Source organism: Oryzophilus luti, assembly GCF_059726245.1.
In genome coordinates this window covers 1,787,064-1,902,406 of the sequence record NZ_AP040874.1, presented here as the reverse complement: position 1 = coordinate 1,902,406, position 115,343 = coordinate 1,787,064, and the positions used below count along the sequence as shown (strand labels likewise).

Genomic DNA, 115,343 nt, shown 5'->3' with positions numbered 1-115,343 from the left:
CACCTTTTATGGCAAGGTGAGCCGCCAGGAAAACGTGATTGGCTCGCGCGCCGAAAAGTTCAGCGGCAACTGGGTCAAGCTCATTCCGCTCGACGCCATGGAGCCGGGCGAATACGCCGTGGTCGAGATGCTCTCCGCGCAGGAGATGAACCTGTACGTGTGGGATTTCGCGTACGAGAGGTAGGGGAGAAGTTTCGCATTTAGATTTCAAGTTTCGAGTTCTTGAATGGAAGCGCAGAGGTTTCGAAAAGTGTCGTAAGGTTTCGGAAGGTTGAAAGGTCAGCGTGGCGCTGGCCTTTTTCTTTGGGTGCAGTCCCCCACGATGCGTCATCCTGAGGAGCGCAGCGACGAAGGATCTGCTGTTTTCCGCACTACTCAGAGGACGCGTATTTACCCCTGTCATCCTGAACGATGCGGGCAGCAGAAAGGCCGCGCATAAGCGCGGCCCTCTCGAAACTGGAAACTTGAAACCGTCCTACGGCACAATCCCCATCTGCGCCACGGCAATGTTGTCGCGGGTGGAGTTCTTGACCACGTACATCATCTCGTCGGCCTGGCGGATGAGGTCATGGGCAGTGCGGGCGTCCTCAGGGTAGGTGGCCACGCCCATGCTGGCGCGCACGTTCAGATTCAGCCCCTCGGACTGCAGGAAGGTGGTGGAGCGCAGAATGTCGCGCAGGCGGCGTGCCACCACGGCGGCCGCTTGTTTGTTCGTCTGCGGCAGCAGCACCACAAATTCGTCTCCACCGTAGCGGAAGGCAAAGTCGATCAGGCGCAGGCGCGTCTTGATGGTGTAGCCGATCTCGGCCAGCAGCTTGCTGCCGACCAGATGGCCGAACGTGTCATTGACGTTCTTGAAGTGGTCGAGGTCGAGGAACAGCACGCTGAACTCATAGCCGAAGCGCGCCGAGCGGTAGACCTCGCTCTCCAGCGTCTTGTACAGATGCCGGGCGTTGTACAGGCCCGTGCAATCGTCGGTGATTGTCAGCTCTTGAATTTTCTCGACGGCGCGCGCGTTGTCGATGGCGATGGCGGCATAGTCGGCCATCGCGCTGAGCAGCAGCAACTCCTCGTTACCGAAGCCGCCCATGTCAACGTTCACAAGCTGGATGACGCCGAGGACGCGATGGTGCGAGCGCAGCGGAATGCAGATGATGGAGCGCGTGCTCCACTTGGTGAACTCGTCGATGCGGCGGGCAAAGCGTTCGTCGCGCGTTACGTCCGGCACCAGCAGGCTTTCGCCATGCTTGGCCACCCACCCGGCAATGCCTTCGCCCACCTTCAGGCGGACCGATTTCAGCGCCTCGCTGGCGTCGCCGACGGCGATGGCGAAGTACAGCTCCTGCTTATCCTCGTCCACCATCAACAGGGACCAGTTTTCCGGCTGGAAGTAGGCGGCAACCTTGTCCATGATGGTCTGCAGAATGGAGTCAAGGTTCAGGGAAGACGTGATAGCCTTCGCGACGTCGTGAAGAATGGCAAGCTCGGGTAGTTTCCGCTTGGTATCCATACTTGAAATGCTCGTCGCGAAAGCGATCATCTCCTTGCAGGCGGCAGTCAGCCCTCAATGGGCACGTTGTTGCTTTTGGGCCGGTGCAGATTCGTGGGATTACATTGTCAGGAATACCGGCTTCCGTCAAGTGTCAGAGAAGGCTAGCCCTTTCGGGTGGCCCCGGAACGTACTGTGGTGACCTCCGGGAGAGGGGCGCTGCCGGGCGTGGGGTGCAAAGCCCGGAGCAGGCGGTCATGGAATGTGGCAAGGCACTTATGGGGAGTAAGCAGAATGCCAATGTACTACCGAGTGGCCAAGCTGCTGAAAAAACGATTCTTAGAGTGTGGTTTCCATTGACGGCAGCGGTTGTGGAAAAATATGATGCAGTGAACGGCTGAATTCTGGATGAAATCATGACCGACAGGGGCCTTGTTGTGGGTTCGTTTGGAGAAAAACTCAAGCGCGAGCGCGAATTACGATCGATTTCCCTGGAGGAGATCGCCACTGCAACCAAGATCGGTACGCGGTTGCTGCGCGCTTTGGAAGAAGAGCATTTCGATCAGCTTCCAGGTGGAATCTTCAACAAGGGATTCGTGCGCGCCTATGCGCGCTATGTCGGCATCGATGAAGAACAGGCCGTGGCAGACTACGTTGTCGCCGCAGGCGAACTCGCCGACCACGATAATTTTCAGGCTCTCTCGCAGCAGGTGGAAAACGCACACCAGCGCGACCTGCAAGCCTCGGGCGTAAGCAGCCAGTCGCACGGCGTGGCTTGGGCCGTGATGGCCATTGTGCTGCTCGTGCTGATGGGCGTCGGTTACTACGGCTGGCATAACGGAGCCATCCGCGCCATGGTGCTCAAACTGGTGGCGGAGCCGCAGACGGCCCAGCAGACGCAGCCGCCCACGCAGGCCCAGCCCCAGCAGGCAATTCCGCAAAACAGTCCGTTGTTGCAGCCTTCCACCGACGCGAACGCCACACAAACTCCTGCAACGAATACTCCTGACGCGAATGCCGCCGGCACCACTCCGGCGCAGCCTGCCGTGGCGGAAGAGAAGCCGGCAACGCCGGGCGCTCCCGTGGAACTGCACGTGGAAGCCACTACGCGAAGCTGGATCTCCATCGCCGTCGATGGCAAGCAGACCGACCAGTTGACGCTCGATCCGAAGAGCGACACGGAGAAGTCGCGCAGCTATCGCGGCCAGAAGAAGATTCTCCTTGTTACCGGGAACCCGGCCGCGCTGGTGGTGACCTACAACGGCAAGAAGCTGGCGCCGTGGCCGGAATCCGGCAAGCGCAAGATGGTGGTCTTCACCACCGAAGGCGTGACCGAGCAATAACCCGGGACTGCATTTTTCCGTTCAAACCACATTCAGACCCTTCCCTGAGCCGGGTGCGCCGTTCGCTGCTCGCAGGGCGGATTTGGGGCCTAAATGGTTGCGGATCACATTCTGCGCCCGGTACACTGGTTACAGTTCCGCAACTGTGGCTGCCAACGAGATACCAGCCTGAATTGTCCCGAGGAACACCAGGAGGACTTTCCATTGTCGTCGAACCGTTTTCTGTTTACGTCGGAATCAGTGACCGAGGGGCACCCCGACAAGATTGCTGATCAAGTTTCTGATGCCATTCTGGACGAATGCCTTGCCCAGGATCCTTACAGCCGCGTTGCCTGCGAAACGCTGACTGCCACCGGACTGGTGGTGATCGCGGGCGAAATCACGACCAAGGCCTATGTCGACTTCCAGAGCCTGGTGCGTGGTGTGGTGGCTTCGATCGGCTATAACAACGCCCTCTACGGATTTGACTCGAACACCTGCGCGGTGATTTCCACCATCAACAAGCAGTCGGGCGACATCGCCATGGGCGTGGACACCGGCGGCGCCGGTGACCAGGGCATGATGTTCGGTTACGCCGCGAACGAGACCGAAGAGCTGATGCCGATGCCGATTTCGTTGGCGCACAAGCTGACCCGCCGCCTGTCGGAAGTCCGCAAGAACGGCCTGCTCGACTATCTGCGTCCGGACGGCAAGAGCCAGGTGACGGTGGAATACGATGCCGCGGGCAAGCCGCAGCGCGTGGACGCCGTTGTCATCTCCACGCAGCACGCCGAGAACATCGGCAACGATAAACTGCGCGCCGACATTCTGAAGCACGTCATTCAGGCCGTGATCCCGGCCAACCTGCTCGATGCCGACACCAAGTACCACATCAACCCGACGGGCCGTTTTGTCATCGGCGGACCGATGGGTGACACCGGCCTGACCGGCCGCAAGATCATCGTCGACACCTACGGCGGCATGGGCCGTCACGGTGGCGGCGCGTTCAGCGGCAAGGACCCGACCAAGGTCGACCGCTCGGCGGCTTACATGGCGCGCTACATTGCCAAGAACATTGTGGCTGCCGGCCTGGCCGACCGCTGCGAAGTGCAGCTTGCCTACGCCATCGGCGTGGCCGAGCCGGTCAGCGTGCTGGTTGAGACCTTCGGCACCGGCAAGATCGAGCGCGAAAAGCTGCAGCAGATCGTGCGCGACAACTTCAAGCTGACGCCCAAGGGCATCATCGAGTCGCTGGACCTGCGCCGCCCGATCTACCGCAAGACGGCTGCCTATGGTCACTTCGGCCGCACCGAGAAGGAATTTACCTGGGAAGCCACCGACAAGGCGGAGGCGCTGCGCGCCGCTGCCGGTCTGAAGGCTGCCGCCAGCAAGTAGTCGTTCGTAATTTCCAGGGCCGCGACGGATACCCTCCGCTGCGGCCTTTTTCTTTTGCCGATGGGAATGCGCCAGGGCCGCGACTCTGCACGGTGTGTGGCCTCTCTTTGTCTTGCGCGCACGACAAAGAGAAAATTGCTGGCGCCGGGTGGCTGCCGCTTCCGGTACCATGCCCGATCACATGCTGCTAACTGTACACCGGTGATTTTGCAGGAGTTCTTGCAAGTTACGTCAGCTACCTGTGACGAATTACCAAAGTAGATGGCCCAAACGTCTTTGGTAATTTGGCCTTCCGGGTGGGCAACGCTATGCTTTTCCGGTGATGACCGTCCTGACCGAAATGCGTTCGGCCGTACGTTTTCCCCTCCACCTGCCGGTGTCCCTGATGGTGAACCAGCAGTTGCACAAGGCGAAGACGCAGGATATTTCTGCCGGCGGAGTGTTGCTGGAAACCGACATCTGCCAGGAAGTCGGTACGCGCCTGGAGTTCACGCTGACGATGCCAGCGCACGTGATTGGCGCACCCAAAGATGTTCTAGTGAAGTGCACTGGTCGCGTGGTACGCTGCAAAGCAACGGGAGAAGGCTGTTTCTCGATTGCAGCAATCATCGAAGACTACTCCTTCGCCCGGAATTCCTAGCACCGGGAGCCAGAACGGTTTATGGCCGAAGAACAGGCCGGCCGCCCACAGGACTCGAACGGGGAGGACGTCACTCCCATCCGCGTCATATTGGCCGATAGCGAACCCATCTTCCGCGTGGGAATGCGGAAGATTTTTGCGCTGGAAGACGACTTGCGCGTGGTGGCACAGGCCGAAGACAGCTCCCAGATGATCTCCAGCGTTGCCCGCTTTGCGGCCGACGTGCTGCTGTTTGAAACGGCGCTGGCCGACAAGCCGGCCGAGGCCGTGAGTGAGGCCCTGCGCCTGGCACCCGGATTGAAGATCATCCTCGTCGTCTCTGAAATGGCGGAGGAGACCACGGTCGATTATTTTCGCCGGGGCGTGCGCGGCATCGTCACGCGCTCCATCTCGCCCGATCTGCTGATCAAGTGCATCCGCAAAGTGAACTTGGGCGAAACCTGGCTGGACAACCAGGGCGTCAACTGGGTGATTGAGGCTTACCGCGCGCAGGCCGCGCAGCTTACCTCACCGCGCAACCGCGTCAAGCTCACGCCGAAGGAGATCCAAATCATTTCCGGCGTGACGCAGGGCATGCGCAACAAGGACATTGCCGCCGAAGTGGGCACCACCGAGCAGGTGGTGAAGAATTACCTGCGCAAGGTCTACGACAAGCTGGGCGTGAGCGACCGTCTGGAACTGGCGCTCTACTGCATGCACCACCGGCTGCTGGAAGGCGCGCGCCGCGCCGACGGCGTCATTCTTGCCGAGGTCAACGACGGAAAAACATTGCCGACCGCCGAAGCAACGGCGGAAGCCGTGGCCACACCCAAGCAGTAACACACGCATCCGCGTCAGCGCGCTGGCAGGGCGCGCGGCGTCCGATGCTGCATGCGCTGATTTTTGATTCTCCTCTTCTGGGTCCTCCCCTTTTTTCTTCCCTTCAGTGAAATTGCGATGTGCAGAACTGCTCCACGTGTGCGTGGTAGGCACGTCGCGAGTGCTGCCCGAAATGTACGCGAGAGGAAGGGAAGCGATGGCATTCATGGGTGCAATTCCGCAGGACCGTGCAAAAGCTGTGGATTCCTGCGTTGAGGTTGGCGCGACGAAAGCGCGCGCTTACGTTACAATAGAATTCGTTGCGCCCTGCGGCGCAACACCAGCCCCGCGCGCAAGGCGCGGTCCCGCAGTGCAAACTGGCGCGGAGAGATGGCCGAGTGGCTGAAGGCGCACGCTTGGAAAGCGTGTATACGGGAAACTGTATCCAGGGTTCGAATCCCTGTCTCTCCGCCAGAACTTCCTCTTCGCGCACTCCTGTTTCCCTTCTATCCTTTGCTCGACACCGTGCTTAGCGTTCAGGCGCACATCTTTGTACTTTCACGATGGACCGTTTTGTCGAATTTCCGCGCGTGGCCTAAGCTGGAGCCATTCTTAAGATCGCAGGAATGGAGACATCATGGAGAGCATTCGCAAGCTGATTCACGAGCGCCGCAGTTGCCGCGCATATTCTGAGCAGGAATTGACGCGCGCCGAGGTGGAGTCGCTGATTGCCGACGCCGTATGGGCGCCGAGCGGTTCGAACCAGCAGTCGTGGGGATTTGCCATCATCTAGGACCGCGCCACGCTGAAGCGTTACAGCGATCTTTGCAAGCAGAAGCTGCTGGCCGAACTGGCGACCACGCCCTACCTGGAGCAGTACGCCACCATGCTCCAGAACCCGGAGTTCAACATCTTCTATAACGCCGGGACGCTCGTCATCGTCTACGGCAGTAATGCCACCTACTGGAAGACATACGACTGTACGATGGTGGCCTATAACCTGATGCTGCTGGCGGAAGAGGACAAGCTGGGGAGCTGCTGGATCGGCTTCGCACATCGCATCTTCGATACCGAGGAGATCAAGCGCGAACTGGCCATTCCCGAGGGATACACGCTCGTGGCGCCCATCATTCTTGGCCACCCGGAACGCGAACGCACAAGTTCGGGCATTCCGCGCAAGCCCTATTTCACCAGGTTCAACGAGCCGCAAAAGTAGCGGTGCAGAAAACTCGAGGCCCGCACTGGCAGCGTGAAAGCGCTCCGGTGCGGGCCTTTTGCGTTCCTGCGCCCGCGTAAGAGGCGATGCGGCGGTGGGGCATGGAACTGTTTCAATGAAACGTTTGTTTTACGAATCCTGAAATTATGTTATATATACATATATATCAGTCGAGCGACGGCTTGGAGCTTCCTGCCCCGGCGCCCGGCGGCACGGTAAACGTGGAGCAGGGATGGACGTGTGGGCAATCGGCGACGTTCTGGAGAATCGCAAGCAGCAGAAGGTGCTGCGTGCGGGCGGCGATATTACGCTCAGGGAGCGGACGAGAGAGTATCACGCGCTGCTGCGCGATGCCACGCGGGGTCTCAGTGTGGCAGAGCGCGACCGGCTTCTGAACCACCTGATGGATGCCTTGCTGCAGGAAGCGGCCACACTGCAGGCGGCGATTGCCTGGGTGAAGGCGGAACGCTAGATGGGTGCATTGCTGGAAACAAAGACGCCTGCAGGCGGCACGGAGCCATGTACTTTGCTCTCGACGGCACGTCCCGAAGTGACGCGGCAGCGTCTGCTGGAGGCCGCCGGTCGCGTTTTTGCCGAGATTGGCTACAAAGCCGCGACGGTCCGCCAGATCACCGATCGTGCCGGGGCCAATGTGGCCGCCGTCAATTACTACTTCGGAGACAAGCGCGAACTGTACCGGACGGTAATGCGCACGATCACCGGAAAGACCGTGCAGGAACTTCGCGAGCGCTGCGCCAGCGGCTCGGCGGAGGAGCGGCTTCGGGCGTTCATCCGCTATGTGCTGAAAGAACACGGCGCGCGTCCGGAGGAGGCATGGCAGCGCCTGTTCCTGGCGCGGGAGATTTTGGAACTCCACGAAGAGCAGGCGGAGATCATTGTGGAAGCCACGCGCCCGATGCACGGGATTGCCGAGAGCATCATGCGCGAACTGTTGCACTGCCGCGCCAACTCCCCGTTGGTTCGGCTCTCCGCGAGCACGTTGATTTCAATTTGTGTCAACCGGACGCCGCAACAGCGGCTGGACGCGCGCCTCTCCCCAGAGCCGGAACGGGGAAAGGCCGATCCGGAACGGACGATCGAGCAGATCTTCCGCTTCGTTCTGGCTGGCGTCCGCGGTCTTGCCGACCGCCCACCTCGCTAAAAGTCTCACGGCAGTTGTGCCTGGCCGCATGAAGATCCTGGAAAAGGGGTATGGATTTGTTCGTCGTAAAACGGTACTCGAAGTGTGTTTGCATCCTTTCAATTTCACTGGCGGTGCTTGGCAGCGTGCTGTGCGGAACGGCATGCCACAGCAAAGCGGCCGGGACCAGCGCACGGCCTCCGCTGGAAGTGGCCGTGGCCACGGCTGGGCAGCGCGATGTTCCCATCTATGGCGAGTGGGTCGGCAACCTGGACGGTTTTGTGAACGCCCAGATTCAGCCGCAGGTTTCCGGCTATCTGGTGCAGCAGCACTATCGCGAGGGCCAGCAGGTTCACAAGGGAGACGTGCTGTTTGAAATTGATCCGCGCTCGTTTGAGGCGGCGCTCGATCAGGCCAAGGGGCAGCTGGCGCAGGCCAAGGCGCAGCTGGAACTGGCACAGATCAACGTGCAGCGCGACACGCCGCTGGTGAAGGCCCACGCGATGGCGCAGAGCCAACTCGATACCGACACGCAGCAGGCCGCGCAGTTCGCGGGCGTGGTCAAGACCGACGAAGCGGCCGTGCGCATGGCGCAGCTCAACCTCGGCTGGACCAAGGTGCGTTCGCTGATTGATGGCATTGCCGGCAAGGCCAACGTGCAGGTCGGCAACTTGGTGAACACCGCCACGCCGCTGACGACCGTGTCACAGGTGAGCCCGATCAAGGCGTTCTTCTCCATCAGCGAGCAGGAGTACCTCGACCTGTCGGAATCGGCCAAGCGTCAAGGCGCGGCCGATCTGCTGAGCGGCAAGAAGATGATTCCGCTGGAGCTGATGCTGGCCAACGGACAGGTCTACCCGGAGAAGGGAACCATCATCTTCGTCGACCGTGGTGTGGACAACTCCACCGGCACCATCACGATTGCCGGGGAATTTCCCAACCCCTCAAACCTGCTGCGCCCGGGACAGTTTGCCAAGGTTCGCGCCATGACCGGCGTGCAGAAGAACGCGGTGCTGGTGCCGCAGCGCGCGGTGCTGGATCAGCAGGGCAAGCATCTTGTGGTGGTCGTTGGCAAAGGCAACATGGCGCAGCCGCGTCTGGTGACGGTGGGTAAACAGGTCGGCAGTGACTGGATCATCACCGGTGGAGTGAATGCCGGTGATGTGGTGGTGACGGAGGGCAACACGAAGATTGCCGGACCGATTACGGTGCACGCTGTTGCTGAGAATACATCGGCGCAGGGAGCACGGTAGTCATGTCGAAGTTCTTCATTCGCCGCCCGGTCTTCGCCATCGTCATTTCCATCATTATGGTCATCGTTGGATTGGTGGCGATGTTTCGCCTGCCAACCTCCGAATATCCCGACATTGTGCCGCCGGAGATTCTGCTGCGCGCGGTTTACCCCGGCGCGGATACCAGCGCCATGACCCAGGCCGTGGCCACGCCGATTGAGCAGCAGATGAGCGGCGTCGACCACATGAACTACATGTATTCGGTCAACTCAAACTCCGGCAACACGGAGCTGACCGTCAACTTCAAACATGGCACCGATCCGAACGTCGACCAGATTCTGACGCAGCTGCGCTACTCGCAGGCCGCCGCGCAGCTGCCCATGGAGACAACAGCCTCCGGTGTGACGGTGCAGAAGGCGCTGTCTTCGCCGCTGATGATCGTCAACGTCATCTCGCCCAAGGGCAGCTACGACGACCGCTACTTGGCGAACTACGCCTACATCAACATGGTCGACCAGCTCTCGCGCGTGGAGGGCATTGGCCGCGTGCAGGTGCTAGGCTCGGGCCAGTACGCCATGCGCGTGTGGGTGAAGCCTGATCAGTTGGCCAAGCTTGGCATCACGGTGTCGCAAATCAGCGCGGCCATACAGGCGCAGAATGCGGTGCACCCCGCGGGGCAGGTGGGCGGCGAGCCGATTCAGCAAGGGCAGCAACTCACCTACGCGGTGCGCTCCGACGGCCGCCTGGTGACCGAGGAGCAGTTCGGAGACATCGTGCTGCGCGCCTCGCAGAACGGTCAGATTGTGCGGCTGCGCGACGTGGCACGCGTAGAACTGGGCGCGCAGACCTACAACGTGCGCAGCCGCTTGAACGGCCAGCCCGCGGCAGGCATCGCCATCTATCAATTGCCGGGCTCGAACGCCGTGCAGGCCGTGAAGAATGCGCGCTCCGAGATCGACAAGATATCCAAGAGCTTTCCGCAGGACATGAGCTACGTGGTCTCGCACGACGCGACCAAGTCGGTCAACGCTGGCATCCATGAAATTGTGCTAACGCTGGTGGTCGCCATTCTGCTGGTCATCCTCGTCGTCTACATCTTCCTGCAAAGCTGGCGCGCTACATTGATTCCGCTGCTGGCCGTGCCGGTCTCGCTCATCAGTACGTTCGTCGTCTTCCCAATGCTGGGCTTCACCATCAACACGCTGTCGCTGTTCGGCCTGGTGCTGGCCATCGGACTGGTGGTGGATGACGCCATCGTGGTGGTGGAGGCCGTGGAACACCACATGGAAGAAGGAATGACCGCGAAGGATGCCGCGTTCAAGGCCATGGAGGAAGTTTCCAGCCCGGTCATCGCCATCGCACTCATCCTGGCGGCGGTCTTCATCCCAACGGCATTTATCGCGGGCATCAAGGGACGGCTCTATCAGCAGTTCGCCGTCACCATTGCCATCTCGGTTCTGTTCTCGGCCTTCAACGCACTCACGCTCAGCCCTGCGCTGTGCGCGCTGCTGCTCAAGCCGAAGCAGAAAGCCGGTGGCGTGCTGGGCGGCTTCTTCGGCTGGTTCAACCGCACGTTCAGCCGGGGCACGGAAAGCTATCTGCAAACCTCGTCGCTGTTCATCCGTCGCTCGCTGCTCTCGGTAGCGTTGTTGGTTGTCTGCGCCGCGGTGGGCTTCCTGGTGGGTGACCATCTGCCGGGTTCGTTCCTTCCGGAAGAGGATCAAGGCTTCATGATGGCGAGCCTCCAGTTGCCGTATGCATCGTCTTTGAGCCGCACTTCGGACGCTGCACGGCAGGTGGAGGATGTGCTGCTGCACACGCCCGGGGTCTCAGGCGTGTCGTCCATTCTCGGCTTCAACCTGCTCAGCACCACGCAGAGCACCTACAACGCGTTCTTCTTTATCGACTTCAAAGACTGGTCGGACCGCACACGGAAGGACGAGCAATATGCAGTCATCCGCAGAGCCGTCCTTTCGCTGCCGGAGAACATACGCGACGGCATCGCCTTCGGCATTGTGCCTTCCGCGATTCCGGGCATTGGCACCGCCGGCGGCGTGAACTTCGTGCTCGAAGACCGCTCGGGCAGCCTTGACACCGAGTACCTGGCGACCAATACCGACCGCTTCATGGATGCGGTCCGCAAGCGTCCGGAAGTTGCCATGGCTGCTACCACGGCGCTGCCGCACGTGCCGCAGATCAACGTGGAGGTGGATCGCGCCAAGGTCATGCAGCAAGGCGTAAACCTGAACGACGTCTACCAGACCATGCAGACCTTTATGGGCGGCTACCTGGTCAACTACTTCAACCGTTTCGGACGCCAGTGGCAGACCTACATCGAGGCCGACGCCGATTCGCGCGCCAACATCGACAACATCGGGCGCTTCTACGTGCAATCGAACAAGGGAACACCCGTGCCGCTCAGCTCATTGGTCAGCATCAAGCGCATTACCGGGCCAGAATTCAACATGCGCTACAACGAGTACAACTCGTCACAGATTCTTGTGACGGCCAAGCCCGGCTACAGCTCCGGGCAGGTGATGGCGGCGCTCGAAGAGGTCTTCCGCCAGACCATGCTCTCGAACATGGGCTATGACTACATGGGCATCTCGTACCAGGAGAAGGAGGCGCAGAAAGGCACCTCCGCGATGATGACCTACGGCTTCTCGCTGGTCTTCGTCTTCCTGATTCTGGCAGCACAGTACGAGAGTTGGACGCTGCCGTTCAGCGTGCTGCTGAGCACCCCCATCGCGTTCTTCGGCGGCTACCTGGCGCTGTGGTCGCGCTCGCTGGAAAACAACACCTACGCGCAGATCGGCATGGTCATGTTGATCGGGCTGGCAGCAAAGAACGCCATCCTGATCGTGGAATACGCCAAAGCGCACATGGACGCGGGTACGCCGCCGATTGAAGCTGCGCTGGCCGCCGCCCGTTTGCGTCTCCGCCCCATCCTGATGACGGCCTTCGCCTTCATCCTTGGCTGCGTGCCGCTGTGGGTCGCCAGGGGCGCGGGCGGCGAGGCTCGGCGCACGCTGGGCACAACCTGCATTGGCGGCATGCTGGCGGCTTCGCTGATCGGCATTTTTCTGGTTCCGGTCTGTTTCGTCATCGTGGAGAACCTGTCCAGGCGTCTGCGCGGAAGCGCCACACCTGCGGCTCAGGCACAAGTGGAAGGTGAAAGATGAGAAGGATACTCTCTGCGAAGGCCACGGCCGTAGCACTGATGTTGATGGCAACACTTTCGCTGGCAGGCTGCCGCGTGGGCAAACCCTACGCGCGCCCCGCCGTGAGCACGCCGCCGGAATATCAGGGGGCGGCAACCCCGGCCGCATCGCAAGCAACGCAGGCAGCGGCCAGGAGCCTTGGGGAAGAGAAGTGGTGGACGGTTTTCGGCGACCCGCAGTTGCAGGAGCTGATCCGCAAGGGGCTGGCGCAGAACTTTGATGCGCGGCTGGCCGCCGAGCGCGTGCTGGAAGCGCAGGCGCAGGTGGGCATCACGCGGGCGGACCAGTTGCCCACGCTGAACGGCTCGGCCGCCCTCAGCAGCCAGCAGTTTGCCAAGGGCGAGATGGGCTCCAACCCGAAGCCGGTGGAGATGAACTTTGGCAAGCTGGGGCTGTCGGCGGCGTGGAACCTGGACTTCTGGGGGCGCTACCGCATGGCCACCGAAGCGGCGCGCGCGCAACTGCTGGGCACCGAGTGGGCGCAGCGCGCGGTGCGGGCCACAGTGGTGGCAGATATCGCCACGGGATACTTTCAGCTCCGCACGCTCGACATGCAGTTGGAGATTGCCAGGCAGACGCTGAAGACACGCCAGGAGTCATTGCAGTTGACGCGCGATCTCGAGGCTGGAGGCTCGGCCACCATGCTCGACGTGCGCGAGGCCGAGCAACTTGTCTACTCGGCACAGACGCAGATCACCGACCTTGAACGCCAGAGTGCACAGCAGGAATTCTCGTTGTGCACGCTGCTGGGCGAGCAGCCGCACTCCGTTGCGCGCGGCATGAGCATTGACCAGCAACCGCGCCTGCCGGAGGTTCCTGCGGGTGTGCCCTCTGAACTGCTGGAGCGGCGGCCTGACATACGCGAGGCCGAGGCGGTGATGGTCGCCGCCAACGCCGAGATTGGCGTGGCGCGCTCCGCGTACTTCCCGCAGATTGCGCTTACGGGCGCCACCGGCACGGACAGCAACGCGCTCTCGCGCCTGTTCACCGGTTCCAGCTACGTGTGGAACTACGGGCCCACCGTCAGCGTCCCCATCTTCAACGCCGGACGCATTCGCAACAGCGTGAAGGTCACCGAGTCTCAGCAGCGGCAGGCTGAGCTGAGTTACCGCAAGACGATTGCCTCGGCGTTTCGCGACGTATCGAAGTCGCTGGTGGCCTATCGCAAGTATCACGAGTACCGGCAGGGCGAGGAGAAGATTGTGAGTGCGGCGGCCGACGCGCTGCAGCTGGCGCGCGTGCGCTTTGAGCACGGGCAATCCTCGTACCTGGAGGTGCTGACCAACGACCGCGCCTGCCTCTCCGCGCAGATGGAGTTGACTGCGGCGAAGCAGAACGAGCTGCTCTCCATTGTGCAACTTTATGACGCGCTCGGCGGAGGCTGGAAGGAATAGAACACTGGCCGCGCGGGCGTTATGGAAAGCCCGCGTCGGTATGAAGCTTGTCCGCGGCCGGGGGGATTGCGGACGATGGAGCCGTTAGCGAGCCGGAATGCCGACCGTTGGCGGCTCCATTCTCTTGTGGCTCACGCTGGCCGCGCATTTGGCGCAAAAGGCTACTGCCAGCTCTGACCGCCGTCGTGCGTGCTCCACTGTGTGCCATCTTCGGCGGTGACGATGCCGTTTTGCTCGCTGCTGAAAGCAATGTGTGTGATGGCCGCCGGGGCGTTGCCGCGCGCGGGCAGCGCAACATGGCTCCATGTGGCGCCGAAGTCCGTGGAGCGGTAGAGCGCATGCGCCTCTCCGCCCGCCCAAACTGAATTGCCAACGGTGGCTACCACGCGGAAGCGCGTATTCGCGGGCAACTCCGCCTTATGCCACGTGCCTTCCGCCTGCTGCCATTCCACGCGGCCCGCGGAGTTCACGCGCCACGCGGTGGGAGCAATCTCCATCTTGTAGGCGCGCATTGAAGTCGCGGCCTTGGTGCGTGTCATGCGTTGCTCTGTCTGCAACGCCGGCGCCGCAGCATTGCGGCTGTAGAGCAGTCCGCTGTCGGCGTTGTTGGAGGCGTTGGTCGGACCCGCGCTCTTCCGCGCGACCGCAACGTTGCTGTTTGCCTCGTTCGTGAGCACGCCTCCCGCCACGGCTGCGGCTGCGGGCGGCGCCGGAAGTGCTTTTGTGGAGTGCATGGCGTCCGCCGTGGTCGCAGCCGTTACGCTCGGCTCTGCCTTCGACATGGAGCGTGCGGTGAGGTCTTCTTCGTGCCGCTTTCCGGCCGCGTGTTCGGAGGGCGGTGGCGGCGCGGAAATGCTCGGCTGCTCGGAGCGTGGTGGTTGCGTTGGTGCGGTCGGCGAACCCTTCTCATTAGTGCTGCTGGTCTGTGACGCTTCTCCCGATGCGTGCTGCATCTCCGGAACGACGTCGGACGACGCCGTGGGCGACGCTGGCGCGGGCACAGCCGCTGCCGGAGTGTTCATTCGCGCCAGTTCACTGGGGCGCGTGCGCATGAATTGGTAGACAACAATGCCGCCAGAGACCACGGCGACGGCCGCCACCGCTGAGCCCCACGCCAGCCAGCGCCGGGGTGCCGCAACCGGCACGGGAGCGAACTGCACGGTCTTTACCGGAGCGTGCACAGCCTCTGCTTCGGGTGCGGCGGCGGAGGTCAGGGCCAGCACCTCGCGGCATGCTGCGCAGTCGGCCAGATGCGCTAACACATGCGCGCGCTCGTCGGCGGTCAGCGCCTCTTCCGCAAAGGCGTTGAGCATGTCGGCGCCCGGATGCGGTGTCAGCGGCGTCCGGTGGGCGAGTGCCTGTTGCAGCGGGTTGTGGTTCGGCGGCGTCACGTTTGGTCTCCGCTTCTGTTATAGAACGCGGGAAGATTGGTTCCTTGCCTCAGTTTTTCGTTCACGTCGACCGCAAGGTCGCGCACATCAATCTCCGTAAGCAGTTCGTCGCATCGTCGCGGCGGCACCCCGGAGGTCTCCAGGCGCTTCCGCACACGCTTGCGCAACTCGCGCGTCAGGCGGTCGAGCCGGCGGCTGATGGTGGCCTCATGCAAGTGCAGCAGGCGTCCGATTTCCGCCAGCGTCCGCTGGTCAAGAAAGTATGCAGCTAGAAGGAAGCGCTCTTCCTGCTCAAGCTCGTCGAGCGTGCGATTAACGGCCTCGGTGAGCGCGCCATCCGGCTCTGCGGTCTGCGGCGCCGGAGGTGCGGCGAAGCTGGCCCCTGCCTCCACCTGCTCCTCCAGGCTTACGTTCTTGCGCTGTGAGCGGTAGCGGTCCACGTATTGCTGCGCCACTACGGTGCGCAACCAGCCTTCCAGCGAGCCGCGACCCATGTAATAGTCCAGCTTGGAGCGGCGATGACCATTCTCGCCAGTCAGGCCGTAGAGTTCGGCGTAAAGCCCATCAGCCAATTCGCGCGCGGTGGCATCGTCGTGCGCCATTCGGTAGGCAGTCTCATAAAGCGCCGGGCGGTAGCGCACCAGAAATTCATCCCACGCGCTGTCGCTTCCGGCGGTGCAGGCGCGGGCCAGCGCCAACTCTTCAAGATGCAAGGTGGAAAGCAGCGCGAGCTGTTCGTCCGCTGAGGACTCGGCGGCGTAGCGGACCACAACGGCGCCGAGGTAGAGTGCAAAGGCCTCTGGGGTTAGCCCGTAACGCGGCGCGCCGGAGACGGCGTAGAGCGCAGAGATGCGCTCCAGCACGCGGCGGTCAAGCGCGCGCACGGCTTCCGCGAGTTGAGGCCCGCAATCCATGTGGCACCGATGCTAACAAATTTTCTGCAAGGAACCCATGCACGTTCGTTCTACCCCTGCAAGGCAGAAACGCTGCCGCGGGAGGAGACATATGAAAGACGTGATTCGGCGTGCGATGGTGAGCGGGAGGAAGACCTCTGGTATGGGGCAGGGGATGGTCCTGCTGGCGTTGCTGTTGCTGGCGGCACCGCTGTTTGCAGGCATTCCGCCGCGCAAAGGGTATGAGGTGCTGGCGCCGATTGAGCGCGGCAACCTGCAGGTGTTTCCCGTGGTCGGCCCGCAGCGCGAAACCGCAGGCTTCCTGACGCTGGATGAAGGCGTGCGCGGCGGCGAGGTGACGGTGACCGAGGCGGGCGATGAGCCGGGGCTGGTGCGGCGTCCGGGCGTGATGCCGCGGCGGCGTGGCGGCGCCGAGGTGAACCGGCTGGTGCTCACCAATAACTCGTCGCGTCCGCTGCTGCTGCTGGCGGGAGAGATTGTCACCGGCGGCAAGCAGGACCGCGTGATCGGTGCCGACCGCATTGTGCCGCCACACTCCGGCCCCATCGACCTTGGTGTCTTCTGCGTGGAGCCGGGCCGCTGGGTGGAATCGAGCGCGAAGTTCGGCTCCATGCAGGGGCAGATGGCGCAGCCCAGCGTACGCACTCCTGCCATGGCCGAGAAGAGCCAGCAGTCGGTGTGGGACAACGTCGGCGTGGCCAACCGCAACATGGCCGGAGTAGTGGGCGCAACGGCCGCGCCTGCCATGCGTGATTCCGGCAGCAGCTATGCCAAGGTCTTTGGCGCGGCACCGGTGCGTGCCAAGCTGGCTGAGTACGGCGACGAACAGGGTATCCTGCGCGAGTTGCGCGAGCGTGGCGCGGTGGGCGTAGTGGTGGCCGTCAACGGGCGCATCATCTGGGCCGATATTTTTGCCGGCAGCGAACTGCTGAACAAGTACTGGCCCAAGCTCTACAAGAGCTACGTGGCGGAGGCCATGACGTTTCGCGGACCACTGGAGCATGCCAGCCGACGTGAGGCACAGCAGTTTCTGGCCGATCTCGAGGGCCGCCGCGAGATCAGCGAGACCGAACCGGGAATCTTTCGTAGCACGGAGATTCACGGTGACGGCTTCAAGATATTTCTGTTAACCTCTCTGCTGTCGAAGTCGGAGTGTGAAGTACACATTACAAAGATGAGAAGTTGAGCGGCCGGCAGTCCGGGGGGAGGCGGCGCGCATGGGGCGGATTGCTCCATGCGTTTTCCTTTGCGCCAAAGAATCGAGACGCAGGGGACCGTTACCCTGATGGTGCGTAGACACGACAGTGTCAACCCTTTCCCGGATAAAATCCGGGGAGGAGCCGGAGTTCTATTTCAAGTCGAGGCTTGCCTTGGGCTGGGGCGGTCGAGGACAGGATCAAGCCGGCGCGGACACCAATGCGCCGCACTTGCGAATGTCGGAGAGATGACAGAATGTTCATGATTGGAGCGGGAGAGGACTGGAGCGGGGCGCAGCCTGAGGGAGAGCGCCGCCGTTGCCGCCGCATCGCCATGCGGCTTCCGCTGGAATTGATATTGGCCGGTGAGCAGAACCCGCTGCTCGGCTTCACCTATGACGTCAGCGCCAACGGTGTCCGCTTCAGCCTCGACCGGCCTCTGGAGCCCCGCCGAGAAATTGAGTTTCTCCTGGTATTTCCGCCGGAAGTGACCATGTGCACTACCATGAAGGTGAAGTGCACGGGGCGCGTTGTGCGCACACGCTCGGAGAACGGCTTTGGCGGAGATGTTGCCGCCACCATCGACCGCTTTGAGTTGTTGACCAGCGACGCCGTCTACCCCTTCTCCAACGTCGCACCGCCCCCTTCGCAAAGCCTGGACTAAAGCCTGTTGTACCTCATCGCATCTGCATGGAATCGACAGGCAGGATCGCGCCGCACCTGCGCGCAACAGAAGACAATCAGACTGAAGTGATCGAATGTTGAAGAGTTGTGCCCGGAAGGTTTCTGGCGATTATGCCATGGAGCTGAGAAATTCGTAGTGGTCGATCTTGATGGCCAGTCCGTCGTTCTCTTCGCCCATCTCGCGGCGGACCACCACGCCATCACAAAGCGCCAGCAGACGGCAGGTGGTCGTGGTTTCCGGCGGAAAGGTGACCATGAAGCGGATGCGCTCGCGTACCGGTGTTCCCTTGGCAACGTAGATGTACATCCCGGAAGCACTGATGTCGCGCGTCATCATGGCGATGCGCTGACCATTTTCAAGCAGCAGCTTGACCGGCGCCGGAACCCTGTATCGCGCCGAGAGGCGACGATCAATGGATTCCGCGGGCGGTTCGAACTCGGGGCGATTATTCCACATGCCAGCTAGCCTTCCGTCCTGAGTGGCCATGTCCTGCTGCTTCCTGACGATGTCCATACGCGTACGCGCACCTATGCCGAACGGCCATAGCGGACACCTGTCTTGTATTTGTGAAATCGTAATGCTGAAAGAATCAAGCTGCAATACTATTCAACTCGAAATTTATCTTGAGTATTGACTCGCGATTACAAAACGCGCATTCTTCGGGCGAATGCCCACTCTGGTAACGAAGGCAGGGGGCAATCGGGTACCGGCGGCTCAAGGTTGGCGTAATCTATTGGGCAGTTACGGAAGGGCGGGGAGTAACCATGGCGGAGCAGTCAGCAAACGAAGTGGGGACGTCAAAGCCGGAGGTGGTCCACAAGAGTGAGGATCAATGGCGCGCCGAGTTGACGCCGGAGCAATATACCGTGCTGCGCGAGAAGGGCACCGAGCATCCGTTCACCGGCGAGTACGATCAGACCTTCGAGGATGGCGTTTACCGCTGCGCGGGGTGCGGAGCCGAGTTGTTCACCTCCGAGGCCAAGTACGACTCCGGCTGCGGATGGCCGGCATTTTCCGAAGCAAAAGATGCCAGTGCCGTTATCTACACGCAGGACCTTAGCCACGGCATGCGGCGCGTCGAAGTCACCTGCGCTCACTGCGGCGGCCACCTCGGGCACGTCTTTCCCGACGGTCCACAGCCGACCGGCACGCGCTTCTGCATCAACTCCGTCTCACTGAAGCACCAGAAAAAGTAGCGATTCCGAAAAGTAGAAAGCGAAGGATTTCACTGCTGGGCACCGCAGGCGCGGTGCCTTTTGCGTTTGGGAGCGAGCGGCGCTGTCAGCAGCCGCGCAGCAGGGCGGCGCCCCAGTGGTATCCGGCGCCGAAGGCGGCCAGCACCACGGGCACGCCCGCAGCCAGCGTATGCTCGGCGCACCACTCGTGCAGCGCAATCATCATGGAAGCCGACGAGGTATTGCCGTAGCGGCTGATGTTGAAGAAGAAGCGTTCGTGCGCCGCGCCCAGTGCGTCCGCCGCGCGCAGAATGACGTGCAGGTTTGCCTGGTGCACGATGAAGGCTTCCACGTCGGCAATGGCCGTGGCGGTTTGCGAGAGCACCTCTCGAATGCTCTCCGGAATGCGCTTGCCGGCCTGCGTGATGACCGAGCGCCCGCGCATGAGGAAGCGGCCCTCGTCGTTGATGCGGAGGTCATTCCAGTAGCGTCCGTCGCTGTGCAGCACGCTGGCCTCGAGGCGGGCAAAGCCGCGGTCGCGGCGGAGCAGGCAGGCGGCGGCACCGTCTCCGAACAGCGGAGCCACGCCGCGCTCGAGCGGTTCGCGCAGGCCGTAAGTCGACATCTTCTCGCTGGCCACAACCAGGATGTTGCCGTAAGCCTCGCTGAGCCGGTGCGCCAGGTTCATAGCAATGATCGATCCGGCGCTGGCCACGGGCACGTCGAATGCAGGCGTGTTGCGAAGGCCGAGTTCGGCGGCAAGCCTGGCGGCCGGTCCGGGCGAGCGCTGCTCGTAGGAGCCGCAGGAAACGATGACTGCACCAATGTCGGAGGCGGCTGCGGGTGACTTTTGCGGCGGTGTGGCAGGTTGCGGCTTCCAACGGCTCAGGCAGCGGCGCGCCGCCTCCAAGGCCATGGAGTCGACCGTCTCGGTTTCATTGGCGATGCGGCGCTCGCGAATGCCGCTGACGTTGAACAGCCACTCCTCGCTCACGCCGACGCGCGGAGCCAGCTCGGCGTTGGTCAACACCTGTGCGGGCAAATAGGCCCCGGTCGCGGCGAGCAATGGAGAATTCTGCGTCATTTGGTGGCTACAGGTGCGCGCGGGACCCCACCCGTGCGAGCCTTATCGTAACATCCCTGCGCGGAATCGCACTCGAATTCCCAGACCGACATGCCACCCTCCCGCAGGGTCCACCGCACAGGAAGATGCATGGCCGTGCGGCGCACAATCAGGTGCTCCCATATCGACATCTGCGCAATCGGAAGATCGGAATCCACGATGATCCATAGCCTCCGGTGCCCGGCGGCTATGCGGTCGATTGAGTCCGGCGTTGGATACGTGTTGAGATCCGAGGCTGAGAACTGCCCGGGAGTATTCCGGGGGAAGATGACGGTGGGCAGCGATGAGCCTTGAGGCAGATGGCGTTGGTAGTAGTCGTAGCAGGTGACCGTGAGCGGCTCCCAGAGAATGGCTTCATCTCCGGGGTGCGCTCGGCTCGCCACGGCTTCCAGCACCGTGCGCCATTGGTTCTGCGGGGTGCGATGGTAGTAGCCGGGCAGCTGCGCCAGCATGAACCCAAGCAGCACGGTCAACAGAACATTGGACGCCGCGCGCGGCAACTGTACGGCTCCCCAGGCAAGCAACAGGCAAAATGACGGCAAGGACATCAGTGCATAGCGCGGCATGAACATGGGCTGCCTGAGCTGAAGCAGCACCAGCGCCGCAATGGGCAGAAGCACTGTGCAGACCGTCAGCACAGTGGGGAAGATGTCCGGTTCGTCGAGCGGATTCTTCCGGAGAATCCGGATGAGTGGCGGAGCGACTGCTGCCACGACAAGCAGAAAACAGACCCACAGGCCTGCTGGGCCTGCCGCCATGAACCAGACAAGAAACTGCCAGAAACTGCTCCACGTCAGGTAGCGCATCCACCCCAGTTGAAGGAACTTTGCGTTCGAGAACCCATACCACAAGGGAAGGTACAGGATGGCGCAGACTCCGATGGCCCGCAGCATGGGCCGCAGATGCTTGCGTGCTGCGATGGCGACCGCCAGTATTTCCGCCGGAAGAATGAGGATGGAGAAGAACTGGGCGTAGGGCATCAGGGCGGTGATGGCAGCCCAGCAGAGCCAGTTGCGCCGATTGCCAATTTCAATTGCGCGCAGCAAGGAGAGCAGGCTCAGCGTCGCCAGCAGCATGAGCAGGGAGTACCCGCGCAGCTCCTGCGAATACCAGATACATGTGCTGCTGCAGGCGGCGATCAGCGCGGCACGCCAGCCGGCAGGCTCTCCAAACAAGCGCTTTCCCAAAAGCCCCAGCGCGGGGATCATGGCAATTCCGAAAGCTGCGGGCATCAGCCGTAGATATAGTTCCGATGAGCCAAAGTGCATCCACACGCGCAGCGGCAGGTAAAGCGCGAACATGTGAATCTCCGGCCCGTGAGCCATAAGGAAGAATTCCTTCCAGGGCATGCGGGCGACCGCGATGGAAAAACCTTCATCCAAAAACAGTGGTTGCGTGCCGAGCCGAAATGCACGCAGCGCCGTCGCCAGGGCCGTGATGATGGACAGAGTGATGAGGAAGGTGCGTGGCGGGCTCTTTGGGATGACGGCCATAGATGCTCAACAGTTTACGATGAACGATCTTCGTGACTCCGGTAAATGGATGGGCGAGAGCATTGAATGTCATTGACCGGAGTGTGCACAGAGATCAGTGCAGCCGTGGCTGGAATCCGTATCGGTACTTTTTTGTGGATTGTTCCAATTAGGTAATTAAATCAGTATGTTACGGAGAAAGAAAAACGTTGCCTTTCGAGGGCGCTGGCGCTACAGTAGGTTGTGTCGCAGCCGTAGTTCCTTTTGGCAGCAAGCCGAGGGCCCTTCTGGCTCATCGAACCCCGATTCCAGCACAATTGGTTGCCGAAGAGTGGGTCAGGTGATTTTGCGTGTTTGTACAGCGGTCCGGCGCGGTGGTGCACCGGGGCCGCAACTTGTGGGTGACGGGTTGGTGCCTGTCGCGTCCAAGTTGATGAAACCGAGAACGGACCAGGGGCATCCTAAAGAGGTGTAACGAGCCGCCCGGGTTCCCGTCGAACAAATCTAAGCAGTTCCCATCGCCTGTGGTACTGCCAGAACATTGCCAGACCAGCTTCCAAACGACGGCTCCCGGAAGCGGCTGCGCGCGAGGAGAGAACATGCGTTCCAATCGAGTTTTTGAGGCTTTGCACACGCTGCAAAACCGTTATATGCTGTGCCAGATCGCGTCCAAGGCGACGCGCAAGTTCCACAAGCCGAACACCCGTGTTGAAGACACGACCAACGACATTCTGTATCGCATTGGCGAATCGGGCCGCGATCAGGTACTGTCCGAGCCCGAAAATGTGAACGAAGCTCAGCGCCGCGCGGCCTAGCTTTCACCATCAACGACGTTCATCCTGGAAGCTTCCGCTCCGTACCGGCCGCCAAGTGCGCCGGGCAGGACCGGAAAGCTCCAGGAGAAGCGTAACCCCGCCGCGCGCCGTCCGTGCGCAGTACAGATCATTCCGGCCTTCCTTTCCACAACACTCCGTAGGTGAACATGACGATCGCAGAACTCAAAGAAAAGAACATTACAGAACTGACCAAGATTGCGCGCCAGCTCGACTTGCCCGGCGCCAGCGGGCTGAGGAAGCAGGACCTCATTTTCAAGATCCTGCAGGCCCAGAGCGAAAAAGAGGGCCACATTTTTGCCGAGGGCGTTCTGGAAATCCTGCCCGACGGCTATGGCTTCCTGCGTTCGCCGGACTACAACTACCTGCCGGGTCCGGACGACATCTACGTCTCCCCCTCGCAAATCCGCAAGTTCGACCTGAAGACCGGCGACACGATCAGCGGCCAGGTTCGTCCGCCGCACGAGGGTGAAAAGTATTTTGCGCTGGTGAAGATCGAAGCCGTCAACTTCGAGTCTCCCGAGGAAGCGCGCAACAAGATCCTGTTCGACAACCTGACGCCGCTGTATCCGCAGGAGCGGCTGAAGCTGGAAACCGTGCGCGACAACATGAGCGCGCGCGTGCTCGACATGCTGATCCCGGTGGGCAAGGGACAGCGCGGCCTGATCGTCGCTCCGCCGCGTACCGGCAAGACGATGCTGCTGCAGAACATTGCCAACTCCATCACCGCGAACCATCCGGAAGTGGTGCTGATTGTGCTGCTCATCGATGAGCGCCCGGAGGAAGTCACGGACATGCAGCGTTCGGTGAAGGGCGAAGTCATCAGCTCGACCTTTGACGAGCCCGCCGCCCGCCACGTGCAGGTGGCCGAGATGGTGATTGAAAAGGCGAAGCGCCTGGTGGAGCACAAGCGCGACGTGGTCATCCTGCTGGATTCGATCACGCGACTGGCGCGTGCCTACAACACGATTGTTCCGCCCTCGGGCAAGGTGCTCAGCGGCGGCGTTGACTCCAATGCCCTGCAGCGCCCGAAGCGCTTCTTCGGCGCGGCGCGCAACATCGAAGAAGGCGGCTCGCTGACCATCATTGCCACGGCGCTCGTGGAGACCGGCTCGCGCATGGACGACGTGATCTTTGAAGAATTCAAGGGCACGGGCAACATGGAAGTCATTCTCGACCGCAAGCTGAGCGACAAGCGCGTGTTCCCGGCCATCGACATTCAGCGCTCTGGCACCCGTAAGGAAGAGCTGCTGCAGCCGAAGGAAGACCTGCAGCGCATCTGGGTGCTGCGCCGCGTGCTGAACCCGCTGAGCCCGGTGGAGGCCATGGAGTTGCTCATCGACAAGCTGAGCAAGACGCGTGCAAACGCGGACTTCCTGGCCAACATGAGCACGCTGTAGAACAAGAGTCGCGCCCCAGGTTGGCTTCGCATTCGTGCGGCGAACTTCGGGGCAGCAGAGAAAACTGATGCAGCAGAAAGGCCCGGCACACGCCGGGCCTCTCTGTTTGCGGGAAACAGCAATCTATTCCGAGCGAGTGAAGCCGGAGGAGTCCCTGTGCCGGGACGACTTTCTCAGATGCAATGCGACCAGCACGAGGCTTAGGCGGTGGAGAAAGCGGCGCTTGATGTGTTCGCCGTGGCGTGCCGCGGTCGGGAAACGGAGCTTCAGGCGTTGCAGCAGGTTGTGTGCCCACACGTATTCGCCTGAGAGCAGCAGCAGGCCGGCGAACAGGAACACGAGACCCGGGATCACGGGCAGCACCAGCCCCAGCAGGCCGAGCACGATACAGCCCCAGCCCAGCAGCAATGCAATCCACTTCTTGACCGTACGGTTCAGGCGCAGCTTCATACGCCATAGACGTATATCAGAAGCAAAGGTGATTGCACATCGTGGAATGCGAAGCGTGCAGTCACGAGAGTGACGTGCCGTTCGGGATTGGCGCTGGGAACCGGGGGGAAAGAAAATGAGGCCCGCACGATGGGTGCGGGCCTCAGGTCAGCGGGGAGGGTAGAAAAGATGCGCGGCGTGTTCGTGCGCGCCGCGCGTGTGGCTAATTGCTGGAGCCCGGAGCCTTCTGCTCGACCGGCGCAGCGTCAGCCGGAGCCGTTGCGGCCGGAGCCGCTTCCGCCGGGGCTGGTGATGCCTGCACCGGAGCGTCCGCCTTGTAGCGCGTCAGGTACGGGAAGATGGGCGTGACTTCAAACGGCATCTTCTCGCGGGCGCCGAGAATGGCCGGCGACTTCGCCTTGCTCATCTCGATGCGGTCGGACCACGGGTCGAGCTTGATGCGTCCGCCGAGGGGCAGCGCGGCAATCTGCTCGGTCTTCAACGGCTCGAGCTTGGGCGAGCCGTTGACCAACTCGTTGAGGCGGAGGCGTCCGTTGAGCACCAGGGTGTTGCCCATTTCGGCGCGGATGAGGTTCGGCAGCACGGCGCGGCGGCTGTCGAGCGCGCGAAGGAAGAGGCCGACGTTGGCCATCTTGTCCTTGTAGGGCGAGTTCTTCAGCAGTTCGACGGCCTTGCGGTCGGCGGCTTCTTCATCGGCCACGCCGCGGTTGAAGTGCATGCGGCGGAGGGTTTCTTCGTCGGCGAACATGGTCTGGTCGCCGAAGGCGAAGCGCGTGTCATTGTGGTGGGCCAGCGCGATGTGCGCCAGCTCGTGGGCCAGCACGGCGGCCAGGCTCGCCTCGTCCGGCAGCACGTCGAGCATGCCGCGGCTGAGGATGATGGTGTGGCCGATCTGGAAGCTCTCAACCGGCGCGGTCAGGATCACGCGGCAGCGGACTTCGGGCTGGATGTCGAGATTGTTGGTGAGGATGAGGTTGTTGACCACGATGCCGAGCACGCGGTCGACTTCACCCTGCCGGGCCAGCAAGCCGGCGCGCTCCAGGCGGCTGAGGGCGTTATCCTCGGCCTGGCGTTCCCAGCTGCGCTGCGCGGCCACCGGCGCAAGATCCTGGCCGGAGTCGCTCTGATCCTTCACGGCGTCGTTGGTGTCCACCACAACGTCGGTGAAGGCGTCATTGCCGCGCGTCTTGGTGATGCTGTAACCCCAGATGCGAATGACACCCTTGTAGCCCACGTCCTTGGGCAGGGAGTTCCTGACGGCTGATTCTTCACTGTAGACGTAGGCGGGCAGCCAGACGTTGGGCTGCATGTTCATGCGCCAGGTGTCAAAGTGCAGATAAGGGTTGGCGCTGTTGGAATTCACGAACGTGCCGTTGAAGCGGACCACATTGTAGCCCTGGTCTTCCACCCACATGCGTCCCTGGAAGCGGCCGACGCCGGCCTTCTTCTTGGGGGAAACGTCGATGATGTAGCAGCGCAGCTCGCCGAGAAATTCGCGGCCTACATACTCGAAGTTGTAGTGCTCGCGGTCGAGTCCGCGAACGTCCATGGCCAGCATGTAGCTGAAGCCGGTGGGATTGAAGTCTGTGCGCGAGGTGCCGGTAACGCTTCCCACCGCGTCACGCATCTTGCCGGTGACGCGCTTCATGAACTTCGGGCCGAAGCCTTCAAACTTGGCCTTCTCGAGGAAGCTGGTGTTGTCCAGGTCCTTCTTGATAGAGACGCGGCCGAGGAAATAGCGGTCGGCGACAGGCACCGCGCCGAGATCCTTGTCCGGCTTCATCTCCTGCAGATAGGTTTCAACAATGGGCGAGTAGGACCGCAATGACTTGATGTTTTCAGCTTCGCGCGCGAGGACCTGGTTAAGAACGCGGTCGAACGCGCTGGCGCCCGCCGAAGGCGCCTGCTGTGCCTGGCCAAATGCGGCCACGGCGACAAGCAGAAGAAAGGAACCGATGCACTTACGCAACATAGACACTCCTCGCTGACTTAAGACAACTGGAACACAATGTGTAGGGTTGCATGGGAGTCGACGGCATGTCCGTCACGCTGCGCGGGCGTGAAGCGAATGCCCTGCGCGGCGCGTACGGCCGCCTCATCCAGACCGTGGCCGAGACCACGGATGACACGTACAACATGAACTTGTCCACCGGCGGTAAAGGTGACGTCCAGCAGGACCTCGCCTTCCACCCGCATTTCGCGCGCCTCCGCCGTATACGTTGGCTTGGGCTTGCTCTGGATGGCGACCGGGATACTCGTGGGGCGGGCTTCCGCCTGCTGCGGACGAGCTCCGGGAGATGCCTGGGTGCCGGCGTTTCCAAAGCTGGTGGTCTGCACCTGAGCGTTGCCGTGACCGTGTCCGCCACGGCCGTCTGCGGCAACGCCATTGCCGAAGCCGCTGGCGCTGGCGATGGTGCCGCGCGCTCCATGTGCGCCGCCGCTGCCGTTGCCGTAGCCTGCCCCTTGCGGCATGTCCCAGGAGCCGACGGCGGCCACGTTGGGCTTGCGCGCCTGGCTGTTGGGATTGTGAGCGAATCCATCGGGAGCGCCGAAGCCGCCGGTCTGCACCTGCGCGGCTGTCTTATTGTGGAGCGTGGGCGATGCGGAGCTGCCGCCGAACTGGTTGGTCTGGACCGCGCTGACCTTGGGTGCCTGACGCGATTCGGCAACCTGGTCAAACGCCTTGGTGGGCTGGGCCGCGTACTGCGGCTTGGCGACCGGCGTGGCTGCCATCTTGGGCAGAGCCTGCTCAGGGGCCTTCACCTGCGGTGCCGCTACGATTTCCTGCGGAGTCTGGATCTTTGGGGGAGCCTTGAAGACGGGCTGCTCCAGCTTGGGCAGCTCCGGAAGCAGACGGGGCCGCGGCGCGGGACGCGGGGGCGCGCTGGGCTCCTTGGGTGCTTCTGCCAGTTCAATATGCTGGTATTGCTTCTGCACGATCTTGGGAGCGGCGAACGTGATCGTCATGAGCAGCGCTACGCCCGCGATTTGCAGAATGTAGCTGCCGGCAAACGCGGTGAGGCTGTACTGCGGCCTGGGCAGCTCCGAGAACATGGAATTGGCTCGATACTCCGGTATTTCCTTCATCTCCACACCACTCCGCTACAGGTAGGGCGAACCGGCCCGCTGCGGCCCGCGCTGGAACTCGCGGCCGCATTCCGCCATGGAAAAAACATCCTGCCCGGAATACAGCTGTGCCTCCGCGGATCTTGAGCCGGGAACATTGAAAAATCCCCGAAGGTCATGCGGAAAACAACCATATTCCAACGATTACTCTTCGTGCACTACTTGGAGTGAGTCTTCTCCTCCGTCCTTCCCAAAGTAGAACCCACCCGCTGGTTCGAGACAATAGCAAAACGATTGCAAATGGTACCAGAAGGGCGTAAGGAACCAAGGAGGGACATTGTACCTTAGGACTATGCCTTATCGTAATAAGCCGATGTTACTGACACTCGAAGGTCATGTACTTCTGGTTTCCTCAAAATTACTAATCAATTAACATTCGTCACGCGATCTGGATTACTTAATCGCGAAATTCATTCAAAGAACTACTCCCCCATCACTTTGACGATGACGCGCTTGCTTCGTTGGCCATCGAATTCGGCGTAAAAGACGCGCTGCCAGGTGCCCAGGTCGAGCTTGCCGGCGGTGAGGGGCAGAATCACCTCGTGGTGCACCAGGATCGATTTGAGGTGGCTGTCGCCGTTGCTCTCTCCGGTGCGGTGATGCTCGTAATCCTCGCGAAATGGCGCGAGTTTTTCGAGCCACGCGTCAATGTCGTGGATCAGCCCGTCTTCCAGATCGTTGACGTAGATGCCGGCGGTGATGTGCATGGCGGAGACCAGCACCATGCCGTCGCGGATGCCGCTGGTGCGAACGATCTCCTCGATCTTCGGCGTGATGTGCACATACTCGCGGTGGTTGCGGGTGCGGAAGGTGAGGTACTCGGTGTGAAATGTCATGCGGGGGTCCTCCGGTTGGCGGTGCAAGTTACCAAGGTAAACGCGGGGTCATACGTGCGCAAATAAAGGGCCGGAACGTGCCAGAAATGAAATGAGCGCGCCAGCGGATGACGCGCCGCCATGTGGATGATAAGCTGCATGGCCAATGAGCGAGCGCGAGGAATTTGACGAGCTAAGAGAGCAGATGGCGCGCCTGACGCAGCGCGTCTACCAACTGGAGCGCGCGATGGCCGCGAATCTTGCGGCTCAGAAGCAGCAGACCGCACCCCCGATGACAGAAGTGCCAGTGCCTGCTCCAGCCGCGCAAGAAGCAAAGACTGCGGCACCAGCGACACCGACGACGGCAGAGAGAGCCGTCGCTCCGGCCCCTGCGGCTGAGCCGCCGCGCACACGGCAGCAGATGGCCGAGGCCTGGGCGCGGCATGACGCGCCGTTGCGGACGCCCATGCCAGCCATGCACGAAGAGGAATCACTGGAGAGCCGCATCGGAGGCCGCTGGCTGAACCGCGTGGGCGTGGTGGCGGTGCTGGTGGGCGCGGCACTGTTCCTGCAATACGCGTTTGAAAACCATTGGATCGGCCCGGCGACGCGCATCGTCATTGGCATGCTGGCGGGCGCGGGCTTTATCGCCTGGAGCGAGCGGGTGCGCCGGCAGGGCATGCGCATGTATGCCTACTCGATGAAGGCGCTGGGCGCTGGCGTGCTCTATCTCTCAATATGGGCGGCGTGCCAAGTCTATGCACTGGCGCCGGTCTCGCTGGGCTTCTTCGCCATGGTGCTGGTGACCTCTCTGATGGCGTGGCTGGCGGTGCGCGAAGACGCGGAGTTGCTGGCGGCCTTGGCGCTGATGGGCGGCCTGCTGACGCCGGTGCTGCTCTCGACGGGAAAGAACGAAGAAGCCGCGCTGTTGGGATATCTGCTGCTGCTGGATATTGCGGCCGTGCTGGCGCAGCGCTGGCATGCGTGGCCCCGGATTGCGTGCTCGGCGCTTGTGGGAACCATCGGTATCTATGGCGTCTGGTACGCGGAGTATTACTCAGCGGATGCGCTGGCGGAAACCATACTGTTCCTGGCAGCGTTCTGTGTGCTCTTCGAGATGGCTCCGCTGTGCGCCAGGCAGGAAGCTGAGGCGCGGGGAAAGTTCGCGCCGGAGTGGTGGATTCTGCTGGCAGTGGTGAACGTGGGTGCCTTCTGGGTAGAACTACAGGAGCTTCGGGGTAATCAGGCGCTGTGGAGCGTGCTGCTTGCGGTGGCGGTGCTTGCTTTCGGCGTGCTGATTGAGCAGCGTCGCGGCGGGCCGGAGACGCTATCGACCATCCATTACGGCATGGCTGGCGCACTGCTGCTGGTGGCGGTTCCGCAGCACTATGGGCAGGACGGCCTGGCGTGGGCGTGGCTGGCGGAGGCCGCCGGCTTCTGCGCCGTGGGCTACGGGACGAAGCGCGGGTTGCCGCGAGTGCTGGCCGCCGTGGCCACGCTGCTGGCGACGGGCTGTGTATTGTTGCAGCTCTCCGAAGAGACGCAGCCAAGGCTGATCTTTAACGAGCGATTTGTGCTCTACGCGGCGTGCATTGCCGTTCTGTGCGCGCTGGCGTGGGTGGAGCACCGGCTGGGTGCGGAGCGCGACGAGTTTGCGGCGCGCGAGTGGACCGGCGTGGCCGTGGTGGTGGTGAACCTGCTCGCGCTGCTGGCGCTGAACCTGGAGATGCGCGACTTCTTTCGGCACGCGATCACGCAGTTGGGCGTGCAGTTTGGCGAGACAGTTTCGTCGGCGTACCAGGCCGCGCGCGGGCTGTTGGACATTGAAGGCGACTTTGCGCACTCGGCGCTGTGGATGGCCTATGGCGTGGGGCTGATGTGGGCGGGATTTGCGCGTCGCTCGGCCTTCCTGCGCTGGCAGGCGCTGGTGCTGGTGGGAGTCACGGTGCTGAAGGTGTTTCTGTATGACATGGCGGTGCTCGACAAGGGGTACCGTATTGCCAGCTTCATCGTGCTGGGCGCGATATTGCTGGGGATTTCCTACGCCTACCAGAAGGACTGGCTAGGGCTGCGGAAGACGGCAGCGGAGTAAGGCAGACGAAGTGAGCGGGGCGGGACAGGGCGTTGAAGCGCCACACGGAAAGGTCGAATCGAGGGCAATGAAACGGGCTACGGTGGTCAGGGCAGTTGGGGTGTTGTTTGCGTGCATGGCGATGACGGTCTGCGCGGGCATGGCACAGGAGACGGCACCGCCGGATGTTGTGGGCTACGTGACGCGCGTGCAATCGCCGGGTGACTTCGACATCAACGGCCTGCACGCGGTATTCACCGAGTTTACGAGCATATACCGCAAGACTGCTCCCAACGAGACTGCGCTGGTGCAGCGCGGCGACCTTCGTCTGGCACTCGGGCAGCCCGTGGAAGTTTACGGGCGCGTGGACAAAAAGACCCGCGCGCTTACGGTGCGCATGCTGATTCTTCCGGGCGCGGCCGGCAGTGAAAGCGTGACGGGAGAAGGTGTGATCGACGCCATTCCCGCGCCGCTGCCGGAGATGGCCTCAGGCGACCGGCTGGTGCGCGCCGACGGACGGCTTATCCGCATCACATCAAAGACCGCAATAACCTGCCTGCCTCCGCTGGTGGATGCGACGGCATTCCGCGTGAACACCTGGGTCGCCTACCACGGCAAGACCGCCGATGGGGGCGTGGTGGTGGCCGAAAAGATTGTGCTGCGCGAGAACCGCATCAACAGCGGGGAAGACAAGCTCCGCAAGAAGCACGAGTATGATGCTTCGGCGGTGGGCGAAGAGAAGAAGCAGGGCAAAGTCGCACGGTCTCTTCAGGGCGCGGACCCCAAGCGCATGCCCGCCTACACGGACGCGGCAATGCAGGCGCGCGTGGAGGCGATCGGCAACCGGCTTGTGCCGCAGTATCAACGGGAGCTGCCTGAGACGGACCCCGCGAAAGTGCAGTTCCGTTTCCAACTGGTGGATGAGGCCAAGACTCACGACGCGGTGGCGCTGCCGAGCGGCATCCTGCTGGTGCCGCACCAGGTGGTGGCGCGCATGGAGAACGACTCGCAACTGGCGGCGGTGCTGGCCGATAATATTGCCAGCGTGCTGGAGCGGCAGAGCTACCGCATGCAGGGACCGGGCCACGCATTGGACGGAGCCAGAATTGCCCTGCTTGCCGGAGGCACGGTGGTTCCGGGGCTTGGCCTCGCGAGCCTGGGACCGAGCGGCGCGGCTTCGGCAATGCACGCGCATATGCTGGAGCAAAGCGGGCGCGTGGGATTGACGCTGATGCGGGACGCGGGCTATGACCTGTATGAAGCGCCCAAGGCATGGATGCGGCTGGCAAACCCGAAAGATGCTCCGGTGGAAAAGCTGCCGCCGCGAGCTGCATACCTCTACAAAGTGCTGTACGAGTCAGTGAAGAAGTAGAGCTGGCACGGACTCGAAATTCCGATGCAAAGACGAAAGCCGCTCGAAGGAGCGGCTTTCGTCTTTGCACTTCCGTTAATCCGCAGCAGTGTCGCTACGGCTTCGGCTCCAGCAGCGCGGTCACCTTCGGCATCCACTCGGCGATGGGAATGGACTGCGGGCAAAGGTCTTCGCATTCCTTGCACGCAATGCAGGCCGCGGCTCGCTGGTCTTCGGTGAGGAAGACGCTGTAGCGGAAGCGCGCGCCCTCGAGGTCGTCGAACAGGTGCGCGTGGTTGAAGAAGTCAAAGACCATCGGGATCTTCACGCCGTTCGGGCAGGGCTGGCAGTATTCGCAGCCGGTGCAGGGCACGGCGGTGCGCGCCTTGTACTGCTCGCGCACGGCGGCAATCAGTTTCTGTTCGTCGGCGGAGAGCGCGTTGGCAGTGGCTTCGTCGGCGACGACAAGATTCTCCGCCACCTGCTGATCGGTGCTCATGCCGCTGAGCACCACGGAAACCTCAGGCTGGTCCCAGAGCCAGCGTAAGGCCCATGCTGCGGGCGAGTGGCGCGTGGGGAACTCATCCATCAGGTCGAGCACGGGCTTGGGCGGATCGGCAAGGCGTCCGCCGAGCAGCGGCTCCATGACGACGACACCCATGCCGCGCGAAGCCGCGAGCTTCAATCCCGCGGTGCCGGCCTGGTTCTCCACGTCCATGTAGTTGTACTGGATCTGGCAGAAGTCCCAGTCAAAGCCTGTGCAGATTTCGCCGAAGGCCTCTGAGCGGTCGTGGAACGAGAAGCCAAGGTGGCGGATGCGTCCGTCGCGCAGGGCGGCTGAGGCGCGCTCCAGCAGGTTGAACTTGAGGATGACCTCATGCCAGCGCTTTTCGCTGAGCGAGTGCAGCAGGTAGAAGTCGATGTGATCGGTGCCGAGCTTCTTCAACTGTTCGTCAAGATAGCGGTCGAAGTCGGCGGCCTCGTTGATCATCCAAGTGGGCGACTTGGTGGCCACGCGCACGCGCTCGCGGTAGCCGTCGCGCAGGGCCAGGCCGAGCACCGTCTCGCTGGCGCCGCCATGGTATGGATAGGCGGTGTCCACGTAGTTCACGCCGGAGTCGATGGCGTGGCGGATCATGCGGATGGCCTCGGGCTGGTCGATGTTCGGGCTGAGGCGGTTGCCGTCCGTGGTGGGCAGGCGCATGCAGCCAAAGCCGAGCGCGGAAGGCTTCCAGTCAAGCTTGCCGAAAGTGCGGTATTGCATGGGTACCTCTGAATGCTTAGAAATTCGGCGTACCTATCGATAGTAGGACAGATTGAATTCGCCGTTCAAAGATGGAATCAATTTTCGCGCGGAATTCATGCGGCTCAAATGCAGAACGCGCCAAACTGAGGGGCAGCGCAGAGTAGGGAAGCTTTCGCCGAGGCGCTCTTCAGGATGCCGCGACGGAGAAAGTAAAGGCTCCCGCGAAGGGAGCCTTGTGAGTGAATTTCGCAATGAGAGGCAAGCGGCGCTACTCGCGCGGAGTCTCTTCGATCTCTGATCGCCATTCGCGGCTCTTGAGGACCTCGCGGGGGCGGGGGCCGTCGGCTGGGCCGACAATGCCATCGCGCTCCATCAGGTCGATCAGGTGGGCGGCGCGTCCGTACCCCACGCGGAGGCGGCGCTGCAGCAGGCTGGTGGAGGCCTTGCCGAATTCGAGCACAAGGTTCACGGCGTCGTCGAAGAGCGGATCGTTGTCGTCGCCCTCGCCGCCTTCACCCATTACGCTGTTGCCCTCGTTGGCCGGAGCGCTCAGGTACTCTTCCTGATACTCGGCGGTCGATTGCTTCTTCCAGAATTCGACGGTGGCCGCGATCTCCTTCTCGGTGACAAACGGCGCATGCAGGCGATGCACACGCGCGGAGCCCGAGGGCAGGAAGAGCATGTCGCCCTTGCCCAGCAGGTGCTCGGCGCCGTTGGCGTCAAGAATGGTGCGCGAGTCAATCTTGGTGGCGACGCGGAAGGACATGCGCGCCGGGAAGTTCGCCTTGATGAGTCCGGTGATGACGTCGACCGAGGGACGCTGCGTGGCCAGCACCAGGTGTATGCCGATGGCGCGCGCCATCTGCGCCAGCCGCGTGATGGATTCTTCCACGTTCGCGCCGTCCACCATCATCAGGTCGGCCAACTCGTCAACGATGATGACGATGTAGGGCAGCGGCTTCTCTTCCTCGGCGTCCTCAAAGAGCGAGGGCGTGGTGCCTTCGTCGAAGAGTTTGTTGTACTGCTCCAGGTTGCGTACGCCCTTCTGCGCCAGCAGCTTCAGGCGGCGCTCCATTTCGCGCACGGCGTTGCGGAGCACGTTGGCGGCCTGTTTGGGCTCGCTGATGATGGGCGTGAGCAGGTGCGGCACGCCGTCATAATTGCCCAACTCAACGCGCTTCGGGTCCACAAGGATCAGGCGCACCTGATCGGGCGACGCCTTGTAGAGCATGCTCATGATGAAGGCGTTGATGGCCACTGATTTTCCCGAGCCGGTGGAGCCGGCGATGAGCAGGTGCGGCATGGAGTTCAACTCGGTGGTGTTGATGCGGCCGTTGATGTCCTTGCCGAGCGCCAGCGTGAGCTTGCTGGTGGAGCCGGTGAATTCGTCGCTCTCGATGATCTCGCGCAGCCAGATAGTTTCGCGCTTCTCGTTCGGCACCTGGATGCCGACGGTGTTCTTGCCGGCCATGCGCTCGATCAGGATGCTTTCAGCACGCAGCGCGAGGCAGAGATCATCCTGCAGGCCGACGATGCGGCTGTACTTGATGCCGGAGTCGGGCTTGAACTCAAAGGTGGTGACCACGGGGCCGGGATTGATCTGCGTGACGGAGCCGAGGACGCCGAACTCGCTGCATTTCTCGGTCAAAGTCTGCGCCAGCTCGCGCAGCTCGGCGGTATCGAATTCGTTGCGCGCGTCGGGGCGGCGCAGCAGAGAACTGGGCGGAAGTTTGTAGCCGCCCTGCGAGCGGGCGCTGGTGGTGCGAGCCTTGCGCGTCTCGTCGGCGCGTGCGCCCACGGAGGGTCCTTCGCCATTCGGTCCGCCTTCTTCCATCATGCGCTCAATGCCGCTCTTTACCTTCGACTCTGTCTGCACAGGGGCGGGCGGAACATAGACGGTTTCCGGTGCGGAGACGATGGCGGCCGGTGCAATAGCTGGCACCGCAGGCGCGGCCGGAGCCGCTGATGCCTGTGCCTCCGCCTGTCGCGTGGCGGCCGGGCGCAGGAATCCATCGAGGAATGACGAGGGCTTCGCCGGTGCGGTTTCCGGCTCCGGCGCGGCGATGACAGTTTGCGTCTTCGCCTGCTTCTCCTCGCGGGCCTTGAGCTTTTCCTGTTCCTGACGCTTGCGCTCAAGCTGGCGCAGTTCGGCCTTCTTCTTGCGGCGCTCCTTCCAGTCCAGCCAGCGCTCGCGCAGGGTGACGATGAAGGTGAAGCGCGTCTGCATCCAGAGCTGGAGCGAGCTGAAGCTGAAGGCCGTGGCCAGATAAAGGCCGACGGCGATGGCCGAGCCGGTGATGATGTAGGCGCCGGTCAGGTTCAGATAGCGGATGAGGATATCACCGGCGATGCGGCCGAGAACGCCTTCGATCGGCACCGCTCCGCGCAGCTTCCAGCCAAAAGGCAAAAGCGCCAGCAGAGCCGCCGGGAAGAAGATGAGCAGCAGAACGCCGATGCCCTTGGCGATGGCGGAGTCAATCTTGAGCGAGCGGAACCAGCGCACGCCGTAGAAGAACAGCACAACCGGCAGCAGGTAGGCGACAAGGCCGAGTGCCTGCAAGAGCACGTCGGAGACGGTGGCACCGGTGATGCCGATCCAGTTGTGGACGTCGCGCGGCGTGGCCGGGTGCGAGGCCGTATTGAATGAGGGGTCAAGCGGAGAATACGAGGCAAGCGACAGCACCAGCAGCGTGGCGCAGACGAAGCAGAGAAAACCAATGAGCTCGTTGAGCCGCTTGCTGCCCGTAGGCACGAAAAACACGGAAAGAAACTTCATAAGGGCGTGCGGAAAGTCTGCGCGCAGCAACTGCCCGCGCGGGGCCTTCGTGACGCCAGAGCAAGATGATTATGGCAGAAAACAAGGGCAAAGAGCAGGCGAAAAGCGCGGGGAACCACTCCGGTATAGAGCGTGTAACAAGTGGTGTAACCGGCTATTGAGGGAAGTCTGTGTTGAGAATATTCTGAATTTGCTCTCGCAGAGGCGGAAGGTCTTTCTGCGCAGTCTGCCAGAGAATCTCGGAGTCCAGGGAGAAATAGGCGTGCGCGATCTGGTTGCGCATGCCCCGCATCTCCTGCCAAGGCAGCTCCGGATATCGCTGTTGCAGTTCTTCGGAGACACGGGCGGCGGCTTCGCCGATCACTGCGATCTTATGACAGACAGCGCTTTTCAGAAGTTCATCCTCTTCGAAATGCGCAAATTGCGTTCCGGCAGTGAATCTTGCAATGGCGTCGATTGCCGCAAGAATGTCTTGCAGGTAGAGCTGGTCATCCCGCATACAGGAGTTCCGTCTGGTTCAAGACTTGTTCGCGCAAAGACGGTTTCAGGCCCCTCTTGGGGACAAGATCAACCTTGCGTCCAAGCGCGGATTCCAACTCACGGCGCAGCCGCTCAAACTCCAGCAGACCGACCTTTGCGGAACGGTGAAACTCTATGAGCAGATCGAGATCGCTGTCCGGGCGAAAGGCGGGGCCGAGGCCAGAGCCAAACAAAGACAACTCACGCACACAGTGACGCCGACAGATAGATTCAATCTGCTGGCGCTGTTCTGGAGAAGGAATCCAAGCGTAGCCCATACTGGCCACTCCTTTCTCGGCGCAGTTTAGCACAGCTTGTTGACCAGCCTTACATGTGGCGCGAGACGGCCCAGAGCACGCCGGCGCCGAGCAGGATGCGGTAGATGGCGAAGGGCACAAAGCCGCGGGCGCGCACCCACTTCATGAACCAGGCGACGACGAAGTAAGCCACGATAAAGCTGACGACGAAGCCGATGCCGAGCGTGATCCAGTGTTCGGCGCTCCAGCTGATCTGGCCGAGCACGCTGGCCTCGCCCTTGCCGGGGTGGATCGCCTTATAGAGGTCGTAAACGGTGGCGACGGCCATGGTCGGAATCGAGAGGAAGAAGCTGAACTCAAGTGCGGCTTCGCGGCTCATGCCGGCAAGTTGTCCGGCGGCGATGGTGGACATGCTGCGCGAAGTGCCGGGGAAGACGGCCGAAAGCACCTGGCAGCAGCCGATCCAGACGGATTGCTTCAGCGTCATCTCCTCGGTGTGCTCGGTGGTCAGCGGCAGCACGCGGCGCTCGTAGCGATCATCAATAACCCACATGATGAGGCCGCCAAGCAGCAGGGAGCAGCCGAAGACCAGCGGACTCTCCAGGTTGTCGCCAATGATCTTGCGCATGAGAAACGCGGGAACCGCCGTGCAGAGGAAGGCGATGACCACCAGCGTCAGCGGATGCGTCAGCGCGGTGCGGTCGCCGCGGTCACCCTGCGGAAACGAGACCACAAACTTGCGGATGCGCTCGCGGAAATAGAGCGGCAGGCACAGAATGGCGCCCAGCTGGATGACGATGGCAAACATCTTCCAGTAGCCGTCGCTCAGCGAAATGCCCATCAACTGCTGGCAAATGCGCAGGTGGGCCGTGGAGCTGACGGGAAGAAATTCGGTGAGGCCTTCAACAATGCCAAGAATGAGTGCGAGCAGATAAGAATTCATAGCTATGTTTACAAGTCTAACAGCCGGGCTGCTGACGGACGGCAAAATGTATGTAACAAAAGCGGGCGGTGGTGGCACGCGGGTAACTGGCCGGTAAGTGTCAGCCGGTTACCTGCACGGGCCTGTCGCGTAGGCATGACACGGCCGGAATGAAGCCCACTGCGTCGAAACGTCATTCAACATTGCTGCTGTAGACCGCAACGTTGTTCTGCACCATGTAGATCAGGCGCTGGGCGCGGGCGGTCCAGTCCGCCGATCCCTTCCCCAGGGCACGCTGCGCGGTGGCCACGGCGCGGGCGGCAGCCTCCGGAGCCTTGCTGCCCTTGCCTTCTGAACGGTACAGCTCAATCAGGCAGGCGTAGCGGTAGGCAGCCTGGTAGAGCGCCTCGGCCAGCGCGGGCGAGCCGGGGTGCTCCTGCACGTACTTGTCGTAAATCTCAGCTTCCTTCTCGGGGCACTTGGACTGCGCGGCCCAATCGCCGCAGAGCTTGTTTTCGATGAGATGGAAGGCCGCGAGGTCCGCCCACTTGGTGCCGCGGAATTTCTTCTCCACCTGCTTCATCGGTTCCTCGTTGATGGGCATGCGGTCGCGCGGGTCGCGCGCGCGAGCCGAGGGACGCGAAGAGATGTCGGCCTTGTCGAGCTGCCACTGAATGTCGGCGGCGCGGTACAGTGCCTCGCCCGCCAGCGCAGAATTGGGGAAATACTCCGCTACGCGCGCGTACAGGCGTCGTGCATCGTCAGCAGCGCCACGGCGTCCACGGCTGCGGCTGGCCTCGGCTTCGCTGTCCACGGCTTCGCCATACATGATCTGGTCGCCATTCGGTGTGTTGGGGCCGATGAGCCCCTTGGCCAGCACCCATCCGGTGATGTTGCGCTGCTGCGGCTCGTCATCGAGAGGCTGCGCGGGGCCGCGTGTGACCGGCGGCAGCGCAACAATCACCTGCACCCACTCGTTCGAGTGGTCGAGGATGGCGGCTTCGCGTCCGCGTTCGGCGGTAGCCAGCTTCGCGCTCGAAGCATCCGGCGAGATGTAGATGTTGGCCGCGCGGATGAAACTCTGGCGGTCGGCCGCTGCCAGCGCCAGGGCGCAGCCAAGCACAAACACGGTGACGAGCGAAAGGCGGCGAAGCAGATGCGTCATCGAACAGGTCTCCTCAGTGCGCCAGAATATCCGCGAGCAACAGCGGGTCCACGTTGCCGCCGCTGACTACCGCGATGGTTGCGCGGCTTTGCGGCAACTCCGCACGATGATACAGCCAGGCGGCAAAGGTGACGGCTCCACTCGGCTCCGGCACCACGCGCGCGCCCAGCGCCATGGTGCGGACGGCACGGCGAATCTCATCTTCAGAGACGGTTACAACGCCGTCAAGGTAGCGGCGCAGGTGCTCGAAATTCAGCGGGCCAATGCTCTGCGTGCGCAGGCCGTCGGCCAGCGTGCTGCTGGCGCGCTCGGCGCTGATGGCGACGATGTGGCCTTCGCGCAGGCTCTGCTCTGCGTCGTTGGCCAGCTCGGGCTCCACGCCAATCACCTTGGCTTTGGAGCCGGCGAGCTTGAGCGCCGCCGCCACGCCGCTCGAAAGACCGCCGCCGCCGATGGGCACCAGCACAAGGTCGGTTTGCGGAAGGTCGGCGTGAATCTCCAACCCCAGCGTGCCCTGCCCGGCGATGATCTGCAGGTCGTTATAGGGCGGAATGATGACGTAGCCGTGCTCGGCGGAAAGCTCCTCAGCCTTTACGCGGCGCTCGTCGCTGCCGGGGCCGACCAGCGCGATCTCCGCACCCAACGCGGCCGTGGCTTCCATCTTCACCTTGGGCGCGGTGCGCGGCATCACGATGACCGCTTTGCACCCAAGCGCGCGCGCCGCATAAGCAACGCCCTGCGCGTGGTTGCCGCTTGAATAGGTAATGACGCCGCGTGAGCGTTCGGCCTCCGAAAGCTGCGCGACCTTGTTGTATGCGCCGCGGATTTTGAAGGCGCCAATCGGCTGGAAGCACTCGGGCTTCAGGTAGAGCTGCTCTCCGGTAACGCCCTCTCCGGCGGCGGCGAAGTAGCGCACCAGCGGCGTGCGCACTGCAACGGGCGCAATGCGCGCGGCAGCCTGCTGAATTTCGGCGAGCGAAACGAGTTGTGGTTCAGAAGCAGAGGTGGACACGCGCGACTCCGCGAAATGAGATGCCAATAGCTTAACGCGGAGTGCGGGCAAGATTCGAGTGGCATGTCGGCGTCCCAGGTTCGCCGCGCCGAACGCATGCGTGCCGAACCCGGGACACGCGGAAGCGATCAGATTTCCAGTATCACCGGCATGATGAGCGGGCGGCGCTGGGTGTTCTTGTTGATGAAGCGCTTGAGGTCCTGGCGAATTTTTTCCTTCATCAGGCCGTAGTCGCTCATCTCTTCCTTGCTTGAGTGCTCGATGGTGGTGAGCACGGTCTGGCGCGCGGACTCAAGGAATTCGCGGTCGTCCTCGGGTGCTCCGGCAAAGCCGCGCATCACAATCTCCGGTGCGCTCTCCACCTGTCCGGTGAGCTTGTTGAGTGCGATGATGGGCAGCACAAAGCCGTCTTCGCTCAGGTGGCGGCGGTCGCGGATGATGAGGTCTTCGACCACGTCGCCGTGCGAGCCGCTATCGATGCAGATGCGGCCGACGGGCGCCTGACCGGCCTTGCGCGCGCCCAGCTCGTCAAACTCCAGAATGTCGCCGCTCTCGATCATGATGACGTTGCCGACCACGCCCTTCATGCTGGCAGCAATTTCGGCGTGGCGCTTGAGCTGGCGGTATTCGCCGTGGATGGGGATGAAATAGTGCGGCCGCACCAGGTTGATGAGCAGCTTGAGCTCTTCCTGGCTGGCGTGTCCGCTGACGTGCACAGGCGGCTGCGAGCCGTCCTGGTAGATGACCTCCGCGCCGCGCCGGTAGAGGTGGTCCATCACGCGGTAGATGGCCTTCTCATTGCCGGGGATGATGCGCGAGCTGAGCACGACGGTGTCGCCGGACTCGATCTTGGCGTGCTTGTGGCCTTCCACGGCCGCGCGCGAGAGCGCCGACATCGGCTCGCCCTGCGTGCCGCTGATCAGCACCAGCGTCTGAGACGGCGGCAGTTCCTTGATCTGGCCCGGGTTGATCAGCCAGCCGTCAGGAATCTCTATGTAGCCAAGGTCCTGCGCAATCTCGGTGGATTCAACAATCGAGCGGCCGATGATGGCGATCTTGCGTCCGTACTGCACGGCCAGCTCGGTGGCCAGCTTGATGCGATGGATCGACGACGAGAAGGTGGAGATGAACAGGCGGCGGCGCGTGTGCGCAAAAATGTCTTCAAAGCGCGGACGCACGGCGCGCTCGCTGGGCGTGTAGCCGGGGCGGTCAACGTTGGTCGAATCCTGCAGCAGCGCCAGCACGCCCTCCTTGCCGTACTCGGCAAAGGTGTGCAGGTCAAAGAGCCGGTTGTCGGTCGGCGTCGGGTCCACCTTGAAGTCGCCGGTGTGGATGAGGACGCCGAGCGGCGTGTGGATCGCCAGCGAAACCGCGTCGACAATGCTGTGCGTGACCTGGATGGGATTGATGGTGAACGGGCCGATTTTGACGCGTTCGCCCGGATGCAGGTCGATGAGTTCGGCGTCGTCGAGCAGGTCGTGCTCTTCGAGCTTGCCCTCCACCAGCGAGAGCGTGAACTCGGTGCCGTAGACGGGGATGTTCATCTCCGAGAGCAGCCACGGCACGCTGCCGATGTGGTCTTCGTGACCGTGCGTCAGGATGAGGGCGCGCACGTGCTTACGGTTCTCGATGAGGTAGGCGAGGTCGGGCACCACAACGTCGACGCCGAGCAGCTCGCCCTCGGGAAACATCATTCCGGCATCAATCACAATGATGTCGTCGTTCCAGCGAATGGCCATGCAGTTCATGCCGAATTCGCCGAGTCCGCCGAGAGGCACAATTTGTAGCTTTCCAGCAGGCATAACAAACGATGCTAGCACAGCAGTGCCACCCGGCTCAGTGAGGCGATGGGAGAGCGGCGCGGCGTGTCCTACAATGCAGGAGAGGACTTGGCAGAAAACCATGGCCGGAGACAACGGAAACGGGAAGGGCTGGCTGCGTCAGCAGGCGGAAACCGCCTTGCGCGCGGCACTGCTGCGAGCCTACGAGCAGGTGCGCGTGGATCAGGACATTTTCCTGATGGAACTGCGCAGTGGCTACGGGCTGCCCGTCACCAGCTATGAAGGCATCTTCAACCTGCCGGTGGAGGCCCTGGACCAGATTGCCGAGCGCGAAATCCGCGCGGCCATGAAGTTTGCCGCCGCCGAGGCCGCCGGCTTCGACCTGGGTGGCATTGCCGGGCTGGTGCCGGATATGGGCGTGCTCGCCGTGCTGACCATGCGTACCATCCAGAAGCTGAGCCTGATCTACGGCTTTGAGTACAACACCGACGACGAGGTGGCCGAGCTGTGGATTGCCGCCGCCACTGCCGCCGGGGCCGACATCACCAAGGACCTGATTGAGAAGCGCATTCTCAAGGCGTTTGTGCAGAAGGTGAGCACGCGCATTGCACAGCGCATCAGCGCCGAGTTTGCCGAAAAGTTTGCCGCCCGCGTGCTGCCGCTGGTCAGCTCCGCCGTGGGCGCGGTGATGAACTGGTACTTCGTGCGAGCCTGGGGGCGCCGCGCCGTCGGACACTTCCGCCTGCGTCACCTGGCCGAGCGCCAGCGCCGTGCCGCCGTGGCCGCAGCGGCGTCTCAGGTTTATCAGTTGCCGGCATCGGAGATTGAACCGTAATCCGGAACGTTCGCGGTCGTGTAGGTTCCGAACAGCAGATCCTTCGCTGCGCTCAGGATGACGCTCGTGAAAGGACCGCGCACGGTGATTGCGGGGCAATGCTCGTGGTATGAAGTTGGTTCCAGTCTCTAATCCCTAGCCCCTATTCGCTAACCCCTGTCCCCTGCATCTCAAAGTCTCCCTCCCATCGTGCGATGACCACGGTGGCGAGGCAGTTGCCGAGCACGTTGATTGAGGTGCGGCCCATGTCGAGCAACTGGTCGATGCCGAGCAGCAGGAAGACCGGTTCGGTGGGCAGGCCAAAGCTGCCGACCGTGCCGAGCAGGATGACCAGCGCCGCCCGTGAGACTCCGGCCACACCCTTGCTGGTCAGCATGAGCGTGAGCATCAGAAGAATTTGCTGGCTGAGCGGCATGTGGATGCCTGCCACCTGCGCGACGAAGATCGAGGCCAGGGCCAGGTAGAGCGTGCTGCCGTCGAGGTTGAAGCTGTAGCCGGTGGGCATCACGAAGGCCACCACCTGCCGCGGCACGCCGAGCTTCTCCATGGCTTCCATGGCGCGGGGCAGCGCGGCTTCACTGTTGGCGGTGGCGAAGGCGATGGAGAACGGTTCGAAGGCCGCCTTGGCAAAGCGGCGCAGCGGCACGCGGGCCATCAGCGCGATGGGCACCAGCACGCAGCCAACAAACAAAATGAGTGCGACGTAGAGAGTGGCCAGCAGTTTGGCCAGCGAGCCAAGCACGCCGAGGCCCGTGCTGCCGACCGTGTATGCAATGGCCGCTCCGGCGCCGAACGGGGCAAACAGCATGACGATGTTGGTGAACTTGAACATCGTCTCCGTCAGGCTCTCCACAAAGCTGAGCATCGGGCGGCGTTTGGCTTCCGGCACCATGGCCAGCGCAATGCCGAACAGCACGGCGAAGACGACAACCTGCAGCACCTGTCCGTCGGCAATCGACTTGGCGATGTTCTCGGGGAAGACGTGCAGCAGTGCATCGGCGAGGGTGAGCTTGGTGGCCGCCAGTTGCTCGCCCGGCGCCGCAGGCAGGTTGACGCCGACGCCCGCGCGCGACAGGTTGATGGCCGCCAGCCCGATGACGAGCGCGAAGGTTGTCACCAGTTCAAAGTAGATGATGGCCTTGACGCCCATGCGCCCGACCTTCTTCAAGTCGGCGTGGCTGGCAATGCCGCTCACCAGCGTGGCAAACAGCAGCGGCGCAATGATGGTTTTGATGAGGCGCAGGAAGATGGTGGAGACGATGCGCAGACTGACCGCCGCGGCTGGCGCGTCGTGTCCGAGTTCGGCCCCGGCCACCATGAAGACCAGAATCCAGGTGGTGAGCGAGCGGCGCGCAAAGCCGTAGACGAACAGCGCGGCCACGGCCATCCAGCGCAGCGTCAGCAGCAGCGCCACGGGCGCGTGCGCGAGCCACGCGGCGGCGGCAACGGCATACAACACGGCGGCAATCAGCAGGGAAGCCTTCTTCATCGCGTCATTCGCGTCGCGGAACTCAGCGCAGCAGGTCCTCCAACTCCACGCCGCGGTCGGTCTTCTCGTCGCGGTACTTGATGATGACGGGCGTGTAGACGGAGAGGCCCCACTCGGCGGCCTTGCCCTTGGTGATGGCGCGCGCGCCGGCCACAACCACCGCACCTTCGGGCACCACCAGCGGCTGCTCGGCGGTGGCGCGGTAGATCTCGCCGCGCACGGTGTCAAACAGCGGGGTGGAGCGCGTGAGGATCACGCCGGAGCCAAGCACGGCGCGGCGCAACACCTGCGTGCCCTCGTAGATGCCGCAGTTGCCGCCCACCAGCACGTCGTCTTCAATGACGACCGGCGTGGCGTTCACCGGCTCCAGCACGCCGCCGACCTGCGCGGCCGCGCTCAGGTGCACGCGCTTGCCAATCTGCGCGCAACTGCCAACCAGCGCGTGCGAATCGACCATGGTGCCTTCGTCGACGTAGGCGCCGACGTTGATGTACATGGGCGGCATGCAGATGACGCCGGGCGCAACGTAGGCGCCTTCGCGGGCGGTGGAGCCGCCGGGCACCACGCGCACGCCATCTCCGGCGGAGAAGCGGCGCGCCGGGTAGGTCGATTTATCGACGAATGTGAATATGTTGCTGGCGTCGCTGGCGGCGGGCATGGGCACCATGTCGCCCAGGCGGAAGCCGAGCAGAATGCCTTCCTTGACCCAGGCGTTGGCCTGCCAGCGGCCGTCGATCTTTTCAGCAGCGCGGATTTCGCCGCGCGTCAGGGTCGCGCGGAATGCCTCGAAGGTTGCGAGCGCCTCGGGCTCCTTGCGGGCGTCGGCGCCGAGCGCGAACAGGCGTTGAATTTCAGCTTGAAGTGAATGCATTTCGCCGCAGTATATAGCAGATTGGAGCCATGCGTTTCATTGCAATCCACGCAGGGTTGGAAAAATCGCCATACCAGTTCGCAGGCTCGTGCGCAAATAACAACTCCCGGCGCGTGGCCGGGAGTCATTGAAACCGGATTCTTCCTTCGGGTTATGCCTTGCCGATCTCGCGTCCGGCTGGCACGGCAACCATCTCGCGCAACAGGCCACACTCGTAGAGCACTTTTTCGAGCTTGGCGCGGGTGTCGGTCTTCATCGAAACCATGGGCAGGCGATAGTTCTCGCCAATGCGGCCCATCATGGCCAGCGCGGCCTTCACCGGCATCGGGTTGGCCTCGATGAAGTTGGTCTGCATCAGCGGCAGGAATTTGCGATGGATTTTTCGTGCGGTGGCCCAGTCATTGGCCAGTGCAGCGCGCGCCATCGCAGCCATTTCCTTCGGAATCTCATTGGCTGCGACGCTGATGATGCCCGCGCCGCCGAGCGAGATGACCGGCAATGTCACCGCGTCGTCTCCGCTGAAGACCAGGAAGTCTTCCGGCACGGCGTTGATGACGTTGGCGATCTGGCTCAGGTTGCCGCTGGCTTCCTTCACGGCCTTGATGTTCGGAATCTCCGCGAGGCGCGCGAGCGTGGCCGGCTCAATGTTTACGCCGGTGCGGCCTGGCACGTTGTAGAGCACCAGCGGCTTGTCCACGGCTTCGGCAATGGCCTTGAAATGCTGGTACTGGCCTTCCTGCGTCGGCTTGTTGTAGTAGGGCGAGGCGGTCAGGATGGCGTCAACGCCCTTGATGCCCGCAACGGTCTTCGCTTTCTCCACGGCGTCGGCTGTGGAGTTGCTGCTGGCTCCGGCGACGATGGGCACGCGCCCGGCAACGACTTCAATGGTGATGTTGATGACCCTCAGCCACTCGTCGTGCGTCAGCGTCGGGGTTTCGCCGGTGGTGCCGCAGGGAACCAGAAAGTCGATCTTCGATTCCACCTGCCAGGCCACGAGCGAGCGCAGCGCGGCCTCGTCGAGCGAGCCGTCATTGCGGAAAGGGGTGACGATTGCGGTGCCACATCCACGCAGATTCATGCCAACCTCATTGCAAAACTATGCTGCGCTATTTTACACGCGATGCGGCAAAACGTGCCGCTTTGAGCGGGTGCGGACAGCGCAGAAGAAAGCCCCGGCCGGAGCGCGGGGCTGACTGAAAAACTACATCGGCCTAGAGCTGCTCGAAGATCTCGCGGAACTCGTAAAAGCCCTTCTTGCCTGCGACCCACTCGGCGGCGCGGACGGCACCTTCGGCAAAGCCGCGGCGGTTCTTCGCGTCGTGTGTCAGCAGAATGCTGTCGGCGGGCGAATCGAGCATGACGACGTGCAGGCCCACGGTTTCACCCTCGCGGATGCTGGTGATCTCCAGCGTCTGGCCGCTGGCGTCCTTCAGAATGTTCTGCAGCGAGACGGCCGTGCCCGAGGGCGCGTCTTTCTTGTGCACGTGGTGGCGCTCCATGATGTTGCCGCTGTAGCCGTGCTTGAGCGCCAAGGCCGCCGCCTGCACAATCTTGAAAAAGACGTTCACGCCAATGGAGAAGTTTGAACCCCAGACAAGTCCCGTGTTGTTGGCGGCTACCCACTCCTTCACTTCCGGAATGTGGTCATACCAGCCGGTGGTGCCGATGACGAGGTTGGCCCCGGCGGCCGAGGCGGCCTTGATGTTGGCCAGCACCGCGTGCGGCGTGGTGAAGTCGATGACGGCGTCAACGCCCGCAAGGCGTTCGCGCGTCAGGCCCGCGCCATCGATGTTTTCGGCCTCTTCCAGAATCGTGACCTGATGGCCGCGCTCGCGCGCAATTTCCGCAACCAGTGAGCCGGTCTTGCCGGCACCGCAAAGAACGAAGTTCATAGGGTCTCCGTGCCCGCTAGTCGAAAACGTTCGGGTCCGGGTTGGTGAAGAACTGTTTGTGCAGGCGGCGCACGGCCTCGGGTACATCGCGTTCGTCGATGACGAAGGTGATGTTGATCTCCGACGCGCCCTGCGAAATCATGCGCACGTTGATGTCTTCCAGCGCGGTAAAGACCTTGGCGGCGATGCCCGGCGTCTCGCGAATGTTTTCGCCAACCAGGCAGACGATGGCCTTGCGGCCTTCGTACTTCACGTCCGCAATCTTGTCGAGGTCGGCGGCAACCGCCGGAATTGCCTCGTTGGAATCCACCGTCAGCGAGACGCTGACTTCGGAAGTGGAAACCACATCGACGGCCGCACCGTGGCGGTCAAAGACCTCGAAGATGGCCTTGAGAAATCCGTGCGCGCCGAGCATGCGCGTGGCCACCACGTCCACGATGGTGATGCGCTGCTTGGCGGCAATGGCCATGAAGGTTGATTTCGTCTTGGGAGCGCGGGCCACAATCTGCGTGCCCTCGCACTTCGGGTTTTTCGAGTTCAGCACCCAGACGGGGATGTTCTTGCGCACGGCGGGCAGCACGGTTGCCGGGTGCAGCACCTTGGCGCCGAAGTAGGCAAGCTCCGCCGCCTCTTCAAAGCTGATGACCTTGATGCGGTGCGCGTCCGGGCAGATGCGCGGGTCGGTCGTCAGCATGCCGTCCACATCGGTCCATATCTCGATGGCCTCGGCGTTGAGCGCGGCCCCGAACAGCGCGGCGCTGAAGTCCGATCCGCCGCGTCCGATGGTGGTCTGCACGCCTTCCTTGGTGGCGCCGATGAAGCCTCCGAGCACGGGCACCTTGCCGCGCTCCACCAGAGGCTTCAGGATTTCGGCGGAGCGCAGGTCGATCTCGTCGATCTGCGGAACGGCCTTGCCGTGCTGGTTGTCGGTGATCATCACCTGACGCGCGTCGACCACAAGTGCGTCAAGCCCGCGCGCGGCAAACGCCGCGGCGCAGACCTTCGAGTTCAGCCGCTCGCCGTAGCTGACGACCATGTCGGCCGTGCGCGGAGAAAGTTCGCCCACGGCGGAAATGCCGCGCAGCAGGTCGTCCAGCTTATCGAACTCGCGCTGCAGGTCCTCGTGCAGCGGGGTAAAGCTGGCGGAGCCGAGCAGCTCGCTGGTGGTGGTGTAGTGGCGCTCGCGGAGTTGTGCGCTGATCTCCAGCGCCTTGTTCAAATCCCCCGCGCCGGCGGCCTTGCCCGTGGCAATCAGCGCGTCAGTCACCTTGGACATGGCGCTGACGACTACGACCGGATGCTTCGCGAGCCGGGTTTTGACGATCGCGCAGGCGCGGTCAATGGCGGGCGCGTCCATCACGGACGTGCCGCCGAACTTCATCACAATCATCCCAGGTATCCTTGCGCTTTCAGCAGCTCGGCATTGAAGATGGCTGCGCCGGCGGCGCCGCGAATCGTGTTGTGCGAGAGCAGCGTGAACTTCCAGTCGAAGATGGTGCACGGCCGCAGACGTCCGCAGGTGGTCGTCATGCCCTTGCCGCGGTCCACGTCAAAGCGCGGCTGCGGACGATCGGGGCGGTCGTCGTAGAAGATGGGCTGCTTCGGTGCCGAGGGCAGCTCCTGCACCAGTTCGCTGCCGCGGAACTCGTTCCAGGCGGCAATGATCTTCTCCGGCGTGGCCTTCTTCTTCAGTTTGATGCTGACCGACTCGGTGTGGCCATCCTCGACGGGCACACGGTTGCAGTGCGCACTCAGCGGGAAGGGCACCATCTCGATCTGCCGGGTCTTCAGCTTGCCCAGCAGTTTGCCCGCCTCTTCCTCCATCTTTTCTTCCTCGTTCTTGATGTAGGGGACGACGTTGCCGAGAATGTCGAGCGAGGCGACGCCGGGATAGCCCGCGCCGCTGACCGCCTGCATGGTGGTGACAAAGCAGGCCTCCACGCCGAACGCCTTGTGTAGCGGGGCCAGCGCCACGGCCAGGCCCATCACCGAGCAGTTCGAGTTGGTGACCATGAAGCCGCCCGAATCCCTGCGCCACACCTGCGTGTCAATCAGCTTCATGTGCTCCGGGTTCACCTCGGGGATGACCAGCGGCACGTTGGGGTGCATGCGGAAGGCCGAGGAGTTGGAGATGACGGCGCAGCCGGCCTCGGCAAAACGCGGTTCGAGTTCACGCGCGATGTCGGAGTCGAGTGCGGCAAAGATGACTTTCGGCGCTCCCTGCGGCTCGGCGGCAGAGAGCACCATCTTGGCGATCTTGGTCGGCAGCGGCGTCTTCATGCGCCACTTGGCGGCTTCCGCGTAGGGGCGTCCGTAGCTGCGCTCGGAGGCCGCCACCCACGCAATCTCGAACCAGGGATGGTTCTCGAGCAACTGGATGAAGCGCTGGCCCACCATTCCGGTGGCGCCAAGAATTCCGACAGGGATCTTCGTCTTCGCCATGGGGTTTCGTTCCTTCATGCGGGCGTACGCACTTCGCGCCCTCTGCGACTGAATTTTCACTTTTATACCATTGTTTGCCGTGCGCCGGCGCACCGAGGGGCGTTGCGAGCTACTCGCGAACTACCTCGGTCCCATTTTCAGGGATGAGGATGCGCTGCACCTTGTGATCGGCATTCATCCACATTTCCCAGGTGGGGCCCTCGGTTTCCAGCGTGAAGTGGTCCAGCAGGAGTGCCTTGCCGTTCACCTGCGTGGCTTCGCGTCCCTTGTACTCAATGGTGGAGACGGCAGAAAGCTGCTGGCGAGGCAGCACGGACCCGTATTTCACCTTGCCAAGCGCACATTTGCCGTCCTGCGCCCGGCAATTCTCGCCAAGGTAGCGCCACACCAGGATCTCGCGATGGGAGAAGAAGTAATCGTCCAGCACAACCGTGGCGTTGGAGAGCAGAAAGCTCTGTTCGATGGTTTTGCCATCGGTTCCGGTCAACTGCTCAACCAGCATCTCGTCTTTCGGCTCCAGTATGACGGAAGACTTTTCCGGGGAGCTTTGGCGCCACTCGTAACGAACAATGTTGCCGGCCGGGCCGAGCCGCAGCTCCGCTGTCTGCACAATCTTGCGGCCCTTCTCTTCGCTCCGCAATTCGCTGGAGGTCAGGCTGCCACCCGGAAGCTGGCGGATGGTGAAGCTCTCGGTGGCCACCCGGCTGCCGTTGACGATAACGGCGTAGGTTCCCTGGTCAACCACAGTCTGCTGCCCGGGCTTCTCCTTGTCTTTCTTGCCGGCAACAAGCGGCAGGGAGACAAACAACACAAGCAACAGGATCGACAGGCGCAGGCGAGCGTTCACGGCTCCTCCAGAAAACAGATAAGGGTGGCAATGCAAGCCCATCATAGTACGAACCGGGCGGTTGGCTGTGTACCAGGCGGTTGCCCAGCGCCTGCGGCCGGCAGGAGCGAAGCTCCGTTACCCGCCCAGCGCCCGCGGTGTCTATTGTGTGCGGTGGCGAGAGGGGACGGTCAGCAGCATGACCTGCTGGGCCACCGATTCAACCGAGCAGCCATCGGTGGGAACAGTGATATCGGCGTGCTGGTATGCCTGGCGACGTTCCTCGTAAAGCTGGCGAAAGCGCTGCTGGTCGGCGGCCAGCGGTCGCTTGGCTCCGCCGAGCGCGCAACGGCGCTGCAATTCGTCCACTGAGGCATCCAGAAACACGATGGTGACCGGGGCCGTGCGCAGCAATTCCTCGTTGCCGAACTGCACAAACGCACCGCCACCGAGCGCAAGCACGCCCGGCGTGGGGTCGGTGTCAAACAGAAGCGCGCGCAGTTGCGCGGTTTCAAGGCGGCGAAATTCGTTCTCGCCCTCGAACTTGAAGATTTCGGAAATGGGGCGGCCGGTGGCTCGCACAATCTCCTCGTCCAGATCGGTGAAGGTGGTGCCCATGATGCGAGCCAGCTCCCGGCCTACGCTGGATTTTCCCGCGCCCATGAAGCCGACCAGCACGATCATCGGAGGACCCTCTTTGTGTTCACTCACGGCGAAAAGTTCCTGCCATACATCCATCATTGCAAAACCTAGCGTGCCCATTCGGACGCGAACAATTCCATGGTAAGCGACAGCCGCAGCATCGGGAAGAGGCCCCTGCCCAAGCGGGTTCCATCAGGGAACGCCAGGCATGAGACTTCCGTGCCCGGCAATGGGGTGCCCGCTGGTGACCTTTTGCGGGTGACGATCGTGCTAGTGCCCGGCGCGGATGGTCTCCAGGCCATGTCCGTGCGGGCCGACCTCGCGCTGGCGCAGCAGCAGTGCAAAGACAAATCCGACAATGCCCATGCCGGTCAGGATCCACAACATGCCAAGGTAGCCAGCCGGGTTGCTCTCGCTGGCATGACCGGCGTCATTGGCCGCACCGAGTACCCAGTTCATGCCCGCCATGCCGAAGTTCTGCACCATCGTCATCAGGCCCAGTGCGGTGCCCAGCGTGCGGGCTTCCACAATGTAGGCCACCGACGGCCAGATAATGGCTGGCACCAGCGTGAAGGCGAAACCGAGAATCGCCATGGGAACCGTCAGCGAGACGTGCGTGTAGGCCATCAGCAGGAAGACCGGAATCAGCAGCACGGTGCCGAGCACCATGATGGTGGCGCGGCGGCCCATCTTGTCGCTGAACAGGCCCACGATCGGCGTGCCGATCATGGTGAAGGTGGTCAGCACGCTCAGCAATGCGCCTCCGCTCTGCAGCGTGGCGCCGTGCGCGTGCACAAAGTACTTCACTGCGAAAGTTTCAAACGGGAAGATGGCGGAGTAGAAGACGACGCACAGTCCCACCAGGTACCAGTAGGAGACGCCGAAATTCTTTACGTCGGCAAGCACGATCTTGTCCTGCTCTCCGGCGGTGCCCAGCAGCTTCCTGCGCTCGGCCACCACTTCCAGCCAGTAGTAGGCTACGGGGCCGACCACGCAGAGCGTGACAAAGCAGACGCCGATCCACCAGGGCTTCTGCCAGGAGTCATACGCCCACTGCGCCCAGCTTGGCGAGTTCTGCGCCATCCAGGTTCCGCCGCGCGCGATCATCAGGTTGATGCCGAGCGCGAAGCTCAGTTCCTTGCCCTTGAACCACTTGGCCACCGCCGTGGTGATGGCGACGATGAGTGACTCGGCGCCCATGCCGAAGACCATGCGCCCCAGTGCCATGATCCAGACCTGCGGGCTGCTGGCGGTGATGACCGCGCCGATCATGCACAGCGCGCCGAAGATCAGCATGGAGCGCCGGGTGCCGATGAGGTCGATGATGATGCCGCCGATGACGACAGTGAAGAACGGCGCAATCGAGTAGGCCGTGTTCAGCAGGCCGATGTTGCTGTCGGTGAAGTGCAACTGGTCCTGCAGCAGCTTCGCCAGCGGCTCGAGCGCGTCATAAAAATAGTAGTTGCCGAACATCGCCAGGCTTACCCAGATGAGCACGATCCAGCGATAGAGCTTGCTGGGCTCGGCGGGGGCGGAAATCGGCATGGTCTGATCGTCTGCCATCGGTGTCCTCGGTGTGGAGCGGGGGTGCGTCAACAGCAATGTAACAGATTGGCCCGGGCACCACACGCAGTGGCGCTGCGGCATGCGAGTAGGACTGCGGCGCTCAAAGCCGTGCATGAGCGGCGAATTTATTAGACAATGGAAGTAAGTTTCTGCTGACTTTCAGCACCCGTTCATTCCAAGGCTGACCCGAGTGATGAGGAGCGCATTGCGAACCCTGTTTCTGTGGCTGACGACCCTGCTGCTGGCAGGCTGCCTATGGGCGGCCGAGCCGGCCGAACCCGCACCTGCCAAGACCGCCGGCACCGACGTCATCATCTTTGCCAACGGTGACCAGCTTACCGGCTCGTTCCTGCGCGCCGTGGGCGACAGTGTGACGTTCCATAGCGACGTGGTGGGAGACGTGACCGTGCCGTGGGCGAAGGTGCGTGAGCTGCGCTCGTCCAAGGAATTTGCCGTGGTGGCCAAGCAGGCGAAGGTCAACCGTCGCGCCCCCATGCAGAGCGTTCCGCACGGCGCGATTACGGTGGCTGAGGACAAGATCCGCATACACGCCGACGCTGAGCCGCAGCCGGAGCCAATCCCGATCAAGAGCGCCATGGAGGTTCTCGATACCTCGGTCTTTACGCGCGAGTTCGGCCGCCGACCGGGCATCTTCAACGCCTGGAAGGGAAGCCTGACCGCCGGTGGCACGCTGGTGCAGGCCACGCAGGAAACGCGCACGTTCAATGGCGGCATTTCGCTGGTGAGGGCCATTCCCACGGTGCCGTATCTGCAGGCTCGCAACAAGACCAGCATCAGCTTCAGCGGTTCGTACGGCAAGGTGACGGAGTCGGGCGTTACCTCGGCCAAGACGTCGATTTTCCACGCCGCCGCCGAGCGCGACCAGTACTTCTCCACGCGGTTCTACGTGCTGGCGCAGACGGCCTTCGATCACAACTATTCGCAGTCACTCGATTTGCAGCAGATTTACGGCGGCGGTCTCGGCTGGACCATCCTCAGCAATGCCCGGCAGCAGCTCGACGTGAAGGCCACCCTGCAGTATGAAAAGCAGCAGTTTGCCAACGCCAGTGCTGGCACCAATCAGGACCTGATCGGCTCCACCTACACCACCGCCTACCGCACGCGGCTGCCGCACAGTTGGACGCTCAACCAGCAGATCAGCTACATTCCGGCCTACAACAACACGCGCGCCTACTCGGTGACGGAAACCAACAGCCTGGTGGTGCCGTTCTACAAGCGCCTGAGCCTCAGCGTTGGCACCTTGGACACCTACCTGAACGACCCTGCGGTGACCGATCCGCCAACCAAGCGCAACTCGTTCCAGTTCACCACCGGCCTCACCTATACATTGAAATAAGAAAAGCGGGCGCGCAGCCCGCTTTTCTTGCGTGTTCAGAACCTGTGCGCCTATCCGCGCACAATGCGCGCCAGCACAATCAGCGAGCCAACGTGGCGTTGCGTGTGCTCCGCCAGGTGGACCAGCAGTCCGCCGAGCGTGGTGGGCAGCCGCTTGCGTCCCACCGCTCGCGGAGCCTCAAGATCACTGCCGATGAAAGCCCGCATGCGCTGCTCGGCGTCATCCATGGCCGCGCGGAATTCGCGCAGAATCTCCGCGCCGGTCGGGCGGGTTTCGGCTTCCGACTTCAGCGCCGCATGCTGGGTCGCGCTCAACTCGCGCGCCTCGGCGTAGGAGAGCAGCCGGTCCATGCTCTGCGCAATGTGGCGCACGTGGAAGGCCGCGCTCGGCAGATGGTGCGGCTGCGCATGCCACTGCGCGTCGGTAAAGGTGGCGCACCAGCGCTCCACGTCCTCACGCGCCTGCGCCAACGCATGCAACACGGCGCGGTGCACGGCGGGCACGTCGGTCAGCGTGCCGCGCAGCCAGGGTTCAATATCATTGGATTTTGCAGGGATTGCCGTTTCACTCATCAATGGTTCGCTCCGTGCCCCGGCCACGGCGGCGCTCAGGCGAACACACTCTCCTCGTACGTGTCGTAGACTTCGCGCAGCGCCTGGCAGATCTCGCCCACCGTGGCGTAAGCGCGCACGGCCTCGAGAATCAGGGGCATGGTATTGGATTCGGAAAGCGTGCCATTGGTCGCAGCCACCGGCTCCTGCGCGGCTGCGCGCTTGAGCGCATCCAGCCTGCGGCGGACTTCGTCGTTGTCGCGCCGTGAGCGCAGCGCGCGCAGCTTCGCCGTCTGGTGCCCGGTCACCGAGTCGCTGATCTGAAGGATTTCCGGCGGCTGCTCCTCCACGTTGTAGCCGTTCACGCCGACGATGATCTTCTCGCCGGCCTCGACCGCGCGCTGGTACTGGTAGCTGGCCTCGGCAATCTCCTTCTGCGGGTAGCCGAGTTCGATGGCTTTCACCATGCCGCCCATGCCGTCCAGCTTGTTGAAGTACTCGCGCGCACCCTGCTCCATGTCACACGTCAGCCGCTCCACAAAATAGGAACCCGCCAGCGGGTCGATGGTGTTGGCCACGCCGCTCTCACAGGCGATGATCTGCTGCGTGCGCAGCGCAATGCGTGCGGCCTCCTCGGTCGGCAGCGCCAGCGCCTCGTCAAAGCCGTCCGTATGCAAGGACTGTGTTCCGCCCAGTACGGCGGCCAGCGCCTGCAACGCCACGCGGGCAATGTTGTTCTGCGGTTGCTGCGCGGTCAGAGAAACTCCGGCGGTCTGCGAGTGGAAGCGCAGCAGCCAACTGCGCTCGTTGCGTGCGCCAAAGCGCTCCTTCATCAGCGTGTACCAGAGCTTGCGCGCGGCTCGGTACTTGGCAATCTCCTCGAAGAAGTCATTGTGCGCGTTGAAGAAGAAACTCAGCCGCGGAGCAAACTCATCCACGTCAAGCCCGCGGCGGCGCGCCCACTCCACGTACTCCACGCCGTCATAGAGCGTGAACGCCAGCTCCTGCAGCGCGGTCGAGCCGGCCTCTCGGATGTGGTAGCCGGAGATGCTGATGGTGTTGAAGCGCGGCGTGCGGCGCGAGCCGAATTCGAAGGTGTCCACCACCAGTCGCATGCTCGGCGCGGGCGGGTAGATGTACTCCTTCTGCGCGATGTACTCCTTCAGAATGTCGTTCTGGATGGTGCCGCTGATCTTCTGCCAGTCGGCGCCCTGCTTTTCCGCCACTACCAGATACATGGCCCACAGCACGCTCGCCGGAGAGTTGATGGTCATGGAAACCGTCGTTTTCTCTAGGTCAATTCCGCGGAAGAGAATCTCCATGTCCTCGAGTGAGTCAATGGCGACGCCGCATTTGCCGACCTCTCCGGCGCTGAACGGATGATCGCTGTCATAGCCCATCAGCGTGGGCAGGTCAAAGGCAACGCTCAACCCTCCGCCGCCGTGCGCGAGCAGGTACTTGTAGCGCTGGTTGGTCTCCTCGGGCGAGGCGAAGCCGGAGAACTGTCGCATCGTCCAGAGCTTGCCCCGATAGCCCGTGGCGTGGATGCCGCGCGTGTAGGGCGGCTCGCCCGGATAGCCGAGGTAGTCTTCATAGCTCCACCCGGCAGGCAGGTCGGCAGGCGTGTAGAGCCGCCGCACGGTGCGGTTGCTGATGGTGGAGAAGCGTGCCGTACCGCCCGCGGTCTGGTTGGTGCCGGTGGCGGCTCCGATGGGGCGCTCGGGCTGCCGCGCCAATGTCTCCGCCAAAGTGCCGTTCGTCCAGCGGCGCTCACTCTCCGGCGCCGTGCGCGAGGCGGCTTCCTCGGCGGCGTCCTTCCATGCCGCGTGGTTCGGCGGCTCCGCAGTCGCATTTGGTTGGATGGAATCCGGCTGCTGCCCGATCGGATGGTGCCCGGCCTTTGCCATGACGTCTCCTTCGGCCGTCTGCCCACGGCCGTTACCGCCCCAATGTTGATCGTCGTGCAGAGAGTGTTCTACGCGCGAGCCTCCCCACGAAGCGCACGCGACCGCATAGCTTATGTGAAGTGAGGGAGTGTGTAAAGGGGAGGGAGCGAGAGGAAGCAACCGGCAAAAAGAAAAGGCGCGGCCAAAGTGGTCGCGCCTGTCAAAACGAACGTTCGCGTCTTAGACGAAGACTTCGCCGGGGAGCCGGGAGAGCGTGCGCGAGGCGAGCGTGTTCTTGTGCTCGATTCGCGGAGCCTTGCCAGCGGTGCGGCGCTTCATACGAAGCTTGAGCACGCGTTCCATGTGGTTCAGCTCCAGCACCTCGGCGCCGGAAACTAGCGTGGTGGCCTTGCCGCGGCGTCCTGCGCGGCCGGTGCGGCCTACGCGATGGATGAAGTCCTCGGGAACCTGCGGCAGGTCGTAGTTGATCACGTGCGCCACGCTGCTCACGTCGATGCCGCGAGCGGCGATGTCGGTGGCAACCAGCACCTGGTACTGGCCTTCATCGAAGCCGGCCAGCGCCTTGACGCGCTGCGACTGCGAACGGTCACCGTGAATCATGGCCACCGAGAAGCCGTCGCGCACCAGCGCCTTGGTCAGCCGCTCGGTGCCGCGCTTGGTGCGGGCAAACACGAGCGTCGGGCCTTTTTCTTCGTACAGCAGCTCGCGCAGGGCGTCGGGCTTCTGCATGGCTGGAATTTCGTAGGCCATCAGGTCCACGTTTTCCGTGGGTTTGCTGGTGGAGCCGAGCGCGACGCGCACCGGGTTGTCCAGCAGGTCGTTCATCAGGCCGACCACCGAGCGCTCCAGCGTAGCGGAGAAGCACATGGTCTGGCGTTCCTGCGGCAGCGCCTGCGTAATCTGGCGCAGTGCCGGAAGGAAGCCCATGTCCAGCATGCGGTCGGATTCATCCAGCACCAGCGTGTGAATCTTCGACAGATTCACCATGCGGCGGTGGAGGAAGTCCACCAGACGGCCCGGCGTTGCCACCACCAGGCGCGACTTCTTCAGCGACTGCAACTGGCGGCGCTCAGGCACGCCACCGATGACGGCTGCCGCGTGCGGCAGCTTCGCCGGACGGATCTTTTCGTACTCATCGGCAACCTGCAACGCCAGCTCGCGCGTCGGAACCAGCACGAGAGCCTCCAGGCCCTTGGCCGGAGTGTCCAGCAGCCGTTCAATCAACGGGATCAGGAAGGCCAGCGTCTTGCCGGTGCCGGTCTGTGCCGTGGCCAGAACGTCACGGTCTTCAAGAGCGGGCGGAATGGCCGCTTCCTGCACAGGGGTAGGGGTTACAAACTTCGCGTCCGCCAGCTTTTTCTGCACGGCGGCGGACAAGGACAGGTCACTAAACTTCAACATGTATGGTTCGCTCTCTCAGAGGGCGTCTTGGCGACGCGCACTCGAAGTGCGATTCGCATGAAACTCAGGAAGCCACTCACTTTTGATTGTTCTTGATTCGAGGGAATGCTAGAAGGCGGGATTCTGGCCACGCTGGCCGGAGCTACGCTCAACTGGTTCACCCAACATCAATTCGTTGGATGCAGTGTACCACTGTTTGGTGCAATTCTTCTAATCGGGCGCTTCCCGGCTATTAGCCAGAAGGATACTTAGCGCTGTTTTCGCTCCGCATCCCAGGCCTTTGAGTACTTCAGGCTGGAGTACACGGCGTGGTACAGATGCCACAGCAGACCCTCGCGTCCGTCAAGGAAGCCAAGGCGAAGGAAATAGTCGTAGACAAAGCGCAAGGCCGGGGCCACCACTCCGTTCAGCACCACGCGGCGCGCCTTGACGGGCTTTACCAGAGTGGCGCCAATGCTGCTGTAGCGGTTCTGGTGCTCCATGAAGTCGTCAAGGTTGTGGTAGGCCCAGTGGATGAGGTCGCCGCTGGCGTGGGCCGTGGGGCCGTCAAAGTGGATGCTCTCGTGCACCGGACGGTCTTCAAAGAATGCATTTCCACGTCGCACCAGCCGCACCTTGGGGTCCGGGTAGAGGCCCGCGCGGTGGATCCAGCGGCCCAGAAACATGAGCCTGCGGTTGACGATGATGGCGTCGACCGTGGCGTTTTCGGCCGTCTGCCGGATGGTGGCCGCCAGCTCCGGGCTGACCTCCTCATCGGCGTCGAGCGAGAGCACCCAGTCGCCCGTGCACTGCTGCATGGAAAAGTTCTTCTGCCCGGCAAATCCGCGCCACGGCTCATGCAGCGTGCGCACCTTTTCGCCGAACGAGCGCGCAATCTCCAGCGTGCGGTCGGTGGAGCCGTTGTCGACGATGACCACCTCATCGGCGAAGGGCATCACGCTGGCCAGCGTGCGTTCCAGGTTGGCTTCTTCATTGAACGTAATGATGGCGACCGAGAGCTTCATTCCGAGCCTTGGCGCCCGCAATGCGGCGGGCAGATGTGTGGAACCGGGTGAGTGGCTGCGCCCTCACCGGTTTGCATGGTAGCAGAGTCGGCTGGAAAAAATTCAGGGCCGCCCGTGAGAGAGTTCGGTGCGGCCCATCAACAGGAGTTCTCGGGTTCTCAGGAGGCCGCCGGTCCACGATTGCTCATGCGCGCATCGGCGGTACATACACATAGACGGAGGCACTCTGGAAGGGTAAGCGGAAAATGTGAAGAAATATTTCGCTGATTTTTCCGGCGGGCGAAGACGGAAAAGGCGCGGCCTCGGCCGCGCCTTCCGCGAAACAATTGCCGGTTAGTTCTGCGGCGCCTTCTGCGACTCCGTCGGCGTCACGTCGGTGCGCGGCGCAACGTCCGGCACCTGCGGCGAGTGGGTGACAATGCCGCTGACCGCCTCCGGCATCAGGATGCCCGAACGCTCCAGCGTATAGCCGGTGGCGCGGTCCAGGTCCACGCGGGCCTTCTCGTAGGCCGTGGTGGCGGTGACAACGTTCGACTGCGCCTGCACGTAGGTGTTTTCCATCTGCAGCACCAGGTAGCTGGTGCTGGCGCCGAGTTCATATTTCTTCTGCTCGGCCTCCAGGCTCTCTTTGGCGTAGTCGCGCGCCTTGAGGGCGGCATCAAGCTGCGCACGGCTCTGCTGCAGGGTGTAGGCGGAATTGCGCACGTCGATCATGACGTTGTTCTGCTGCTGCTGGAAGCGCATTTCAGCCTGGCGGTATTCCAGTTCCGAGCGCACCTGGTCGGCCTGCGCCTCGCGGTTGCGGATCGGGATGGAGAGCGTCAACTGCACGCCCTTGTCCGGGTAGGAGCTGTCGAACATCTGTCCAAAGGCGTTGCCGTAGCTGGTGCTGACGCAGTTGGAGCCGCCCAGCGTCGAGGAGCAATCGCCCGACTGGCCCGCGCCCTTGTAGAAGGCGCTCACGTCGACCACGGGCAGCAGCGCCTGGCGCGCGGCCTTCTTGGTGATGGTGCGGTTCTGCAGGTCAAGCCGCGACTGTTCGATCTCGGGGCGGCGCTTCAGGGCGTCGGCCACCAACTGCTGCATATCGCTCACCGGAGGAGCGTCCACAATGCGCATGGTGTCGGTCGGGATAACCGGCGCCGAAGCCAGCGTGGCGTCGCTCATGTTGCGGGTGATGGCGTTCTTCATCAGCAACTGCTGGTACTGAAGATTGGTCTGCGCGTTGATGAGCTGCTGCTGTGCGCTGGCCACCTGAGACTGCGCATGCACAACCTCAATGGGTGCCAGCGTTCCGATTTCAACCTGCTTCTGGTTGTCGGTCAGCGTGCGCTGGGCGTAGCGGACCGCCTCTTCCTGCACCTTCACGTTCTCGTAGGCGTTCACCAGGTCCCAGTAGATGTTCTGGATCTGCACCACGGTGTAGATGATCTGCTGCTGGAACGAACTGTCAGTGATGCGCTTGTTGTTCTTCGCCGTCAGGATGAAGCGACGGTTCATATTCCAGCCCCAGCCCTGCGTCAGGTGCTGGCGCAGCGTCAGCTTCAGCGACGGGGTGTTATAGCGCGAGTAGTTGGAGACGTTGGTGCCGTAGTGCGAATTGTCGAACTCCACGGTCATCTTGGTGCCGCTGGCGAAGCCCTGGTTATAGGCCAGGTTCGCGGTGCCCGTGTTGTAAGACTCGCGGAAGATGCCGAGCTGGTTGTAATACGACGAGCTGATCGGCATGTAGGAGCGCTCCAAGGCGAGCGTGCTGGTCACCGTCGGGTCGAACGGGTCGACCGCCGGACCGATGCCGCTGGTGGAGCTGACAATGCCGCTGGTGCCGGAAGCTGCTCCGCCGGAGCCGGCCGAAGTGCCGCCTGCGCCGGAGCCGCTGCTGCCCGTGCTCATGCCCACGCCACTGCCGCCGGGCGTGCCACTGACCACGCCGGTGGAAACGCCGCGGTTTCCGCCGCCGGCCAGCGTGCGCAGCAGGTCGGTGTCGGCAATGTTCAGGTTGTAGCGCGCAATGGCGATGTCGAGGTTGTTTTCCAGGGCCAGCGCGATGGCGTCATTCAGCGAGAGCATGAGCCGCCCGTTCTGCACAAGCTGGCTGATGCGCGGCGCGTTGCCCAGGTCGGGCGCGGGCACCGTGCGTCCCTGATACGGCCCCACCACACTCAACGCCGAACGTCCCTTGGAGTAATCCGTGGACGTGGCGTTGCGGTTGGGCGAACCGGTGGCCACCTTGGCCTGCGCCGACGGCGCATCCGGCACCGCGCCCTGCGCCAGCACGTTGGAAGAAACCAGGACCAGGAGCGCCGAAAGGCCGATCATCCTGACGCACGAAACCACACCCTGCGAAACTCGCATTCGCTCTTCTCCGCTTGAACTTCGCTGATAGGCCAATTCGCGGAAGCTGTCTCCGGACTGCCGCACTTGTCGCTCGGGGAACCTTGTCCGGATCCATCAACATTGAATCGGCTCTGGAACATGCAACCGAAAACTCAGTCAATCCTTCATACGCAAGCCATGCATCGCCGGTTCCCTCAGGAACGGCAAGAAAACACATTGGCGCTATACGGATGCAGATTGCGCGTGCGGCCCTGCCGCACAACACTCGCGTTGAAGCCTACCACCTGCCCGCTGCGCGGCATGGTCTGCCTGTGTAAAATCTGAGTGCCCCGGCGTTCGCGCCAGCCAGTTTCTGGCCTGCCCGCGCAGCCTGGGATACGATTGAGTATAGCTGAGCGCGCCCGCAACTCGAATGCCTGCAATCACGTGCGTGTGGTTGCGAGTTCCTCGCGCTCCGCAGGAGACCCTTTGCGCAACCTGAAACTCACGCTCTCCTACGATGGTTCAGGCTTCCACGGCTGGCAGGTGCAGCCCGGGCATCCGACCGTGCAGGGCGTGCTCGCCGAGGTGCTCGAAACCCTGACCGGCGAGAAGTTGTTGCCGCAGGGCAGCGGACGCACCGATGCCGGAGTGCACGCGCTGGCGCAGGTGGCCACTTTCCAGACCGCATCGCGCATCCCGCTGGCGAACTTCAAAGTGGTGCTCAATGACCGCCTGCCGCCCGCTATTCGCGTGCTTGCCGTGGACGAGGTGCCGGAGGGCTTCCACGCGCGTCACAGCGCCGTGGGCAAAAGCTACCAATACCGCATCTGGCGCGGAGACCCGGTGCCGCCGTTCCTGCATCGCTACGTTACGCACTATCCGTACCCTCTGGATGAGGCGGCGATGAGCGAGGCCGCCGAACTGGTGGTAGGTGAGCATGACTTCACCTCCTTTGCCGCCGTCGATCCGGACCGCACGCAGCGCATGGCCGAGGCTGCGGCGCGTGCGCCGGAAGCTGAGAGTGCTCCGGCACCAAAGCACGTCGGCAACATTCGCACCATTTACAGCTCACACTTCGACCGCACCGGAGATGAACTGGTCTACCACGTGTGCGGCAACGGCTTCCTGCATCACATGGTCCGAAACCTAGTGGGGACCTTCCTGCTGGTGGGCAAGGGAACGCTTGCGCCCGCCGACATCACGCGCATCCTCGCCGCGCGCGACCGCTCCGCCGCCGGTGCCACCGCTCCCGCCGAAGGGCTGTATCTGGTCAACGTCGAATACCCGGAGCCGTTGGAGTAACACGCGCTCGCGTCGGCCCTTGCCGCCTGCATTCCGTATCTGAACCGAACCGTCTCGCGGCACTTGAAGAACCTTCGGCGGCACAGTAGAGTTTCACCACCCGCGGCGTGGGGCTGCGGGGCTGGCCTCCATTCCTGTACGAAAGAGGTGCGCCATGGCCACCGGGACCGAACTCCATCCGATGCCGAAATCCGAAGCGCGCATGCTGGCGAACTTCAATCCCGCCACCGGCGAACCCATCAGCCAGTACGCCTGCGCCAGTCCGTTTGAGGCGCGCACGGCGGTGGCCCGAGCCCGCGTGGCGCAGGCCGAGTGGGCCGCGCGTCCGGTGCGCGAGCGCGCTGCCGTGCTGCGCCGCTTCTGCAACCTGCTGGTGCGCGATCAGGAGAAAGTCGCCTCCACCGTCACGCGCGAAGCGGGCAAGCCATTGGTGGAGGCCCTGCTCACCGAGGTCATGGTGACGCTCGACGCTGCCCGCTTTGCCGCCGCCAACGCTGCGCGCGTGTTGCGTACGGAGTGGCTGGGGCACTCCAACCCGGTGATGTGGCACAAGCGCACGCGCCTGCACCACGAGCCCTTTGGCGTCATCGGCATCATCTCGCCGTGGAACTACCCATTCTCCATCCCGGCCACCGAGACGGTCGCGGCCCTTGCCTGCGGCAATGCAGTGGTGCTCAAGCCCAGTGAGTTGACGCCGGATTCCGCCGTGCTGCTGGCCGCGCTGCTGCATGAAGCCGGCGTGCCCGAGGACGTGATGCAGGTGGTGCTCGGCTACGGCGAGGTCGGCGCGGCGCTGGTCGCCTCCGGCATCGACAAAGTGATCTTTACCGGCAGCGTGGCCACCGGCCGCCGCGTGGGCGTGGCTGCCGCCGAGCACCTCATCCCATCGGTGCTCGAACTCGGCGGCAAGGATCCCATGCTGGTGCTCGACGACGCCGATGTGGACATTGCCTCCAGCGCCGCCGTCTGGGGCTCCATGATGAATGCCGGGCAAACCTGCATCTCCGTGGAGCGCTGCTACGTGGCGCGGCCCATCTACGCGGAATTCGTTGCGGCCTGCCAGCGCAAGATTGAGGCGCTCAAGGTCGGCCCCGGCTCGGAGCCGGAGAGCGACATGGGGCCGATGATCTCCACCCGTCAGCTTGAAATTGTGGAGGCGCAGGTGGAGGAGGCTCGGGCGCACGGCGCGCAGGTGCTCTGCGGCGGACGCCGTCTGTCTGAAGTTGGCGCGCAGTTCTATGCGCCAACGCTGGTGGTGGAACTGCCAGCAGAGTGCGCCCTGCTGTGCGAGGAGACCTTCGGCCCCGTGTTGCCGGTCATCCCCGTGGGCAGTGACGAGGAGATGGTACAGCGGGCCAACGCCAGCGAGTTCGGCCTGGCCGCCAGCGTCTGGACGCGCAACAGCGCACGCGCCGAGCACCTGGCGCAACGCTTGCAGACCGGCGCGGTGCTCGTCAACGACCTGTTGACGGGCTTCGCCATCGCCGAGGCTCCGCACGGCGGCGTCAAGTTCAGCGGCACCGGACGCACCCACGGCCTCGACGGCCTGCGCGAGATGGTGCGCCCCAAGCTGGTGGATGTGGACGGCACCGCGTGGATGAAGAAGCTGTGGTGGTATCCCTACGGTGCGCGCTTCACCCGGCAGATGTTCGCCTTCAACCAGATGCTGTTTGCGCAGGGCCTCGGGGCGCGTCTGAGCGGCGCTCTGCGCTCTACCGGGGCGCTGCTGCGCAAGCGCCGCTGAAAAGCGGTGGGGCACAGAAGTTGCTAACGCAAAAGCCCCGCCTGCGGCTCAACCGTGTGCGGGGCTGGTTCATTTCGCTTGTCCTGCAGGGCGGCGCTATTTGGGTGACTCTGCAGGCATCGGTTTTTCTGCGGGCAGCGGAATGGCGGGTGCTGCGGCGGGAGCCGTCGCTGTGCTTGTGGTTTCCTGCGTAATCTTTACCTCGATCTTCTGAGGCTCCTTCGGACGTGCTTCCTTTGCACGTGCCGGGCACTCTTCGGACGGGCGGCAGTCCACAGGCGCTGGTGCGCGCGCCGCCAGAGTTGGCAACAGCACCGGCGGCATGGTCTTCGCTACCTGGAACATCACGATCTGCTGTCGTCCGGCATCGTCCTTGTAAGTGATCTCGACAAAATGGTTGCGGCGGCGCTTCTTCAGCAGGCCTACGGCAATGGCCGGAGCCACGCCCAGGTGCACGGCCACCTCGTCGGTGTGCACGCAGCGCGTCACGCGCGCGTACGGAATTTCCAGCTTGCCTCCCAGGTAGCGGAAGACCAGCAACTCGGGGTGTGAGAGGTCGAGCTTGCCGCTGGTATCCGCAGCCAAGGCCGACGCCGTGCCATTCACATAGATGGCGTCATTGCCCTCCAAGGCCAGCGCGGGCAGTGCTGCCAGCAGCATCAATGCCAGGATCGGAATGCTTCTCCGCATACGTCCTCCTTCAGTGTCCTTTGTGCAGAGAGCGTAGGAGAGTTTTAGCCGCAGGTGGCGCCGCCTTGTGACGGTTTGCGAACTGTCACAAGTGCGCGTTCAACCGGCGTCCGTCTCGCGAATCATCTGACAATATCGGCGCAACTCCGTGAGCGAGTCTTCGCTGACGAGCGGGAAGGGAATTGTGAGGCAGTCGCGCGGCACGGCGGTTGCCGTCAGCGAGTCGCACACCACGGCCGCCGCCGACTTGAGTCCGCTGCGCCAGTTGCGGCGACGCGCATCGCGCAGCAGCAGGCTCTCCGGCGCAAAGCCCGCGGCCACAAGCATGGTGTGCGCCTGTTTCAGAAACTCCGGCCAACGCGAGGCCACCGCAACCATCACCTCGCTCGCGACGGGCAGGTACTTCAGCAGGCTCTTGGGAACGGAACAGACCTGTAAGCCAATCAGCTCCGCTTCGGGCGGAAGCGCTGCGCGCACGATTTCGCGACGGCTGGGCAGCGCCACCGGCACGGCACCAAGGCACGTCTCAGGGGCGCTCAATTCCTCCGGCGAGCATCCGCGCACCTCGAACTCTACGGCTCGGCGCAGTTCGTGAATGAGGATGGCGCGCAACTCCGGGTCCGGCTCCACAACAAGAAAGTGGTCGGGCGGTTGCAGGCTGAGCCAGTGCCGTAGTCGCGTGCGAACCTGCGTCAGAGGCGCACCCATCGCTCGCGCGTCGCGGAAAAATCCGGCAATCAGGCCGTCGAGCGCCAGCGCTTGTTGTGCGGAGGCCGTCGGTCTCCGGTCGCACACAAACACGCCGCTGCCTTTGCGGGACTCCACCCAGCCCTGCCGCTCAAGCTCGCGGTAGCCGGTGCTGACCGTGTTGGCGTGGAGGTGAAAGCGCCGCGCCAGTTCGCGCGTGCTCGGCAACCGCTGTCCGGGCTTCAGCTCTCCGCTGACGATCCCCAGCACCACCTGCGTGACGAGTTGTTCGTGGATGGAGACTTCGCTGCTGCGAGCGAACCAGAAGCGCATGCCGCACATTATCCGCCGCCCGCCACGGTGCGCAAAGTCATTTGCGCGGGACCATCGGCCGCCCTTGCGCGGTCCATTTCTGCATCGTGCAGACCGCTTTGCGAGCCGGAAACGGGCGGAAAATACGCCAAACGCATAAAATAGAGACATGCCGAAGACGAATCGTATTGCCATTGTCGGGCTGGGGAATGTGGGCGCCAGCTTCGCCTACGCGCTGATCTTCCGCGGCCTGGCCGCCGAGATCGTTCTAATTGACGCCAACCGCGCCAAGGCCGAGGGCGAGGCAATGGACCTGAACCACGCCATGCCGTTCACCCACGCCACGCGCATCTGGGCCGGAGATTACTCCGATTGCGCCGGGGCGGCCGTTACGGTCATCACCGCCGGAGCCGCGCAGAAGCCCGGCGAGACGCGCCTGGACCTGGTACGCAAGAACACCAAGATTTTCTCCAGCATCATCCCCGAGGTGGTCAAGCACAACCCGGACGGCATCCTCGTGATCGCCACCAACCCGGTCGACGTGCTGACCTGGGTCTCGGTGAAGCTGAGCGGCCTGCCACCGCAGCGCGTCATCGGTTCGGGCACCATCCTCGATACCGCGCGCTTCCGTTACCTGCTGAGCCAGCACTTTGACGTGGACGCCCGCAGCGTACACGGCTACATCATTGGCGAGCACGGTGACAGCGAAGTGCCTGTCTGGTCGCTGGCCAACATTGCCGGCATGCGCCTGCCCGAGTACGCCAAGCACAACCCCGGCGACATCACGCAGGAGACGATGGACCGCATCTTTACCGAGACGCGCGACGCTGCCTACCACATCATCGAACGCAAGGGCGCCACGTATTACGCCATCGGCGCAGGCCTCATGCGCATCTGCGAGGCCATCCTGCGCGACCAGAGCACGGTCATCTCCGTCTCGAGCCTGGTGAACGGCATCTACGGCATCCATGACGTCTGCCTGAGCCTGCCGACCGTGGTGCATCGCGGCGGCGTCGACCATGTCATCCAGCTCGAATTGAGCGAGGACGAGGAGACCAAGCTGAAGAACTCCGCCCGCGTGCTGCATGAGACGATCGAGGGCCTGCACGGGCTGGTGCCGGGACTGTAAGGCGTAGAGGCACACAGGGGCTTCGCACTCCGCGCCGCTCGTTGTACCATCGACTTCCATGCCTTTCCTGTCCTGGAGCCGGTTCCTGAGCGGCGCGACCGAGGCCCGCACGCCTGAGTCGGCGGAGTGGGCGCGCGAGGTGGCGCGCACCAGTTCGCTGCGCGTGGTGCATGAGGCCGTCAATTGGCTGCGCTCGCACGAGCGCGAAATCGCCGCGCTCCAGATGGATGTCTCCGGCATTCCCGCGCCGCCGTTCCACGAGGCGGAGCGCAGCGCATGGTTCTGCGCCCGCATGCGCGAGCTCGGCTACCAAGCCGAGCAGGATGAGATCGGCAACGTGGTGGCCCTTCGCCCCGGCGCGCAGGCTTACGGCACGCTCATTGCGCTCACCGCGCACCTCGACACGGTCTTTCCTCCGGAAACCGAAATCAACATCTGGCGCGATCACGCGCGGCTCTACGGGCCGGGCATCAGCGACAACGGTGCCGGGCTGGCCGCGCTGTGGGCGGTGGCCGCCTCGCTGGAAGCCGCCAAGCTCACAACCCGCCGGCCTCTGCTGCTGGTGGCCAACGTGGGCGAAGAAGGCGACGGCAATCTGCGCGGCATGCGCCATCTTTTTGCCGACCCGCGTTGGCATGGACGCATCTCTCAGATGCTCGTGCTCGATGGCTCCGGTGTGGACCTTGTGGTGACCGAAGGGCTGGGCAGCCGCCGCTTTGAAGTGCGCATCACCGGCCCCGGCGGTCATTCGTGGAGCGACTTCGGCGTGCCCAATCCGATCCTGGCCGCGGCGCGGGCCATCTCCGCGCTGGGCCAGCTGGAACTGCCCGCCGAGCCAAAGACCACCATCAGCGTCGGCATCATTGAAGGCGGCACCTCGGTCAACGCCATTCCCGAGCAGGTGCGCGTGCGCATTGACATCCGCTCGGCCGACCCGAAACAGATTGAGCAAATGGAGTTGGAGCTGCGCCGCGCCTTTGCCGACGCTGTCGGCCAGACCAGCAGCGAGTCGCGGGCCACGCGCCGCAGCCTCAGCCTTGAGATTTCCATCGTTGGCGACCGCCCGGCGGCTTCGCTGCGTGCCGATGCCCCCGTGCTGCTCGCTCTCCGCGCGGTGGATTCGCAACTGGGCATCACGGCCAAGCCGCAGCGCGCCTCCACCGATGCGAACATTCCACTCTCGCTCGGCGTGGACGCGCTGGCCATTGGCGGCGGCGGCTACGGAGGTGGAGCGCACACGGGGGCCGAGTGGTTCGAACCCGCCTCGCGCGAGCAGGCGTTGCGCCGCATCCTGCTCACCATCCTCGCGCTCGCCGGCGTGGAAGAAGAAACATCGAGAAACGTGAATGAATAAGCTGCTGTTCGCTGTCCTCTGCCTTATGACCTCCATCTCCTTCGCCGCTGACAAGCCCGCCCCGGCCGATGCCATTTATACCCACGCCAATGTGTGGACCGGCGTGACCTCCGCACCGCACGCCGAGGCCTTTGCCGTGCGCGACGGGCGCATTGTGGCCATCGCCGACGCCAGGCACCTGAAGCAGGTGATGGCCCTCAAGGGATCGAAGACCACGGTGGTCGATCTCGGCGGACGCTTCGTCATGCCCGGCCTGAATGACGCGCACCTTCATCTCGCGGGCGGCGGGCTGGAGAAGCTCCAGGTCGAGTTGCTTGGCGTGCGCTCTTATGACGAAATGCTGGCGCGCGTGAGCGAGTGGACAAAGAGTGAAGCGGCGCAGCATGCCGCGCCCGGCGAGTGGATACAGGGCGGCGGCTGGGACCACACCAAGTGGAGCCGGCAGGTGCTGCCCTCGCGCACGGAGCTTGACCGCGTCAGCGGCGGCCATCCGGCGTGGCTCACCCGCGTGGACGGACACATTGGCGTGGCAAACTCCGCCGCGCTCGCTGCCGCAGGCGTGACCAAGGCAACGCCTGACCCGATGGGCGGCAAGATTGACCACGACGCCACGGGCGAGCCGACCGGCATCCTGCGCGACGCCGCCATGGACCTTGTCACGAAGAAGATTCCGCAGCCGACCGAGGAGCAGCTTCGCCGGGGCATTGAACTGGCGCTGGCAGACGCCGCCGAGCACGGCCTGACGAGCGTGCAGGACAACTCGCCGTGGCCTGCCTTCCTCGTCTACGAGCAGCTTGAGCGCGAAGGCCGGCTGACGGCGCGCATCAACGCCTGGCTCGACTTCGGCGCCGATCTGTCTATGCTGAACGAAGAGCGCGCACACCATTCGGGCGAGGATGCGCTGCTGCACACCGGCATGCTCAAGGGCTTTATGGATGGCTCGCTCGGTTCGCGCACGGCCGCCATGCTGGCCCCCTACGCGGACGACGCGGCCAACAAGGGCTTGCCGCAGTATGAGCCGGAGAGGCTGAACGCAATGGCCCGCGAACGCCAGCTTGCAGGCTTCCAACTCGGCTTTCATGCCATTGGAGACCTGGGCGCCGAGATGGCGCTCAATGCCTTTGAAGCGGCGCAGCGCACGGCCACGGAAGAGAGGGTACTGAACACGCTGCCGGACTTTCGCAACCGCGTGGAGCACGCGCAGGTGTTGACCGTGGCGCAGATGGAGCGCATGGCAAAGTTGAAGGTGATTGCCAGCGTACAGCCCAACCACCTGTTGACGGACATGAACTGGGCGGAGGATCGCATCGGCCCGGAGCGCGCAAAGCATTCGTATCCGTGGCGCGAACTGGCCGACCACGGCGTGCGCCTCGCCTTCGGCACCGACTACCCGGTGGAGCCGATCACGCCCTTCCGCGGAATCTACTCGGCCATTACGCGTAGCAATGAAGAAGGAACCAGGTCGTATTACGTGGAGCAGAAGCTCACGCGCGAAGAAGCTCTGCGGGCCTACACCGCCGGCAGCGCTTACGCCGAGTTTGCCGGAAGCAGGAAGGGAACGCTCGCGCCGGGTATGCTGGCGGATTTCATCGTGCTCGATCGCAACCTGCTAACCTGCCCGCCCAGGGAGATTCTTGCAACGCGGGTGCTGCGTACGGTTGTGGGCGGCAAAACGGTCTACGAGGCGAAATAGCGGCAGCTAGCTGGCTTCTTCCTGCAGTTCGCTCTCCGGGTGCTGCACCGTGCCGAGCATCTCGCTCAGCAGCACGCCTCCGAGAATGAGCGCGCCGCCCAGCCAGCCGCGTGCACTCAGCCGCTCGCCCAGCAGCACGTATGACGTTGCTCCGGCAAAGACCGGTTCCAGCGCAAAGATGAGCGCCGTGTGCGTGGGCGGCGTGAACTGCTGCGCCCAGGCCTGCACGATAAAGGCAAACACCGTTCCCAGCAGCCCGCAAATGGCGAGCGACCAGAGAACCGGAGCGGTGAAGTGTATGTAGGCTCCGCGCTCCGCCAGCGGGATGCTGACCACCATCCACAGCGCACAGAAGCCGATTTCAAGCGGTACAAGTTGGCCGAAGGGGACGCGCTGCGCCGCCCGGCCCACGTAGATGATCTGGAAGGCGAAGGCCACGGCGCAGATCAGCGTGAGCACGTCTCCACGGTTGACGCTGGCAAAGGCCAGCGCCGCATCGCCGGGTGGAACCGTCATCAGGAACAGGCCGATGAGTGCGCCGCTGACTCCGAGCATGGTGTAGCGGTTTACATGCCGCCGCCAGAAGATGGCCAGCAGCACCGGCACAAGGATGACTGAAAGCCCGGTGATGAACGCCGACTTTGAGGCCGAGGTCATGGTCAGCCCGGCGGTCTGTGTCTCGTAGCCCAGCCACAGGCAGGTGCCAACCTGAAATCCTGCCAGCAATGCCCCACGGGTGACCGCCATGAGCTGTTTGCGGTAGATGAGCGCGAGCACGGCCGTGGCCAGCACCATGCGCACCGCGTTCAGCGCCAGCGGGGACGAATCTGCCAGCGCGGCCTTGATGAGCACGAAGGTCGAGCCCCAGATGAAGGTGCAGAACACGAGCAGCAGGTGGGCTTTCACGGAACGGGACACAGATCGATTATCGCAAATCCAGCAAGGGCGGGAGAGCCGGATTGATGGCGGGCAACAAAAATGCACGGCCTCAGCCGTGCATTTCGCAGATCAAAAGTCTTTCGGCCTAGTGCCCCATGGCGATGCCGGAGATGGACCGTTCGCCGCCGACTTCGGAAACCGTGCGGTCGGCGGGGCGGACCGGCGCAATCGCCGCCGCTTCCGGATTCAGCAACCCGTCGTGGCGCGGCCCCAGGCCCAGCTTGATAAGGGCGCGCGAGTCGGGGGTAATCCGGGTCTGCCAGCCGTGGTCGCCTTGGAAGCGCACGAGTGCGTCCTTGGTGCGGGAATCCCACACGCCGGTCGGTTCGCCATCCAGATAGTGCTCGCGGATGAGCGCCGACTGAATCTCGCGGGCGCGGTCGCCGTCAATGCCTTGCTGTCCACGCGGACGCCGGGGCGCGGCTGCCACAGCAGCCCCCTTGCCACGCTTGCCTTTCTTCTTGCCGGAGGCCACCGGCTTCGCGTCGGAATCGCTGTCGTCCGACTTGGCGGCCTTTGCGGAGGCTTTCTTCGAACTGCTCTTGGCGGAATCCTTCGTGCTGGCCTTGGAGGCAGCCTTGGCGTGCGACGCCGAACTGTGAGTGCTTTTGGCGGAAGCCGACTTGTGGGAGGAGTGCTTGGCGGCCGAAGCCGGGACTCCCATCAGGCAGAGTGCAATGATCGTGACAAGCAGAGAGCGATATGAAGGGCGGAAGTTCATAAGCAAAGTAATCGAGCCCATAATCCTTTTCTGACGTTGGCCGATCCTGCCCGGCGGCCAGCGCCGATCCGGATTCGGGATTCACACGAACCGCACCGCCTCCAGTGCTCAAGCGCGGACCGTGCCGCCACCGGGCGCGTCAGCGTCCGGGGCAATAGCAATCTGGGCATCCCCTTGGGGATGCCCAGCGCAACAGTTGTCCTAATCAGTGTATTACGGAAGCACGCCTCCAAGGAAGACCGTTCCTTGGTCCTTGCCTCCGGCGGAGGTCCTCACCACGAAGACCACGTCCTGGCCGCTCTTCAGGCCCGACTCGATCTTCTCGAAGCCAGCAGCGTCCTTGACCGGCTGTTTGTTGATTTCCAGGATGATCAGCCCGCGCGCCAAGTCGATGGAATCGGCAAAGCTGCCCGCCTTCACGTCCTGCACAATCACACCGTGGTTGCTGCCAAGTCCAAGGCGCTCAGCCAGATCCGTAGGAACGTCCTTGACGGTGAGGCCCAGCTTGCTCTCCTTGGGAGCCTTGTTTTCGGAGCTTGCTTCCTCGGTTCCCAAACGGTTGCCGAACAGTTTCTGGCGGTCGGCGACCGTGACGGTGGCTTCCTGCTGCTTGCCGTCACGCAGGTAGCCCAGCTTCACCTTGCTGCCCGGACGGTGGTTGCTGATCTCGCTGACCAGCTCGTCGCCGGTGGCAATCTTCTTGCCGTCCACGCTGTTGATGGTGTCGCCGTGCTTGAGTCCGGCCTGCGCCGCCGGGCCGTCCGGCGTCACGCGGGAGATCTGCACGCCCGCGCCGTACATGCGAACCACGGCCGGGTTGGTCACTGCATCCTGCGTGAACTCGATGCCGATGGAGCCACGGGCCACGCGGTGGTCCGGACCGATCAGCGCGTTATAGACCTGCGCCACGGTGTTCGAGGGCAGGGCAAAGCCGATGCCCTGGTAGCCGTTCGATTCGGTGTAGATGGCGGTGTTGATGCCGATCACGTCGCCGTCCAGGTTCACCAGCGGGCCGCCCGAGTTACCCGGGTTGATGGCCGCATCCGTCTGGATGAACGACTGGAACTGACGCTGCGGCATGATGTTGCGGCCCTTGGCCGAGATGATGCCTGCGGTGACCGTCTGCTTCAGGCCGAAGGGGCTGCCCACGGCCAGAACCCAGTCGCCCACGTCCATGCTGTCGGAGTTGCCCAGCTTGGCGGCAGGCAGCGGGTGGTTCACGTCAATCTTGATGACGGCCAGATCGGTTTCCTTGTCGGTGCCCACGACCTTGGCCGGGTAGCTCACCGAGGACGGATCATTCATCAGGCTCACGCGGATCTGGTCGGCCTTATCGACCACGTGGAAGTTGGTGACGATGTACCCCTTCGGGTCCACAATCACGCCCGAGCCGAGCGACTGCTGGCGCATCTCCGGCATGTTGCCCATGCTGCCGCCGCCGTTCTGCCCGCCAAAGAAGCGGTCAAAGAAGTCCTGGAACGGGCTCTGGCTGTCGCCGCCTTCTTCTTCGTCATCCTGGTTCTGCTGGCTCTTGGGCACCCGCATGCCCTTATGCGGGTTCTTGACGGTGGTCTCGGTGTTGATGTTGACCACGGCCGGTTCGATCTTGCGGGCTGCAGCGGAGAACTGATTGTCACCGCGCGTTTTGAGCGCGGGCACCGTCAACTGCGCGGCGTCGGAGCTGTCATTCGTCTTGCCCTTGACGCCGAAGGTGACCACGGTCCCGATCATGATGCCCAGCGCCAGCGTCATGGCAATGACGAAGGTGCGGGCGAAGCGGCCCTGCTTGGCAGCCGGTTGGCTGGCAGCGGCCGGGGCCGGCGTCTCGGCCGGCTGATCATTGGTTGGAAGCGCCCCGTTCGGGTTCAGCGAATCCATGTAAGTCGTTCCTCCATGTTGATGCTGCGATGAAAGCAGACCCCGCGGGCTTCGTCAATGGCACCCGGCCGTCACGCCGCCAGCTCCAGTGGCGGCAACGCCAGACAACACGGGGACACCCGCCCAAGCAGTGGGGCGGCAGGTAAGGTTGGAACCTTGGTTCTCCACTTCCTGCCCAATCTGCCTATTAGACGCAGCAGCCCTCGGCTCCGTTACCGAATTGATTGCGGGCCGCCCGGGGAGGGGCCACTCAGTGCAAATTGGACCTAGAGGATTTACGGGTGTTTTTGTCGGCATACATGGCGGCGTCGGCGCGGGCCAGCAGGTCGGCCAGCGTGTCGCCGGGCTGGAATTCCGTGAGGCCGGAGGACGCCTCCAGAACGAACTTGCGTGTCTGGTCGCCGTCAGGCACCTTGTACTCGCCGCAGACCCAGCGGGTGAGGCGTTCCATCTGTGCGCGAGCTTCGTCGAGCGCGCAGTCCTGCACCAGCACGAATTCATCTCCGCCCAGCCGTCCGATGACGTCGCCGGCGCGGGAGGCGCTGCGCAACTCGGTGGCGAACAGGCGGAGCACCTCGTCTCCCACTAGGTGGCCGTGGGTGTCATTGATGGTCTTGAAGTTGTCGAGGTCGAGGAGGGCGACGCAGAAGCTCGCCCCGGCCTTCAGGCGCTGCTCAATCTGCCGCTCAATGAACATGCGGTTGTAAAGCTTGGTCAGCGGGTCGTGGGCGGCCAGCCGCTCGGCTTCCTCCAGCTTGGTCTGGTAGGCGGAAACCTCTTTGCGCAGCGTGGCCATCGCCTGTTCACCCTCGTCCACCATCTTCTCCAGCGCCTTGCGCAACTCGGTAGCGCTGTTGTTGAGCGAGGTGCGCATCACGCGGATGTCGTCGACCTTGGCCAGCCCCTGCAGCCGGTGGGTGATTTCGTGGAACTTCTTCGAGGTGCGCTGGTCGCGGGCGGTCACCTGCTCGGCGGCCTTGGCCACGTCAACCAGAATCTCCTTCACCTCGGCGGTTTCGCGGGCGAGATTGTCGGCCGCCAGGCGTCCCCAGTCGAGAATGTTCTGGCGGATTTCCGGCCCGAGTTGCGAGAGAGTTTCCGGCGCGGCCTGTCCGAGCGCCGCATCGGCGCGCACCATCTGCGAACCAAAGCCGTCGCTGATGCCGGGCGCGGCCTTGCGACAACTATCGGCGATGGCCTGCAGCGTGGCGCGCCAGGCGGCAACGGCCGTGGTAAAGGCTCCGCTGTCTTCACCGGTCGCAGGGGGAGAGTTCTTCGCGTCCAAGTACTTCTTGATGGAGATCATGCTCACGGCGTTGGTGCTTTCTGGCGTCTGGGGGATGGCCGAAGCGGCTACGCTTCAACAAGGTTTCTATCGGCAGTCATGGGCCAGCACTTGAGCGTGGGGTGGGACCGTCCTGCCTGTGAGGGCTGAGGGCGAGAACGGCTTCAGTCGCAGTTGCGGGCTTCTTCGACAGGTGAGCTTGTGGCGGAACCGGACGGGGCGCGAAGCAGCATCTCTCCCAGCACGAAGACCGCCAGCCCCGCCAGTGCGCACGCCAGCATGACCGAGGCCATTGCATTCGCCGTGTGTCCGTCATAGAGCCGCGCGGCCACCGCGCTGGCGCTTGCGCCGCCCACCATCTGCACCGAACGTACCAACGCCGAACCGGTTCCGGCGACGCCGGGGATCTCCTCCAGCGCCGACGAGGTGGTGCTCGGCATCACGATGCCACAGCAGAAATTACTGACCACCACCAGCGCAGCCATTGCTACTGCGCCCGCCTGTCCACTGCGAGCGAGCAGCAGAATTCCAACTCCGGCCACGCTGCTGAGCGCAACCGCCGCGCCGAGGATGCGCGTGTGCGGAACGCCACGGCCCAGCAGATAGGCATTGCTGTAGGCCCCGGCAATGGTTCCAGCGGCCGTGAAGGCAAACAGCAGTCCGAACGCTCCACTGGTGAGGCCGAGATTGCTCATAAAGACGTGCGGCGCAGAGGAGACATAGGCGAACAGGCCGCCAAAATTCAGCATCAGCAGAATGCTGGAGAAGAGGAAGCGCCGGTTGCGCAACACCGCGCCATAGCCGGTGAGAGCCTCGCTCATCCGTGGTGCGCGTTTCTCCGGCGGCAAGGTTTCCGCAAAGCCCACCGAAGCCACTGCCAGCAGCGTCGCACCGCCCAGCACCAGCGAGAAGTAGATGGCGCGCCAGTTGTTGCAGAGCGTCATGATGGCCGCGCCCACCAGCGGCGCCGCCAGTGGCCCGGTACTGTTGATGACCGCCACGAACGACTGCCTGCGCCGGCCCTCGTTGCCGGAGAAGACGTCCCGCACAATGGCTGCGGGCAGCACGGCGGTGGCCCCGGCGGCGATGCCCTGCACAAAGCGGCAGCCAATGAGGACCCCGATCGATGGCGCCAGAGCGCAGCCCACGCCTGCCAGCGTAAATGCGACCAGGCCGGCGAGCATGACGGGGCGGCGGCCATAGCGGTCCGAGAGCGGACCCAGCAGCAGCGGCGTGAGCGCAAAGCCAAGCATGAAGATGCTGAGCGTGGCGGTTGCTTGCTCCGGCGTAACGTGGAAGCTGTGTTCGAGCTGCGTCAGCGAAGGCAGGTTGATATCGATGGCGAGATTGGGCAGCGCGTTGAGCGCGCCGAGCAGAACAATGTAGCTGGCGGAACGGTGCGGAAGCGCCGCCCTTCGTACATTCGTCGCAAGTATTGTCGGCCCCTCGCTCATGATGTCCTGTTCCCCGGAGGCCTGCGCGCGTTCCGGCACAACGTCCGGCGTCGCTCGATGCCGCTCCCAATGTACTGCGTGGAACGCCGCGAGAGTCAGTAAAAATGCGGGCTGGAAGAACAAGAGCAGGTGTCACGCCCGTGACACGTGTCACGAAAAAATCCCCGCCCCCTTGAGCAGGCGGCGGGGATTGTTGAACTTCTGCGAGTGCTTACTTGTAGCGCTCGGCCATGAATTCCGTGATGCGGTCGTAGGCGGCGCTGAGCACGTCCTCCTGCGGCAGAAAGACGATGCGCGCGTGCCGGGTGCCGGGCTTCTGTCCAAAGCCGGAGCCGTGCACCAGCAGCACATACTTTTCCTTCAGCAGCGCGGTTACGAAGTCGAGATCCGGCTCGGGGATCTCCAGCTTGGGATAGGCATAGAACGTGGCCTGCGGCGCCACCAGCGAAACATGCGGCGTGCGGCGCGCCCACTCCACAGTCAAATCGCGGCGGCGGCGCAGCTTGTTGCGCACCTCCACCAGATGGTCCTGCGGGCCTTCCAGCGCGGGCTTCACGGTATACATAAACGGATGCGGCGCCGAGAGGCGCGCGCGCAGCAGCTTGTAGACCGCCTCCAGGTAGCTGGCAATCGATTCCTTTGGGCCGGTGGCCACGCACCATCCAATGCGCCAGCCCGGCGCCAGGTAGGCTTTCGAGATGCCATTGAAGGTCAGCACCGGAAGGTCGGGCGCCAGCGTGGCAATGGAGATGTGCTTGACGTCGTCGTCGAGCACCAGCTTGTCGTAGATTTCGTCGGCCAGGATGAGCAGGTTGTGGCGGCGCGCCATGTCGGCAATGCGCTCCAGCGTCGGCCTCGAATACACCGCGCCGGTCGGGTTATTGGGATTGATGAGCAGCACGGCGCGCGTGCGCGGGTTGATGCGCCGCTCCATGTCCTCGAGGTCGGGCTGCCAGCCGTTCTCCTCGTCGAGAGCGTAGGCGTTGGTCTCGCAGCTCAACTTGGCCAGCACGGCGGAGTACAGCGGATACTCGGGGCTGGGTGTCAGCACGTTGTCGCCGGGGTTGAGCAGCGCCGTCAGGCAGCTATCGATGACCTCGCCGGAGCCGTAGCCGATGAAGATGCCCTGAATGTTCTGGAAGCCGTTGCGCTCGGCCTGGGCGCGGATGGCCTCCACCGCCGGACGCGCGCCGAGCGAATCGCCGTAGCCGTTCAGCCCGTCCACCATGGCGCGGTGCGCGGCTTCGATCATGTGCGGCGGCGTCACGAAGTCAAACTTATTGGGATCGCCAATGTTCAGGTAGAGCAGCTTGTGTCCCTGGCGGGCCACTTCATCGGCCACCACGGCCAGGTCACGAATGGCGTAGCGCACGTTTACCATGCGCGAAGCGGGCAGGACTTGGTAGCCCTGTGCAGTCTGTGTCATTGGGGTCATCTCCGGGCGGCGCGGCACGCACGCCATCGGCTGATTGTACAACTCGGCGCAGCGGCGTGCGCGGCCCGGCCAGTTGCCATCATTGTGTTCTTGCAACGCGCGCGCCATCGCGGATAGCATGGTCGGTCGCACAGGAGGCGAACGCACGGCCATGGCCACCAAGCAGCTCTCATCCAAGGAATTTGCCCCGGAAGTTTCCGGCTCTTCTGTTCCCGTCTATAAGAACTTCATCAACGGACGCTTCGTCAGCGCCAAGACGGGCAAGACCTTTGAGAACCACAATCCCGCCGATCATCGCGAGGTCGTGGGCATCTTCCAGCGCTCGGGCGCGGCCGACGTGAACGGCGCCGTGCAGGCCGCCAATGAGGCCTTCAAGCAGTGGCGCTTGGTGCCCGCTCCGCAGCGCGCCGAACTGGTGCTGCGCGCCGCCATGATCCTGGAGAAGAAGAAGGAAGCCGCCGCGCAGGACATGACGCGCGAGATGGGCAAGGTGCTGAAGGAGACGCGCGGCGACTCGCAGGAGGCCATCGATCTTGGCTACTACATGGCCGGGGAAGGCCGTCGCATGTTCGGCCACACCACGCCCAGCGAACTGCCCAACAAGTTCGCCATGTGCGTGCGCCAGCCGCTTGGCGTGGTCGGCCTCATCACACCATGGAACTTCCCGATGGCAATTCCGTCGTGGAAGATTTGGCCTGCCATCGTCGCCGGCAACACCGTGGTCATCAAGCCGGCGCAGGATACGCCGCTGACGGTCTACAACTTTGTCTCGGCCATCGTCGAGGCAGGGCTGCCCGCGGGCGTGGTCAACATTGTGACCGGCACCGGCTCCGAGGTGGGCACGCCTCTTACCGAGCATCCGCTGGTGCGCGCTATCTCGCTCACCGGCTCGTCCGAGGTCGGCTCCAAGGTCGGCGCGGCCTGTGCCAAGAACTTCAAGCGCTGCTCGCTCGAACTGGGCGGCAAGAACCCGATGATCGTACTCGACGACGCGAACCTGGAGCTGGCGCTGGATGGCGCGCTCTGGGGAGCCTTCGGCACCACCGGCCAGCGTTGCACGGCCACCTCGCGCATCATCCTGCAAAAGGGCATTTACAAGAAGTTTGTTCGCGAGTTGGTGGCACGCGCCAAGAAGCTCAAGATCGGCAACGGTCTGGATGAGTCGGTCGACATGGGCCCGGCGATCAACGAGCGCCAGATGCTCACCGACCTCAAGTACATCGAACTTGGCAAGAAGCAGGGTGCCAAGCTTCTTACCGGCGGCAACCGCATCGAGAAGGGCGACCTGAAGTATGGCTGGTTTGTGCAGCCCACGGTCTTCGGCGACGTTGACCCGAAGATGCGCATTGCCAAGGAAGAGATCTTCGGCCCCGTGGTCAGTTGCATCCCGTGCGATGACCTTGAGCAGGCGATTGAAATCGCCAACGGCACGCCCTACGGCCTCTCCAGCTCGCTCTACACCAAGGACGTGAACCGCGCCTTTGCCGCCATGCGCGACCTCGAAGCCGGCATCACCTACATCAACGCTCCCACCATCGGCGCCGAAGTGCATCTGCCCTTTGGCGGCGTGAAGCAGACCGGCAACGGTCATCGCGAGGGCGGCATCGGAGCCTTCGACTTCTTTACCGAATGGAAAGCCATCTACGTCGATTACAGCGACCGGTTGCAGCGCGCTCAGATCGATAACCGCGAGTAGCCGCCGCTGCAACAGCAAAGCCCCGTTCCGAATCTCCAGAGCGGGGCTTTTTCGCGCTGAATCCTCATTCACCGGCGCGCGTCTTTACACAATGTCACCGGCACAATGCAAGATTCAAAAGGACCTTTGCGCGCGCCGGACGGAGGCGTGAAATTTCACAATTCTGTGCTTCTCTCGGTCCTGGAGTTGTAGTAACGTGCTGGCCATGTCGGGGTGGCTTAGTGTCGTCTCGCTCGTCTCTCTGGGGTTGGCCCTGGTGCTCATGGCGGCTGCCGTTTGTTCGGGTTCGCGCCGCATGCACAAGCTGGTGAACTCCGCTCCGCTGCCCAGCCAGCAGACCATCCGCGAAGTCTCCACCTGCGCCCAGATGGCGGCTCTTTCGGTGATGGCCCTGATGGTCATTGCCGTGGTCGCCGTCGCCATCGGCTTGGCCGTGCGCTAGGCGCAGGCTTCCTTCCGTCCATTTCTTACCGGCTCAGCGTGTAATTGACGGTGATTTGCGTCTCCACTTCCACAGGCTTGCCGTTGAGGTAGTAGGGCTTGTACTCCCATTGGCGTACTGCATTCATGGCGGACTGCTGCATCACCGGCGGCCCGCTGAACACGTCGAGCTGCTTCACCTTGCCATCCTGCCCGATGATTGCCCGCATCACCACCGAGCCTTGCACGTGGTCATTCTTGGCCTGTGTCGGATAGATGGGGCTCACTTTCTTCTGCAGCAAGCCCACCGACACGCCCTCGCTGACGCGAACCATCATTCGCGGTGTGGGCGGTACATAGGTCGCGTCCATCCATCCGTTGGTGAACACGAACTCCAGCGTGGTGGAAACGTGCGAGGGCTTTCCGTCCTTCTCAAAGGGGAGAAACTCCCAGCGCCGCGCGGCGTCCAGAGAAGCGTCAGTAAACTCCGCTCCGCCACTGACCATGGTGGCTTCGGCCACCTTGCCGCTCTCGTCGATGATCACTTTCACTTTCGTCTCGCCCGGGTGATGATCGTGCACGCTGCTGGGATAGTTGGCTTCGATCTTGCGAGTCGCAAGCAGCCCACGGATCGGCTTGGCGTCGGCAGTTACCTTGGCGGTGATCTTGCCGCCCTCGGGCTTGGGGTCGGAGAAGCTGAGGCTGACCTCAGTTACAAAGCGGTCAGGCTGGCCGTCCACCAGATGCTGCTTGAAGTGCGCCTTGCGAATCTCCGAGGCGGCGTCAAAGCCCAGGGACGAACCCTCGCCGATTTCCTCGGCGTACATCACGTTGCCCTCGCGGTCGACGTAAACCCGCAGATGCGCCGTGTCGTGGACGCGGTTCTTTAGCGCCCACGCGGGATACTTCAACTGCGAGAGGTCGGAAAACTCCGGCCGCTTGGCACCGTTATCGGTGGCAGGCGACTGTGCGGCAGCCATGAATGAGGCCAGGAACATCAGAGACATCAGCAAAGACAAGCAGAGGACTCGTGCGCGCATCACTTCAATTCCTTCCAAGTGCGAAGTTGACTGTGATCTGCGTATCAACCCTGACAGGTTTTCCGTTCAGCAGGTAGGGGCGATACTGCCAGAGCTCCACGGCGTCAAGGGCTGCCTGCGTCAGTTCGCGTGGCCCACTCAGCACATGCAGGTCGCTGAGAGTGCCATCGCGGTCGATGGTTCCTTGCAATACCACCGTTCCGGTAATGCCGTATTTTTTCGCCTCCGATGGGTACCAAGGCGCCACCCTGCGTACGAGGTAGCCGTTGGAGATGCCGGGGCTGACTTTCACGTGTTCGGTGTCCTTGTCGTTCGGGTCCTCCGGCACTGGCGGAGGCAGAGGCGCGAGTTGCCGCACGTTTTCAGAAAATGCAAAATCGAACGGAATGACCGTGGTGACCGCGACCGGCTTGCCTCCCCGGATAAATGGTTCGAACTTGAACTTGCGTGCGGCATGCAACGCGGAGTCCCGGAAGAGGGAGTCTCCGCTGAGTGCCTGTGCGGCTGTCACTGCGCCCTGTTCGTTGATCGAGAGCCGCACGCGCACGCGTCCCTGGCGGCGCAACTCAACCGCCCGTTGCGGGTAAGACGCGGCTTCGTGGCGGACAATCACAAGATGCGTCGAATCGGGAAGCACCGCTGGGGCGGCAAGAGCAGCCTCGGGTTCCTGTGCCAGCAGTGCGGGGCAGAGCAGGAAAAGAACAAGCAGGGAAAGGGCCGGAAATTTCATGCAGGGAATGGTAGAGGAATATCGCATGCGGCACGAATGAAATTCCGGCCTCGAAAAGCTGCGGGCGGCTTCCGCCGAGGGCCGGGGATGGGGCTGTCCGGTTGCCGTGTCTGCTGTTGGCCAGCCGCCTAACTGCCGCCGTGTCTTAGGTTTTCACCGGTTTTCGCAAAGTTTTCGCATTCCGCCCCGGCCGGGGCTTGGGCGGTAGTAAACTATTTCACGGGGGCCACGTCGGGCTGGCACGCATCGTGGCCGCGCCGACCTGTCTGTGGTATCTCGAAGGAAAATCTGGCGATAGGGCAGGGGCCTGAGCTGTCGCCGGGTGCATTGAGAGAGCCGTTGCTACCAGTTTGTGCAGCCGATGGCTGCGGAACCCGGCAGCGTAACGCTCTCGGGCAGGCCCGGGCCGGCGCGCGGTGGCGCGTGCGGCTCCAATACAACAGAAGAGACTTTCAGAACAAATGTCATCCAACGGCTATCATTCCGCCTCGCGTTTTGCCAACATCCGTTCGCTGTTCAGCATGTTCTCCAGCGACCTGGCGATCGATCTCGGCACGGCCAACACGCTTGTGTTCGCCAAGGGCAAGGGCATCGTGGTCAACGAGCCCTCCATCGTCGCCATCAACAAAGTGACCAATGACGTCGAAGCCGTGGGCAAAGAGGCGAAAGAGATGCTCGGCCGCACGCCCGGCAACATTGTGGCCATCAAGCCGATGAAGGACGGCGTCATCGCCGACTTCAAGGTCACCGAGAAGATGCTGAATTACTTCATCCAGAAGGCGCACAACCGCAAGATGCTGGTGCATCCGCGCATCGTCATCGGCGTGCCTTCGGAGATTACGCAGGTGGAAAAGCGCGCCGTCATGGATTCCGCCTACCGCGCCAAGGCCAGTGAAGTTCACCTGGTCGAGCAGGCGATGGTCGCCGCCATCGGCGCCGGCCTGCCCATCACCGAGCCCAGCGGCAACATGGTTGTCGATATCGGCGGCGGCACCACCGACATCGCCGTCATCTCGCTGAGCGGCATCGTCTACTCGCGTTCCGTGCGCATGGCCGGAAACCAGATGGACGAAGCCATCATGAATTTCCTCAAGCGCAAGTACAACCTGCTGATCGGCGAGCGCACCGCCGAGCAGATCAAGATGGAGATCGGCTCCGCCTACGACCTGGAGAAGCCGATGACGATGGAGATCAAGGGGCGCAACCTCATCGAGGGCGTGCCGAAGACCATCACCATCGACGACCGCGAAATCCGCGAATCGCTGAGTGAGTGCGTCTCCACCATCATGAACGCCATCCGTGTGGCACTGGAGCGCACGCCGCCCGAGCTTTCCGCCGACATCAGCGACCGCGGCATCGTGCTCACCGGCGGTGGCGCGCTGCTCAAGAACCTCGACAAGCGCATCCGCGAGGAAACCGGTCTGCCGGTCTCCATCGCCGACGATCCGCTGGCCAGCGTGGTGCTCGGCACCGGCAAAATGCTCAGCGACTTCAAGCTGCTGAGAAAGATTTCGATCGAGTAGGAAACCGAGGTTTCGAGAAGTTTCGAAAGGTTGCGTAAGGTTTCAAGGTTGAGTTGCTTCGTCATCCGGAATTCCTGAAGACCTTTCGAAACACTCCGAAACCTTTTGAAACGTTTCGAAACTTTTCCCATGGAACCCATCCTCCATCGCCACAAAAACATCATCGTGCTCGCGGTGGTGCTGCTTGCGCAGTTCCTCGGGCTGGCGGCGCAGGTGCGCCGCAGCACAGAGGGCGGCTCGGTGCCGCTGCTGCGCGTGTGGGCGTTGGAGCTTGTGCTGCCGCTGGAACGCGGCGTGGTGCACAGCAGCAACTGGTTCGACTCGGTCTGGAACAACTATTTCTACCTGCGCAACGTCCGGCATGAAAACGAAGACCTGCGCCGCCAGCTCGACCAGATGAAGGTTCAGCAGGTGCGCTTGCAGGAAGACGCGAAGCAGGCGCGCCGCATTCAGACGCTGCTCGGCTTCAAGGAGCAGTACGTCTACAAGACCGTGGCCGCGCAGGTCGTCGGCTCCAGCGGCAGCGAGCACTCGCGGCTGGTCTACATCGATAAAGGCTCCAACGACGGCCTTAAGCCGGACATGCCAGTCATCACGCCCGAAGGCATTGTGGGCAAGCTGTTGAACGTCTACGCCGCAACTTCGCAGGTCCTGGTCATTACCGACCCGAGCAGCGGCGTGGGCGCCATGCTGGCCAACTCGCGCGTGCAGGGCATCCTCAAGGGAACCGCCAACACGTTTGAAACTTCGCTGGATTACGTGATGGGAGACGAGAAGATCAGCGTCGGCGATCAGGTGGTCTCCAGCGGTGGCAGCGTCTATCCCAAGGGCCTGCCGATTGGCTGGGTTTCGCGCGTGGGCACCGGACGCAACGCCTTCCTCGATATTCGCGTGAGGCCTTCGGCGCGGCTGGAGCGGCTGGAGGAAGTGCTGGTCATCACGCAGACCATCGAACAGGCACCGGCGACCAATGATCTCGGCCCCATCCGCGCGGCTGACATTCTTGCCGAGCGACTGCCGGGCCTGCCGCAGCAGAAGACTGACGCCAACGCGCAGGGCACGCAGCCGAACGCCGCTGGCGCACAGGCATCGTCGGCTCCGGGCGCGACTGCACCCAAGCCCGCACAGGGTGTGACAGCGAAGCCGGCAACTTCCGGTGCAACGACGGGTGCGGGCACGCCGGCCAGCAAGCCGAAGCCTTTGAACGCGCAGCCCAAGCCCGCACAGAACCCGGCGCATCCGGCGGCCACGCAGGAGCCACGATGAAGGTCGTCTACGATTCGCAGGATCAGGTTGAGGTCTATTCGTTCTCCTGGTGGACGGGCATCATCCTGCCGTTCTCGGCGCTGTTCCTGCAGGCCTTCCTGCCCGCGCGTGTGCCGTTCCTTGCGGTGGTGGACCTGCCATTGCTGGTGACGATCTTCTTCTCTATGGCGCGGCGCAATCCCATTAGCGGCCTGGCCACGGGCGCGGCACTCGGCCTGATACAGGATGCTCTGACACATCTGCCGCTGGGCATCTACGGCATTGCCAAGACCATCGTCGGTTTCTCGGCATCGTCGCTTGGTGCGCGTATCGACGTTGAAAACCCCGGCGCGCGCTTTCTGCTGACCTTCACCTTCTACCTGATGCACAACGGCATCTATGCGCTTATCATGCGCGCCCTGGTAAATCAGCCGATGGCGCTGCACTGGGTCCACGAACTGCTGGCGGCGGTCGTCAACGGGCTGTGTGCCGTTGCGCTGTTTGCCGTGCTCGATCCGCTCAAGCGTCGGGAATAGAAACGCCCGTTTCACGTTTCAAGTTTCCAGTCGCAAATCTCCGGCTTCAGTCAGCGTTGCGGTATTGCTTGGCATGCGCAGCATGCGGCCTGCGTGCCGCGGGGTGGCGTCGTGCAGATTTCAGTCGTCTTTCTCTTGCAACTTTCTGTTTGAAAATTGAAACTGTCTGCCATGCACACGCTCACATTGTTGCCTTTGAGCTTTGCCGTCTGCCGTCTGGAGGCGGGCGCCACCATCCCCGCCTGGGCCACGCAAGGCAAGGGCTTTCTCAGCATCACGCGCACGGCCGAAGAGTTCTCCATCGTCTGCGGCACCGAACTGGTGCCGGCAGCGGTCCAGTGCGAGCGCGGCTGGCGCGTCTTCAAGCTGGAGGGGCCGTTCCCGTTCGAGATGACCGGGGTGCTGGCCTCGGTGCTGAACCCGCTGGCAGGCGCTGGCGCGGGCATCTTCGCCATCTCCACCTATGACACCGATTACGTGCTGGTGAAGCAGGAGAACCTGGCGCGCGCGGTCGATGCGCTGCGCCTGGCCGGACACAACGTGCGCGAGTAGTCCTTCCCCCGTGCGTTTTTCAACAGGAATTTTGCAACGTACGGCGGCGCTGGCTAATCTAGTTAACTGGTAAGACCAGTAAGAGAGCGCACACCCCGGGCCATCACTCCCGCCGCGCGCAGCCCTTCTTCCTGACCTTGAATCTGCCGCCGCAAAGAACAGGACGGGTATTTCACATGGCTTCCAAGACCGTAGCAGCATTGGCCGTAGACATTCTCCACTCCGCCGGAATCAAGCACATTTATGGTGTAGCCGGAGATTCTCTCAATGGCATCACGGACGCGATCCGCGCCCACAACGACATGAGCTGGGTGCCGGTGCGGCATGAGGAAACCGCCGCCTTCGCCGCCGGAGCCGAAGCGCACCTGACCGGTGAATTGACGGTCTGCGCCGGAAGCTGCGGCCCGGGCAACCTGCACCTCATCAATGGCCTGTATGATTGCCAGCGCAGCCGCGTGCCGGTGCTGGCGATCGCCGCGCACATTCCGCAGGTTGAAATTGGCAGCAATTATTTTCAGGAAACTCATCCCGAACTGATCTTCAAGGAATGCAGCCACTACTGCGAGCTGGTCAGCTCGCCGGAGCAGATGCCGCGCACGCTGGAAATCGCCATGCAGACGGCCATCGCCAAGCGCGGTGTCGCCGTGGTGATTCTGCCGGGCAACATCGGCCTGAGCGAAGCTCCGGTGAAGGAAGCGCACCTGCCGCGCGCGATTGAGTCGGTGCCGCGTCCGACGGCCGAGGGCCTGCAGCAGTTGGCGTCCGAGCTGAACGCCGCCACGCGCGTCACCATTCTTGGCGGTGCGGGCTGCGAGGGCGCACATGACGAACTGGTGGCTCTGGCCGCGAAGTTGAAGGCGCCGGTTGTCCACGCCATGCGCGGCAAGGAATTCATCGAGTACGACAATCCGTACGACGTGGGCATGACCGGGCTGCTCGGTTTCTCGTCCGGCTACAAGGCCATGCTGAGCTGCGACACGCTGCTCATGCTGGGCACGGATTTTCCGTATCGCCAGTTCTATCCGAAGAAGGCAAAGATCATTCAGATCGATCTCCGCGCCGAGCAGATTGGCCGCCGCGCACAGGTGGATCTCGGCGTGGCGGGAGATGTGAAGGCGACGCTGGCGGAGTTGCTGCCGCTGATCAACGACAAGGCTGACGACCACTTCCTGCGCAGCTGTCTCGACGATTACAAGTCCGCGCGGCAGGGGCTGGACGATCTGGCCACGGGCCAGGCTGGAGACTCTCCGATGCACCCGCAGTACGTGGCCAAGGTGATCAATGAGGTTGCCGCCGAGGACGCCATCTTTGCCGCCGACGTAGGCACGCCCGTCATCTGGGCCGCGCGCTATCTTGCAATGAACGGCAAGCGCCGCCTGCTCGGCTCGTTCAATCACGGCTCCATGGCCAATGCCTTGCCGCAGGCCATTGGCGCGCAGTTGACGTACCCCAAGCGGCAGGTGGTCACGCTCTCCGGCGATGGCGGTTTTGCCATGCTGATGGGCGACCTGCTGACGCTCCGCCAGTTGCAGCTACCGGTCAAGATGGTGGTCTTCAATAACGGCTCGCTCGGCTTTGTGGAGATGGAGATGAAGGCTTCCGGCTTCCTCGACTACGCCACCGGGCTGAAGAATCCGAACCTGGCCAAGCTGGCTGAAGGCGCAGGCATTCTGGGCGTGCGCGTGGACGATGCGGGCGAGCTGCCCGGCGCGCTGAAGAAGGCCTTCGAGTTCAAAGGCCCGGCGGTCATCGACGTGAACGTGCACCGCACCGAGCTGGCCATGCCGCCCTCGATCAAGCTCGACCAGATTGTCGACTTCAATCTCTACATGATGAAGGCGATCCTGAACGGGCGCGGTAACGAGGTGCTCGATATGGCGAAGGTTAACCTTCTACGGTAAGCGGATTCGACAGTCGGTTCCGCTCGAACCGGCAGGCAGGGAAACGGTCAAGGTCCCGCGTGGCGTAATGGCTGCGCGGGGCCTTGTGTTTTGCGCCCCAACTGATCGAGGTTGACGAGGCCCGAAAGTGGCGGGCCGACGCGCAGGCTGCTCTCGGGCTAAAATAAGAAAGAACCGGTCTGGCGCGTGGGGAGATCCGTGCCTGGGACGCGCCTGTGGTTTTGCCGGGTGCGCAGACCAAGCCGGGCTGGCGGCGGACGCCGGCGGATTTGTCTTCAATGTTCGGTCGCGACGAGAGAGTTCCGGAAAATCGATTGACGCTGGCCCAGTACCTGATTCTGGCCATCTTCTTGTTTTTAAGCTTCGGCCTTTGGCGCCTGCAGGTTTCGCAGAGCACCAAGTACGACTTGATGGCGCAGCAGAACCGCGTCAAGGAAGTTCCCATCCTTGCGCCGCGTGGCAAAATCGTCGACCGTGAAGGCCGCATCATCGTTGATAACTACCCATCGTTTTCGGCGCTGCTGCTGCGCGGACAGGGCAAGCTCAACGAGCAGAATTTCGACGCCATCGCCGCCGGGCTTCATCTCGATCCCGAAGACATGCGGCAGCGCGTGCGCCGTCTGGCGGCTTTGCCCGGCTACCAGCCCATCTTTCTCAAGTACGGCATTACGCCGGACGAACTGGCCTTCATTGAGTCGCATCGCAACGAGTATCCCGAGCTGGACGTGATCCCTGAGCATCGCCGCCTGTATCCGCGCAACGGCTTCATGGCGCACCTGGTCGGCTACGTCGGCGAGGTCAGCGAGGACATGCTCAACAAACCGCGCTTTGAGACTTACAACGCCGGTGACATTGTCGGACAGTCGGGCGTGGAGGCCGAGTACAACGACATTCTGATGGGCCGCAACGGTTCGCGCCGCGTGCTGGTCAACAGCAAGGGCAAGGAAGTGGGCGAGCTGAAGGACACGCCCGCGCAGCCCGGTCAGGCGCTGCAGCTCACCATCGATCTCGACCTGCAGATCGCAGCCGAAGAGGCGCTGGGCACCAACCCCGGCGCGGTGGTGGCGCTCGACCCGCACAACGGCGAGATTCTTGCCATGGTCAGCCGCCCGGCCTTCGACCCCAACGCGTTTGCCGTCCGCATCACGAACAAAGAGTGGAACGCGCTGATGACCGACCCGGACAAACCGATGCTGAACAAGGCCATTCAGGCGCAACTGGCGCCCGGCTCGGTGTTCAAAATCATCATGTCCGTGGCCGAACTGCAGGAGAACGTCATGTCGCCGGACGTGAAGGTGAACTGCTCCGGCGGAGCGGAGTTCTACGGGCACTTCTTCAAGTGCGACCGTCATCACGGGCCACTTAATTTGTCGCAGGCCATTGCACAGAGCTGCGACACGTACTTCTACACCGTCGGTGCCAAGCTCGGCATCGGCCGCATCTCGCGCTATGCCTCGGCCTTCGGCCTGGGGCAGAAGACCGGCGTCGATCTGCCGCAGGAAGTTTCCGGCGTAATGCCCAGCGAAGAGTGGGCGGCCAAGAACTACAAGCGCAAGTGGTACGCCGGTGAAACCATCTCGGTCAGCATTGGCCAGGGTGCGGTGGCGGTTACGCCCATCCAGTTGGCGCGGGCCATCGGCGGCGTCACCAGCGATGGCGTGATGTACACGCCGCACGTGGTTCGGCCGGAGAGCCTGCCGGACAACTTCCCGCACAAGCGCGACATGAGCCAGAGCAAGCACGTGGACATCAACCCCGAGGCGTGGAACCTGATCACTGACGCCATGGCCGACGTGACCACGACCGGCACTGCCGCTCCGGCGCATCTGGCAGGCGTCGATTTTGCAGGCAAGACCGGCACGGCGCAGACCGTCTCGCTTGAAACCCGCAAGCGCATGGGCATGTCGAACAAAAAGTTTGAGGACAACGCGTGGTTTGTCGGCGTCACGCCGCGCCGCGATCCCGGCATTGTGGTGGCCGTGCTGAGCCAGGGCGCGGGCTGGGGCTGGCGCTCGGCCATTGTCGCCTCCAAGGTCGTCAAGGTTTACGCCGACAAGCAGCGGGCTAAGTCCGAGGGCAAGCCCTACAAGCTGCCGGAGATTGCTCCGGCGCAGCCGGGTTCGGATTCCGGCGAGACGCCGGGCGCCGCGCCGCAGGGACAGGCAGGCGGCACTGCCAAACCCGCGGAAATCACCGGACTGTATTCGAACGGCGGAGCCGATCACGGCCTGCACCGCGTGCACATCCGCCTCGCGCACGATCAGTCATTCGTTCCCGCCGTGGCCGCGCCGGGGCTGGAAGAGTTGGCTCTGCGCGAGCAGCAGAACGAGCACAGCGCGCCCTCGCACCACCCGTGGCGCTACATGCCGGAAATTGTGGCCGCCCTTCCGCCGCCGCGGCTGGAGTTTGCCCGATGAGCCGCTACATACGCTTCCGGAATATGGGCACCATTTCTGCGTGCAGCATAAGCAAGGAGTTTTCGCTGTGAGCCGCTACGTACGCTTCCGCGATTTTGACTGGTTCCTGCTGGGACTGGTGCTGCTGATCTGCACGCTCGGCGTCAGCGAAATCTACAGCGCCACGCTGCACACCAAGTTTGAAGGCATGCAGGTGCGGCAGATCTATTGGATTGCCGCAGGGGTCGGGCTGATGTTCTTCTTCAGCCTGCTGAACTACCACGCGCTGCTGGAGACCGTGCCGTATCTGTACGGCGGCGCCATCCTGTCGCTGATTGCCGTCCTGCTGTTCGGGCACAAGGCACTGGGCGCCAGGCGGTGGATCGACTTCCATTTCTTTCACTTCCAGCCCTCGGAGTGGGTCAAGCTGATTCTGATTCTGGCGATGGCAAAGTATTTTGCCGAGTACCAGGAGCGTGAGCTGCCGCTGCGAGAACTGGTCAAGGCTGGCTCCATCGTGCTGATTCCGTTCCTGATGGTGCTGAAGCAGCCGGACCTGGGCACGTCGCTGACGTACCTGCCGATTGCGATCATGGCGCTGTTCCTGGGCGGGTTGAAGATGAAGCACGCCGTGGTGGCCGTGATTCTGGCCGGGGTGCTGATGCCGGTGGTCTGGATGAAGGTGCTCAAGCCCTACCAGCGCGAGCGTTTGCAGACGTTTGTGGAGCCGGAGGCGGATTCGCACGGCGCGGGCTACCAGGTCATTCAGTCCATGGTGGCCGTGGGCAACGGCGGCGTCTGGGGCAAGGGCATTGCCAAGGGCACCCAAACGCAGGGGCAATTCCTGCCGGTTCCCCATACGGACTTTATTTTTGCGGCCTGGTGCGAGGAGCACGGGTTTGCGGGCGCAATCTTTGTGTTGCTGCTATACTTCTTGGTGTTGATGCGTTTGATTCATAACGCACAAACGGCGCCAGACCGCGCCGGTACATTCCTGATTATGGGAGTGGTTGCGGTGCTGGCCTTCCACATTCTTGTGAATGTGGGCATGGTGGTGGGGTTCATGCCGGTCACAGGCATCCCGCTGCCGCTGATGAGCTACGGAGGCTCGTCGGTGTTGTTTACATTCCTGGCGCTGGGCATGGTGATGAATGTGCAAATGCGCCGGTTTGTGAACTAGCATTCTGAACAGTATTTGAGGCACAAATCCCGTGCCGCAGCCGGCGCGGGTCCCCAGCTCGATTGGGGCAATGGCCGGGGCAGGTTCCGGCCTGAACGAAGAGGTTTTCTTGCACGCCCCGGAAGGGGCAAACCCGGCCGCCGAAAAGGGCCGGACAGAATTGAAGAGACGCGACGAGTAAGGCGGGTAACGGCCCCACTCCTGAGCGCGAGCGCCAAATCAACAGGCACGGCTTGCGTCGACGGGGGAAGAAGTGGCCACAAACCTTTTACCTGGACGCGACCCCAACGTCTGGCGGAGAGTTTCCAGCCAGAGCAATGGATTTCGGTGAACAAGATTACGTGCAACGAAGCGGACATGAACGCCCTCCAACCCAACGGGTACCTGTCTGCTCAGACCGCGGCCGGAGTGCAACAGCATTCCGGAACCAGTTCCGCTAGCCCGGCCAACCAGCTGGGATAGGGGAGCACGCCGAACTTCAAGACTGACCGTCCTTCCCTGCGTCCGGTATGCCTGCCCACAGGCAGGCCCGGAGTAACCATGAACAAGGAACTGTACGTTTCCGTCACGCCGCATGAAACCAAGGTGGCGCTGGTGGAAGACGACTCTCTCGCTGAAGTCTATTTCGAGCGCGAGAACGAATACACCCTGGCCGGCTCCATCTACAAGGGCCGCGTCACGCGCGTGCTTCCCGGCATGCAGTCGGCATTCGTCGATATCGGCCTGGAGCGCGACGCTTTTCTCTACGTCTCCGACTTCCTCGAACTTGGCGACGAAGACGATGAAGACGCCGAATTCGGCGACGTAAAAGTCACCGGCCAGACGCTGGCGCAGGCCAACGGCTTCATCACCCAGGAGGCCGAGACCGAGGAGGAAGACGAAACCTCCGAGGGCGAGGATGAGGGGGAGGGTGAGGATCAGGGCGAAGGCTCTAGTGAATCTTCCAGCTCGCAGGCCATGGAGGGACGCCGCTGGCGTGGACGCCGTCGCCGCCGCGGACGCCGCGGTGGACGCGACCGGTTTGTGCCGCAGTCGCCCAATGGCGAGGAAGAAGCTCCCGCCGAAGAGACCGAGGAAGAACCCACGGTTGAGCTGAGCGAGCCGGAAGCCGAGGAAGAGACGGAGGAGCCAGTCGAGATCGAGCAGGCCGCCGCACCGGTGCCCGAGCCGCAGCAGGATTTCTCGCAGTTTGTGCTTCCCGGCGAGTCCATTGCCCGCTACAATCGCCCCACCAATCAGCCGCAGGAGACGCCTTCCGAGGAGGCTTCTGAAGTTGAGCCTCGCGAGCGTGGTGGCCGCGATCGGGATCGTGATCGTGGACGCCGCGGACGCGGGCGCTTTGGCCGCGAGCGTGGTGAACGCGGCGACCGTGGTGAGCGTGGTGCGCGCTTCGAGCGCACGCCGCGTGAGGAATACACTCTACCGGCCGACTACACCCCCATAGTTCTGCCAGGGGAGTCCATCTCGAAGTACCGCGGGCAGGAGCCAGTCGCAATGGCTCCAGAGCCGGAAACCCCCGCCGCCGCGCCGGAAGCGAAAGCCTCCGTGCCGGAAGCTCCGGCCGCAGAGCACAGCGAGATGTTGGCAGCACTGCCTACTGCCCCAGTTGTTGAACCTGAACCGGAGGAGGCCAGCGCCAGCGTGCGCGGCCCCGAGCTCAGTGCACGCTACGTTGCCACCCCCGAGCCTTCGTCGAAAGACGAGGAGGTGGAGACAGAGCAGATGGTAGAACTGGTCGAAGAAGAAGTGCAGGAACAGGCACCGGTCGAGGAAGCCACGGCACCTGCCGAGGCGGAAACGACCTCTTTGGAAATCAAGCTGGGCGGAGATCCCCCGCCGGATCCGCCGGATCCGAAGCCTCAGCCACCCCAGCCCCAACCAGGACAAGGAATTGTCGCTGCTTCTCCCCGCGAAAGCGGGGAGAAGCAGTCCCCCTCCACGGAAACCGCCGGCAGCTACGTGATTGAAGGCGGCCATGTGGAGCACGAGGAACTGGATGCGGACGAAGCCGAAGAGACCTCCTACACCGACCATTTCCGCAGCTACCATGACAACGACGAAAACGGCAACGGAGAAGTGATCGGCCAGACCGTTCGCGAGAGCGACGAAGAGCGCGCGCTCGACGACTCCGAATACGAATTCAACGGCGACGAGTTTGAAGAGTCCGAACTGGTGGCCGAGAGCAGTGACGAAGAAGTGGACGAGGCGGAAGAAGAGGAAGCCGAGCCGGAGACTGAATCCGAGCAGGCTCCTTCGCGTCCGCGCGAACGCTTCGGACGCCGTGGAGAGCGTGGTGAACGTGGCGAGCGTGGAGACCGCCGTGGACGCCGCATGCCCGGCCGTAACGCCGGTGGACGCATGCGCCGCCAGCCCCGCCACATCCCTCTCATCAGCGACCTGCTGAAGGAAGGGCAGGAAGTGCTGGTACAGATTGCAAAGGAGCCCATCAACAAGAAGGGCGCTCGCATCACCAGCCACATTGCTCTGCCCGGCCGCTTCCTGGTCTACATGCCGACGGTCAACCACATCGGCGTCTCGCGCAAGATCAACAGCGAAGAGGAGCGCCAGCGCCTGAAGCGCATCGTCAGCAGCGAGCGCGAGAACGGTCATGGCGGCTTCATCGTGCGCACGGCCGCAGCCAACATCAAGGAAGACGAGCTGCGCGCCGACATCCGCTTCCTGAAGCACTTGTGGCATGAGATCCGCACCCGTTCGGAGAGCAGCAAGTCTCCGGCGCTGATCTACCACGACCTCAATCTGGTCGAGCGCATCCTGCGCGATCAGGTGACCAGCGACTTCAGCCAGATCTGGGTGGACAACGAACAGGAGTACGAGCGCGTGGTGCGCTTTGCCTCCCGCTTCCAGCCCAACCTGGTGCGCCGCATCAAGCTCTATACCAAGGACGTGCCGCTCTATGAGGAGTTTGGCATCTCCGAGGAGATCAACAAGAGCCTGAAGGCGAAGGTGTGGCTCAAGAGCGGTGGCTCGATCGTCATCAACCAGACCGAAGCTCTGGTGGCTATCGACATCAATACCGGCAAGTATGTGGGCAAGACCGCGCGGCTTGAAGACACCATCGTCAAGATCAACTGCGACGCGGTGAAGGAGATTGTGCGTCAGGTCCGCCTGCGCGACCTTGGCGGCATCATCGTCATCGACTTCATCGACATGGATGAGCGCAAGAACCGCCAGAAGGTCATGCAGACGCTGGAAGAGGCGCTCAAGAGCGACCGCGCGCCGTCGAAGGTTCTTCAGTTCAACGATTTCGGACTGGTGGCCATCACGCGCAAACGCGTCAAGCAGAGCTTGGAGCGCACGCTGGGTTCGCCGTGCCCGTATTGCGAGGCCACCGGCTTCGTCAAGTCGGTCACGACCGTGTGCAATGAGATCTACATCGAGATGCGCAAGGTCCGCCGCCACATTGAGAATGACGTGGTGACGCTGCGCGTGAACCCCGAAGTGGCCAAGGAGCTGAAGAGCAACAATGGACGCTGGATGACCGAGATGGAAGAACTCATCGGACACCCGGTTGCCATCAAGAGCGATGCGCAGCTCCATCAGGAGAAGTTCGACATCAACTTCTAACGTCTGACGGCATTCGCACGGCAGGTGTTTGCAACGATCCGGCCCCACGTTCTCCGCGCGGAGAGCGTGGGGTTTTCCTTTGCACGCAGTTCCGGATGGCGCTGGCTGCATGAGTGAACTGCGCTCTGCGGCTTGAAAAGCAGCGAGGGAGAATCAAAACAGTAAACATTCCGAGGCCGTGATGGAGGGGAGATGCGTGGGAGAACCCGACGCCGACGGAATTCGATCCGTTGCACAACTTGGCACCGGTTGGACAAGCCCGTTTGCCGTGCTTGAAGTCCTGACGGCAAGCTATTGGTACACCATGAGTTGCGGCAAATGTGAGTGAACTTCCAAGGGGCCACGGCCCGGAGTCCATCGAACCACTCACCTTCGTAATTGCAGAAGCCTTTGGGATGAATCGTTTACGTCACTACCCCCGGATGTTGTGGTGTACGGTGAAGCTCGGCACAAAGCATCGCGCTCAGGCACCAGGGGCGAATCCAGGAAAGAGCCGGAAAAGGCCGAAGAAACCGGAAGAGGCCGGAAGTTATGGTTGACACTCTAGCCCATATCCCTGCTATAACGGGCGCTAGCAGTTCCCCCCCGAGAAAGAGCCGTACTGGTTCGGCCGAGCGCCGAGTGCTGGTACTGGCTCCAACACCCTCTGCGCGGCAGGCGCAGGCCGGAACGAACCAGGTCAGGCAGTCTGGGTGCAGCAACTTGGAAAGGTGTTTTGAAGGTATGGCTGATTCGCCAGAGGTCATGAATATCCGCCAAGCGTCGGAGTATCTGGGTGTCAGTGCCGATACCCTGTACAAGTACGTCGCCGAGGAGAGAATACCGGCCTTCAAGTTGGGGAACCGCTGGAAGTTCAAGAAGACGATTCTCGATTCGTGGATGGAACGCCAGAGTTCAACGGGTTTTGAGGAACGGGGCAAAAAGCATCCGCGGTCGGCGCGCGTGGCAAGCGGCCGCTAAGAGGCAGAAGTCATGTTCGGATTGGGAGAGAAGTCGATCGTGGGGCTGGACATCGGGTCCAGCAGTATCAAGGCGGTGGAGCTGACGCGCTCGCACGGCGAGATCGCGGTGGCGCACGTGGGGATTGAGAACCTGGCGCCGGACATCGTCGTGGACTCCATGATCGTGGACAGCGGCGCGGTCGCCAGCACCATCACCAAGATCTTCGCCGATGCCGGCATCAAGTCCAAGCTGGTGGCTACCGCCGTCAGCGGACACGCCGTCATCGTCAAGCGCGTCACCATGAAGGCCATGGATGAGGCTGAGCTGGCCGAGGTGATTCCGACCGAGGCGGCACAGCACATCCAGTTCGACATCGCCGACGTCAACCTTGACTACCAGGTGCTCAACGAGAGTCCCGGCAACCCCACCATGGACGTGCTGCTGGTGGCGGTCAAGAAAGACAAGGTCGTCAACTACACCAACGCCGTCACCCTGGCCGGACGTAAGCCGGAGCTGATCGACGTGGACGCCTTCGCGCTGCAGAACTGCTACGAGTTCAATTACTCGCCGTCGGAATCCTCGACGGTGGCGCTGCTCAACATCGGCGCCAGCATCATGAACATCAACGTGGTGAAGGGAACCACGCCGTTGTTCACGCGCGACGTCAGCGTGGGCGGCAACCAGTACACGGACGCCCTGCAGAAGGAGCTGGACCTGAGCTTTGAAGACGCCGAGGCGCTGAAGCTCGGGCGCAAGGTCGGCACCATCAGCCAGGACGCCAAGCTGCCCATCCTGCAGCAGATCACCGACATCACCGTGCTGGAAGTGCAGAAGACCTTCGAGTTCTTCCGCAACAATGCCGGCGGCGAACACATTGAGCGCATTTATCTGGCGGGCGGCACGGCGCAGGTGCCGGGCCTGCTGGAAGCCCTGCGGCAGGAATTCTCCATGCCGGTGGAGCTGATGAATCCATTTCTGCGCGTGGTGCCCCCGGCCGGCCCTGGTGCCGAACTGGTGGAAAAGAACGCGGCGCAGTTGGCCGTGGCCGTGGGACTCGCCCTCAGGAGCTTTGAAAAGCTATGATCCGGATCAATCTGCTGGGCGCGGCAAAGAAGAAGACACGGAAAAAGCGTTTTCGCTTGAACCTGCCGGTGATTCCGGCCAACGGGCCTTCGATTTATGTGATTGCCCTGGTGGTGGGCGTAATCGTCGTTGGCGTCAATTACAGCTACTACAAAAAACTGACGACTCAGCAGACGGATCTGAAGGCCAACCTGATCACGGCCACGCAGCAGGTGCAACAGTTGTCGGTGGTCAAGACCCGGTTCAATGAGAGCCAGAAAGAAGCCCAGGAGTTGAAGCGGCGGGTCGACGTCATCGACCAGTTGCGCGCCAACCAGGCCACACCGGCGCTGCTGATGGATCACGTCAGCACGACGGTCAGCGGCAGTGACTCCATCTGGCTGACTGCGCTGACGCAGGACCCGTCTTCCGTGAAGCTGTCAGGCATGGCGCTGAGCAACGTCGCGGTGGCCAACTTCATGACCAACCTGCGCCGCAACAACGTGTTCAAGAACGTGGAACTGGAAGAACTAACGCAGACCGATTACAAGGGCGTTCCGGCGGTTACCTTCCGCCTGAACTGCGATTCTTCCAAGAACAATCCTGCCACCCCGCCGGCTGCTGGCAAGCCGGGCGAGCGGCCGAAGGCGTAGCTATGGCGAGTTGGAATGAACTACCGGCATTGGCGAAGATCGGCATAGTTGCAGCCGTCGGCGTGCTTCTATCCGTGGGCTTCTACTTCTGGCAGCTTCGGCCGCTGGAGCAGGAAAACGAGGCCCAGGCGGAAGCCTTGAAGGCCAAGCAGGCGGAAATTGCGCAACTGATGCCCTTCAAGAACAAGCTCAACGAACTGACCGCACAGATCGCCACCATGAAGGTGCGTCTGGAGGATCAGAAGAAGGTTGTCCCCGAGCAGAAGGAAGTGCCCGGCTTCATCACGGTGGTACAGGTGGAAGCGAACCGCTCCGGCGTCGATGTCCGCAAGTACCTGCCGAAGCCAACCGTGCAGAAGGATTACTACGTGGAGGAGCCTTTCGAGATCGATCTCGACGGTCCCTTCTTCTCCGTGGTCAACTTCTTCGACCGCATGGCGAAGGCCGAGCGCATTGTGAACTTCGACGGCTGCAAGATCGATGCGGTGAAGGGTGGCAAGGGCGGTAGCGGGTACACCTACGGAGCGCGTACTACCGTGGCCCTGCACTGCACGGCAACCACGTTCTACAGCACTCCGGGTGAAGCCCCGAAGACCAAGAAGAAGTAAAGGAGGGATGGCATGAAGCTCAAAGTGATCATCGCGCTGCTCGCCTTCGCCCTCCCGGCAGGGGCACAGATCCAGAACGCGCCGCAGCATGTGCGCCAGCAGTTGCAGAAGGCGCAGAGCATCCAGGCGGCGCAGGGCGGCACGCCACAGGCGGCTCCGGCGCCGGCATCGAAGCAGGCACCCGCATCGGCCGGCAAGTCCGCGCCAGCAGTCAAGCCGGCAGCGGCTTCGCGCGCCGGAACGCATGCCAAGCATGCCCGTCGCCACGCTGCCACGCCGAAGGCTTCGGTGCAGGCGGCGGCCAAGCCGGAAAAGGAAGGCGAAGCGGGCGAACCAGCCGGTAAGCGCGATCCGTTTGTCAGCCCCGTGGTGGAGCGTTCGAACCGCGCGCCCTGCACCGGTGGCAAGCGCTGCCTGCCGGTCAACGAGGCGCTGCTGCAAGGCGTTATTCATAGCACGCGCGGCGACATCGCCGTGGTCAGCAACCCGGAGAACAAGGTGTACTTCCTGCGGGTGAATGACCCGGTGCTGGACGGTGTGGTGGTTGGGATCGCCAAGGATTCCATCACCTTCCGCGAGCACTATTCCGATCCCTTGGGACGTCCGCTGACGCGGGACGTGGTGAAGAAGTTGCGCGGTCCAGCCTAAGCGGCGGCCGTGCAGCAGAAGGTTTTGTGGTAAGCGACAGGCACCCTGCTCAAGAGCGCGGGATGCGCGCAAGGTCTGGTTTCGGCCTGGCGAGGAGATGGCAATGAGGCTCAAGTATCTAGTCGGTGTACTGTTCTTGATGATGAGCGCGATGGCGCTGACTGCGATGGCCGCAACCGGTTCGCAGCTGACGGGTGTGAGCGTGTCCCAAGGCAACGGCACGGCCGTGGTCGTGCTGAAGACCTCGGGCACGGTGACTCACAACGAATTCCATGCCGACGAAACCACCTTCGACGTCAACCTGGTCGGCACTTCGGCGGCTCTTCGCGAGCGCGATAAGACGCTGAATTCGCCGCTGGTGAAGTCCTACCGCGTCCTGACCTTCAAGGGGGCCAATGGCGTGGAGTCAACCAAGGTGGAGTTGAAGCTCAACCCCGGCGTGACGGCCAAGGCGGCCAGCGCCAAGGATGGCGTTGAGATTCAGCTCAGCCAGGGCGCTGCCTCCAGTGCCAAGGCGTCCAGCCCGGCTCCGGCTCCGGTCGCCAAGGCTCCGGTGGCCCAGGTACCTGCGCAGCCCAAGGTTCAGCCCGCGCCCAAGCCGCAGACCGTGGCCAAGGCGTCCCCGGCTCCTGAAGGCAAGCCGGTGCGTCATGCCAGTTCGCATTCGGCCAGCCCGCTGCCCGCGGTGGTTGCCGGTTCCATCATCCGCGACGTGCAGGTTGCCCGTGGCGAGGATGGCCCGGAGATCACCATCGTCGGCGCCAACGAGGCAAAGTCGATGGTGTTGCGCAACCCCGATCGCCTTGTGATCGACATTCCCGACGCCGTACCGCAGATGCGCACGCACAACATTCATGTCAATTCCTCGGACGTGAAGGATATCCGCGTGGGCCGCTACCAGGTCAATCCGCCGGTGACCCGGCTGGTTGTGGACCTGAAGGGACCGCGCACCTTCAAGACCGAGCAGCAGGCCGGCAAGATTGTGGTGAAGCTGCACGGCACATCCGAAGCTCTGGCGGCTTCACAGCCTGCTCCGGCGCCGGTATCTTCCTATGTTGCGCCGAAGTCCTCGGCTCAGCCTGCGCCGAGCACGCCGGCTCCGGTTACGACCGCTGCGGCAGTGCCTCCGCCGACTGCGCGTGACTTCGCCTACGTGGAGCCGACCTACAAGCCCAAGAGCCCGGCTGCCGATGCCGATGCCGCCGCGCAGACGCTCGATGCCACCGCCACTCCCAAACCACAGGCTGTTCCGGAGAGCGCTCCCGGAGGCAAGCTTGGCCCGGCCGTCAACATGGCCGCCGAGCAGGCGAAGGGAGAAGGTGCTACGCCTGCCAGGAACCGCCCCAAGTACACGGGCGAGCCCATCTCGGTGAACTTGCGCGACGTCGACCTGAAGGATTTCTTCCGCCTTATCAGTGAAATCAGCGGCCTCAACATCGTCATGGACCCCAGCGTCAGCGGCCGGGAAACTCTGGTGCTGAATGATGTCCCCTGGGATCAGGCGCTGGATATCGTGCTGGCCAATCACTCGCTGGAACGCACCCTTGATGGCAACGTGCTGCGCATTGCGTCGGTTGAAACCCTGAAGAAGGAAGCCGACCTGCGCAGCCAGCACCAGCAGGCGCTGGCCAAGAGCGTGGACACCCAGACCGTGACCCGCTTCCTCAGCTACGCCCACACCAAGGACGTTCTGCCCGTGGTCAAGAAGTTCCTCAGCGAGCGCGGCGATGTGATTGCCGACGACCGCACCAACGCGCTGATCATCCGCGATATTCCGAGCTCACTGCCCACTCTCGACCGGCTGATCAGCCAGTTGGACCGCAAGACGCAGCAGGTGGAGATTGAGGCGCGCGTGGTTTCCGCCAGCCGCAATTTTGCCCGCGACCTGGGTGTGCAACTGGGCTTTGCCTGGGGCAACGGCGTCAGTTCCGTGGGTGGCTCGGCCGCGGATTCTTCCAACAAGATCACCGGCCTGACCCCGTATTACCTGACCTCTGCGGCCACGGCGGGCTCCATTCCGCTGTTCAGCGACCAAAGCATTTCGTCGGTAACCAGCGGATTGAACTTCGTCAACGCCACCAAGAACTACCGCATTGACACCATCCTGCAGATGGCCGAAAGCCGCGGTCTGGCCAAGGTTCTCTCCCGTCCGCGGGTGGTGACCCAGAACAACGTGCAGGCCGTGATCGAACAGGGCCAGAAGATCCCGATCACGACCAGCAACGGCAGCAATAACGCAGCGAGCACCACTTACGTTCCTGCTGAGTTGCGCCTGACCGTCACGCCGCAGATCACCGCCGAGAACACCATCTTCCTGAACGTGGACGTGGAAAACACCTCGGCCGACTTTGGCCAGACGGTGCAGAGCAACCCGACCCTGAACACCCAGCAGGCCAAGACGCAGGTGTTGGTCAGCGACGGTGGAACGGTGGTCATCGGCGGCGTCATCCAGACGACCAACTCCGTCTCCATCACGCAGACACCGCTGCTCGGCAGCATCCCGATTCTGGGCAACCTGTTCAAGTCGCGTTCGGTTTCCACCAAGACGAACGAGTTGATGTTCTTCATCACGCCGAAGATCGTCGAACACTAAACCCGGTTTTCCGGCCCTCGGGCCGCGGACAAGTTGTTCTCCCTGAAGGTAAGGCACAGTGGCCCCCGCAAGGGGGCCGCTGCTGTTTGAGGAGAAGATTGACGGATGAGTTCTCCGCAGCCCTATGTGGGCCGGTGGGGAGACTCGCGTTGCGCTGCGGGCGGCGGAATCCATTACAATTCGGCCGATGAAACACAACATGAGGCTTGAGGCTCTTTGCACGCGGCTGGCGGAGCATGAGGTGGATGCCCTGCTGGTCACGCACATGCCCAATGTGCAGTATCTCTCCAGTTTTACCGGTAGTGCGGGCGTGCTGCTGGTGGCCAAGCGGAGCTTGTTCTTCACCGATGGCCGTTATGGTGAGCAGGCCCGCAAGCAGGTGGCGGGCGCGCGCGTTGTGGTGCCCAAGGGCAAGACCGCGTTCTCCGCCGCACTGGAGGCCGCGAAGGCTTTCGGTGTGCGTCGTCTTGGCATTGAGGCTGAGCACATGACGGTGGCCTCGCGCACGGCGGCCCTGCGCGAGCTGCGAGGCTCTCCGGTGCGTCTGGTGGAAACCCGAGCGGCGGTCGAGCATCAGCGCATGGTCAAGGATGCCGCAGAGCTTCGGCGCATGCGCGCGGCCGCGCTGCTGGGCTGCAAGCTGTTTCCGGGGCTGCTGAAGCGGCTGGTCCCGGGGCGGCCGGAGCAGGAGGCGGCGGCGTGGCTGGAGTATGGCGCGCGCAAGGCGGGAGCCAGCGCCATGTCGTTTGAAACCATCATTGCCGGGGGCGTTCGGTCGGCCATGCCGCACGGCGTGGCGTCGTCGGCACGGCTGCCCCGGCGCGGGTTCGTGGTGCTCGACTACGGTGTTATACTCAATGATTACTGCTCCGATATGACGCGCACTGTGCACATCGGGGCCGCGCCTGCCGAGTCCAAGTTGTTGTATCAGGCGGTGTTAGAGGCACAACTGGCGGCTGTAGCCTCGGTTCGTCCCGGGGCGACCACCGGCGAAGTGGATGAGGCTGCGCGTGGAACGCTGCGCCGCCACCGGTTGGCAAAGTACTTTACGCACTCCACGGGGCACGGGGTGGGGCTGGAAATACACGAGTTGCCAAGAGTCGCAGCCGGTCAGACGACCGTGCTGGAGCCGGGCATGGTCATTACCATCGAGCCCGGCATTTACCTTGCGGGACGGTGCGGCATACGCATCGAGGACACCGTGGTGGTCACAGGGAAAGGCGCCGAGCGGCTGACGCCGGTGACCAAGGATCTGATCGAACTTTAGAGCAGCTTCGGAAGGGGACGGGTTCCGCCAATTCCGCCGGGCAGAGAGACGCCCGGTTGCAACCGGAACAACGCCTTTCGCGAAGCCGCCGAATCCCGGCGCGGCCATCGGCCCGCCCATTGAGAGCGCATGAATCCAAAGGAACTGAAAGAGCTCATTAAATTCCTGGTCGACAAAGATATTGCCGAGTTCGAACTTGAACAGGGCGATTTGAAGGTGCGTGTGAAGCGTCCGGGGACGGCGCCCGCGCAGGTTGTGACCCTGCAGGCGCCTGTGATGGCTGCCGCTCCGGTAGTGGCCGCGCCTGTGGCGGCTGCACCGGCACCGGTTGCTGCGGCTCCGGCGGCTCCTGCCGCTGCCGCTCCGGCCGAAGAGGCGGGACTGCACATTGTGAAGTCGCCGATCGTGGGCACCTATTACGAGGCTCCTTCTCCCGGTGCGCCCGCATTCGTCAAGCCGGGGGATTCGGTGAAGGCCGGACAGGCGATCTGCATTGTCGAGGCCATGAAGCTGATGAACGAGATTGAGTCGGATGTGTCCGGCGAAATCGTCAAGTGCCTGGTCTCCAACGGGCAGCCGGTCGAATACGGCCAGCCGCTGTTTTCTGTCCGCGCGCGCTAGCGCTCATTCACGGAGGCACGCGCGTGTTCAAGAAGATACTGGTTGCAAATCGCGGCGAGATTGCGCTGCGCATCATCTGCGCCTGCAAGGAACTGGGCATCAAGGCGGTGGCCATCTACAGCGAGGCCGACCGCAACAGCCTGCATGTGCGCTTTGCCGACGAGGCCATCTGCATTGGCCCGCCGCGTCCGGCGGACAGCTATCTGAACATTCCGGCCGTCATCTCGGCCGCTGAAATCGCCAACGTCGACGCCATCCACCCCGGCTACGGCCTGCTGAGTGAGAATGCCAACTTTGCCGAAGTCTGCCAGGCGTGCGGCATCAAGTTCATCGGCCCTCCGCCGAACGTGATGCGCATGATGGGCGAGAAGGAAAAGGCCCGCCAGGCGATGAAGGAAGCGGGCGTGCCCATTTTGCCCGGCTCGGACGGCGTGGTGCCGACCGTGGAAGAGGCGATTGAGTGGGCGAAGCAGGTCGGCTTCCCGGTGATTGTGAAGGCCTCAGCCGGTGGCGGCGGACGCGGCATGCGCGTCATCCGCTCGGAAGAGGAACTGCCGCATCTGTTCCAGTCGGCGCAGTCGGAAGCGGCTGCGGCGTTCGGCAACGGCGACCTCTACATGGAGAAGTTCGTGGAGCAGCCGCGCCACATCGAGTTCCAGATTCTGGCCGATGAGTATGGCAAGGTGGTCTCCCTCGGCGAGCGCGAGTGCAGTATCCAGCGCCGCCACCAGAAGCTGCTGGAAGAATCGCCTTCGGTCGTGGTGACCGAGGAGATGCGCAAGCGCATTGGCGGCATGCTGGAAAAGACGCTGTCGAAGATCGGCTACGTCAACGCCGGCACCATCGAGTTCCTGATGGACGAGGATCACAAGCTCTACTTCATCGAGATGAACACCCGCATCCAGGTGGAGCATCCGGTGACGGAGATGGTGACCAACGTCGACCTGGTGAAGAGCCAGATCCGCATCGCCGCCGGGCACAAGCTCGACGAGGTGCTGCAGGGGCCGATCCAGCATCACGGACACGCCATCGAGTGCCGCATCAACGCCGAGCATCCGGAGAAGTTCACGCCGTCGGCGGGCAAGATCACCACGTTCCACCTGCCGGGCGGAACCGGCGTGCGCGTGGACACGGCTCTCTACACCGAAGGCGTTGTGCCGCCGTATTACGACTCGCTGATTGCCAAGCTGATCGTGCGGGGCAAGGACCGCACCGAGGCCATCTCGCGCATGAAGCGCGCGCTGGAAATGTTCATCGTCGAGGGCATCTACACCTCGATTCCGCTGCAGATGAAAATCATGTCGCACCCGGATTTCGTCTCCGGCAACTTTGACACGAAGTTCATGGAGCGCTTCCTTGAGGAAGAAAAGCAGAAGCGCGAAGCGGCCAAACAGGAAGAAGCGGTGGCGGCCGAGTAGTCCGGCGCGCAGCACTCACAGACACTGTTTTGCGAACATCGGCGGCCTTCGGGCCGCCGGTGCCGTCTGCGTGGCGTTTATACTTCTGAACATGCTCCCCCGCCTGTACGCAATTCTTGATGTCACGTCGCTGGCGCAACTGGATGGCCGTGTGCCCGACGCACGGCGCGTGTGCGCATTCGCCAGCGAACTGGCGGCAGGCGGCGTCACGCTGCTGCAATACCGCGCCAAGGACCTTGCGCCTCGCGAGGTGCTGGAGCAGGCGAGGGCGCTGCGTGCCGCGTTACCGCAGACGGTGAAGCTCATCCTGAACGACCGTGCCGACCTCTGCGTGGCCGCCGGCTTCGACGGCGTGCACGTGGGGCAGGACGATCTGCCGCCGGAAGAGGCGCGGGCCATCCTCGGGCCAGGGCGGCTGCTGGGTGTGAGCACGCACAACGTGGCGCAGTTGCAGGCAGCGGCCCGCAGCTCCGCCGACTATCTCGCCATTGGCCCGGTCTACGGCACCGCGAGCAAACTGAACCCGGACCCCGTGGTGGGGCTGGAGGGCGTGCGTGCGGCGCGCGAGGCAGTTGGTGCCGGGCGTCCGCTGGTGGCAATTGGCGGCGTCAGCCTGGAGCGTGCGCCGGAAGTCCTTGCGGCCGGTGCGGACGCGGTGGCGGTCATCGGAGCGCTTTTGCATGCTCCGCGTGAAACGGCTGCACACTTTTTGCGCATATTGTTGTAGATTCTTCACAAGAGTTTTTTGCGGCCAGCGTTGCCGCCCGTACGTCCCCTCAGGTCGAGTTTTTCAGTCCAAGGAGCCCCCGTTTGCCCGAGCCATCGGTCGGAACGCCACAGGTGCATACCAGCCAGCCAGAGCTTGTAAAAGGTCTCGGACTGACCAGCGCAACCACGCTTGTGATGGGCTCGATGATCGGCTCCGGCGTGTTCATCGTCACCGCAGATATGGCTCGCCTGGTGCAATCACCGGCGTTGCTGCTGGCGGCCTGGCTCATCACGGCCTTCATGACCATCTCCGCCGCGCTCAGCTACGGCGAACTGGCGGCGATGATGCCCAAGGCCGGCGGCCAGTACGTCTACCTGCGGGAGGCCTTGGGGCCGCTGTGGGGCTTCCTCTACGGCTGGACGCTGTTTCTCGTCATACAGACCGGCACGATTGCCGCCGTCGGCGTGGCCTTCGGCAAGTTCCTCGGCGTCCTCTGGCCCGCCATCTCGGGCGATCACTGGATCCTGCATATCTACAAGGTCCCGCCCATCACTGTCGGGCCGATGGTGCTCGGCAACATGGACGTGGGGTTGAACACGCAGAACCTTGTGGCCGTGGTGCTGATCGTGCTGCTCTCGGTGGTGAACATCTTCGGCGTCAAAACCGGCGCGCTGGTGCAGAACATCTTCACCTTCGCCAAGGTGGCCTCGCTGCTCGGGCTGGTCTTTTTCGGCGTTTTCCTTGGCGCGAACCACGCGGCCATCGCCGCCAACTTCGGGACTAATTTCTGGAAGGGCGCGGGCTTCGGCACGCTGCACCTGATCCCGGTGGGCGTCTCCGGAGCAACGGCCCTGGTGGGCACGCTGACCGTACTGGCTGTGGCGCAGGTAGGCTCGCTGTTTTCCGCCGACGCCTGGAACAATGTGACCTTCACGGCCGGGGAAGTGAAGAACCCGCATCGCAACCTGCCGCTTTCGCTGGCGCTCGGCACCGGCGTTGTCATTCTGCTGTATATCGCCGCAAATCTTGTCTACCTGCTGGCGCTGCCCATGATGGGCGATGCGAACGGCCTGTCGATCTTCACGCGCGGCATTGCCTATGCCAAGGAAGACCGCGTAGCTACCGCCGTGCTGCAGCAGATGTTCGGCGCGGCTGGTGCGGGGCTGATGGCGGTCGCCATACTGGTTTCAACCTTTGGTTGCGCGAATGGAATGCTGCTGGCCGGCGCGCGCGTTTACTACACCATGGCCCGTGACGGGCTGTTCTTCCGCAAGGTGGGCGAACTGCATCCGAAGTACAAGACTCCGGCGGTGAGCCTTCTGGTGCAGGCTGCCTGGACCAGCGTGCTCTGCCTGAGCGGCAGCTACGGGCAACTGCTCGATTACACGATTTTTGCTGTGCTGGTTTTCTACGTGCTCACCCTGGTTGGGTTGTTCGTGCTGAGGGTGAAACAGCCGGACGCGCCGCGGCCGTATCGTGCCGTCGGCTATCCGTTCCTGCCCGCCATTTATGTACTGATGGCGCTGGCGATTGATGTAGTCTTGTTGCGTTATAAACCGCAATACACCTGGCCGGGCCTGGCGATTGTTCTGCTGGGCATACCGGTCTATTACCTGTGGCGGAAGCCGCAAGCTGCCTAGCGGCACTGCACACAGGCTGGCCTGAGGCCGGCATACGAACGAAGGAGAGTCTCTCGGAATGTCGAAACTGCTGGTTACCAAACCGCTGGATCTGCTGATGGCGGAGGCGAGTGAAGACAACGAGCACAGCTTAAAGCGTGCGCTCGGACCGTTTTCGCTGACCGCGCTGGGCATTGGCGCCATCATTGGCGCGGGTATCTTCGTGCTCTCCGGGCTGGGCGCTCACTACGCCGGACCCGGCTTGATGCTCTCGTTCGTCATCAGCGGTCTGGGCTGCGCTTTCGCGGGCCTCTGCTACGCCGAGTTTGCCGCCATGATTCCGCTGGCGGGCAGCGCTTACACCTACGCCTACGCCACGCTGGGCGAGCTGTTTGCCTGGATCATCGGCTGGGATTTGACGCTGGAATACGCCATGGGCGCCAGCACCGTCAGCTCCGGCTGGTCCAACCACTTTATCGAGTTCCTGAACATCTTCGGCATCCGCATGCCGCTGTGGCTGGCCTATGACCACTGGACCGGCCTGCGCATGGCGCGCGACATTGTGGCCCGCCAGATGACGACGGCTGCCAACCCCGGCCTCATCCCGGGCACGCCCGAGTTCATCAAGGCCTTCGACGCCGTCAAGGCTTCGGGCTCGACGGAACTGGCGCAGCGCGCGCATGACCTGCTCGCGGCTCCGCACCTGTTCGGCGTGGAGATCGGCTTCAACCTGCCAGCGTTCGTGATTGCTCTGGTCATCACCGCTATCCTTGTCGTCGGCATCAAGGAGAGCGCCAAGTTCAACGCCTCCATCGTGGTCGTGAAGGTTGCGGTGGTGCTGTTCGTCATCCTGCTTGGCATGCACTATGTTTCGCCCAGCAACTGGGGCAACAGCTGGCACAGCTTCGCGCCCTACGGCTTCGGCGGCATTGGCGCGGGCGCGGCATACATTTTCTTCGCCTACATCGGCTTTGATGCGGTTTCCACCACGGCGCAGGAGGCCAAGAACCCGCAGCGCGATCTGCCCATCGGCATCATCGTCTCGCTGCTGGTCTGCACCGTGCTGTACATTGCGGTGGCCGCCGTGCTGACCGGCATGGTGCCGTGGCAGGACGTGAACATTGAAGCGCCGATCGCGCGCGCCTTCCTCGACCGCAACCTTGTGGGCGCCTCGCACATCATCACCCTGGGCGCGCTCGCCGGACTCACCAGCGTCATGCTCGTTATGTTGCTGGGCCAGACCCGCGTTCTCTACGCCATGGCGCATGACGGCCTGCTGCCCAAGAAGTTCTTCGCCGAGATTCACCCGAAGTTCCGCACGCCATACAAGAACACCATTCTGGTCGGATTCCTGGCGGCCATCGTGGGCAGCGTCACGCCCATCGACGACATCGGCAAGATGGTGAACATTGGCACTCTGCTGGCGTTCGTCATCGTCTGCATCGCGGTCATCATCCTGCGCCACACGGCTCCGGAGCGTCATCGTCCGTTCCGCGCGCCGCTGGTGCCGCTGCTGCCCGCGCTGGGCATCCTGTTCAACGGCTACATGATGCTGAAGCTCGGCGCCGTGAACTGGATCCGTCTGATAGTCTGGCTCATCATCGGCCTGTTCATCTACTTCCTCTACGGACGTCACCACAGCCACGTGCAGGCGCTGGTGGCCGAGCAGGAAGCTTCGAACGCCGACTAACCGCGATCCATGCTTGAAACTCGAAGGCCCTCCCGCGCGGAGGGCCTTCTGCTTTTCCACCGGAAATCCACACATCGCATGTCACGCATGTTCTGCACAGGACATGCGCATTCTCCCGCATTGATGTTGCTGCAGCGGCGGGAAGGCGTGCCGTACAGGTTGCCATGCGCGGTACCCGGCGCAAGTTTCCACCTCCGCGACCTTCAATATTCACCCTCAGCGCGATAGACTCCGTTCAGACGATGAAGGCTCTGCGCAATCTCCGGTTGCTCTGCATGGTGCTCGTGCTGGTGGTGGTCACCGGCACGCTCGGCTTCCATTACCTGGAAGGCTGGCCGTACTTCGATGGCTTCTACATGGTGCTGACCACGCTGACGACCATCGGCTACCAGGAGGTGCACCCGCTCTCGCACGCGGGGCGCGTCTTCAACGTGTTTCTCATCATCAGCGGCGTGGGCACCGTGCTCATCATCATCGGGACGCTCACACAGGCTTTGTTAGAATTCGAGTTCAATGAGCTGTTTGGCAGGCGGAGAATGGAACGCGACATCGATCGCTTGAAGGGGCATTACATCATCTGCGGTGCCGGCCGTGTGGGCCGCAGCGTGGGCCGCGAACTGGCCTCCAAGCCCGCACCGTTTGTGATTATCGAGGGCAAGCCGGAGAAGGCCGCGCATTACGCGGATGAGTTCCTGATGATCACCGGCGACGCCACGCAGGAAGCCATCCTGAAGCAGGCGCACATTGAGCGTGCCGCCGGGCTGGTGGCCGCCACCACCACGGACGCCACCAACACCTTTATTGTGTTGACCGCGCGCAGCCTCAACCCGAAGCTCAGCATTATTGCGCGGGCCAGCGAGGAGAACGCCGAGAAGCACATGCGCACGGCCGGAGCCGACAGCGTCATCTCGCCCTACGTCTACGCCGGACACCGCATTGCGCAGGCGTTCCTGCGCCCCAACGTCGTCGACTTCCTGGAAATTGCGCTGGTGCGCAACGAGGAACTGGGGCTGGAGATGGAAGAGATCGTGCTTCATCCCCACTCGCGCTACGTGGGTACCACGCTGCGCGAATCCGGCATCCGCAACGACCTGGACATCAACATTCTGGCCATCAAGAGTGAAGGCTGCGCCATGCGTTACAACCCCACGCCGGAAGACCGCATGCAGGCCGGAGACCGCCTGATCGTCATGGGCAGCTCCGAGATGCTGCACCGGCTGGAGGCCCTGGCGCGCGGCGGGAACTAGGGGATTGCAATGAAGATTGTCAGCGCCGAAGAGATGCGCGCGATCGACCTTGCCAGCAGCGAGAAGTATGGCGTGCCGTCGCTCACCCTGATGGAGAACGCCGGAGCCGCCGTGGCGCAGTACGCGCTGCAGCACTGGTCGCAGGCGCAGCGCATCACCGTGCTGTGCGGCAAGGGCAACAACGGCGGAGACGGTTTTGTGGCGGCCCGCCACCTGCACCACGCCGGACGCATTGTGGAAGTTGTGCTGCTGGGCGCTCCGCAGGATTTAAAGAACGATGCCGCCGCCATGTATGCGCGGCTGCCGCTGCGGGCCGTGCTGGTGCACGACGAACGCGGGCTGGCCGCCGAAGTGGGCCGCTCGTTCGGTCACGCCGATCTCATCATTGACGCCATTCTTGGCACGGGCTTCAAGCCGCCGGTGCGCGGGCTGGCCGCTTCGGCCATTGCGGCGCTGAACCATACCTCGGCGCCGGTGCTGGCCGTGGACATTCCTTCCGGCATCGATGCCGACGCGCACACGGCGCAGAAAGATGGCCGCGCACGGGCCTCGGCGGTCATCACCTTTACCGTGCCGCGTCCGGCACATTTGTTCGGGCAGCTTACGCGCGGCCCCGTCGTGGTCACAGGCATTGGCTCGCCGGATGAGGCTGTCGTCTCCGCTCAGAACCTGAACGTCATCACCGCGCGGGAAGTGGCGCCGTTGCTGGTACCGCGTGAGCTGGAGGCGAACAAGGGTCGCTTCGGGCATGTTCTCGTCATCGGAGGCTCGTTGGGTAAAGCCGGTGCCGCCGCCATGTGCGGCATGGCCGCGTTGCGCGCCGGAGCCGGGCTGGTGACGGTGGCTACGCCGCTGAGCGTGCTGCCGACCGTGGCGGGCTTTGCGCCGGAGCTGATGACCGAGCCACTGGCGGAGACCGCCGAAGGCACGCTGATGACCGGAGCGCGCAAGGCGGCGGAAAAGCTGTTGCAGACGCGAAGTGTGCTTGCGCTTGGTCCGGGCGTTTCGCGGCATCCGGAGACGGCTGCGCTGGTGCGAGCGCTGGCGCACCATCCCACGGTGCCCACGGTGCTCGACGCCGACGGGCTGAACGCATTTGAGGAGCACCCGAGCGAGCTGCGCGGCACGCATCGCACGCTGGTGCTTACGCCGCATCCCGGCGAAATGGCGCGGCTGCTGGGCGTGAGCGTGGCCGAGGTGCAGCGCGAGCGCCTGGGGTGCGCGCGCGACGCCGCACGCCGATGGAACGTCATTGTGGTGCTGAAGGGCCATCGGACGATTGTGGCCGCACCCGACGGAGCTGCCTGGGTGAACACCACGGGCAATCCCGGCATGGCTACCGGCGGCACGGGAGACATTCTGACCGGCATGATTGCCGGGCTGATCGGACAGTTTCCACAGCAGGTGCTCGCGGCCGTCTGCGCGGCGGTTTACCTGCACGGAGCCGCCGGAGACGCCGCCTGCCACGTGCTCGGCGAGCAGGCGTTGATTGCCACCGACCTGCTGCACTTCCTGCCGGAAGCGGTGCGCCGCACGCGCGAGCTGGCGCAGGAAGAACTGGTTCTCCTGGGGTGAGATTTGCCGCGCCGCGCTGCACGCGCTGTGCGAAAATGCAGCCATGGTTCAGGAGTTCACGAGCAGCTCGGCGGAAGATACCATACGGCTTGGCCATGAGTTGGCGCCGCAGCTTGCCCACGCGCGGCTGGTGCTGCTGCGCGGAGACCTTGGCGCGGGCAAGACCACGCTGGTGAAGGGCATTGCCGAGGCCTTCCAAGCCGCCGAGGCCGAGGACGTCACCAGCCCCACCTTCACGCTGGTGCACGAATACCAGGGCCCCGAGCGCACGCTCTACCACATCGATCTCTACCGCATTGAAACCGACCGCGAACTCGACGGGCTGGGCCTTGACGACCTTGTCCGCGACGAGGAGAACCTGCTGCTGGTGGAGTGGGGAGAGAAGTTCCCGCGCATCGTCAACCTGGCCGACGCCGAAATTGCCATCACGCGCAACGGCACCGACGCCCGCAAGCTTCGCCTGACCACCGGCCTCCATCAAGCGCCGCACAAGTAGCCGCATCCCATCACAAGGCAGGGAGAACAGCAGGTCCTTTGTCGCTACGCTCCTCAGGATGACGCTCTGCTAGGGGGCACTCGGCACGAGACGAACTTAGCGGTTGGGTGCCCCAGGTTCGGCGAGCCCGACAGGGCGCGGCTAACCTGGGATGAGCTGCGGCTCCCCGCAAAAGGAAAGACCGCGCTCGGGGCGCGGCCTCAAATTCACAAATACTGAAATGCGAAAATTCGAAAACCAAAAACTAGCCAGCGACGATGTTGGAGCCGCAGTCGACGAAGATGGTGTCGCCGGTGATGGCGGCTGCCGCGTCGGAGGCGAGGAATGCAGCCAGGTCGCCGACTTCTTCCTGCGTCACGTTGCGCTTCAGCGGGGCGCGCTCGGCGTTGACCTTCAGCATGTCGGTAAAGCCGCCGACACCGCGCGCGGCCAGCGTCTTGATGGGGCCGGCGGAAATCGCGTTGACGCGGATGTTCTTCGCACCGACCGAGTTGGCCAGGTAGCGCACCGTGCACTGCAGCGAGGCCTTGGCTACGCCCATGATGTTGTAGCCGGGCACAACCTTTTCCGCGCCGTAGTAGGTCATGGCCATGACGCTGCCGCCATCGGTCATCAACGGCAGTGCGCCGCGGGTGAGTGCGATGAGCGAGTAGACGCTGATGTCGTGGGCGATGCGGAAGCCCTCGCGCGTGGTGTCGACAAAGTCGCCCTTCAGGTCCGCCGAGGGGGCAAACGCCACCGAGTGGACCAGCACGTTCAGTTTTCCGTATTCCTGCTTCAGGTCGGCGAAGAGCTGATCGATTTCCTCGTCGCGCGTCACATCGCACTGGAAGCCCTTGGCGCCGGGCAGCGAGAGGATCATGTCCTCGGCTTCGGCTTTCATGCGCTCATTTTGATAGGTGATGGCGAGCGTGGCCCCGGCTTCATGCAGCTTCTGGGCAATTCCCCAGGCAATGCTGCGCTTATTGGCAAGGCCGACCACCAGGGCAATACGCCCCTCAAGACTCTTAGACATTCTTTCTATGTGCTCCGTGGATGGAATCCCTTGTATTCAAGAATACCAGCAACCGGGCCTTGCGCGCACGCCGGGCGGCCCAGAAGGGCGGTATCCGCGCCGTAACCAAAGACACAGGCGATTGTGAAGCCCATCACAGCCAGCGGCGGGGACGGCGGCAATACTAGCGCTGCTATGACGACGAACGTCGAGAAAAAGAGCCCGGCCGCGGGCGAAGTATTGCCCGTGGTTGAGCAACGCGGGGCTTGCGTGGATTTCCTGGACTTCTCCAAGGAGCAGTACCTTACTGCCCGTGCGGCGCTGACCATGATCCGCGTGCTCCACAACCCCAACTGGGAGGCTGAGTACGAACGCATCCGCCAGACCATGCGTGCGGAAGTCGACCGTATCTTCGCCCCCGTAGAAAAGTCCATGAGCGAGGGCACCAACTGCCGCGAGGTTCTGCAGCAGCTCATGGAGGCGCTCGCCAAGGCCGAAAAGTAAACGCCGTAAGAGCAGAAGCAAAGTGGTTGCAGCAACAGGGAACCCGCAGGACCGGAAACGTACAGAGGGTGCAGTGATTCCTAGGCTCGTTGCGTAATCCAAATTTTCCCCTTCAAACACAAGGCCCGCCAACCGGCGGGCCTTCAACATTCTGCGTGATCGAAGGGGCTACTTGGCCAGTTCGGCGGAGAGCAGGCTGGCCTTCATGGCCAGGTTGTGGGCGCGTTCGTAGTCGCCGTCGCGGGTGGCCGCGCGTGACTGCGCGATGTAGTTGCGCGCCTGCCGCATCATGGCCTGCTCGTTGTCATTGAGTGAACGCGTCACCTTCTGCAGGTTCTGCTCGGACCTCTGGATCAGCGATTCGGTTTCGCGGCGCTGGTTCTCCGCCGCGCCCTCCGGCACACTGGCGGAAATCTGCACGGACTCGCTGCTCGGAGCGGCCAGAGCCGGTTTGGGATCCGGCGCAGGTGCGGTCGGGGGCGTTGCGGGCTTGACCACCGCTGGTGCCGATTTGTGCACGGGCTTCCGGCGTGGCGCGGGCTTCTTCGTCGTGGTGCTGGGCGCGGGAGTGGCGGGCTTCGTTTCCGTCTCCGGCTTGGGTTCGGGCGCAGGCTCCACCACGGCGGGCGCCGGTTCGGGTTTTGGCTGCTCAATCGCGGGCGGCTGTGCCGGGGGCAGGTTCGGCTTTCTCTTCTTGAACACGCCGCAGCCGCTGAGCATCAGCGTGGCGCTCAGGGCGACGAGCAGCAATAGGTTTCGACGAGCGTTCATCATTTCTGTTCCTGTGCGGTGCCGGTCGCGCCGGCAGCCGTTTCGCGCGCGGGCAGGCGGCCCGGCTGCAACGGCAGTTGCAGGTGGAAGGTGGTGCCGCGTCCGGCTTCGGAGTCGAACTCCAGCGAGCCGTTGTGCATCTGCATCACGCGGTAGCTCATGGCCAGACCAATGCCGCTGCCGCTCGGCTTGGTGGTGAAGTAGAGGTTGAAGACCTTGTCGCGCAGCTCGGGCGGAATGCCCGTGCCCGTGTCCTGAATGTCGAGCGCCGCCATCTGCCCGGCGAGGCGCGAGCGCAGGGTGAGCGCGCCGCCCCCCGGCATGGCCTGCACGCCGTTGAGCACGATGTTGAGCACCGCCTGACGGATGAGGTCGGCGTCGGCGCGCACGTGCAGTTCGCTGCTGGCGGGTTCCACCACGATGCTTACATTATGGCCCGCGGCCTCCGGCTCGGCCAGGGAGGCGACCTCGGCGGCGAGCGTGCGCAGGTCAAAATCCGTCAGCTTCAAGTCCACCGGCCGCGAGAAATCGACAAGGGTCTTCACCACGCGGTCGAGCCGGTGAATCTCCTTGGTGATGATGTCCATGTGGCGGCGGGTTTCCGGGTCGAGCTGCACGATGCGTTCGCGCAGAATCTCCAGGTGGATGACGATGGCGTTGATCGGGTTCTTGACCTCGTGCGCCACGCCCGAAGTGAGGCGGCCGATAGAGGCCAGCCGGTGCGAGAGTTCGATCTCGTTCTCAATGCGGCGCACGCTCTCGGCGTCGCGGATGGTGAGCAGCGCGCCGATGGGCTGACCGCTCTCCTCGATGAAGTCGAGCGAAACCTGCAGGCGGTGGCCGTCCTCGGCAATGATCTCTCGCGCGGCAAAGCCCTCATGGATGGCGAAGGCGACCAGCACAAGGCGGCCGAGCGCGGTGGTGTCGTCGAAAATCTGCTCCACGTTCGCGCCCAGCATCTCTCCGCGCGGACGCCCGGCAAAGCGTTCAGCGCTGGCGCTGACAAGCACCAGCCGTGAGTCGCGGGTGAACAGCATCAGGCCGTCCTGCAAGGTGGCCATGATCTGTTCCAGGTTTTCCTTCAAGGCGGAGAAGACTTCCTTCACATCGCGGATCTGGCGGCCCAGGCGGTCGATCTTGGTGTTGACCGCTCCGAACTCGTCGGTCTTCACCGCGGGCTCCGGCTCGGCGGGCGCAACGTCGGCGGCCATGGCGTCCAGCCGGCGGCCAATTACTTCGAGAGGCTGCAGCGCGAAGTTCGACAGCGCCGCCGCAAGCAGCAGGGAAATGAGCACCGCCGCGGCTGAAAAGATGAGCGCGTGGTTGAGCTGGGGGCGCAGCTCGTTTTTCAAAAACAGTGTGGAGAGCCCAATGCGGATTTCGCCAAAGGGCTGGCCGCCGCGTTGGATGGGCAGCCGCAGTTCGTAGACACGAGGCTCGCCGTAGACAGCCTGCAGTTGTGAGACGATGCCGCCATCGCGCAACTCCGCCAGCGCCGGGCGCTGCGGCAGCGTGTGGCCCAGCGCCGCCGGGTCCGTGTGCAGCAGTGCCGCGCCCTGTGCGTCGGCAATGGCCACATCAAAGACCTCGGCGTTATAGCCGATGACCGATTGCAGCAGCGCGTCGAGCTGCGGATCGGTCTGCAGGATGTGCGCCAGCGCGTCATGCACCTGCGCGGGGTCGTTCACGTCAATGCGCAGGTTGGAGAGATCGGCCTCCACGGCCTGCCGCGCCCCGTGCAGAATCTGGTGCGCGCTGAAGTCGGCCTCCGTGTAGCTGGAACTGATGCGCTGCTTCATCATCTGCGACACGTAGAGCGCCGAGAGCACCACCACCAGCACGCACACCATGCCGCTGATGGCGAGCACA

95 protein-coding genes, 1 tRNA gene and 1 pseudogene (2 of these 97 cut by a window edge) are annotated in these 115,343 nt (G+C 63.1%); 52 read left to right on the top strand and 45 right to left on the bottom strand.

Annotated elements, in window-relative coordinates; all coding sequences use genetic code 11:
* Positions 1-184, top strand: partial view of a hypothetical protein gene (locus tag AC6IZO_RS08185; protein ID WP_497809817.1) — the 3' portion only. Its footprint begins 677 nt before the window's first position; the window shows 184 of its 861 coding nt (coding positions 678-861); its start codon lies off the left edge, out of view; its stop codon occupies positions 182-184.
* Between the two features lie 291 nt (positions 185-475).
* Here AC6IZO_RS08185 and AC6IZO_RS08180 read toward each other — a convergent pair whose 3' ends face one another.
* Complete coding sequence (locus tag AC6IZO_RS08180; RefSeq protein WP_497809815.1) at positions 476-1,510, bottom strand: sensor domain-containing diguanylate cyclase; 1,035 nt, start codon at positions 1,508-1,510, stop codon at positions 476-478.
* Positions 1,511-1,905: 395 nt separating this feature from the next.
* Here AC6IZO_RS08180 and AC6IZO_RS08175 point away from each other — a divergent pair, with 395 nt between their 5' ends.
* The 11 genes and pseudogenes from AC6IZO_RS08175 (at position 1,906) to AC6IZO_RS08125 (ending at position 13,848) form a co-directional block, all read left to right on the top strand.
* Positions 1,906-2,832, top strand: coding sequence for a helix-turn-helix domain-containing protein (locus AC6IZO_RS08175; RefSeq protein ID WP_497809813.1), 927 nt, complete (start codon positions 1,906-1,908; stop codon positions 2,830-2,832).
* Positions 2,833-3,036: 204 nt separating this feature from the next.
* Entirely contained in the window at positions 3,037-4,206 is a 1,170-nt protein-coding gene (gene metK / locus AC6IZO_RS08170) for a methionine adenosyltransferase (RefSeq protein ID WP_497809811.1), read from the top strand.
* Between the two features lie 322 nt (positions 4,207-4,528).
* The gene (locus AC6IZO_RS08165; protein ID WP_497809809.1) at positions 4,529-4,846 is read left to right on the top strand and encodes a PilZ domain-containing protein; all 318 of its coding nucleotides are present in this window, start codon (positions 4,529-4,531) and stop codon (positions 4,844-4,846) included.
* 21 nt (positions 4,847-4,867) lie between these two features.
* The gene (locus AC6IZO_RS08160; RefSeq protein ID WP_497809807.1) at positions 4,868-5,665 is read left to right on the top strand and encodes a LuxR C-terminal-related transcriptional regulator; all 798 of its coding nucleotides are present in this window, start codon (positions 4,868-4,870) and stop codon (positions 5,663-5,665) included.
* A gap of 363 nt (positions 5,666-6,028) precedes the next feature.
* Positions 6,029-6,118: transfer RNA gene (locus AC6IZO_RS08155), tRNA-Ser, on the top strand.
* A gap of 163 nt (positions 6,119-6,281) precedes the next feature.
* Positions 6,282-6,860, top strand: a pseudogene (locus tag AC6IZO_RS08150) (nitroreductase family protein).
* A gap of 232 nt (positions 6,861-7,092) precedes the next feature.
* On the top strand, positions 7,093-7,332 hold the full coding sequence (locus AC6IZO_RS08145; RefSeq protein ID WP_497809805.1) for a hypothetical protein: 240 nt from the start codon (positions 7,093-7,095) through the stop codon (positions 7,330-7,332).
* Positions 7,333-8,022 carry a TetR/AcrR family transcriptional regulator gene (locus AC6IZO_RS08140; protein WP_497809803.1) on the top strand — a complete coding sequence of 230 codons (690 nt, stop codon included), beginning with the start codon at positions 7,333-7,335 and terminating at the stop codon, positions 8,020-8,022.
* Positions 8,023-8,072: 50 nt separating this feature from the next.
* A complete protein-coding gene (locus AC6IZO_RS08135; protein ID WP_497809801.1) occupies positions 8,073-9,254 on the top strand; it encodes an efflux RND transporter periplasmic adaptor subunit in 1,182 nt (393 codons plus the stop codon).
* A gap of 2 nt (positions 9,255-9,256) precedes the next feature.
* Entirely contained in the window at positions 9,257-12,415 is a 3,159-nt protein-coding gene (locus AC6IZO_RS08130) for an efflux RND transporter permease subunit (RefSeq protein ID WP_497809799.1), read from the top strand.
* The gene (locus tag AC6IZO_RS08125) at positions 12,412-13,848 is read left to right on the top strand and encodes an efflux transporter outer membrane subunit (RefSeq protein WP_497809797.1); all 1,437 of its coding nucleotides are present in this window, start codon (positions 12,412-12,414) and stop codon (positions 13,846-13,848) included. The genes AC6IZO_RS08130 and AC6IZO_RS08125 overlap by 4 nt, the downstream gene beginning before the upstream one ends.
* 161 nt (positions 13,849-14,009) lie before the next feature.
* Here the strand turns inward: AC6IZO_RS08125 and AC6IZO_RS08120 are convergent, their stop codons facing one another.
* Both AC6IZO_RS08120 and AC6IZO_RS08115 read right to left on the bottom strand, forming a co-directional pair.
* Positions 14,010-15,239 carry a YCF48-related protein gene (locus AC6IZO_RS08120; protein ID WP_497809795.1) on the bottom strand — a complete coding sequence of 410 codons (1,230 nt, stop codon included), beginning with the start codon at positions 15,237-15,239 and terminating at the stop codon, positions 14,010-14,012.
* Complete coding sequence (locus AC6IZO_RS08115; RefSeq protein WP_497809793.1) at positions 15,236-16,153, bottom strand: RNA polymerase sigma factor; 918 nt, start codon at positions 16,151-16,153, stop codon at positions 15,236-15,238. The genes AC6IZO_RS08120 and AC6IZO_RS08115 overlap by 4 nt, the downstream gene beginning before the upstream one ends.
* Before the next feature lie 91 nt (positions 16,154-16,244).
* Between AC6IZO_RS08115 and AC6IZO_RS08110 the strand changes: the two genes are divergently transcribed.
* Positions 16,245-17,339 (top strand): ARPP-1 family domain-containing protein, encoded by a 1,095-nt coding sequence (locus tag AC6IZO_RS08110; protein ID WP_497809791.1) that lies wholly within the window; start codon positions 16,245-16,247, stop codon positions 17,337-17,339.
* A gap of 266 nt (positions 17,340-17,605) precedes the next feature.
* A complete protein-coding gene (locus AC6IZO_RS08105; protein WP_497809789.1) occupies positions 17,606-18,013 on the top strand; it encodes a PilZ domain-containing protein in 408 nt (135 codons plus the stop codon).
* 129 nt (positions 18,014-18,142) lie between these two features.
* On the opposite strand, the gene AC6IZO_RS08100 is transcribed toward AC6IZO_RS08105, so the two are convergent.
* Positions 18,143-18,490 (bottom strand): PilZ domain-containing protein, encoded by a 348-nt coding sequence (locus AC6IZO_RS08100; RefSeq protein ID WP_497809787.1) that lies wholly within the window; start codon positions 18,488-18,490, stop codon positions 18,143-18,145.
* 308 nt (positions 18,491-18,798) lie between these two features.
* On the opposite strand from AC6IZO_RS08100, the gene msrB reads away from it, so the two are divergent.
* Positions 18,799-19,230, top strand: a complete 432-nt coding sequence (gene msrB / locus AC6IZO_RS08095) for a peptide-methionine (R)-S-oxide reductase MsrB (protein WP_497809785.1) — start codon at positions 18,799-18,801, stop codon at positions 19,228-19,230.
* A gap of 85 nt (positions 19,231-19,315) precedes the next feature.
* On the opposite strand, the gene AC6IZO_RS08090 is transcribed toward msrB, so the two are convergent.
* Together AC6IZO_RS08090 and AC6IZO_RS08085 are read right to left on the bottom strand one after the other, a co-directional pair.
* Positions 19,316-20,293 carry a 3-oxoacyl-ACP synthase III family protein gene (locus tag AC6IZO_RS08090; protein WP_497809783.1) on the bottom strand — a complete coding sequence of 326 codons (978 nt, stop codon included), beginning with the start codon at positions 20,291-20,293 and terminating at the stop codon, positions 19,316-19,318.
* Positions 20,290-21,825 carry a glycosyltransferase family 39 protein gene (locus AC6IZO_RS08085; protein WP_497809781.1) on the bottom strand — a complete coding sequence of 512 codons (1,536 nt, stop codon included), beginning with the start codon at positions 21,823-21,825 and terminating at the stop codon, positions 20,290-20,292. Before AC6IZO_RS08085 ends, AC6IZO_RS08090 begins: the two co-directional genes overlap by 4 nt.
* 578 nt (positions 21,826-22,403) lie before the next feature.
* Here AC6IZO_RS08085 and AC6IZO_RS08080 point away from each other — a divergent pair.
* Both AC6IZO_RS08080 and rho read left to right on the top strand, forming a co-directional pair.
* Positions 22,404-22,619, top strand: coding sequence for a DNA-directed RNA polymerase subunit omega (locus tag AC6IZO_RS08080; RefSeq protein WP_497809779.1), 216 nt, complete (start codon positions 22,404-22,406; stop codon positions 22,617-22,619).
* Positions 22,620-22,786: 167 nt separating this feature from the next.
* Entirely contained in the window at positions 22,787-24,037 is a 1,251-nt protein-coding gene (rho, locus tag AC6IZO_RS08075; protein ID WP_497809777.1) for a transcription termination factor Rho, read from the top strand.
* Between the two features lie 123 nt (positions 24,038-24,160).
* Here rho and AC6IZO_RS08070 read toward each other — a convergent pair whose 3' ends face one another.
* The 4 genes from AC6IZO_RS08070 to AC6IZO_RS08055 all read right to left on the bottom strand — a co-directional run bounded on the left by AC6IZO_RS08070 (position 24,161) and on the right by AC6IZO_RS08055 (position 28,449).
* Entirely contained in the window at positions 24,161-24,487 is a 327-nt protein-coding gene (locus AC6IZO_RS08070) for a PGPGW domain-containing protein (protein WP_497809775.1), read from the bottom strand.
* 202 nt (positions 24,488-24,689) lie between these two features.
* The gene (locus AC6IZO_RS08065; RefSeq protein ID WP_497809773.1) at positions 24,690-26,459 is read right to left on the bottom strand and encodes a M48 family metalloprotease; all 1,770 of its coding nucleotides are present in this window, start codon (positions 26,457-26,459) and stop codon (positions 24,690-24,692) included.
* A 17-nt stretch (positions 26,460-26,476) separates the two neighbouring features.
* Entirely contained in the window at positions 26,477-27,574 is a 1,098-nt protein-coding gene (locus tag AC6IZO_RS08060; RefSeq protein ID WP_497809771.1) for an energy transducer TonB, read from the bottom strand.
* A gap of 461 nt (positions 27,575-28,035) precedes the next feature.
* Positions 28,036-28,449: a secondary thiamine-phosphate synthase enzyme YjbQ gene (locus AC6IZO_RS08055; RefSeq protein ID WP_497809769.1), complete on the bottom strand. Its 414-nt coding sequence runs from the start codon at positions 28,447-28,449 to the stop codon at positions 28,036-28,038.
* Positions 28,450-28,594: 145 nt separating this feature from the next.
* On the opposite strand from AC6IZO_RS08055, the gene AC6IZO_RS08050 reads away from it, so the two are divergent.
* Both AC6IZO_RS08050 and AC6IZO_RS08045 read left to right on the top strand, forming a co-directional pair.
* Positions 28,595-30,520: a DUF2339 domain-containing protein gene (locus AC6IZO_RS08050; protein ID WP_497809767.1), complete on the top strand. Its 1,926-nt coding sequence runs from the start codon at positions 28,595-28,597 to the stop codon at positions 30,518-30,520.
* 115 nt (positions 30,521-30,635) lie between these two features.
* Positions 30,636-31,871, top strand: coding sequence for a DUF5666 domain-containing protein (locus tag AC6IZO_RS08045; protein WP_497809765.1), 1,236 nt, complete (start codon positions 30,636-30,638; stop codon positions 31,869-31,871).
* A gap of 94 nt (positions 31,872-31,965) precedes the next feature.
* On the opposite strand, the gene AC6IZO_RS08040 is transcribed toward AC6IZO_RS08045, so the two are convergent.
* The 8 genes from AC6IZO_RS08040 to AC6IZO_RS08005 form a co-directional block, all read right to left on the bottom strand.
* Entirely contained in the window at positions 31,966-33,114 is a 1,149-nt protein-coding gene (locus tag AC6IZO_RS08040) for an aldo/keto reductase (RefSeq protein WP_497809763.1), read from the bottom strand.
* Positions 33,115-33,364: 250 nt separating this feature from the next.
* Positions 33,365-35,857 carry a DNA translocase FtsK gene (locus tag AC6IZO_RS08035; protein ID WP_497809761.1) on the bottom strand — a complete coding sequence of 831 codons (2,493 nt, stop codon included), beginning with the start codon at positions 35,855-35,857 and terminating at the stop codon, positions 33,365-33,367.
* Between the two features lie 169 nt (positions 35,858-36,026).
* The gene (locus tag AC6IZO_RS08030; RefSeq protein ID WP_497809759.1) at positions 36,027-36,371 is read right to left on the bottom strand and encodes a HepT-like ribonuclease domain-containing protein; all 345 of its coding nucleotides are present in this window, start codon (positions 36,369-36,371) and stop codon (positions 36,027-36,029) included.
* Complete coding sequence (locus AC6IZO_RS08025; RefSeq protein ID WP_497809757.1) at positions 36,361-36,669, bottom strand: nucleotidyltransferase family protein; 309 nt, start codon at positions 36,667-36,669, stop codon at positions 36,361-36,363. Before AC6IZO_RS08025 ends, AC6IZO_RS08030 begins: the two co-directional genes overlap by 11 nt.
* A 49-nt stretch (positions 36,670-36,718) precedes the next feature.
* Positions 36,719-37,591, bottom strand: coding sequence for an undecaprenyl-diphosphate phosphatase (locus AC6IZO_RS08020; protein ID WP_497809756.1), 873 nt, complete (start codon positions 37,589-37,591; stop codon positions 36,719-36,721).
* Between the two features lie 172 nt (positions 37,592-37,763).
* Positions 37,764-38,735 carry a tetratricopeptide repeat protein gene (locus tag AC6IZO_RS08015; protein WP_497809754.1) on the bottom strand — a complete coding sequence of 324 codons (972 nt, stop codon included), beginning with the start codon at positions 38,733-38,735 and terminating at the stop codon, positions 37,764-37,766.
* A gap of 13 nt (positions 38,736-38,748) precedes the next feature.
* Positions 38,749-39,747 (bottom strand): threonine ammonia-lyase, encoded by a 999-nt coding sequence (locus tag AC6IZO_RS08010; protein ID WP_497809752.1) that lies wholly within the window; start codon positions 39,745-39,747, stop codon positions 38,749-38,751.
* 128 nt (positions 39,748-39,875) lie between these two features.
* Positions 39,876-41,549: a ribonuclease J gene (locus tag AC6IZO_RS08005; RefSeq protein ID WP_497809750.1), complete on the bottom strand. Its 1,674-nt coding sequence runs from the start codon at positions 41,547-41,549 to the stop codon at positions 39,876-39,878.
* Positions 41,550-41,649: 100 nt separating this feature from the next.
* Here AC6IZO_RS08005 and AC6IZO_RS08000 point away from each other — a divergent pair, with 100 nt between their 5' ends.
* Entirely contained in the window at positions 41,650-42,363 is a 714-nt protein-coding gene (locus AC6IZO_RS08000) for an EcsC family protein (RefSeq protein ID WP_497809749.1), read from the top strand.
* Between the two features lie 142 nt (positions 42,364-42,505).
* Here AC6IZO_RS08000 and AC6IZO_RS07995 read toward each other — a convergent pair whose 3' ends face one another.
* The 9 genes from AC6IZO_RS07995 to AC6IZO_RS07955 all read right to left on the bottom strand — a co-directional run bounded on the left by AC6IZO_RS07995 (position 42,506) and on the right by AC6IZO_RS07955 (position 52,088).
* Positions 42,506-43,852, bottom strand: a complete 1,347-nt coding sequence (locus AC6IZO_RS07995; protein WP_497809747.1) for a dicarboxylate/amino acid:cation symporter — start codon at positions 43,850-43,852, stop codon at positions 42,506-42,508.
* Between the two features lie 22 nt (positions 43,853-43,874).
* Positions 43,875-44,723 carry a 2,3,4,5-tetrahydropyridine-2,6-dicarboxylate N-succinyltransferase gene (locus AC6IZO_RS07990; RefSeq protein ID WP_497809745.1) on the bottom strand — a complete coding sequence of 283 codons (849 nt, stop codon included), beginning with the start codon at positions 44,721-44,723 and terminating at the stop codon, positions 43,875-43,877.
* Positions 44,724-44,874: 151 nt separating this feature from the next.
* Positions 44,875-45,801 (bottom strand): 4-hydroxy-tetrahydrodipicolinate synthase, encoded by a 927-nt coding sequence (dapA, locus tag AC6IZO_RS07985; RefSeq protein WP_497809743.1) that lies wholly within the window; start codon positions 45,799-45,801, stop codon positions 44,875-44,877.
* A gap of 133 nt (positions 45,802-45,934) precedes the next feature.
* Complete coding sequence (gene dapB / locus AC6IZO_RS07980; RefSeq protein ID WP_497809741.1) at positions 45,935-46,615, bottom strand: 4-hydroxy-tetrahydrodipicolinate reductase; 681 nt, start codon at positions 46,613-46,615, stop codon at positions 45,935-45,937.
* A gap of 16 nt (positions 46,616-46,631) precedes the next feature.
* A complete protein-coding gene (gene lysC / locus AC6IZO_RS07975; protein ID WP_497809740.1) occupies positions 46,632-48,005 on the bottom strand; it encodes a lysine-sensitive aspartokinase 3 in 1,374 nt (457 codons plus the stop codon).
* Entirely contained in the window at positions 48,002-49,057 is a 1,056-nt protein-coding gene (gene asd / locus AC6IZO_RS07970) for an aspartate-semialdehyde dehydrogenase (protein WP_497809739.1), read from the bottom strand. The genes lysC and asd overlap by 4 nt, the downstream gene beginning before the upstream one ends.
* Before the next feature lie 109 nt (positions 49,058-49,166).
* Complete coding sequence (locus AC6IZO_RS07965; RefSeq protein ID WP_497809737.1) at positions 49,167-49,904, bottom strand: hypothetical protein; 738 nt, start codon at positions 49,902-49,904, stop codon at positions 49,167-49,169.
* Between the two features lie 141 nt (positions 49,905-50,045).
* Positions 50,046-50,594, bottom strand: coding sequence for a shikimate kinase (locus AC6IZO_RS07960; protein ID WP_497809735.1), 549 nt, complete (start codon positions 50,592-50,594; stop codon positions 50,046-50,048).
* Positions 50,595-50,795: 201 nt separating this feature from the next.
* The gene (locus tag AC6IZO_RS07955; protein WP_497809733.1) at positions 50,796-52,088 is read right to left on the bottom strand and encodes an MFS transporter; all 1,293 of its coding nucleotides are present in this window, start codon (positions 52,086-52,088) and stop codon (positions 50,796-50,798) included.
* A gap of 208 nt (positions 52,089-52,296) precedes the next feature.
* Here AC6IZO_RS07955 and AC6IZO_RS07950 point away from each other — a divergent pair, with 208 nt between their 5' ends.
* Positions 52,297-53,448: a DUF481 domain-containing protein gene (locus AC6IZO_RS07950; RefSeq protein WP_497809732.1), complete on the top strand. Its 1,152-nt coding sequence runs from the start codon at positions 52,297-52,299 to the stop codon at positions 53,446-53,448.
* Positions 53,449-53,498: 50 nt separating this feature from the next.
* Here AC6IZO_RS07950 and AC6IZO_RS07945 read toward each other — a convergent pair whose 3' ends face one another.
* The 5 genes from AC6IZO_RS07945 to AC6IZO_RS07925 all read right to left on the bottom strand — a co-directional run bounded on the left by AC6IZO_RS07945 (position 53,499) and on the right by AC6IZO_RS07925 (position 60,666).
* Positions 53,499-54,020, bottom strand: coding sequence for a DinB family protein (locus AC6IZO_RS07945; protein ID WP_497809730.1), 522 nt, complete (start codon positions 54,018-54,020; stop codon positions 53,499-53,501).
* A gap of 35 nt (positions 54,021-54,055) precedes the next feature.
* Positions 54,056-55,906, bottom strand: a complete 1,851-nt coding sequence (locus AC6IZO_RS07940) for an acyl-CoA mutase large subunit family protein (protein ID WP_497809728.1) — start codon at positions 55,904-55,906, stop codon at positions 54,056-54,058.
* Positions 55,907-56,125: 219 nt separating this feature from the next.
* Positions 56,126-57,307 (bottom strand): DEAD/DEAH box helicase, encoded by a 1,182-nt coding sequence (locus AC6IZO_RS07935; protein WP_497809726.1) that lies wholly within the window; start codon positions 57,305-57,307, stop codon positions 56,126-56,128.
* Between the two features lie 248 nt (positions 57,308-57,555).
* A complete protein-coding gene (locus AC6IZO_RS07930; RefSeq protein ID WP_497809724.1) occupies positions 57,556-58,311 on the bottom strand; it encodes a glycosyltransferase family 2 protein in 756 nt (251 codons plus the stop codon).
* 333 nt (positions 58,312-58,644) lie between these two features.
* A complete protein-coding gene (locus AC6IZO_RS07925; RefSeq protein WP_497809722.1) occupies positions 58,645-60,666 on the bottom strand; it encodes a TolC family protein in 2,022 nt (673 codons plus the stop codon).
* A gap of 450 nt (positions 60,667-61,116) precedes the next feature.
* Here AC6IZO_RS07925 and AC6IZO_RS07920 point away from each other — a divergent pair, with 450 nt between their 5' ends.
* Positions 61,117-61,932, top strand: coding sequence for a tRNA pseudouridine synthase A (locus AC6IZO_RS07920; protein ID WP_497809720.1), 816 nt, complete (start codon positions 61,117-61,119; stop codon positions 61,930-61,932).
* 154 nt (positions 61,933-62,086) lie between these two features.
* Entirely contained in the window at positions 62,087-63,676 is a 1,590-nt protein-coding gene (locus tag AC6IZO_RS07915) for an aldehyde dehydrogenase family protein (protein WP_497809718.1), read from the top strand.
* A gap of 96 nt (positions 63,677-63,772) precedes the next feature.
* Here AC6IZO_RS07915 and AC6IZO_RS07910 read toward each other — a convergent pair whose 3' ends face one another.
* Together AC6IZO_RS07910 and AC6IZO_RS07905 are read right to left on the bottom strand one after the other, a co-directional pair.
* Positions 63,773-64,366: a hypothetical protein gene (locus tag AC6IZO_RS07910; protein ID WP_497809716.1), complete on the bottom strand. Its 594-nt coding sequence runs from the start codon at positions 64,364-64,366 to the stop codon at positions 63,773-63,775.
* A 99-nt stretch (positions 64,367-64,465) separates the two neighbouring features.
* Positions 64,466-65,386 (bottom strand): GntR family transcriptional regulator, encoded by a 921-nt coding sequence (locus AC6IZO_RS07905; protein ID WP_497809715.1) that lies wholly within the window; start codon positions 65,384-65,386, stop codon positions 64,466-64,468.
* Positions 65,387-65,534: 148 nt separating this feature from the next.
* On the opposite strand from AC6IZO_RS07905, the gene AC6IZO_RS07900 reads away from it, so the two are divergent.
* The 3 genes from AC6IZO_RS07900 to AC6IZO_RS07890 are packed head-to-tail and all read left to right on the top strand — an operon-like array spanning position 65,535 to position 69,541.
* Positions 65,535-66,494, top strand: a complete 960-nt coding sequence (locus AC6IZO_RS07900; protein ID WP_497809713.1) for an L-lactate dehydrogenase — start codon at positions 65,535-65,537, stop codon at positions 66,492-66,494.
* A gap of 58 nt (positions 66,495-66,552) precedes the next feature.
* Entirely contained in the window at positions 66,553-67,848 is a 1,296-nt protein-coding gene (locus tag AC6IZO_RS07895; protein WP_497809711.1) for a M20/M25/M40 family metallo-hydrolase, read from the top strand.
* Positions 67,841-69,541, top strand: a complete 1,701-nt coding sequence (locus tag AC6IZO_RS07890) for an amidohydrolase (RefSeq protein WP_497809709.1) — start codon at positions 67,841-67,843, stop codon at positions 69,539-69,541. The genes AC6IZO_RS07895 and AC6IZO_RS07890 overlap by 8 nt, the downstream gene beginning before the upstream one ends.
* A gap of 6 nt (positions 69,542-69,547) precedes the next feature.
* On the opposite strand, the gene AC6IZO_RS07885 is transcribed toward AC6IZO_RS07890, so the two are convergent.
* The 6 genes from AC6IZO_RS07885 to AC6IZO_RS07860 all read right to left on the bottom strand — a co-directional run bounded on the left by AC6IZO_RS07885 (position 69,548) and on the right by AC6IZO_RS07860 (position 77,244).
* Complete coding sequence (locus AC6IZO_RS07885; protein ID WP_497809707.1) at positions 69,548-70,459, bottom strand: DMT family transporter; 912 nt, start codon at positions 70,457-70,459, stop codon at positions 69,548-69,550.
* Between the two features lie 106 nt (positions 70,460-70,565).
* The gene (locus AC6IZO_RS07880; RefSeq protein ID WP_497809705.1) at positions 70,566-71,222 is read right to left on the bottom strand and encodes a peptidoglycan-binding domain-containing protein; all 657 of its coding nucleotides are present in this window, start codon (positions 71,220-71,222) and stop codon (positions 70,566-70,568) included.
* A gap of 192 nt (positions 71,223-71,414) precedes the next feature.
* Positions 71,415-73,079, bottom strand: a complete 1,665-nt coding sequence (locus AC6IZO_RS07875; RefSeq protein WP_497809703.1) for a Do family serine endopeptidase — start codon at positions 73,077-73,079, stop codon at positions 71,415-71,417.
* Positions 73,080-73,329: 250 nt separating this feature from the next.
* The gene (locus AC6IZO_RS07870) at positions 73,330-74,385 is read right to left on the bottom strand and encodes a GGDEF domain-containing protein (protein WP_497809934.1); all 1,056 of its coding nucleotides are present in this window, start codon (positions 74,383-74,385) and stop codon (positions 73,330-73,332) included.
* A gap of 143 nt (positions 74,386-74,528) precedes the next feature.
* Complete coding sequence (locus AC6IZO_RS07865; RefSeq protein ID WP_497809701.1) at positions 74,529-75,818, bottom strand: multidrug effflux MFS transporter; 1,290 nt, start codon at positions 75,816-75,818, stop codon at positions 74,529-74,531.
* A gap of 211 nt (positions 75,819-76,029) precedes the next feature.
* Positions 76,030-77,244, bottom strand: a complete 1,215-nt coding sequence (locus AC6IZO_RS07860; protein WP_497809699.1) for an aminotransferase class I/II-fold pyridoxal phosphate-dependent enzyme — start codon at positions 77,242-77,244, stop codon at positions 76,030-76,032.
* A 127-nt stretch (positions 77,245-77,371) separates the two neighbouring features.
* Between AC6IZO_RS07860 and AC6IZO_RS07855 the strand changes: the two genes are divergently transcribed.
* Both AC6IZO_RS07855 and AC6IZO_RS07850 read left to right on the top strand, forming a co-directional pair.
* Positions 77,372-78,949: an aldehyde dehydrogenase family protein gene (locus AC6IZO_RS07855; protein ID WP_497809697.1), complete on the top strand. Its 1,578-nt coding sequence runs from the start codon at positions 77,372-77,374 to the stop codon at positions 78,947-78,949.
* A 205-nt stretch (positions 78,950-79,154) separates the two neighbouring features.
* The gene (locus tag AC6IZO_RS07850; protein ID WP_497809695.1) at positions 79,155-79,391 is read left to right on the top strand and encodes a hypothetical protein; all 237 of its coding nucleotides are present in this window, start codon (positions 79,155-79,157) and stop codon (positions 79,389-79,391) included.
* A gap of 25 nt (positions 79,392-79,416) precedes the next feature.
* On the opposite strand, the gene AC6IZO_RS07845 is transcribed toward AC6IZO_RS07850, so the two are convergent.
* Together AC6IZO_RS07845 and AC6IZO_RS07840 are read right to left on the bottom strand one after the other, a co-directional pair.
* Positions 79,417-80,409 carry an energy transducer TonB gene (locus AC6IZO_RS07845; RefSeq protein WP_497809693.1) on the bottom strand — a complete coding sequence of 331 codons (993 nt, stop codon included), beginning with the start codon at positions 80,407-80,409 and terminating at the stop codon, positions 79,417-79,419.
* 4 nt (positions 80,410-80,413) lie between these two features.
* Positions 80,414-81,139: an energy transducer TonB gene (locus AC6IZO_RS07840; RefSeq protein WP_497809691.1), complete on the bottom strand. Its 726-nt coding sequence runs from the start codon at positions 81,137-81,139 to the stop codon at positions 80,414-80,416.
* A 461-nt stretch (positions 81,140-81,600) separates the two neighbouring features.
* On the opposite strand from AC6IZO_RS07840, the gene AC6IZO_RS07835 reads away from it, so the two are divergent.
* The 23 genes from AC6IZO_RS07835 to tsaE all read left to right on the top strand — a co-directional run bounded on the left by AC6IZO_RS07835 (position 81,601) and on the right by tsaE (position 111,205).
* Positions 81,601-82,662 carry a rod shape-determining protein gene (locus AC6IZO_RS07835; RefSeq protein ID WP_497809689.1) on the top strand — a complete coding sequence of 354 codons (1,062 nt, stop codon included), beginning with the start codon at positions 81,601-81,603 and terminating at the stop codon, positions 82,660-82,662.
* 129 nt (positions 82,663-82,791) lie between these two features.
* Entirely contained in the window at positions 82,792-83,928 is a 1,137-nt protein-coding gene (mreC, locus tag AC6IZO_RS07830) for a rod shape-determining protein MreC (protein WP_497809687.1), read from the top strand.
* Entirely contained in the window at positions 83,925-84,443 is a 519-nt protein-coding gene (gene mreD / locus AC6IZO_RS07825) for a rod shape-determining protein MreD (RefSeq protein ID WP_497809685.1), read from the top strand. Before mreC ends, mreD begins: the two co-directional genes overlap by 4 nt.
* Positions 84,444-84,614: 171 nt before the next feature.
* Positions 84,615-84,995, top strand: a complete 381-nt coding sequence (locus AC6IZO_RS07820; RefSeq protein ID WP_497809683.1) for an ACT domain-containing protein — start codon at positions 84,615-84,617, stop codon at positions 84,993-84,995.
* A 176-nt stretch (positions 84,996-85,171) separates the two neighbouring features.
* Positions 85,172-86,896, top strand: coding sequence for a ubiquinone-dependent pyruvate dehydrogenase (poxB, locus tag AC6IZO_RS07815; RefSeq protein WP_497809681.1), 1,725 nt, complete (start codon positions 85,172-85,174; stop codon positions 86,894-86,896).
* A 314-nt stretch (positions 86,897-87,210) separates the two neighbouring features.
* Positions 87,211-89,313, top strand: a complete 2,103-nt coding sequence (mrdA, locus tag AC6IZO_RS07810; protein ID WP_497809679.1) for a penicillin-binding protein 2 — start codon at positions 87,211-87,213, stop codon at positions 89,311-89,313.
* A 67-nt stretch (positions 89,314-89,380) separates the two neighbouring features.
* The gene (rodA, locus tag AC6IZO_RS07805) at positions 89,381-90,472 is read left to right on the top strand and encodes a rod shape-determining protein RodA (RefSeq protein ID WP_497809677.1); all 1,092 of its coding nucleotides are present in this window, start codon (positions 89,381-89,383) and stop codon (positions 90,470-90,472) included.
* A gap of 540 nt (positions 90,473-91,012) precedes the next feature.
* Complete coding sequence (locus AC6IZO_RS07800; RefSeq protein ID WP_497809675.1) at positions 91,013-94,057, top strand: Rne/Rng family ribonuclease; 3,045 nt, start codon at positions 91,013-91,015, stop codon at positions 94,055-94,057.
* A gap of 723 nt (positions 94,058-94,780) precedes the next feature.
* Positions 94,781-95,017, top strand: coding sequence for a helix-turn-helix domain-containing protein (locus AC6IZO_RS07795; protein ID WP_497809673.1), 237 nt, complete (start codon positions 94,781-94,783; stop codon positions 95,015-95,017).
* A gap of 12 nt (positions 95,018-95,029) precedes the next feature.
* The gene (pilM, locus tag AC6IZO_RS07790; RefSeq protein ID WP_497809671.1) at positions 95,030-96,082 is read left to right on the top strand and encodes a type IV pilus assembly protein PilM; all 1,053 of its coding nucleotides are present in this window, start codon (positions 95,030-95,032) and stop codon (positions 96,080-96,082) included.
* Entirely contained in the window at positions 96,079-96,714 is a 636-nt protein-coding gene (locus tag AC6IZO_RS07785) for a PilN domain-containing protein (protein ID WP_497809669.1), read from the top strand. Before pilM ends, AC6IZO_RS07785 begins: the two co-directional genes overlap by 4 nt.
* Before the next feature lie 2 nt (positions 96,715-96,716).
* Positions 96,717-97,322, top strand: a complete 606-nt coding sequence (locus AC6IZO_RS07780; RefSeq protein WP_497809667.1) for a type IV pilus inner membrane component PilO — start codon at positions 96,717-96,719, stop codon at positions 97,320-97,322.
* A gap of 12 nt (positions 97,323-97,334) precedes the next feature.
* Positions 97,335-97,970 carry a hypothetical protein gene (locus AC6IZO_RS07775; protein ID WP_497809665.1) on the top strand — a complete coding sequence of 212 codons (636 nt, stop codon included), beginning with the start codon at positions 97,335-97,337 and terminating at the stop codon, positions 97,968-97,970.
* A 103-nt stretch (positions 97,971-98,073) separates the two neighbouring features.
* Positions 98,074-100,563, top strand: coding sequence for a type IV pilus secretin family protein (locus AC6IZO_RS07770; RefSeq protein WP_497809663.1), 2,490 nt, complete (start codon positions 98,074-98,076; stop codon positions 100,561-100,563).
* A gap of 199 nt (positions 100,564-100,762) precedes the next feature.
* Positions 100,763-101,830 (top strand): M24 family metallopeptidase, encoded by a 1,068-nt coding sequence (locus tag AC6IZO_RS07765; RefSeq protein WP_497809661.1) that lies wholly within the window; start codon positions 100,763-100,765, stop codon positions 101,828-101,830.
* A 129-nt stretch (positions 101,831-101,959) separates the two neighbouring features.
* Complete coding sequence (gene accB / locus AC6IZO_RS07760; protein WP_497809659.1) at positions 101,960-102,451, top strand: acetyl-CoA carboxylase biotin carboxyl carrier protein; 492 nt, start codon at positions 101,960-101,962, stop codon at positions 102,449-102,451.
* 23 nt (positions 102,452-102,474) lie between these two features.
* Positions 102,475-103,869 carry an acetyl-CoA carboxylase biotin carboxylase subunit gene (gene accC / locus AC6IZO_RS07755; protein ID WP_497809657.1) on the top strand — a complete coding sequence of 465 codons (1,395 nt, stop codon included), beginning with the start codon at positions 102,475-102,477 and terminating at the stop codon, positions 103,867-103,869.
* A gap of 91 nt (positions 103,870-103,960) precedes the next feature.
* Positions 103,961-104,596, top strand: coding sequence for a thiamine phosphate synthase (gene thiE / locus AC6IZO_RS07750; RefSeq protein ID WP_497809655.1), 636 nt, complete (start codon positions 103,961-103,963; stop codon positions 104,594-104,596).
* Between the two features lie 83 nt (positions 104,597-104,679).
* Entirely contained in the window at positions 104,680-106,218 is a 1,539-nt protein-coding gene (locus tag AC6IZO_RS07745; RefSeq protein ID WP_497809653.1) for an APC family permease, read from the top strand.
* Positions 106,219-106,276: 58 nt separating this feature from the next.
* Positions 106,277-107,887 (top strand): amino acid permease, encoded by a 1,611-nt coding sequence (locus AC6IZO_RS07740; RefSeq protein WP_497809651.1) that lies wholly within the window; start codon positions 106,277-106,279, stop codon positions 107,885-107,887.
* Positions 107,888-108,129: 242 nt separating this feature from the next.
* The gene (locus tag AC6IZO_RS07735; protein WP_497809649.1) at positions 108,130-109,134 is read left to right on the top strand and encodes a potassium channel family protein; all 1,005 of its coding nucleotides are present in this window, start codon (positions 108,130-108,132) and stop codon (positions 109,132-109,134) included.
* 9 nt (positions 109,135-109,143) lie between these two features.
* The gene (locus AC6IZO_RS07730; RefSeq protein ID WP_497809647.1) at positions 109,144-110,709 is read left to right on the top strand and encodes an NAD(P)H-hydrate dehydratase; all 1,566 of its coding nucleotides are present in this window, start codon (positions 109,144-109,146) and stop codon (positions 110,707-110,709) included.
* 43 nt (positions 110,710-110,752) lie between these two features.
* Positions 110,753-111,205, top strand: coding sequence for a tRNA (adenosine(37)-N6)-threonylcarbamoyltransferase complex ATPase subunit type 1 TsaE (gene tsaE / locus AC6IZO_RS07725; protein ID WP_497809645.1), 453 nt, complete (start codon positions 110,753-110,755; stop codon positions 111,203-111,205).
* Between the two features lie 244 nt (positions 111,206-111,449).
* Here tsaE and AC6IZO_RS07720 read toward each other — a convergent pair whose 3' ends face one another.
* Positions 111,450-112,220 (bottom strand): enoyl-ACP reductase FabI, encoded by a 771-nt coding sequence (locus AC6IZO_RS07720; RefSeq protein ID WP_497809643.1) that lies wholly within the window; start codon positions 112,218-112,220, stop codon positions 111,450-111,452.
* Positions 112,221-112,394: 174 nt separating this feature from the next.
* Between AC6IZO_RS07720 and AC6IZO_RS07715 the strand changes: the two genes are divergently transcribed.
* Positions 112,395-112,703 carry a hypothetical protein gene (locus AC6IZO_RS07715; RefSeq protein WP_497809641.1) on the top strand — a complete coding sequence of 103 codons (309 nt, stop codon included), beginning with the start codon at positions 112,395-112,397 and terminating at the stop codon, positions 112,701-112,703.
* A 168-nt stretch (positions 112,704-112,871) separates the two neighbouring features.
* On the opposite strand, the gene AC6IZO_RS07710 is transcribed toward AC6IZO_RS07715, so the two are convergent.
* Positions 112,872-113,477: a hypothetical protein gene (locus tag AC6IZO_RS07710; RefSeq protein WP_497809639.1), complete on the bottom strand. Its 606-nt coding sequence runs from the start codon at positions 113,475-113,477 to the stop codon at positions 112,872-112,874.
* Positions 113,474-115,343, bottom strand: partial view of an ATP-binding protein gene (locus AC6IZO_RS07705; RefSeq protein WP_497809637.1) — the 3' portion only. It continues 35 nt past the right edge of the window; 1,870 of the gene's 1,905 nt are visible here — the last part of the coding sequence; the start codon falls outside the window, past its right edge; the stop codon is at positions 113,474-113,476. The genes AC6IZO_RS07710 and AC6IZO_RS07705 overlap by 4 nt, the downstream gene beginning before the upstream one ends.

Excerpts from the sequence above, each read along its gene's own strand:
- AC6IZO_RS08180 (WP_497809815.1), bottom strand. The coding sequence starts at position 1,510 with ATGGATACCAAGCGGAAACTACCCGAGCTTGCCATTCTTCACGACGTC.
- AC6IZO_RS08175 (WP_497809813.1), top strand. The coding sequence starts at position 1,906 with ATGACCGACAGGGGCCTTGTTGTGGGTTCGTTTGGAGAAAAACTCAAG.
- AC6IZO_RS08165 (WP_497809809.1), top strand. The coding sequence starts at position 4,529 with ATGACCGTCCTGACCGAAATGCGTTCGGCCGTACGTTTTCCCCTCCAC.
- AC6IZO_RS08160 (WP_497809807.1), top strand. The coding sequence starts at position 4,868 with ATGGCCGAAGAACAGGCCGGCCGCCCACAGGACTCGAACGGGGAGGAC.
- AC6IZO_RS08145 (WP_497809805.1), top strand. The coding sequence starts at position 7,093 with ATGGACGTGTGGGCAATCGGCGACGTTCTGGAGAATCGCAAGCAGCAG.
- AC6IZO_RS08140 (WP_497809803.1), top strand. The coding sequence starts at position 7,333 with ATGGGTGCATTGCTGGAAACAAAGACGCCTGCAGGCGGCACGGAGCCA.
- AC6IZO_RS08135 (WP_497809801.1), top strand. The coding sequence starts at position 8,073 with ATGGATTTGTTCGTCGTAAAACGGTACTCGAAGTGTGTTTGCATCCTT.
- AC6IZO_RS08130 (WP_497809799.1), top strand. The coding sequence starts at position 9,257 with ATGTCGAAGTTCTTCATTCGCCGCCCGGTCTTCGCCATCGTCATTTCC.
- AC6IZO_RS08125 (WP_497809797.1), top strand. The coding sequence starts at position 12,412 with ATGAGAAGGATACTCTCTGCGAAGGCCACGGCCGTAGCACTGATGTTG.
- AC6IZO_RS08115 (WP_497809793.1), bottom strand. The coding sequence starts at position 16,153 with ATGGATTGCGGGCCTCAACTCGCGGAAGCCGTGCGCGCGCTTGACCGC.
- AC6IZO_RS08110 (WP_497809791.1), top strand. The coding sequence starts at position 16,245 with ATGAAAGACGTGATTCGGCGTGCGATGGTGAGCGGGAGGAAGACCTCT.
- AC6IZO_RS08105 (WP_497809789.1), top strand. The coding sequence starts at position 17,606 with ATGTTCATGATTGGAGCGGGAGAGGACTGGAGCGGGGCGCAGCCTGAG.
- AC6IZO_RS08100 (WP_497809787.1), bottom strand. The coding sequence starts at position 18,490 with ATGTGGAATAATCGCCCCGAGTTCGAACCGCCCGCGGAATCCATTGAT.
- msrB (WP_497809785.1), top strand. The coding sequence starts at position 18,799 with ATGGCGGAGCAGTCAGCAAACGAAGTGGGGACGTCAAAGCCGGAGGTG.
- AC6IZO_RS08090 (WP_497809783.1), bottom strand. The coding sequence starts at position 20,293 with ATGACGCAGAATTCTCCATTGCTCGCCGCGACCGGGGCCTATTTGCCC.
- AC6IZO_RS08085 (WP_497809781.1), bottom strand. The coding sequence starts at position 21,825 with ATGGCCGTCATCCCAAAGAGCCCGCCACGCACCTTCCTCATCACTCTG.
- AC6IZO_RS08080 (WP_497809779.1), top strand. The coding sequence starts at position 22,404 with ATGCGTTCCAATCGAGTTTTTGAGGCTTTGCACACGCTGCAAAACCGT.
- rho (WP_497809777.1), top strand. The coding sequence starts at position 22,787 with ATGACGATCGCAGAACTCAAAGAAAAGAACATTACAGAACTGACCAAG.
- AC6IZO_RS08070 (WP_497809775.1), bottom strand. The coding sequence starts at position 24,487 with ATGAAGCTGCGCCTGAACCGTACGGTCAAGAAGTGGATTGCATTGCTG.
- AC6IZO_RS08065 (WP_497809773.1), bottom strand. The coding sequence starts at position 26,459 with ATGTTGCGTAAGTGCATCGGTTCCTTTCTTCTGCTTGTCGCCGTGGCC.
- AC6IZO_RS08060 (WP_497809771.1), bottom strand. The coding sequence starts at position 27,574 with ATGAAGGAAATACCGGAGTATCGAGCCAATTCCATGTTCTCGGAGCTG.
- AC6IZO_RS08055 (WP_497809769.1), bottom strand. The coding sequence starts at position 28,449 with ATGACATTTCACACCGAGTACCTCACCTTCCGCACCCGCAACCACCGC.
- AC6IZO_RS08050 (WP_497809767.1), top strand. The coding sequence starts at position 28,595 with ATGAGCGAGCGCGAGGAATTTGACGAGCTAAGAGAGCAGATGGCGCGC.
- AC6IZO_RS08045 (WP_497809765.1), top strand. The coding sequence starts at position 30,636 with ATGGCGATGACGGTCTGCGCGGGCATGGCACAGGAGACGGCACCGCCG.
- AC6IZO_RS08040 (WP_497809763.1), bottom strand. The coding sequence starts at position 33,114 with ATGCAATACCGCACTTTCGGCAAGCTTGACTGGAAGCCTTCCGCGCTC.
- AC6IZO_RS08030 (WP_497809759.1), bottom strand. The coding sequence starts at position 36,371 with ATGCGGGATGACCAGCTCTACCTGCAAGACATTCTTGCGGCAATCGAC.
- AC6IZO_RS08025 (WP_497809757.1), bottom strand. The coding sequence starts at position 36,669 with ATGGGCTACGCTTGGATTCCTTCTCCAGAACAGCGCCAGCAGATTGAA.
- AC6IZO_RS08020 (WP_497809756.1), bottom strand. The coding sequence starts at position 37,591 with ATGAATTCTTATCTGCTCGCACTCATTCTTGGCATTGTTGAAGGCCTC.
- AC6IZO_RS08015 (WP_497809754.1), bottom strand. The coding sequence starts at position 38,735 with ATGACGCATCTGCTTCGCCGCCTTTCGCTCGTCACCGTGTTTGTGCTT.
- AC6IZO_RS08005 (WP_497809750.1), bottom strand. The coding sequence starts at position 41,549 with ATGCCTGCTGGAAAGCTACAAATTGTGCCTCTCGGCGGACTCGGCGAA.
- AC6IZO_RS08000 (WP_497809749.1), top strand. The coding sequence starts at position 41,650 with ATGGCCGGAGACAACGGAAACGGGAAGGGCTGGCTGCGTCAGCAGGCG.
- AC6IZO_RS07995 (WP_497809747.1), bottom strand. The coding sequence starts at position 43,852 with ATGAAGAAGGCTTCCCTGCTGATTGCCGCCGTGTTGTATGCCGTTGCC.
- AC6IZO_RS07990 (WP_497809745.1), bottom strand. The coding sequence starts at position 44,723 with ATGCATTCACTTCAAGCTGAAATTCAACGCCTGTTCGCGCTCGGCGCC.
- dapA (WP_497809743.1), bottom strand. The coding sequence starts at position 45,801 with ATGAATCTGCGTGGATGTGGCACCGCAATCGTCACCCCTTTCCGCAAT.
- dapB (WP_497809741.1), bottom strand. The coding sequence starts at position 46,615 with ATGAACTTCGTTCTTTGCGGTGCCGGCAAGACCGGCTCACTGGTTGCG.
- lysC (WP_497809740.1), bottom strand. The coding sequence starts at position 48,005 with ATGATTGTGATGAAGTTCGGCGGCACGTCCGTGATGGACGCGCCCGCC.
- asd (WP_497809739.1), bottom strand. The coding sequence starts at position 49,057 with ATGGCGAAGACGAAGATCCCTGTCGGAATTCTTGGCGCCACCGGAATG.
- AC6IZO_RS07955 (WP_497809733.1), bottom strand. The coding sequence starts at position 52,088 with ATGGCAGACGATCAGACCATGCCGATTTCCGCCCCCGCCGAGCCCAGC.
- AC6IZO_RS07945 (WP_497809730.1), bottom strand. The coding sequence starts at position 54,020 with ATGAGTGAAACGGCAATCCCTGCAAAATCCAATGATATTGAACCCTGG.
- AC6IZO_RS07940 (WP_497809728.1), bottom strand. The coding sequence starts at position 55,906 with ATGGCAAAGGCCGGGCACCATCCGATCGGGCAGCAGCCGGATTCCATC.
- AC6IZO_RS07935 (WP_497809726.1), bottom strand. The coding sequence starts at position 57,307 with ATGTTGAAGTTTAGTGACCTGTCCTTGTCCGCCGCCGTGCAGAAAAAG.
- AC6IZO_RS07930 (WP_497809724.1), bottom strand. The coding sequence starts at position 58,311 with ATGAAGCTCTCGGTCGCCATCATTACGTTCAATGAAGAAGCCAACCTG.
- AC6IZO_RS07925 (WP_497809722.1), bottom strand. The coding sequence starts at position 60,666 with ATGCGAGTTTCGCAGGGTGTGGTTTCGTGCGTCAGGATGATCGGCCTT.
- AC6IZO_RS07915 (WP_497809718.1), top strand. The coding sequence starts at position 62,087 with ATGGCCACCGGGACCGAACTCCATCCGATGCCGAAATCCGAAGCGCGC.
- AC6IZO_RS07910 (WP_497809716.1), bottom strand. The coding sequence starts at position 64,366 with ATGCGGAGAAGCATTCCGATCCTGGCATTGATGCTGCTGGCAGCACTG.
- AC6IZO_RS07905 (WP_497809715.1), bottom strand. The coding sequence starts at position 65,386 with ATGCGCTTCTGGTTCGCTCGCAGCAGCGAAGTCTCCATCCACGAACAA.
- AC6IZO_RS07900 (WP_497809713.1), top strand. The coding sequence starts at position 65,535 with ATGCCGAAGACGAATCGTATTGCCATTGTCGGGCTGGGGAATGTGGGC.
- AC6IZO_RS07895 (WP_497809711.1), top strand. The coding sequence starts at position 66,553 with ATGCCTTTCCTGTCCTGGAGCCGGTTCCTGAGCGGCGCGACCGAGGCC.
- AC6IZO_RS07890 (WP_497809709.1), top strand. The coding sequence starts at position 67,841 with ATGAATAAGCTGCTGTTCGCTGTCCTCTGCCTTATGACCTCCATCTCC.
- AC6IZO_RS07880 (WP_497809705.1), bottom strand. The coding sequence starts at position 71,222 with ATGGGCTCGATTACTTTGCTTATGAACTTCCGCCCTTCATATCGCTCT.
- AC6IZO_RS07875 (WP_497809703.1), bottom strand. The coding sequence starts at position 73,079 with ATGGATTCGCTGAACCCGAACGGGGCGCTTCCAACCAATGATCAGCCG.
- AC6IZO_RS07870 (WP_497809934.1), bottom strand. The coding sequence starts at position 74,385 with ATGATCTCCATCAAGAAGTACTTGGACGCGAAGAACTCTCCCCCTGCG.
- AC6IZO_RS07865 (WP_497809701.1), bottom strand. The coding sequence starts at position 75,818 with ATGAGCGAGGGGCCGACAATACTTGCGACGAATGTACGAAGGGCGGCG.
- AC6IZO_RS07860 (WP_497809699.1), bottom strand. The coding sequence starts at position 77,244 with ATGACACAGACTGCACAGGGCTACCAAGTCCTGCCCGCTTCGCGCATG.
- AC6IZO_RS07855 (WP_497809697.1), top strand. The coding sequence starts at position 77,372 with ATGGTCGGTCGCACAGGAGGCGAACGCACGGCCATGGCCACCAAGCAG.
- AC6IZO_RS07850 (WP_497809695.1), top strand. The coding sequence starts at position 79,155 with ATGTCGGGGTGGCTTAGTGTCGTCTCGCTCGTCTCTCTGGGGTTGGCC.
- AC6IZO_RS07845 (WP_497809693.1), bottom strand. The coding sequence starts at position 80,409 with ATGCGCGCACGAGTCCTCTGCTTGTCTTTGCTGATGTCTCTGATGTTC.
- AC6IZO_RS07840 (WP_497809691.1), bottom strand. The coding sequence starts at position 81,139 with ATGAAATTTCCGGCCCTTTCCCTGCTTGTTCTTTTCCTGCTCTGCCCC.
- AC6IZO_RS07835 (WP_497809689.1), top strand. The coding sequence starts at position 81,601 with ATGTCATCCAACGGCTATCATTCCGCCTCGCGTTTTGCCAACATCCGT.
- mreC (WP_497809687.1), top strand. The coding sequence starts at position 82,792 with ATGGAACCCATCCTCCATCGCCACAAAAACATCATCGTGCTCGCGGTG.
- mreD (WP_497809685.1), top strand. The coding sequence starts at position 83,925 with ATGAAGGTCGTCTACGATTCGCAGGATCAGGTTGAGGTCTATTCGTTC.
- AC6IZO_RS07820 (WP_497809683.1), top strand. The coding sequence starts at position 84,615 with ATGCACACGCTCACATTGTTGCCTTTGAGCTTTGCCGTCTGCCGTCTG.
- poxB (WP_497809681.1), top strand. The coding sequence starts at position 85,172 with ATGGCTTCCAAGACCGTAGCAGCATTGGCCGTAGACATTCTCCACTCC.
- AC6IZO_RS07800 (WP_497809675.1), top strand. The coding sequence starts at position 91,013 with ATGAACAAGGAACTGTACGTTTCCGTCACGCCGCATGAAACCAAGGTG.
- AC6IZO_RS07795 (WP_497809673.1), top strand. The coding sequence starts at position 94,781 with ATGGCTGATTCGCCAGAGGTCATGAATATCCGCCAAGCGTCGGAGTAT.
- pilM (WP_497809671.1), top strand. The coding sequence starts at position 95,030 with ATGTTCGGATTGGGAGAGAAGTCGATCGTGGGGCTGGACATCGGGTCC.
- AC6IZO_RS07785 (WP_497809669.1), top strand. The coding sequence starts at position 96,079 with ATGATCCGGATCAATCTGCTGGGCGCGGCAAAGAAGAAGACACGGAAA.
- AC6IZO_RS07780 (WP_497809667.1), top strand. The coding sequence starts at position 96,717 with ATGGCGAGTTGGAATGAACTACCGGCATTGGCGAAGATCGGCATAGTT.
- AC6IZO_RS07775 (WP_497809665.1), top strand. The coding sequence starts at position 97,335 with ATGAAGCTCAAAGTGATCATCGCGCTGCTCGCCTTCGCCCTCCCGGCA.
- AC6IZO_RS07770 (WP_497809663.1), top strand. The coding sequence starts at position 98,074 with ATGAGGCTCAAGTATCTAGTCGGTGTACTGTTCTTGATGATGAGCGCG.
- AC6IZO_RS07765 (WP_497809661.1), top strand. The coding sequence starts at position 100,763 with ATGAGGCTTGAGGCTCTTTGCACGCGGCTGGCGGAGCATGAGGTGGAT.
- accB (WP_497809659.1), top strand. The coding sequence starts at position 101,960 with ATGAATCCAAAGGAACTGAAAGAGCTCATTAAATTCCTGGTCGACAAA.
- thiE (WP_497809655.1), top strand. The coding sequence starts at position 103,961 with ATGCTCCCCCGCCTGTACGCAATTCTTGATGTCACGTCGCTGGCGCAA.
- AC6IZO_RS07740 (WP_497809651.1), top strand. The coding sequence starts at position 106,277 with ATGTCGAAACTGCTGGTTACCAAACCGCTGGATCTGCTGATGGCGGAG.
- AC6IZO_RS07735 (WP_497809649.1), top strand. The coding sequence starts at position 108,130 with ATGAAGGCTCTGCGCAATCTCCGGTTGCTCTGCATGGTGCTCGTGCTG.
- AC6IZO_RS07730 (WP_497809647.1), top strand. The coding sequence starts at position 109,144 with ATGAAGATTGTCAGCGCCGAAGAGATGCGCGCGATCGACCTTGCCAGC.
- tsaE (WP_497809645.1), top strand. The coding sequence starts at position 110,753 with ATGGTTCAGGAGTTCACGAGCAGCTCGGCGGAAGATACCATACGGCTT.
- AC6IZO_RS07720 (WP_497809643.1), bottom strand. The coding sequence starts at position 112,220 with ATGTCTAAGAGTCTTGAGGGGCGTATTGCCCTGGTGGTCGGCCTTGCC.
- AC6IZO_RS07715 (WP_497809641.1), top strand. The coding sequence starts at position 112,395 with ATGACGACGAACGTCGAGAAAAAGAGCCCGGCCGCGGGCGAAGTATTG.
- AC6IZO_RS07710 (WP_497809639.1), bottom strand. The coding sequence starts at position 113,477 with ATGATGAACGCTCGTCGAAACCTATTGCTGCTCGTCGCCCTGAGCGCC.